The sequence below is a fragment of the Cupriavidus sp. H18C1 genome (genome assembly GCF_049311595.1).
GTDB classification, from domain to species: Bacteria; Pseudomonadota; Gammaproteobacteria; order Burkholderiales; family Burkholderiaceae; genus Cupriavidus; species Cupriavidus cauae.
Window position 1 is genome coordinate 2783227 of record NZ_CP186008.1, and the last position, 114883, is coordinate 2898109.

General features: G+C 68.9%; 83 protein-coding genes, 1 tRNA gene and 19 pseudogenes (1 of these 103 cut by a window edge). 44 read left to right on the plus strand and 59 right to left on the minus strand.

Going from position 1 to position 114883, the window contains the following annotated elements:
• Window positions 1-51: 51 nt before the first annotated feature.
• The 9 genes and pseudogenes from glyS to miaB form a co-directional block, all read right to left on the minus strand.
• Window positions 52-2175, minus strand: coding sequence for a glycine--tRNA ligase subunit beta (gene glyS / locus OJJOAM_RS12950; protein WP_422648175.1), 2124 nt, complete (start codon window positions 2173-2175; stop codon window positions 52-54).
• Window positions 2176-2239: 64 nt separating this feature from the next.
• A complete protein-coding gene (locus tag OJJOAM_RS12955) occupies window positions 2240-2833 on the minus strand; it encodes a hypothetical protein (RefSeq protein ID WP_422648176.1) in 594 nt (197 codons plus the stop codon).
• The gene (glyQ, locus tag OJJOAM_RS12960) at window positions 2830-3825 is read right to left on the minus strand and encodes a glycine--tRNA ligase subunit alpha (RefSeq protein WP_422648177.1); all 996 of its coding nucleotides are present in this window, start codon (window positions 3823-3825) and stop codon (window positions 2830-2832) included. Before glyQ ends, OJJOAM_RS12955 begins: the two co-directional genes overlap by 4 nt.
• A 450-nt stretch (window positions 3826-4275) precedes the next feature.
• On the minus strand, window positions 4276-5268 hold the full coding sequence (lnt, locus tag OJJOAM_RS12965) for an apolipoprotein N-acyltransferase (protein ID WP_422649586.1): 993 nt from the start codon (window positions 5266-5268) through the stop codon (window positions 4276-4278).
• Between the two features lie 167 nt (window positions 5269-5435).
• Window positions 5436-6008, minus strand: a pseudogene (locus tag OJJOAM_RS12970) (apolipoprotein N-acyltransferase); the annotation flags it as partial.
• Window positions 6005-6877, minus strand: a complete 873-nt coding sequence (locus OJJOAM_RS12975; RefSeq protein ID WP_422648178.1) for an HlyC/CorC family transporter — start codon at window positions 6875-6877, stop codon at window positions 6005-6007. The gene OJJOAM_RS12975 and the pseudogene OJJOAM_RS12970, both read right to left, overlap by 4 nt.
• A gap of 353 nt (window positions 6878-7230) precedes the next feature.
• Complete coding sequence (gene ybeY, locus OJJOAM_RS12980; protein ID WP_150083312.1) at window positions 7231-7980, minus strand: rRNA maturation RNase YbeY; 750 nt, start codon at window positions 7978-7980, stop codon at window positions 7231-7233.
• A 1-nt stretch (window position 7981) separates the two neighbouring features.
• Entirely contained in the window at window positions 7982-8977 is a 996-nt protein-coding gene (locus tag OJJOAM_RS12985; RefSeq protein WP_422648179.1) for a PhoH family protein, read from the minus strand.
• 151 nt (window positions 8978-9128) lie between these two features.
• Window positions 9129-10446: pseudogene (gene miaB, locus OJJOAM_RS12990) on the minus strand (tRNA (N6-isopentenyl adenosine(37)-C2)-methylthiotransferase MiaB).
• Between the two features lie 471 nt (window positions 10447-10917).
• Here miaB and OJJOAM_RS12995 point away from each other — a divergent pair.
• Together OJJOAM_RS12995 and OJJOAM_RS13000 are read left to right on the plus strand one after the other, a co-directional pair.
• Window positions 10918-12529, plus strand: a pseudogene (locus OJJOAM_RS12995) (DEAD/DEAH box helicase).
• Window positions 12530-12560: 31 nt separating this feature from the next.
• A pseudogene (locus tag OJJOAM_RS13000) lies at window positions 12561-13593 on the plus strand (serine/threonine protein kinase).
• A gap of 88 nt (window positions 13594-13681) precedes the next feature.
• Here OJJOAM_RS13000 and OJJOAM_RS13005 read toward each other — a convergent pair.
• Together OJJOAM_RS13005 and OJJOAM_RS13010 are read right to left on the minus strand one after the other, a co-directional pair.
• Window positions 13682-14119, minus strand: a complete 438-nt coding sequence (locus tag OJJOAM_RS13005; RefSeq protein ID WP_422648180.1) for a universal stress protein — start codon at window positions 14117-14119, stop codon at window positions 13682-13684.
• A gap of 326 nt (window positions 14120-14445) precedes the next feature.
• Window positions 14446-14703 carry a hypothetical protein gene (locus OJJOAM_RS13010; protein ID WP_422648181.1) on the minus strand — a complete coding sequence of 86 codons (258 nt, stop codon included), beginning with the start codon at window positions 14701-14703 and terminating at the stop codon, window positions 14446-14448.
• 416 nt (window positions 14704-15119) lie between these two features.
• On the opposite strand from OJJOAM_RS13010, the gene OJJOAM_RS13015 reads away from it, so the two are divergent.
• Window positions 15120-16076 carry a helix-turn-helix transcriptional regulator gene (locus tag OJJOAM_RS13015; protein ID WP_422648182.1) on the plus strand — a complete coding sequence of 319 codons (957 nt, stop codon included), beginning with the start codon at window positions 15120-15122 and terminating at the stop codon, window positions 16074-16076.
• A 210-nt stretch (window positions 16077-16286) separates the two neighbouring features.
• Here OJJOAM_RS13015 and OJJOAM_RS13020 read toward each other — a convergent pair.
• From OJJOAM_RS13020 to OJJOAM_RS13040, 5 genes and pseudogenes are all read right to left on the minus strand, one after another.
• Window positions 16287-16363: transfer RNA gene (locus OJJOAM_RS13020), tRNA-Met, on the minus strand.
• Window positions 16364-16551: 188 nt separating this feature from the next.
• Complete coding sequence (locus OJJOAM_RS13025) at window positions 16552-18252, minus strand: MFS transporter (protein WP_422648183.1); 1701 nt, start codon at window positions 18250-18252, stop codon at window positions 16552-16554.
• Between the two features lie 374 nt (window positions 18253-18626).
• A complete protein-coding gene (locus tag OJJOAM_RS13030; protein ID WP_422648184.1) occupies window positions 18627-18983 on the minus strand; it encodes a DUF4212 domain-containing protein in 357 nt (118 codons plus the stop codon).
• Window positions 18980-20555, minus strand: a pseudogene (locus OJJOAM_RS13035) (sensor histidine kinase N-terminal domain-containing protein). The gene OJJOAM_RS13030 and the pseudogene OJJOAM_RS13035 overlap by 4 nt, the downstream one beginning before the upstream one ends.
• Before the next feature lie 81 nt (window positions 20556-20636).
• Window positions 20637-21327, minus strand: a pseudogene (locus OJJOAM_RS13040) (response regulator).
• A gap of 429 nt (window positions 21328-21756) precedes the next feature.
• Here OJJOAM_RS13040 and recA point away from each other — a divergent pair.
• The 9 genes and pseudogenes from recA (at window position 21757) to OJJOAM_RS13085 (ending at window position 31619) form a co-directional block, all read left to right on the plus strand.
• Window positions 21757-22809 carry a recombinase RecA gene (recA, locus tag OJJOAM_RS13045; protein ID WP_422648185.1) on the plus strand — a complete coding sequence of 351 codons (1053 nt, stop codon included), beginning with the start codon at window positions 21757-21759 and terminating at the stop codon, window positions 22807-22809.
• A 149-nt stretch (window positions 22810-22958) separates the two neighbouring features.
• Window positions 22959-23426, plus strand: a complete 468-nt coding sequence (recX, locus tag OJJOAM_RS13050; RefSeq protein WP_149316811.1) for a recombination regulator RecX — start codon at window positions 22959-22961, stop codon at window positions 23424-23426.
• A gap of 322 nt (window positions 23427-23748) precedes the next feature.
• Window positions 23749-24430: pseudogene (locus OJJOAM_RS13055) on the plus strand (DUF2889 domain-containing protein).
• A 102-nt stretch (window positions 24431-24532) separates the two neighbouring features.
• A pseudogene (gene sucC, locus OJJOAM_RS13060) lies at window positions 24533-25700 on the plus strand (ADP-forming succinate--CoA ligase subunit beta).
• Window positions 25701-25773: 73 nt separating this feature from the next.
• On the plus strand, window positions 25774-26655 hold the full coding sequence (gene sucD / locus OJJOAM_RS13065) for a succinate--CoA ligase subunit alpha (RefSeq protein WP_422648186.1): 882 nt from the start codon (window positions 25774-25776) through the stop codon (window positions 26653-26655).
• Between the two features lie 309 nt (window positions 26656-26964).
• Window positions 26965-27660, plus strand: coding sequence for a TerC family protein (locus OJJOAM_RS13070; RefSeq protein ID WP_150083306.1), 696 nt, complete (start codon window positions 26965-26967; stop codon window positions 27658-27660).
• A 318-nt stretch (window positions 27661-27978) separates the two neighbouring features.
• The gene (locus tag OJJOAM_RS13075) at window positions 27979-28509 is read left to right on the plus strand and encodes a pilin (protein WP_422648187.1); all 531 of its coding nucleotides are present in this window, start codon (window positions 27979-27981) and stop codon (window positions 28507-28509) included.
• 199 nt (window positions 28510-28708) lie between these two features.
• On the plus strand, window positions 28709-30508 hold the full coding sequence (locus OJJOAM_RS13080; RefSeq protein WP_422648188.1) for a Wzy polymerase domain-containing protein: 1800 nt from the start codon (window positions 28709-28711) through the stop codon (window positions 30506-30508).
• 181 nt (window positions 30509-30689) lie between these two features.
• Window positions 30690-31619, plus strand: coding sequence for a hypothetical protein (locus OJJOAM_RS13085; RefSeq protein WP_422648189.1), 930 nt, complete (start codon window positions 30690-30692; stop codon window positions 31617-31619).
• 154 nt (window positions 31620-31773) lie between these two features.
• Here the strand turns inward: OJJOAM_RS13085 and moaC are convergent, their stop codons facing one another.
• Window positions 31774-32250 carry a cyclic pyranopterin monophosphate synthase MoaC gene (gene moaC, locus OJJOAM_RS13090; protein WP_422648190.1) on the minus strand — a complete coding sequence of 159 codons (477 nt, stop codon included), beginning with the start codon at window positions 32248-32250 and terminating at the stop codon, window positions 31774-31776.
• Between the two features lie 161 nt (window positions 32251-32411).
• Here moaC and OJJOAM_RS13095 point away from each other — a divergent pair, with 161 nt between their 5' ends.
• A complete protein-coding gene (locus tag OJJOAM_RS13095) occupies window positions 32412-34337 on the plus strand; it encodes a M48 family metalloprotease (RefSeq protein WP_422648191.1) in 1926 nt (641 codons plus the stop codon).
• 193 nt (window positions 34338-34530) lie between these two features.
• On the opposite strand, the gene OJJOAM_RS13100 is transcribed toward OJJOAM_RS13095, so the two are convergent.
• From OJJOAM_RS13100 to OJJOAM_RS13125, 6 genes are all read right to left on the minus strand, one after another.
• Complete coding sequence (locus OJJOAM_RS13100; RefSeq protein ID WP_422648192.1) at window positions 34531-35208, minus strand: DUF2946 family protein; 678 nt, start codon at window positions 35206-35208, stop codon at window positions 34531-34533.
• Between the two features lie 192 nt (window positions 35209-35400).
• Window positions 35401-36393 carry a YheT family hydrolase gene (locus OJJOAM_RS13105; RefSeq protein WP_422649587.1) on the minus strand — a complete coding sequence of 331 codons (993 nt, stop codon included), beginning with the start codon at window positions 36391-36393 and terminating at the stop codon, window positions 35401-35403.
• Between the two features lie 118 nt (window positions 36394-36511).
• Window positions 36512-36952 (minus strand): YybH family protein, encoded by a 441-nt coding sequence (locus tag OJJOAM_RS13110; RefSeq protein ID WP_422648193.1) that lies wholly within the window; start codon window positions 36950-36952, stop codon window positions 36512-36514.
• Between the two features lie 181 nt (window positions 36953-37133).
• Window positions 37134-38156 (minus strand): lipopolysaccharide heptosyltransferase II, encoded by a 1023-nt coding sequence (waaF, locus tag OJJOAM_RS13115; RefSeq protein WP_149316822.1) that lies wholly within the window; start codon window positions 38154-38156, stop codon window positions 37134-37136.
• Between the two features lie 184 nt (window positions 38157-38340).
• The gene (locus OJJOAM_RS13120) at window positions 38341-38535 is read right to left on the minus strand and encodes a zinc-finger domain-containing protein (protein ID WP_006575845.1); all 195 of its coding nucleotides are present in this window, start codon (window positions 38533-38535) and stop codon (window positions 38341-38343) included.
• A 90-nt stretch (window positions 38536-38625) separates the two neighbouring features.
• Entirely contained in the window at window positions 38626-39546 is a 921-nt protein-coding gene (locus tag OJJOAM_RS13125; RefSeq protein WP_149316823.1) for a branched-chain amino acid transaminase, read from the minus strand.
• Window positions 39547-39901: 355 nt separating this feature from the next.
• Between OJJOAM_RS13125 and OJJOAM_RS13130 the strand changes: the two genes are divergently transcribed.
• Window positions 39902-41044: a Bug family tripartite tricarboxylate transporter substrate binding protein gene (locus OJJOAM_RS13130; RefSeq protein WP_422648194.1), complete on the plus strand. Its 1143-nt coding sequence runs from the start codon at window positions 39902-39904 to the stop codon at window positions 41042-41044.
• Here the strand turns inward: OJJOAM_RS13130 and OJJOAM_RS13135 are convergent.
• Entirely contained in the window at window positions 41041-41796 is a 756-nt protein-coding gene (locus OJJOAM_RS13135; protein ID WP_422648195.1) for an SDR family NAD(P)-dependent oxidoreductase, read from the minus strand. The genes OJJOAM_RS13130 and OJJOAM_RS13135 overlap by 4 nt on opposite strands.
• A gap of 142 nt (window positions 41797-41938) precedes the next feature.
• On the opposite strand from OJJOAM_RS13135, the gene OJJOAM_RS13140 reads away from it, so the two are divergent.
• From OJJOAM_RS13140 to OJJOAM_RS13160, 5 genes and pseudogenes are all read left to right on the plus strand, one after another.
• Window positions 41939-42853, plus strand: a complete 915-nt coding sequence (locus OJJOAM_RS13140; RefSeq protein ID WP_422648196.1) for an AraC family transcriptional regulator — start codon at window positions 41939-41941, stop codon at window positions 42851-42853.
• 126 nt (window positions 42854-42979) lie between these two features.
• Window positions 42980-43235: pseudogene (locus tag OJJOAM_RS13145) on the plus strand (AbrB/MazE/SpoVT family DNA-binding domain-containing protein).
• Entirely contained in the window at window positions 43222-43641 is a 420-nt protein-coding gene (locus OJJOAM_RS13150; protein ID WP_422648197.1) for a PIN domain-containing protein, read from the plus strand. The pseudogene OJJOAM_RS13145 and the gene OJJOAM_RS13150 overlap by 14 nt, the downstream one beginning before the upstream one ends.
• A 163-nt stretch (window positions 43642-43804) precedes the next feature.
• Window positions 43805-44704, plus strand: coding sequence for an AzlC family ABC transporter permease (locus tag OJJOAM_RS13155; protein WP_422648198.1), 900 nt, complete (start codon window positions 43805-43807; stop codon window positions 44702-44704).
• Window positions 44701-45024, plus strand: coding sequence for an AzlD domain-containing protein (locus tag OJJOAM_RS13160; RefSeq protein ID WP_149316825.1), 324 nt, complete (start codon window positions 44701-44703; stop codon window positions 45022-45024). The genes OJJOAM_RS13155 and OJJOAM_RS13160 overlap by 4 nt, the downstream gene beginning before the upstream one ends.
• A gap of 130 nt (window positions 45025-45154) precedes the next feature.
• On the opposite strand, the gene OJJOAM_RS13165 is transcribed toward OJJOAM_RS13160, so the two are convergent.
• Window positions 45155-45826 carry a helix-turn-helix transcriptional regulator gene (locus OJJOAM_RS13165; protein ID WP_422648199.1) on the minus strand — a complete coding sequence of 224 codons (672 nt, stop codon included), beginning with the start codon at window positions 45824-45826 and terminating at the stop codon, window positions 45155-45157.
• On the opposite strand from OJJOAM_RS13165, the gene OJJOAM_RS13170 reads away from it, so the two are divergent.
• From OJJOAM_RS13170 to OJJOAM_RS13205, 8 genes are all read left to right on the plus strand, one after another.
• The gene (locus tag OJJOAM_RS13170; protein ID WP_422648200.1) at window positions 45780-46580 is read left to right on the plus strand and encodes a hypothetical protein; all 801 of its coding nucleotides are present in this window, start codon (window positions 45780-45782) and stop codon (window positions 46578-46580) included. The genes OJJOAM_RS13165 and OJJOAM_RS13170 overlap by 47 nt on opposite strands.
• A 137-nt stretch (window positions 46581-46717) precedes the next feature.
• Window positions 46718-47914 carry a phosphoglycerate kinase gene (locus OJJOAM_RS13175; RefSeq protein ID WP_422648201.1) on the plus strand — a complete coding sequence of 399 codons (1197 nt, stop codon included), beginning with the start codon at window positions 46718-46720 and terminating at the stop codon, window positions 47912-47914.
• Between the two features lie 133 nt (window positions 47915-48047).
• Complete coding sequence (gene pyk, locus OJJOAM_RS13180; RefSeq protein WP_149316828.1) at window positions 48048-49484, plus strand: pyruvate kinase; 1437 nt, start codon at window positions 48048-48050, stop codon at window positions 49482-49484.
• 225 nt (window positions 49485-49709) lie between these two features.
• Window positions 49710-50774 carry a class II fructose-bisphosphate aldolase gene (gene fba, locus OJJOAM_RS13185; RefSeq protein ID WP_422648202.1) on the plus strand — a complete coding sequence of 355 codons (1065 nt, stop codon included), beginning with the start codon at window positions 49710-49712 and terminating at the stop codon, window positions 50772-50774.
• Between the two features lie 191 nt (window positions 50775-50965).
• Window positions 50966-51874 (plus strand): phosphoribosylaminoimidazolesuccinocarboxamide synthase, encoded by a 909-nt coding sequence (locus tag OJJOAM_RS13190; RefSeq protein WP_422648203.1) that lies wholly within the window; start codon window positions 50966-50968, stop codon window positions 51872-51874.
• Between the two features lie 39 nt (window positions 51875-51913).
• On the plus strand, window positions 51914-52411 hold the full coding sequence (gene purE, locus OJJOAM_RS13195; protein ID WP_422648204.1) for a 5-(carboxyamino)imidazole ribonucleotide mutase: 498 nt from the start codon (window positions 51914-51916) through the stop codon (window positions 52409-52411).
• Between the two features lie 126 nt (window positions 52412-52537).
• Entirely contained in the window at window positions 52538-53782 is a 1245-nt protein-coding gene (locus tag OJJOAM_RS13200; RefSeq protein WP_422648205.1) for a 5-(carboxyamino)imidazole ribonucleotide synthase, read from the plus strand.
• 49 nt (window positions 53783-53831) lie between these two features.
• Window positions 53832-54824: an L-threonylcarbamoyladenylate synthase gene (locus tag OJJOAM_RS13205; RefSeq protein WP_422649588.1), complete on the plus strand. Its 993-nt coding sequence runs from the start codon at window positions 53832-53834 to the stop codon at window positions 54822-54824.
• 130 nt (window positions 54825-54954) lie between these two features.
• Here the strand turns inward: OJJOAM_RS13205 and dacB are convergent, their stop codons facing one another.
• The 8 genes from dacB to OJJOAM_RS13245 form a co-directional block, all read right to left on the minus strand.
• Window positions 54955-56490: a D-alanyl-D-alanine carboxypeptidase/D-alanyl-D-alanine endopeptidase gene (gene dacB, locus OJJOAM_RS13210; RefSeq protein ID WP_422648206.1), complete on the minus strand. Its 1536-nt coding sequence runs from the start codon at window positions 56488-56490 to the stop codon at window positions 54955-54957.
• A 157-nt stretch (window positions 56491-56647) separates the two neighbouring features.
• On the minus strand, window positions 56648-57637 hold the full coding sequence (locus OJJOAM_RS13215; RefSeq protein WP_422648207.1) for a hypothetical protein: 990 nt from the start codon (window positions 57635-57637) through the stop codon (window positions 56648-56650).
• A gap of 90 nt (window positions 57638-57727) precedes the next feature.
• Window positions 57728-59404 carry a hypothetical protein gene (locus OJJOAM_RS13220; RefSeq protein ID WP_422648208.1) on the minus strand — a complete coding sequence of 559 codons (1677 nt, stop codon included), beginning with the start codon at window positions 59402-59404 and terminating at the stop codon, window positions 57728-57730.
• A 150-nt stretch (window positions 59405-59554) separates the two neighbouring features.
• Window positions 59555-60103, minus strand: coding sequence for a MarR family winged helix-turn-helix transcriptional regulator (locus tag OJJOAM_RS13225; protein ID WP_422649589.1), 549 nt, complete (start codon window positions 60101-60103; stop codon window positions 59555-59557).
• 20 nt (window positions 60104-60123) lie between these two features.
• Window positions 60124-60624: a DUF3237 domain-containing protein gene (locus OJJOAM_RS13230; protein ID WP_422648209.1), complete on the minus strand. Its 501-nt coding sequence runs from the start codon at window positions 60622-60624 to the stop codon at window positions 60124-60126.
• On the minus strand, window positions 60621-61772 hold the full coding sequence (locus OJJOAM_RS13235; protein ID WP_422648210.1) for an ABC transporter substrate-binding protein: 1152 nt from the start codon (window positions 61770-61772) through the stop codon (window positions 60621-60623). Before OJJOAM_RS13235 ends, OJJOAM_RS13230 begins: the two co-directional genes overlap by 4 nt.
• A 34-nt stretch (window positions 61773-61806) precedes the next feature.
• Window positions 61807-63069, minus strand: coding sequence for a flavin-dependent oxidoreductase (locus OJJOAM_RS13240; RefSeq protein ID WP_422648211.1), 1263 nt, complete (start codon window positions 63067-63069; stop codon window positions 61807-61809).
• Between the two features lie 67 nt (window positions 63070-63136).
• The gene (locus OJJOAM_RS13245) at window positions 63137-63976 is read right to left on the minus strand and encodes a hypothetical protein (RefSeq protein WP_422648212.1); all 840 of its coding nucleotides are present in this window, start codon (window positions 63974-63976) and stop codon (window positions 63137-63139) included.
• A gap of 193 nt (window positions 63977-64169) precedes the next feature.
• Here OJJOAM_RS13245 and OJJOAM_RS13250 point away from each other — a divergent pair, with 193 nt between their 5' ends.
• On the plus strand, window positions 64170-64382 hold the full coding sequence (locus tag OJJOAM_RS13250) for a glycine zipper 2TM domain-containing protein (RefSeq protein ID WP_006579879.1): 213 nt from the start codon (window positions 64170-64172) through the stop codon (window positions 64380-64382).
• Between the two features lie 205 nt (window positions 64383-64587).
• On the opposite strand, the gene OJJOAM_RS13255 is transcribed toward OJJOAM_RS13250, so the two are convergent.
• Window positions 64588-65040, minus strand: coding sequence for a PACE efflux transporter (locus tag OJJOAM_RS13255; RefSeq protein WP_422648213.1), 453 nt, complete (start codon window positions 65038-65040; stop codon window positions 64588-64590).
• Window positions 65041-65189: 149 nt separating this feature from the next.
• On the opposite strand from OJJOAM_RS13255, the pseudogene OJJOAM_RS13260 reads away from it, so the two are divergent.
• Window positions 65190-66089 (plus strand): annotated as a pseudogene (locus OJJOAM_RS13260) (LysR family transcriptional regulator); the annotation flags it as partial.
• A 252-nt stretch (window positions 66090-66341) separates the two neighbouring features.
• On the opposite strand, the pseudogene OJJOAM_RS13265 reads toward OJJOAM_RS13260, so the two are convergent.
• The 4 genes and pseudogenes from OJJOAM_RS13265 to OJJOAM_RS13280 all read right to left on the minus strand — a co-directional run.
• A pseudogene (locus tag OJJOAM_RS13265) lies at window positions 66342-67754 on the minus strand (efflux transporter outer membrane subunit); the annotation flags it as partial.
• Window positions 67755-67756: 2 nt separating this feature from the next.
• A complete protein-coding gene (locus tag OJJOAM_RS13270) occupies window positions 67757-71077 on the minus strand; it encodes an efflux RND transporter permease subunit (RefSeq protein WP_422648214.1) in 3321 nt (1106 codons plus the stop codon).
• On the minus strand, window positions 71074-74268 hold the full coding sequence (locus OJJOAM_RS13275; RefSeq protein ID WP_422648215.1) for an MdtB/MuxB family multidrug efflux RND transporter permease subunit: 3195 nt from the start codon (window positions 74266-74268) through the stop codon (window positions 71074-71076). The genes OJJOAM_RS13270 and OJJOAM_RS13275 overlap by 4 nt, the downstream gene beginning before the upstream one ends.
• Window positions 74269-74293: 25 nt before the next feature.
• A pseudogene (locus tag OJJOAM_RS13280) lies at window positions 74294-75824 on the minus strand (MdtA/MuxA family multidrug efflux RND transporter periplasmic adaptor subunit).
• Window positions 75825-76255: 431 nt separating this feature from the next.
• Between OJJOAM_RS13280 and OJJOAM_RS13285 the strand changes: the two are divergent.
• Together OJJOAM_RS13285 and OJJOAM_RS13290 are read left to right on the plus strand one after the other, a co-directional pair.
• Window positions 76256-76996 (plus strand): response regulator, encoded by a 741-nt coding sequence (locus OJJOAM_RS13285; protein ID WP_422648216.1) that lies wholly within the window; start codon window positions 76256-76258, stop codon window positions 76994-76996.
• Window positions 76993-78270 (plus strand): ATP-binding protein, encoded by a 1278-nt coding sequence (locus tag OJJOAM_RS13290; RefSeq protein WP_265632738.1) that lies wholly within the window; start codon window positions 76993-76995, stop codon window positions 78268-78270. Before OJJOAM_RS13285 ends, OJJOAM_RS13290 begins: the two co-directional genes overlap by 4 nt.
• Window positions 78271-78384: 114 nt before the next feature.
• On the opposite strand, the gene plsY is transcribed toward OJJOAM_RS13290, so the two are convergent.
• From plsY to OJJOAM_RS13320, 6 genes and pseudogenes are all read right to left on the minus strand, one after another.
• Window positions 78385-79008, minus strand: a complete 624-nt coding sequence (gene plsY, locus OJJOAM_RS13295) for a glycerol-3-phosphate 1-O-acyltransferase PlsY (RefSeq protein ID WP_422648217.1) — start codon at window positions 79006-79008, stop codon at window positions 78385-78387.
• A gap of 153 nt (window positions 79009-79161) precedes the next feature.
• Window positions 79162-79656 carry a Cys-tRNA(Pro) deacylase gene (ybaK, locus tag OJJOAM_RS13300; protein ID WP_422648218.1) on the minus strand — a complete coding sequence of 165 codons (495 nt, stop codon included), beginning with the start codon at window positions 79654-79656 and terminating at the stop codon, window positions 79162-79164.
• Window positions 79657-79748: 92 nt separating this feature from the next.
• The gene (gene xerD / locus OJJOAM_RS13305; protein ID WP_149317100.1) at window positions 79749-80645 is read right to left on the minus strand and encodes a site-specific tyrosine recombinase XerD; all 897 of its coding nucleotides are present in this window, start codon (window positions 80643-80645) and stop codon (window positions 79749-79751) included.
• Window positions 80646-80785: 140 nt separating this feature from the next.
• Window positions 80786-81214, minus strand: coding sequence for a methylated-DNA--[protein]-cysteine S-methyltransferase (locus OJJOAM_RS13310; protein WP_422648219.1), 429 nt, complete (start codon window positions 81212-81214; stop codon window positions 80786-80788).
• A 339-nt stretch (window positions 81215-81553) separates the two neighbouring features.
• Window positions 81554-82526 (minus strand): annotated as a pseudogene (locus OJJOAM_RS13315) (tripartite tricarboxylate transporter substrate binding protein BugE).
• 112 nt (window positions 82527-82638) lie between these two features.
• Window positions 82639-83148, minus strand: coding sequence for a chalcone isomerase family protein (locus tag OJJOAM_RS13320; RefSeq protein ID WP_422649590.1), 510 nt, complete (start codon window positions 83146-83148; stop codon window positions 82639-82641).
• Window positions 83149-83514: 366 nt separating this feature from the next.
• On the opposite strand from OJJOAM_RS13320, the gene OJJOAM_RS13325 reads away from it, so the two are divergent.
• On the plus strand, window positions 83515-84408 hold the full coding sequence (locus tag OJJOAM_RS13325; RefSeq protein ID WP_422648220.1) for an AEC family transporter: 894 nt from the start codon (window positions 83515-83517) through the stop codon (window positions 84406-84408).
• Here the strand turns inward: OJJOAM_RS13325 and OJJOAM_RS13330 are convergent.
• A complete protein-coding gene (locus OJJOAM_RS13330; RefSeq protein WP_422648221.1) occupies window positions 84401-84532 on the minus strand; it encodes a hypothetical protein in 132 nt (43 codons plus the stop codon). The genes OJJOAM_RS13325 and OJJOAM_RS13330 overlap by 8 nt on opposite strands.
• Window positions 84533-84544: 12 nt before the next feature.
• Window positions 84545-85777, minus strand: a complete 1233-nt coding sequence (gene queG, locus OJJOAM_RS13335) for a tRNA epoxyqueuosine(34) reductase QueG (protein WP_422648222.1) — start codon at window positions 85775-85777, stop codon at window positions 84545-84547.
• A 16-nt stretch (window positions 85778-85793) separates the two neighbouring features.
• Here queG and tsaE point away from each other — a divergent pair, with 16 nt between their 5' ends.
• Both tsaE and OJJOAM_RS13345 read left to right on the plus strand, forming a co-directional pair.
• Window positions 85794-86306 carry a tRNA (adenosine(37)-N6)-threonylcarbamoyltransferase complex ATPase subunit type 1 TsaE gene (gene tsaE / locus OJJOAM_RS13340; protein ID WP_422648223.1) on the plus strand — a complete coding sequence of 171 codons (513 nt, stop codon included), beginning with the start codon at window positions 85794-85796 and terminating at the stop codon, window positions 86304-86306.
• Window positions 86300-87831 (plus strand): annotated as a pseudogene (locus OJJOAM_RS13345) (N-acetylmuramoyl-L-alanine amidase). Before tsaE ends, OJJOAM_RS13345 begins: the two are co-directional and overlap by 7 nt.
• A gap of 170 nt (window positions 87832-88001) precedes the next feature.
• On the opposite strand, the gene OJJOAM_RS13350 reads toward OJJOAM_RS13345, so the two are convergent.
• Complete coding sequence (locus OJJOAM_RS13350; protein ID WP_422648224.1) at window positions 88002-89021, minus strand: bile acid:sodium symporter family protein; 1020 nt, start codon at window positions 89019-89021, stop codon at window positions 88002-88004.
• 163 nt (window positions 89022-89184) lie between these two features.
• Between OJJOAM_RS13350 and OJJOAM_RS13355 the strand changes: the two genes are divergently transcribed.
• A complete protein-coding gene (locus tag OJJOAM_RS13355; protein ID WP_149316856.1) occupies window positions 89185-90078 on the plus strand; it encodes a LysR family transcriptional regulator in 894 nt (297 codons plus the stop codon).
• A 195-nt stretch (window positions 90079-90273) separates the two neighbouring features.
• Here the strand turns inward: OJJOAM_RS13355 and ggt are convergent.
• Both ggt and OJJOAM_RS13365 read right to left on the minus strand, forming a co-directional pair.
• Window positions 90274-92176, minus strand: a pseudogene (ggt, locus tag OJJOAM_RS13360) (gamma-glutamyltransferase); the annotation flags it as partial.
• 352 nt (window positions 92177-92528) lie between these two features.
• Window positions 92529-93287: a 3-hydroxyacyl-CoA dehydrogenase gene (locus OJJOAM_RS13365; RefSeq protein WP_422648225.1), complete on the minus strand. Its 759-nt coding sequence runs from the start codon at window positions 93285-93287 to the stop codon at window positions 92529-92531.
• 64 nt (window positions 93288-93351) lie between these two features.
• Between OJJOAM_RS13365 and OJJOAM_RS13370 the strand changes: the two genes are divergently transcribed.
• Window positions 93352-93534 carry a hypothetical protein gene (locus OJJOAM_RS13370; RefSeq protein WP_422648226.1) on the plus strand — a complete coding sequence of 61 codons (183 nt, stop codon included), beginning with the start codon at window positions 93352-93354 and terminating at the stop codon, window positions 93532-93534.
• Between the two features lie 124 nt (window positions 93535-93658).
• Here OJJOAM_RS13370 and OJJOAM_RS13375 read toward each other — a convergent pair whose 3' ends face one another.
• A complete protein-coding gene (locus OJJOAM_RS13375) occupies window positions 93659-94735 on the minus strand; it encodes a hypothetical protein (RefSeq protein ID WP_422648227.1) in 1077 nt (358 codons plus the stop codon).
• Between the two features lie 154 nt (window positions 94736-94889).
• On the opposite strand from OJJOAM_RS13375, the gene OJJOAM_RS13380 reads away from it, so the two are divergent.
• Window positions 94890-95489, plus strand: a complete 600-nt coding sequence (locus OJJOAM_RS13380) for a hypothetical protein (RefSeq protein ID WP_422648228.1) — start codon at window positions 94890-94892, stop codon at window positions 95487-95489.
• 170 nt (window positions 95490-95659) lie between these two features.
• On the opposite strand, the gene adk is transcribed toward OJJOAM_RS13380, so the two are convergent.
• The 6 genes and pseudogenes from adk to OJJOAM_RS13410 form a co-directional block, all read right to left on the minus strand.
• On the minus strand, window positions 95660-96325 hold the full coding sequence (gene adk, locus OJJOAM_RS13385; RefSeq protein ID WP_149316859.1) for an adenylate kinase: 666 nt from the start codon (window positions 96323-96325) through the stop codon (window positions 95660-95662).
• Between the two features lie 345 nt (window positions 96326-96670).
• Window positions 96671-97493: pseudogene (gene kdsB, locus OJJOAM_RS13390) on the minus strand (3-deoxy-manno-octulosonate cytidylyltransferase).
• Between the two features lie 12 nt (window positions 97494-97505).
• Window positions 97506-97694, minus strand: coding sequence for a Trm112 family protein (locus OJJOAM_RS13395; RefSeq protein WP_006579104.1), 189 nt, complete (start codon window positions 97692-97694; stop codon window positions 97506-97508).
• Window positions 97675-98787 (minus strand): tetraacyldisaccharide 4'-kinase, encoded by a 1113-nt coding sequence (gene lpxK, locus OJJOAM_RS13400; protein WP_422648229.1) that lies wholly within the window; start codon window positions 98785-98787, stop codon window positions 97675-97677. The genes OJJOAM_RS13395 and lpxK overlap by 20 nt, the downstream gene beginning before the upstream one ends.
• Before the next feature lie 87 nt (window positions 98788-98874).
• A complete protein-coding gene (locus OJJOAM_RS13405; RefSeq protein WP_422648230.1) occupies window positions 98875-99303 on the minus strand; it encodes an ExbD/TolR family protein in 429 nt (142 codons plus the stop codon).
• 14 nt (window positions 99304-99317) lie between these two features.
• Entirely contained in the window at window positions 99318-99938 is a 621-nt protein-coding gene (locus OJJOAM_RS13410) for a MotA/TolQ/ExbB proton channel family protein (RefSeq protein WP_232205789.1), read from the minus strand.
• A gap of 965 nt (window positions 99939-100903) precedes the next feature.
• Between OJJOAM_RS13410 and xseA the strand changes: the two genes are divergently transcribed.
• Together xseA and OJJOAM_RS13420 are read left to right on the plus strand one after the other, a co-directional pair.
• On the plus strand, window positions 100904-102289 hold the full coding sequence (gene xseA / locus OJJOAM_RS13415; protein WP_422648231.1) for an exodeoxyribonuclease VII large subunit: 1386 nt from the start codon (window positions 100904-100906) through the stop codon (window positions 102287-102289).
• Window positions 102290-102472: 183 nt separating this feature from the next.
• Complete coding sequence (locus OJJOAM_RS13420) at window positions 102473-103054, plus strand: superoxide dismutase (RefSeq protein ID WP_053822315.1); 582 nt, start codon at window positions 102473-102475, stop codon at window positions 103052-103054.
• Between the two features lie 133 nt (window positions 103055-103187).
• On the opposite strand, the gene OJJOAM_RS13425 is transcribed toward OJJOAM_RS13420, so the two are convergent.
• Window positions 103188-103718 (minus strand): tripartite tricarboxylate transporter substrate-binding protein, encoded by a 531-nt coding sequence (locus OJJOAM_RS13425; protein ID WP_422648232.1) that lies wholly within the window; start codon window positions 103716-103718, stop codon window positions 103188-103190.
• Window positions 103719-103819: 101 nt separating this feature from the next.
• Window positions 103820-107456, minus strand: a pseudogene (locus OJJOAM_RS13430) (indolepyruvate ferredoxin oxidoreductase family protein).
• A 348-nt stretch (window positions 107457-107804) separates the two neighbouring features.
• Between OJJOAM_RS13430 and OJJOAM_RS13435 the strand changes: the two are divergent.
• A pseudogene (locus OJJOAM_RS13435) lies at window positions 107805-108714 on the plus strand (LysR substrate-binding domain-containing protein).
• 204 nt (window positions 108715-108918) lie between these two features.
• The gene (gene ppk2 / locus OJJOAM_RS13440) at window positions 108919-109836 is read left to right on the plus strand and encodes a polyphosphate kinase 2 (RefSeq protein WP_149316868.1); all 918 of its coding nucleotides are present in this window, start codon (window positions 108919-108921) and stop codon (window positions 109834-109836) included.
• Window positions 109837-109927: 91 nt separating this feature from the next.
• Here ppk2 and OJJOAM_RS13445 read toward each other — a convergent pair.
• Window positions 109928-110998 (minus strand): annotated as a pseudogene (locus OJJOAM_RS13445) (substrate-binding domain-containing protein); the annotation flags it as partial.
• A gap of 159 nt (window positions 110999-111157) precedes the next feature.
• On the opposite strand from OJJOAM_RS13445, the gene OJJOAM_RS13450 reads away from it, so the two are divergent.
• The 3 genes from OJJOAM_RS13450 to fdhF form a co-directional block, all read left to right on the plus strand.
• The gene (locus OJJOAM_RS13450) at window positions 111158-111706 is read left to right on the plus strand and encodes a formate dehydrogenase subunit gamma (protein WP_422648233.1); all 549 of its coding nucleotides are present in this window, start codon (window positions 111158-111160) and stop codon (window positions 111704-111706) included.
• A 47-nt stretch (window positions 111707-111753) separates the two neighbouring features.
• Window positions 111754-113346, plus strand: a complete 1593-nt coding sequence (locus tag OJJOAM_RS13455) for a formate dehydrogenase beta subunit (RefSeq protein ID WP_422648234.1) — start codon at window positions 111754-111756, stop codon at window positions 113344-113346.
• Window positions 113347-113481: 135 nt separating this feature from the next.
• Window positions 113482-114883: the beginning of a formate dehydrogenase subunit alpha gene (gene fdhF, locus OJJOAM_RS13460; RefSeq protein WP_422648235.1), read on the plus strand. 1478 nt of this gene lie beyond the right edge of the window; 1402 of the gene's 2880 nt are visible here — the first part of the coding sequence; its start codon is at window positions 113482-113484; the stop codon falls past the right edge of the window.

Here is a 114883-nt window from a genome sequence, read left to right on the forward strand (position 1 = left end):
AACGGGTACGGTCGATGCTGCTGGTTCTGCTTGTCGTGCTCCGGGCGCGGGTCAAGCGGCCAGCTTCGAGATGTCGGCGACGCGGTTGGCCAGCGCATGCAGCGAGGCCAGCAGCGCCAGGCGGTTGGCGCGAAGCCCTGCATCCTCGGCCATCACCATCACGCCGTCGAAGAAGCGGTCCACCGCCTCGCGCAGCCGGGCCAGGTCGCGCAGCGCCGCGGTGAAGTCGCCGCGCGCGAACGCCGCCTCGACCCCGGGCCGCACGCTGTCGATGGCGGCATGCAGCGCGCCTTCGGCATCCTCCTGGAACAGCGCGGGGGCGACCTCGCCCACGGCCTCGGTATTCTTGCGCAGGATATTGGTGATGCGCTTGTTGGCGGCCGCCAGCGCCGCCGCCTCGGGCAGCGCGGCGAAGGTGCGCACCGCCTCCATGCGCCCGAGGATGTCGTCGAGCCGCTGCGGGCGCAGGCTGACCACCGCCTCGACCTCGTTGGTGGTGTAGCCCTTGTCCTTCAGGTAGCCTCGCAGGCGGTCGTACAGGAAGTCGGTGATGTCCTCGCGCGCGGGCTTGACCGCCGGCACGCCGGCGAAGGCCTGCTCGGTCAGCGCCAGCAGCGCGTCGATGCCCAGAGGCAGCGGCGTCTCGACCAGCATGCGCAGGATGCCCAGCGCATGGCGGCGCAGCGCGAACGGGTCCTTCTCGCCGGTCGGCTGCAGGCCGATGCCCCAGATGCCGACCAGGGTCTCGAGCTTGTCGGCCAGCGCCACCGCGATGCTGACGGCGTTCGACGGCAGCGCATCCCCGGCAAAGCGCGGACGGTAGTGTTCGGAGCAGGCCAGCGCGACTTCCTCGGCCTCGTCGTCGTGGCGGGCGTAGTAGGTCCCCATCGTGCCCTGCAGTTCGGGGAATTCGCCCACCATATCGGTCAGCAGGTCGGCCTTGGCCAGTTCCGCGCCGCGCATCGCGGCCGCCTTGTCGACCGGCACGCCGGCCCTCGCCAGCGCATCGGCGATATGGCCGGCGATCTGCTGCAGCCGCTGCACGCGGTCCAGCTGCGTGCCGATCTTGTTGTGATAGACCACGTTGGCCAGCTGCGGCACGCGCGAGGCCAGCGTCTTCTTGCGGTCCTGGTCGAAGAAGAACTTGGCGTCGGCCAGGCGCGGGCGCACCACGCGCTCGTTGCCGCCGATGATCGACTGCGGCGTGTCGGTGGCGAGGTTCGACACGATCAGGAAGCGGTTGCGCAGCTGGCCGTTGGCGTCGGTCAGCGCGAAGTACTTCTGGTTGGTCTGCATCGTCAGGATCAGGCATTCCTGCGGCACGGCGAGGAAGGCCTCCTCGAAATGGCAGGCGTAGACCACCGGCCATTCGACCAGCGCGTTGACCTCGTCGAGCAGCGCGTCCGGCATGATCACGCGGTCCGCGCCGGCGGCGGCCAGCAGCTCTTCGCGGATGCGCTCGCGCCGCTGCGCGTAGCTGGCCAGCACCTTGCCCTGTTCCTCGAGCAGGGCGGCGTAGCGCTCGGCGTGCGCGATCTCGATCTCGCCCTCGGACAGGAAGCGGTGGCCCAGCGTGCGGTTGCCCGCGGCCAGCCCGAGCACCGAGACGGGCACGACCTTGTCGCCATGCAGCGCGATCAGCCGGTGGGCCGGGCGCACGAAGTTGACCGTGCTGCCGTCCGGGCGCTGGTAGCTCATTACCTTCGGAATCGGCAGCTTGCCGATGGTGTCGTCCAGCGCGGCCTGCAGGCCGTCGGCCAGCACCGCGCCGCGCGCGGTGTAGCGGTAGAACAGCGCCTCGGCCTTGCCGTCGGAGGTACGCTCCAGGGTCTGCCAGTCGATCGCCTCGACGCCGACCGACTTCGCCAGCGCGGCCAGCTTCTTGGCCAGCGGCGCGGTCGGCTCGCCGGCGGCGTCCAGCGCCACCGACACCGGCAGCACCTTTTCGCGCTGCTCGCGGTCCGCCGCGCTGGCGCGCACGCCGCTGATCAGTGCGGCCAGGCGGCGCGGCGTGGCGTACGGCGTTACCGTGCTGCCGTCATCGAGCAGGCCGCGTTCGGCGAGGCCGGCGAACAGGCCCTGGGCAAAGGCCTCGCCCAGGCGCGCCAGCGCCTTCGGCGGCAGCTCTTCGGTGAACAGTTCGATCAGCAGCGAATCGGTCAGGGGTTGCGACATGAATCGGTTCCAACGGTTTGTGGCGCACGCCGGCATCGGCGGCGCCGGAAGGGTTCAGCGGCGCTCAACAGCGCGGTTCGACGCCGGACAGCAGCCATAGCCCGTGCTGCTGGCGAAACTGCAGCGTGGTCGAGCGGCACGCGGACTGCGCATTGCCGGCCAGCTTCTCGCTGTTGGCGGAGAAGCGCGCGTACAGGCGGTGATGGCGGCGATCGTAGCGGATCTCGTCGATGCGGCCGCCGATCCAGAAATCGATCCGCGGCGGCAGTTGCGAGGCCGAATGATAGGTCCGCACCAGGCGCCGTTGCCGGCCGTTGCGGTGCACTGTCTCGACCCAGGTCAGCGGATAGCGGATCGCGCTCTCGTAGGCGCGCAGCGGCACGCGCCGCCAGCCCAGGTCCCTGGACCCGGACAGGTCGCACGACATCGAGCGCACCAGCTGCGTCCACTGGTCGATCGCATTGGCGGACGGCTGCAGATGCTTGTTGATGGCCTGCTGCAGCGCCTGCGAATCGCCTTCGCAGACATTGGCCTGCTCGGCCGAGGGGTAGAGCACCTGCGAGGCCTGGGCGTAGGCCGACGGCACGATGGCGTGCGCGCCGCCCGCGGCGGCCACCGCCAGCGCGCAGCACAGCGCACGGCGTGCCATCGAGTTCATGCGGCGGCCTCGACGGAGGGCTTGGCGGCGGTCTTGGCGTCGCTCGCGGCGTCCGCGCCGGCCGCACCGCACATCGGGAAGCCCAGCGCCTCGCGCGATTCGTAGTAGGCCTGCGCGACCAGCCGCGACAGATTGCGGATGCGGCCGATATAGGCGGCGCGCTCGGTCACCGAGATCGCGCCGCGCGCGTCCAGCAGGTTGAAGGTGTGGGCGGCCTTGAGCACCTGTTCGTAGGCCGGCAGCGCCAGCTTGGCACCCGCGGCCTCGGCCGCGTCGCCTTCCGCGCCGACGCCCATCAGCCGCTTGGCCTCGCCCTCGTGTTCGGCGAAATGGCGGAACAGGATTTCGGTATTGCTCTGTTCGAAGTTGTAGGTCGACTGCTCGACCTCGTTCTGGTGATAGACGTCGCCGTAGGTCAGGCGGCGCGTCTTGCCGTTCTCCTCCCACTCGGTCCAGACCAGGTCGTAGACGTTCTCGACGCCCTGCAGATACATCGCCAGGCGTTCGATGCCGTAGGTGATCTCGCCTGTGATCGGCTTGCAGTCGATGCCGCCGACCTGCTGGAAGTAGGTGAACTGGGTCACCTCCATGCCGTTGAGCCAGACCTCCCAGCCCAGGCCCCAGGCGCCGAGCGTCGGGTTTTCCCAGTCGTCCTCGACGAAGCGGATGTCGTTCTGCTTCAGGTCCAGGCCCAGCGCCTCGAGCGAGCCCAGGTACAGCTCGAGGATGTTCTCCGGCGCGGGCTTGAGCACGACCTGGTACTGGTAGTAGTGCTGCAGCCGGTTCGGGTTCTCGCCGTAGCGGCCGTCCTTGGGGCGGCGCGACGGTTGCACATAGGCGGCGCGCCACGGCTCGGGGCCGATCGCGCGCAGGAAGGTATGCACGTGCGAGGTACCGGCGCCAACCTCCAGATCGATGGGTTGCAACAGCGCGCATCCTTGCCGGTCCCAGTAGGACTGCAAGGTCAGGATCATTTGTTGGAAGGTCAGCATAACGAAGACGACGGATCGCGGAGAGTTGGCCCGGCGGCGGGCCACCGAAGCGGAAGCGGGCAGGGGACGGCGGCCGGGCCGGCCGGTCCCGCCGTTGCCAAACCCAGAATTCTAGCGGGTTTTTGCCCGGCAGCCGCCGAAGGGAAGGGGGGAGGCAGGTGGGCGAGGACCTCGGGTAAATCCCGAGGGCGCTCAAGTTCCGGAAGGGCCTGCCGTTATCGATTTTTGTATACATTATTGAAAAGCTGTTCGACAGAGGCAGCGGACGGCGCCCCGCGGTGATCCTCGGCGCCAACAACGGGGACAAACATCATGTCGTTTCTCTCGCGCAAGCCCTATCGGGTCGCCCTGGCAGTGATGGCGGCCGCCGCCGCGGTATCGATCGTGGCGGGCGTGATCCACTGAGGTTCGACCGCCAGGGCCGAGCACCGGCTCGGCCTGGGCACAGGCTCAGGCGCCGCCGCTCCGGCCACGGCCCCGGCCCGACGGCGCGCGCCAGGCCACCGCCAGCAGCACCAGCAGGCAGCCGAGCACCGCCGGTACATTGCCGACCCGCACATAGGGCGTCAGTCCCCGCGTGCCCTGCACCTGCGCGCTCAGCGTGCCGGTGGTGAAGGTCGCCAGCCGCGCCGGCACGCTGCCGTCCGGGGCCACCACCGCCGTCATGCCGGTATTGGTCGAGCGCAGCATCGGCCGGCGCGTTTCCAGCGCGCGCATGCGCGAGATCTGCAGATGCTGGTCCAGCGCGATGGTGTCGCCGAACCAGGCCAGGTTGGTGACGTTGACCAGCACATTGGCCGGCTCCCGCTGGCCGCGCAGCGTGCGCGCGATTTCCTCGCCGAACAGATCCTCGTAGCAGATATTGGGCGCCACCATGACGCCGCGCACCGGCAGCGGCGCCTGCGCCAGGCCGCCGCGGCGGAAGTCGCCCAGCGGCATCTTCATCATGTCGACGAACCAGCGGAAGCCCCAGGGGATGAACTCGCCGAAGGGCACCAGGTGGTGCTTGTCGTAGCGGTACAGGCCCTGCATCTCGGGGCCGATGCCGAACACGCTGTTGGTGAAGTCGATCGGCGAGTCGGCGCCCGCCGCGCCGAACAGCAGCGCGGTGCCGGTGCCGGTGCTGAACTGCCGCAGCGCGAGCGCGATCTCCGGCGGCATGTCCTGCAGGATCAGCGGAAACGCGGTCTCGGGCGTGACCACCAGATCGGCCGGCGCGGCGGTGATCATGTCGCGGTACAGCGCGTTCGAGCGCGCGATGCCGGCCGCTTCGAACTTGATGTCCTGCGGCACGTTGCCCTGCAGCAGCCGCACCGACAGCGGCGCGCCGACCGGCTCGGTCCAGGCGCGGCCGGCCAGCAGCCAGCCGGCGCCGAGCAGGACCGCCAGCCCGAGCGGGACCGCAAGCCTTGCCCACGGCGTCGCCGGCAGGGTCGCCGACAGCGCGCCGGCACGCTCGCCCTGCGGCGATCCGGGCGATTCCGCCGCTCCCGCCGCTCCCGCCGACCCCCCGATCCCGGGCGGGCGACGCGCGCCAGCGCCGCCAGCCAGGCCGCGCAGAGGGCGGCCAGCGCGCCGATGCCGTAGACGCCCAGCAGCGGCGCATAGCCGGCCAGCGGGCCGTCGGTATGCGCATAGCCGCTGCCCAGCCACGGAAAACCGGTGAAGATCACGCCGCGCAGCCATTCGGCGAGGCCCCAGGCCGCGCCGAACGCCAGCGGCGCGGCCAGCAGGCCGAACCAGCCGGCGCGCCGGGCCGGATCGAAGCGCCGCGGCGCGGCGGCGCGATGCCAGGCGGCGGCGGCCAGCGCGGGGTAGAGCGCGAGATAGCCGGCGAACAGCAGCACCGCGAGCGCGGCCATCCAGGCCGGCATCTCGCCGTAGACGTGCATGCTGATATAGAGCCACCAGATGCCCGACAGGAACCAGCCCAGCCCGAAGGCGTAGCCCAGCGCGGCGGCATCGCGCGCGCGGCGGGTGTCGAACAGCAGCGCGGCCAGGCCCGCCAGCGCCAGCAGCTGCAGCCACCACCAGTCCCGCGGCGCGAAGGCCTGGGTATGGGCGACGCCGAGCACGCCGGCCAGCAATAGATGGCCCCAGCGCGCGCGGCGGCGGGTGTCGCTCAGCGGTGTTTCGAGTTCGGCAGCGGCGGCGCCGTTCCAGCCCTGCGCCAGCCGCTTCATGCGTTGGCCACGGCGTCGGTGAGCGCGGGCGCTTCGCGCCGTACCAGCAGCAGGTGCAGCTGGCGCGCATCGGCGCGCAGCACCTCGAACCGCAGCGGCGGCAGCGTGATGATCTCCCCGCGGTGCGGCACGTGGCCGACATGGTTGGTCAGCAGGCCGCCGACCGTATCGACGTCGTCGTCGGGGAACTGGGTGCCGAAGGCCTCGTTGAACTGCTCGATCTCGGTCAGCCCGTGCACGCGCCAGCTGCCGTCCGGCAGCGGCACGATATTGTCGTCATCCTCGTCGAGATCGAATTCGTCCTCGATGTCGCCGACGATCTGCTCCAGCACGTCCTCGATGGTGACCAGCCCGGCAACGCCGCCGTACTCGTCGACCACGATCGCGATGTGATTGCGGTTGTTGCGGAATTCGCGCAGCAGGATGTTCAGGCGCTTGGACTCGGGAATGAAGACCGCGGGCCGCAGCATCTCGCGCAGGTCGAAGTCGCTGTCGGTGTAGTAGCGCAGCAGGTCCTTGGCGAGCAGGATGCCGATGATGTTGTCGCGGCTGCCTTCGTAGACCGGAAAGCGCGAGTGCGCCGTCTCCTGCATGAAGGGGATGAAGGTTTCCGGCGCATCGGCGATATTGACCGCGTCCATCTGGGCGCGGGGCACCATGATGTCGCGCGCGGTCAATTCCGAGACCTGGAACACGCCTTCGATCATCGAGAGCGACTCGGCGTCGATCAGATTGCGGGCGTGGGCGTCCTGGAGGACTTCGAGCAATTCTGCCCGCGATTCGGGCTCGGGAGAAATCAGATCGCTCAGTCGTTCGAGCAGGGACCGGGGCCGGTCGACTGGTTTCGAACTAGGGTAAGGGTCGTTCATGGCGCAAGTTGCGCGTGGTGGATACCGGAGCAAGCATACACCAATTGTTTTTCGGTTCTGACCGGGGCGGCCCGGCGCGGGCGCCCCGGGCCGGGCCGATGCGGCGCCGGGGTCGCACGGGCGGCGCCGCGTCGGAGGGATCGCGCCGGCCGCGTGCGGGGCCCGGGCACGGTTTCAGTTGAGGGCCAATTCCGGGGCCGGTCCAGGTTTCCCGCCGGGTTTCGGTCCGGGTTTCGGTCCGGGTTTCGGTCCGGGTTTCGGTCCGGGTTTCGGGCCGGGCTTCGGGACGGGTTTCGGCCCGGGCTTCGGTTCGGGCTTCGGTTCGGGCTTCGGTCCGGGGCCCGGTCCGGGACTCAGTGCCCCAGGCGCGGGCCTCGGTCGTCGCGGTACGGGTCGGCAAAGCCGAGCGCCAGCAGCGTCTCGGTCTCGATGGCCTCCATCTCCTCGGCCTCGGCGTCGTCCTCGTGCTCGTAGCCCTGCGCGTGCAGCGCGCCGTGCACCAGCAGGTGCGCGTAGTGCGCCTCGAGCGGCTTGCCCTGTTCGCGCGCCTCGCGCTCGACCACCGGGCAGCACAGCACGATGTCCGCGCTGACCGGATCGTCGTCGTGCTCGGCATAGGCGAACGTCAGCACATTGGTCGCGTAGTCCTTGCCGCGGAAGCCCCGGTTCAGCGCCCGGCCCTCGTCCTCGTCGACGAAGCGCACGGTCAGCTGGGCATCGGCGAACAGCGCCGAGCGCAGCCAGGTCTGCACCCGCGCGCGCGGCGGCAGGCCGCGCCGGCCACGGATGCCGTCGCCGTACTGCACGTCCAGCGTCAGTTCGGGCGGCGTCGCCGGCGTGCCGGTGGTGGTCAGCTGCGGCGTGGCGGTGACCGCCACCGCCAGCGCGTCGTGGCTGTCGGGGCGCGCCAGCAGGCCCGCGCGCTGGCGCGGGTCGCTGTGCTCGGCCAGCAGCGACACCACGCCGTCGGCGGCTTGCGACAGGTCGACGGTCAGGCTGCGGCCGTCGGGCAGCTGCACGCGCAGCGCGTGCGCGGCGCTCTTGCGGGCCCGGCCTTCGCCGTCGAACAGGATCAGGCTGGGCGCTGGGTTCTTGCTGGTCAAGTCAGGTGTCCTTGTGCTGGGCGTGGTATTCGTCGTAGGCCTCGACGATGCGCGCCACCAGCGGATGGCGCACCACGTCGATGCTGGTAAAGCGCGTCGCGGCGACGCCGCGCACGTCGCGCAGCACGTGCTGCGCTTCGATCAGGCCGCTCTTCTGGCCGCGCGGCAGGTCGATCTGCGTGGTGTCGCCGGTGATCACCGCCTTGGAGCCGAAGCCGATCCGGGTCAGGAACATCTTCATCTGTTCCGGCGTGGTGTTCTGCGCCTCGTCCAGGATGATGAAGGCGTGGTTCAGGGTGCGGCCGCGCATATAGGCGAGCGGCGCGATCTCGATCATCTGGCGCTCGAACATCTTCTGCGTGCGGTCGAAGCCGAGCAGGTCGTACAGCGCGTCGTACAGCGGACGCAGGTACGGATCGACCTTCTGCGCCAGGTCGCCGGGCAGGAAGCCGAGCCGCTCGCCGGCCTCGACCGCGGGCCGGGTCAGCACGATGCGCTTGACCGCGTCGCGCTCGAGCGCATCGACCGCGCAGGCCACCGCCAGATAGGTCTTGCCGGTGCCGGCCGGGCCGATGCCCATGGTCAGGTCGTGCGAGACGATATTGCGCAGGTAGTCGCGCTGCGCGGCGGTGCGGCCGACCAGGCCGGTACGGCGGGTATGCAGCACCGGCGATTCGTCGTCGGCGTCGCCGCCGGCGTCGTTCTCCACCCCGGGCGGGCCCGCGACATGCGCGGCATACTGGCGCGTCTCGATCAGGCCCAGCTGAACGTCGTCGATCGACAGCGGGGTGCGGGCCTGGTTGTAGAAGCGCTCCAGCGCGGCGGCGGCCTCGCTGGCATTGGCGCCGCGCACCGTCATCTTGTGGCCGCGCCGCTGGATCGTGACGTCCAGCGCCTGTTCGACCTGGCGCAGGTTTTCGTCCAGCGGCCCGCACAGGTTCTGCAGGCGGGCGTTGTCGTCCTTGGGCGCCACGAATTCTGCGGAAGGAATTTTCATCGGGAGAGCGCTCCGTTCTTGTTCGTCGTTGGCCGGGCGATGGCCAGCTGCGGGCCGCGATCCTCGGCGGACTCGCGGCCCGGCGATCGTGCCTGCGATCGCCCCACTACCGGCACTCCTGGCACTACTGGCACTCCTGGCACTCCTGGCACTACTGGCGCACGACGATCTCGCCGCGCAGCGAATGCGGGAAGGCCTCGGTGATGGTCACCTCGACCATCTGGCCGATCAGCCGGTCGCGGCTGGCCTGCGGCACGCCGGGCAGCGCGAAGTTGACCACGCGGTTGTTCTCGGTGCGGCCGTGCAGCTCGTTCGGATCCTTGCGCGCCGGGCCCTCGACCAGGATCCGCTGCACCGTGCCGACCATGCCGCGGCTGATGCGCTGCACGTTCTCCTCGATGGTCGCCTGCAGCCGTTGCAGCCGGCGCAGCTTGACCTCGTGCGGCGTGTCGTCGTGCAGGTTGGCCGCGGGGGTGCCGGGCCGCGGGCTGAAGATGAACGAGAACGAGGTGTCGTAGCCGATCTCCTCGACCATCGCCATCAGCTTGTCGAAATCGGCATCGGTCTCGCCAGGAAAACCGACGATGAAGTCCGACGACATCGACATGGTCGGCCGGATCGCGCGCAGCTTGCGGATGATGCTCTTGTATTCGAGCACGCTGTAGCCGCGCTTCATCGCCATCAGGATGCGGTCCGAGGCGTGCTGCACCGGCAGGTGCAGGTGGTCGACCAGCTTGGGCACGCGCGCATAGGCGTCGATCAGGCGCGCGGTGAATTCCTTCGGATGGCTGGTGGTATAGCGGATCCGCTCGATGCCCGGAATCTCGGCCACATATTCGATCAGCAGCGCAAAGTCGGCGATCTCGCTGGTGTCGCCCATCCGGCCGCGGTACGCGTTGACGTTCTGCCCCAGCAGCGTGACCTCGCGCACGCCCTGGTCGGCCAGGCCCGCGATCTCGGCCAGCACGTCGTCGAACGGGCGCGAGACTTCCTCGCCGCGGGTATAGGGCACCACGCAGTAGCTGCAGTACTTCGAGCAGCCTTCCATGATCGACACGAAGGCGCTCGGGCCCTCGACGCGCGCGGGCGGCAGATGGTCGAACTTCTCGATCTCGGGGGAAGGAGATATCGACCTGCGAATGGCCGCTCTGGCGGCGGCGCGCGATCATCTCGGGCAGCCGGTGCAGCGTCTGCGGGCCGAACACCACGTCGACATACGGCGCGCGCGACACGATGGCCGCGCCTTCCTGGCTGGCCACGCAGCCGCCGACGCCGATCACCAGGTCGGGTTTGGCGGCCTTCAGCGCCTTCATCCGTCCCAGTTCGGAGAACACCTTTTCCTGCGCCTTCTCGCGTACCGAGCAGGTGTTGAACAGGATCACGTCGGCGTCTTCGGGGTTGTCGGTCTTCTCCAGGCCCTGGCTGGCGTGCAGTACGTCGACCATCTTGTCGGAGTCGTACTCGTTCATCTGGCAGCCGTAGGTCTTGACGAAGACCTTTTTCGTGGGCGCGGCAGGGGCGGCGGCGGGCTGGGCCGGGGCGGCCTGGGTGTCTTGGGGACGTGGATTCATGGTGCCGATCTCAGTGGTTGACCTGGGGGCATCGGATGCTTCAGGGGGGCGTTACATGGCCTGCCGCGCGGCCCGCCGCGGGGGCCGGCGCCAGGCGGGTGGACAGGCGGACAGGCAGGCGGGGGACAGGGCAGGCGGGACAGCCCGCTATTCTACCCGCTCGGCACATGGGGCGTCCGGTGCGAATGCGCCGGGGCTGATACACTACGGGCCTTCCGAACCTGGAAGCGGAGGCAGTCGTTCCGCTTCCCCGGCGCCCTTCGCCCCGCCCATGCAGGCGGTGACGGCGGCAGCCGGCCAGTCGCCACTATCCATGCCGGCCCCGACGATTGGCGCATCCGTGCGCAAGGGGCGGCCGAAACGAATTCCATGTCTTTTTCCGAACTAGGCTTGTCTGACAAGCTTGTACGCGCCGTGGCGGAGCAGGGCTATACCACGCCCACGCCGATCCAGGCGCAAGCCATTCCCGCGATCCTGAAGGGCGGCGACCTGCTCGCCGGCGCCCAGACCGGTACCGGCAAGACCGCCGGTTTCACGCTGCCGATGCTGCAGCTGCTGTCTCGGGCCGAGCCGCCGGCGCGCGGCGAACGGCCCCGCATCCGCGCGCTGGTGCTGACGCCGACGCGCGAACTGGCCGCGCAGGTCGAAGAGAGCGTGCGCAACTACGGCAAGTACCTGCGCCTGCGTTCGATGGTGATGTTCGGCGGCGTCGGCATCCATCCGCAGATCGACCAGCTCAAGCGCGGCGTCGATATCGTGGTGGCCACGCCCGGCCGTCTGCTGGACCACGTGGGCCAGCGCACCATCGATCTGTCGCATGTCGAGATGCTGGTGCTGGACGAGGCCGACCGCATGCTGGACATGGGCTTCATCCATGACATCCGCAAGATCCTGAACGTGCTGCCGCCGAAGCGGCAGAACCTGCTGTTCTCCGCGACGTTCTCCGACGAGATCCGCGCGCTGGCGGACCGCCTGCTCGACAATCCGGCCTCGATCGAGGGTCGCGCGCCGCAACACCACGGCCGAGACCGTGGCGCAGCGCGTCTACGCGGTCGATCGCGAGCGCAAGCGCGAACTGCTGGCGCATCTGGTGCGCGAGCACGACTGGCACCAGGTGCTGGTCTTCACCCGCACCAAGCACGGCGCCAACCGGCTCGCCGAGCAGCTGAGCAAGGAAGGCCTGTCGGCGCTGGCGATCCACGGCAACAAGAGCCAGTCGGCGCGCACGCGCGCGCTGTCCGAGTTCAAGGCCGGCACGCTGCGGCTGCTGGTGGCGACCGACATCGCCGCGCGCGGCATCGATATCGACCAGCTGCCCCATGTGGTCAACTTCGATCTGCCCAACGTCCCCGAAGACTATGTGCACCGGATCGGCCGTACCGGCCGCGCCGGCGCCGAGGGCGAGGCGGTGTCCCTTGTCTGCGTCGACGAGCACGGCCTGCTGCGCGACATCGAACGCCTGATCAAGCGCCAGCTCGAGCAGATCGTGCTGCCGGGCTTCGAACCGGATCCGACCATCGCCCCCGAGCCGATCCAGAAGGGCCGCCAGGCGCGCGGCCAGAATGGCGGCGGCGGACGGGGACGTCCGCAGGGGAATGGCGCGGGCAATGGTGGCGGCAATGGTGGTGGCAATGGCGGCGCCCGGCCCGCCGCCGGCGCGCCTTCGGGCGAACGTCGCGCGGACGCCCGGCCGCCGCGCCAGCCGCGTCCCGCCCGTCAGCCGCAGGAGGCCGGCGGCGCGCCCCAACGCAATGGCAAGCCGAGCGGCCAGGCCGGCGGTCGGCCCAACGGCCAGCCCAACGGTCAGCCACATGGCCAACCGCATGGCCAGCCCAAGGGCGGTGCCCGCCCGGCCGGCAACGGCGAACGTTCGCAGTCGGCGCCGCGCACGGCTTCCGAGTCGAACGGCCCTTCGCGCAACCGCCGGCCCGGCCCGCAGGCCGCGCTGCTCGGCGGACAGCGCTCGCGGCAGGGGTCGTGACGCGCGCGGTGTCCTAAGCTAGCGCTTAGCCATGGTGACGTCGCCCGATCCCGCCGCCTCGCCGGACATTCCGTTCGCGGGGCTGACACCCGACCTGATCCTCGATGCGCTCGAGGCGGCCGGCTTCATGCCGGACGGCCGGCTGCTGGCGCTGAACAGCTACGAGAATCGGGTCTGGCAGGTGGGGGGTCGAGGACGGCGCGCCGATGGTGATGAAGTTCTACCGGCCGGGGCGCTGGAGCGATGCCGCCATCCTCGAGGAACATGCCTTCGTGCGGCAGCTTGCCGAGGCCGAGATCCCGGCCGTGCCGCCGCTCGCTTGCGGCGGCGGCACGCTGCTGTCGCACGGCGGCTTCCGCTTTGCCGTGTTCCCGCGCTGCGGCGGCCGCGAGCCCGAGCTCAACCGCGCCGATACGCTGACCTGGCTCGGCCGTTTCATCGGCCGCATCCACGCCGTCGGCGCGAGCCAGCCCTATGTGCACCGGCCCGCACTCGATGTCGAGACCTTCGGCGTGGCCGCGCGCGACTGGCTGCTGGCGCAGGACTGCATTCCGACGGATCTGCGGCCGGCCTGGCAGGCCGCCGCCGATCTCGCCATCGACGGCGTGCGGCACTGCTACGAACGCGCCGGCGACGTGGCGCTGCTGCGGCTGCATGGCGACTGCCATCGCGGCAATCTGCTGTGGATCGAAGCGGATCAGGCCCGCGGCGGCAACGCGGGCCCGCATTTCGTCGATTTCGACGACAGCCGGACCGGCCCGGCGGTACAGGATCTGTGGATGCTGCTGGAGGGCGATCGCGCCTCGATGCAGAGCCAGCTGGCCGATATCGTGGCCGGCTACGAGGACTTCGCCGAATTCTCGACACGCGAGCTGCATCTGGTCGAAGCCTTGCGCACGCTGCGTCTGCTGCACTACAGCGCCTGGCTGGCGAGCCGCTGGAACGATCCCGCCTTTCCGGCCGCGTTTCCGTGGTTCGGCACGGCGCGCTACTGGCAGGACCGCATCCTTGAATTGCGCGAGCAGATCGCGCTGATGGACGAGCCGCCGCTGTGGTCGAGCTGAACGGCTGACCGGGCGGCCGTCCCGGGCGCCGCGGCAGCGCCCGGTCTTACTGCCACTTCTACCAGTTGAATGGCCCCGCGTCGGGCTGTCAGGCCTTGTCCGGCGCCTTCACCAGGATCACCGGGCACGACGCGTGCGCCACCACGCGGCCCGCGACCGAGCCGAGCACCGCATCGAAGAACGAACCGCGGCCATGGGTGCCGATCACGATCGCATCGGCGTTCACCGATTTGGCCAGCGCCACGATCCGGTCCGGCGGAAAGCCGCTCAGCGCATGCTTTTCCACGCGCAACTGCGCGGCGCCCAGGATGTCGCACACCGAGCGCATCGCCTTGTCGCTCTCTTCACGATGCCAGTCGTCGATCGCGTCCTTGCTGACGAAGGCACGCACCTGTCCGGTGACCTCCGGGGCGACGTGCACCACGTGCACGGTCCGTTCGCCCTGCAGCAGCTTCCCTTCGGCGATAAAGCGGGCGGCGGCGTCGCTGAAGGCGGAGCCGTCAGTGGCGAGCACGATATGGGTCATGGCGAGGGTTCTCCTATCACGGGCCTTGCAGGCGTTGTCGACGGCCAGGCGGTTCGGCGGTGCCTTGCCTGGCTGAATTCATGATGGCAGCTAGGCGGCGATCTCGCCATGATTCCGGTCAAAAACTCGGCACTTGGTCCGCGGCCATGACTGCCTCGGCACTTATTGCGACAGCAGCAGCCCCGTAAAGGTGACCAGCCACCCACTGGCCAGGCAGGCGCCGATCCACGCGGCGACGATCAGCGCATTGTCTCGAAGGCTCATCGCTTGCTCCTTCTTTCCTTCCTTCTTCCTTCCTTCCTTCATTCCTTCCTTCATCCCGTCCTTCATTCGCCGATCGGCGCCGGATAGTCGGCACGGGTGCGTGCGCCCTCGCTGAAGACGTCGTGCGTGCGGGCGCCCTCCGTGTAGGCGTCGAAGGCGCGCGCGCCGTCGGCGAAGCGGTCCACCGCGCGGAACGTGTAGCCATAGTCGTCGCCCGCGTGCGACCCGCGCACCGGGGCGGCGAACACGCTGTTCAGCGACAGCAGCGCGGTACCGGCGATGGCAGCGCTAAGAACGAGGCGGGCGGTCGTGATCTTCATGATTTTCTCCAGTTGTTGAATTTTGAGAATCGTTTTGCTCGGGGATGTCGTCAGCCGATGGGAGAAGAATAGGCTCACATCCCGGAGGCCACGTGACGTTGCCTCGTATCAGTTATTCAAAGTTTTTAACAATGCGCATGCTTGTGCCGACCCCGCGGGGGGCGCTGCCCACTCCGCGTGCCGGCGCGCATCGCATAGGCTGTTGCTCGCACTTTCGATTCGGAGGGCCGAAGTGCGTGCCGGGAACCGTCGTTCCGTGTCCATTTCCTTCATTTCCGGACGCTCCGCTTGATAGGCTTCGCTCTCCCCACGCAAGACCAACCTTTCATTGCGCTTTATGGCCCACCAGTTCGATTCGCAACTCGACGTTTCCATTCTTTCCGTCCTGCTTGACGACGGCGGCCCCCCGGCGCTGGATGAGCACCCAGGACGTGGCACGCGGCCTGGCCGCCCTGGAGGTGGCCGAGCCGCCCGCCGAGGTGCTGCAACAGCGGCTGGTGCTGCTGGTCGCCGACGGCTCGGCCGAGTGCCGCGCGGAAGGGCGCGGCCTGATGTGGCGCCGCGCCGAATGTGCCGGCAAGGTGCTCGCCAACGCCGATACCTGGCTCAGCGACGAAGAGGCGCTGGCCCTGCAGGTGCTGAAGCGGTTCGCCGGCCGCCAGATCACTTCCGTGATGGCGACCCTGCTGCGGCCGTTGTTCGATGCCGCCGAGTCGCAACTGCGGCGGCGCGGCCGCGAAGGCTGCGCCGGCCGGATCGCCTGGCATCGCAAGCTGTCGGTGGTCGAGCGCAGTTCGCCGCTGGTGCCGCCGCGGCTGCGCGAGACAGTGCTGCTGCCGGTGCTGACCGCGGTATTCGAGGAGCGCAACCTGGAGGTCGTCTATCGGCCGCGCTTCGAGCCCGAGCGCAAGCGCGTGCTGATGCCGCTCGGCGTGGTCGAGAAGGCCGGCATGGTCTACCTGGTGGGGCTGGAAGACGAGGACCCGGCGCCCCAATGCCTGCGGCTGGACCGGGTCCATGCGGCGCACGCGCTGAAGGAGCGCTTCATCTACCCGGACCATTTCTCGCTGGCCGACTATGTGGAGGAGGCGGCCGAATTCGGGCTGCACGCGGACGGCAATATCAAGCTGGCGATCCGCTTCGCCAAGGGCTGCGGCGATATCGTGCGGGATGCGCCGATCTCGCCCGACCAGACCGAGGAGATCGGCCCGGACGGTTCGCTGGTGGTGCGCTGCACGGTGGAGTTGGCGGACTGGCTGGTGCGCTGGCTGCGCTCCTTCGGGCCCCAGGCCGAGGTGCTGGAGCCGGTCTCGCTGCGCCGCGCGCTGGCGCACGAGGTCAAGACGATGGCGCGGGCTTACTGCCGGAACTGAGGCAGGAACTGAGGCAGGAACTGAGGGGCGGCGCTGGGGGCGAGCGAGAGGCGGGCCTCGGGAGGGCGATGGATGGGGCGTCCGATCGGACCCCGGGGGGGGGGCAACGGCGCCGGCACGGCGGCAAGCCGCGGCGCCAACACCCCCGGCACCGATACCCGCGGCGCCAAAACAAAAAGGGGTCAGCTTGCGCTGACCCCTTCGAAATACTGGTGGCGAATCAGGGACTCGAACCCCGGACCTGCGGATTATGATTCCGTCGCTCTAACCGACTGAGCTAATTCGCCGACGAAGACCGCCATTATACGGGCCGTTGGTTCGCTGTCAACACTTTTGTGCGGGCCCTTGCATCCGGTTCCGCTCCCCGGCCCCAGCCGCAGGCGCAGCCGACAAAAAAGCCGGCGGCCCTCCCGGACCGCCGGCTTCGTTGCGGGTTTCGCCGCCGGCACGAGAGCCGGCGGGCGCGATGCACGGATCAGTCGTTCGCGTAGATATCCACGTCCTTGGTTTCGCGGATGAACAGCGAGCCGATCACCAGCGTGATGCCGGCGATCACGATCGGGTACCACAGGCCGTAGTAGATGTTGCCGTTCTGCGCGACCAGGGCGAACGAGATGGTGGGCAGCATGCCGCCGAACCAGCCGTTGCCGATGTGGTAGGGCAGGGACATCGAGGTGTAGCGGATACGGGTCGGGAACAGCTCGACCAGCATCGCGGCGATCGGACCGTAGACCATGGTCACGTAGATCACCAGGATCACCAGGATCACCAGCACCATCACCGTGTTCATCTCGGCGGGATCGGCCTTGGTCGGATAGCCGGCCGCGGACATCGCCCCGGCGACCTCCTTCTTGAAGGCGTCGATCTTCGCCTTGCTCTCCGGCTCGAAGCTATGGCCCTGCGGCACCAGCGCCGCGTTGAAGGACTGGATCTCGCGATCGCCGATCTTGACGGTCGCGGTGGTCCCGGCCGGTGCCTCGACGACTTCGTAGCTGGCCGACGACTGCGCCAGCGTGCGCTTGGCGATGTCGCAGGAGCTGCGGAAGTCGATCTCGCGGGCGATCGGGCTGCCCTGGAACGAGCACTGCTTCGGATCGGCGGTGACGACGATCTGGGCCGACTGCTGGGCGCGCTCCAGCGCCGGGTTGGCGTAGTGGGTCAGCGCCTTGAACAGCGGGAAGTAGGTCAGCATCGCCAGCGCGCAGCCGGCCATGATGATCCACTTGCGGCCGATCTTGTCCGACAGCGCGCCGAAGAACACGAAGAACGGCGTGCCGATCACCAGCGCGCCGGCGATCAGCAGGTTGGCGGTCTTGGCGTCGACCTTCAGCACCTGCGTCAGGAAGAACAGCGCGTAGAACTGGCCCGTGTACCAGACCACGGCCTGGCCGGCGGTCAGGCCCACCAGCGCCAGGATCACGATCTTCAGGTTGCGCCATTGCGCGAACGATTCGGTCAGCGGCGCCTTCGAGGTCTTGCCCTCGGACTTCATGCGCTGGAACGCCGGCGATTCGGCCATCGACAGCCGGATGTAGACCGAGACGCCGAGCAGCACGATCGACAGCAGGAACGGAATGCGCCAGCCCCAGACCTCGAAATCCGGGCCGGTCAGCTGGCGGCACACCAGGATCACGATCAGCGACATGAACAGGCCCATCGTCGCGGTGGTCTGGATCCACGAGGTGTAGGAACCGCGCTTGCCGTGCGGCGCGTGTTCGGCCACATAGGTGGCCGCGCCGCCGTACTCGCCGCCGAGCGCGAGGCCCTGCAGCATTCGCAACGCGATCAGGATGATCGGCGCGGCCCAGCCGATGGTGGCGTAGCTGGGCAGCAGGCCGACGATGAAGGTCGACACGCCCATGATCAGGATCGTCACGAGGAACGTGTATTTACGTCCGATCATGTCGCCGAGGCGGCCGAACACCAGCGCCCCGAACGGCCGCACGATGAAGCCGGCGGCAAAGGCGAGCAGCGCGAAGATGAAGGCCGAGGTCGGATCCAGGCCGGCGAAGAACTGCTTGGCGATGATGGCCGCCAGCGAACCGTACAGATAAAAGTCGTACCACTCGAATACCGTGCCGAGCGACGAGGCGATGATGACTTTCCTCTCCTCTGCCGTCATCGGGGTGTTCTGCGCGCTGCCTCCGGGCACCGCGACATTTGGGGCATTGGCCATTTTGTCTCCTCCTACTGTTCAGGGGTCCTTCGCACGGCCGCGCAAGGCAGGCGGCCACGCCGCGTTCCGGCGCGGGCCGTCGAATGTGTGTGGATTCTGGGAGGCGAAACTTACGGCGTTCTGACAGCAGAGGGTGCGCAGGGGCCGATATTGCTCGGGGGTATACGCTGGCGCCGCGCGGCGCTGGCGCCCGCCTTTCGTGGGGGAGAGGGGCGATGCTGCGATGCGGGATGCCACAGGTCCCGATCACGCGCCGAGCAGGGCTGCAGGCGGTGTTGCAGGCCGCGCTGCAGGCCGAGTTGCAGGCAATGCTGGGGGCGGTGCGCACGGCGCCGAAAAGGATGGTGAGCAGGTGCCCAGCGCGGCCGCGGCGTTCAGCGGTGCCGCGCGGCATCGCCGTCGTTGGCGTGTCCGCCATCGTCCCTCGGCGCGTCCCCCGTCTCGTCCCTTGCCTCGTCCGCCGGCTCGCCGATCTCGCGATCGGCCCGGTTCATGCGCCAGGCATAGGCCGCCGCCATCAGCACGTACAGGATCAGCAGCCCTTGCGCGCCGGCCCAGAACGAGAAGGGCCAGCCGAAGAAGTCGAAGCGCAGCTCGCGCGCGAACCAGCTGACGCCGAACGTGCCGGCAAACCACAGCGCGAGCAGCACCGCGGTCCAGCGCAGGTTGGTGCGCCAGGCGGCCGCGGCGCGCTGCTGGCGGGCAAGGCGTACCGGATCGGGCGCGTTCATGCCGCCTCCGCGGACGCCGGGCGGCGCAGCGTCACGCGCAGCCGCGCACCGGCCAGGCGCGGCTGCTGCTGGTAGACGTGGTCCTCGATGGCGACGTCGCCGCCGTGCTGCTGCACGATCTCGCGCACGATCGCCAAGCCCAGCCCGCTGCCCTCGGTGCTGGTGCCCAGCACGCGATAGAAGCGCTCCATCACGCGCGGTCGCTCGGCCGGCGGAATGCCCGGCCCGGTGTCCTCCACGTCCAGATAGGCGAACGGTTCGAACGGATCGGCGCTGACCCGCACGGTGGCGTGGCCCCCCGGGCGGCGTGTAGCGGATCGCGTTGTCGAGCAGGTTGTTCAGCATCTCGGTCAGCATCAGGCGGTTGCCCTGGACCATCACCGGATGGTCCGACGCATCGAGGCCCAGGTCGATGCGCTTGGCCCAGGCCTGCGGCAGCCAGTCCTTGACCACCTCGCGCGCCAGCGCGGCCAGGTCGAGCGGCGCCATGTTGCCGCTGCCGGCGAAGTTCTCCATGCGCGCCAGCGACAGCAGTTGCGTGACCAGATGCGCGGTGCGCTGCGAGCTGCCGGCGATCTGCGCCAGCGACTTGCGCAGTTCCTCCGGCGACTGCTCGCGCTGCGCCAGTTCGGCCTGCATGCGCAGCCCGGCCAGCGGCGTCTTCATCTGGTGCGCGGCATCGGCGATGAAGCGCTTCTGCGTCTGCACCGATTGGTCGAGCCGCTCGAGCAGTTCGTTGAACGAGGCGACCAGCGGCGTGATTTCCTGCGGCGCGGCCTGTTCGTCGATCGGACTGGTGTCGCCCGGATTGCGCGCGCGAATGCGCTGCTGGATCGCGGTCAGCGGCGCCAGCCCGCGCGACAGGCCGAACCACACCAGCAGCACCGCCAGCGGCAGGATCACGAACTGCGGCAGGATCACGCCCTTGATGATCTCGTTGGCCAGGCGCGCGCGCTTGTCGAGCGTCTCGGCCACCTGCACCAGCACCGGATGGCCGCCCGGCACGGCCGGCATCTCGACATAGGTGTACGCCACCCGCACGTCGTTGCCGGCCACCTGGTCGTCGCGCAGCGACACCAGCCCGGCGTGTCCGCGGTCCTCCTCGACCGGCAGCGGCAGGTCGCGATCGCCCGCCACCAGCTCGCCACGCGTGCCCACCACCTGGTAGTAGACCGCGTCGGTCTCGTCGGCGCGCAGGATCTCGCGCGCGGACAGCGGCAGCTGCAGCGTCACGCCGCCGTTGACCTCGCGCACCTGCTGCGACAGCACGATCGCGCTCGATTCGAGCGCGCGGTCGTAGGGGCCGTTGGCGATCGACTTGGCGACCAGGTAGGTCACCGCAATGCTCAGCGGCCACAGCAGCAGCAGCGGCGCCAGCATCCAGTCGAGGATCTCGCCGAACAGCGAGCGCGGCGATGCGTGCCCGGCGTCGTCCTCCAGATGGGGCAGGGCGTCGGCCAGCATCTCGTCGCTGACCTCGTCCTCGGCGGTGGCCGCCGCGGCGGCGCGGCGGCGGCGCGTGTCGCCGATCGCCGGCGACGGGCGTTTCCAGGGCAGGCGCAGCGGATACATGCGAAGGGCGTGGTGGACGAGAGCGGCCGGCGGCCGGGCAGGTTCGAAGGGAAAGCCGCGGCGTCGCTGCCGTCGGCCGAATCAGGAATGCGCCGCCGCCGGGGCCGGCTGGAATTTCTCCAGGCAATAGCCCAGGCCGCGCACGGTGGCGATGCGAATGCCGCCGACCTCGATCTTCTTGCGCAGCCGGTGCACGTAGACCTCGATCGCGTTGTTGCTGACTTCCTCGCCCCATTCGCACAGGTGGTCGACCAGCTGCTCCTTCGACACCAGCCGGCCGGAGCGCGTCAGCAGGATCTCGAGCAGGCCGACCTCGCGCGCGGACAGGTCCAGCATCTGGTCGTTCAGATAGGCGATGCGGCCGACCTGGTCGAACGCGAGCGGCCCGTGCCGCATCAGCGTGGCGCCGCCGCCGGTGCCGCGCCGCACCAGCGCGCGCACGCGGGCCTCCAGTTCCGACAGCGCGAAGGGCTTGGCCATATAGTCGTCGGCGCCCAGGTCCAGGCCCTTGACGCGCTCGTCGACGCTGTCGGCGGCGGTCAGGATCAGTACCGGCACCATCGCGCCGCGCGCGCAGCCGCTTCAGGACTTCGAGCCCCGGCATGCGGGGCAGCCCCAGATCGAGAATGACCAGGTCGTAGGCCTGCGTGGACAGCGCCGAATCGGCTTCCATGCCGTTGGCCACATGGTCGACCGCATAGCCGGAATGGCGCAGGGAACGGGTCAGGCCGTCGGCCAGCACGTCGTCGTCTTCGGCAATCAGAATGCGCATGGTGGTCTCCCCCTGGCTCGGCAGGCGGGCGCTGGCCCGCGCCGGTCCCCCGGTTCTCCCGACAGTCATGCGCACTATGGGATGAAATGGGGCTTGCCAAGCATACTGTTTTTTTATACAGTACCCGCTGATTCCAGGCGGGCGCATGGGGCTGGATCGCAACCGGGGCCACGCGTCAGAGAGGGCGTCGGTCAGCCGGGCGGTGCCGTGGTCCAACCCGGCCGCATTTTTGAGCCGATGCTGATTCACGGCTGCCATGCTCCGCCTCTAGAATGCGTTGCCGCAGCGCGCTCCGACGATGCAGACCGCCGGGGTGGCGCGGGTCGGGCGCGTGAGTCTGCGTAACGAGGTGCCGCACAATATCGGCACCGAATAGCAGGCGGCGCGCCGCATGCGGCCTATTTATACACCATTGACGGAAGGACGACCATGGATGACGGCAAGAAGGCAGCTGGCGTGAGCGCCGAGAAGCAGAAGGCGCTGGCCGCCGCGCTGGCCCAGATCGAGAAGCAGTTCGGCAAGGGCTCGATCATGCGGATGGGCGACGGCGAGGTCGAGCAGGACATCCAGGTGGTGTCGACCGGCTCGCTGGGCCTGGACATCGCGCTGGGCGTCGGCGGCCTGCCGCGCGGCCGGGTCGTCGAGATCTACGGCCCGGAATCGTCGGGCAAGACCACGCTGACGCTGCAGGTGGTCGCCGAGATGCAGAAGCTGGGCGGCACCTGCGCGTTCATCGACGCCGAGCACGCGCTGGACGTCAACTACGCCAGCAAGCTGGGCGTCAGCGTCAGCGATCTGCTGATCTCGCAGCCGGACACCGGCGAACAGGCGCTGGAAATCACCGACGCGCTGGTGCGCTCGGGCTCGGTCGACCTGATCGTGATCGACTCGGTGGCGGCACTGGTGCCCCGGGCCGAAATCGAAGGCGAGATGGGCGACGCGCTGCCGGGCCTGCAGGCCCGCCTGATGAGCCAGGCGCTGCGCAAGCTGACCGGCACCATCAAGCGCACCAACTGCCTGGTGATCTTCATCAACCAGATCCGCATGAAGATCGGCGTGATGTTCGGCTCCCCGGAAACCACGACCGGCGGCAATGCGCTGAAGTTCTACGCCTCCGTCCGCCTCGACATCCGCCGCATCGGCTCGATCAAGAAGGGCGACGACGTGATCGGCAACGAGACCAAGGTCAAAGTGGTCAAGAACAAGGTGTCGCCGCCGTTCCGCGAGGCCTTCTTCGACATCCTGTACGGCCAGGGCATCTCGCGCCAAGGCGAGATCATCGACCTCGGCGTGGACGCCAAGATCGTCGAGAAGTCGGGCGCCTGGTACAGCTACAACGGCGAGAAGATCGGCCAGGGCAAGGACAATGCGCGCGAATTCCTGCGCGAGAATCCGGATATCGCCGCCGAAATCGAGAACAAGGTCCGCGCCGCCCTCGGCGTGGTGCCGATGAACGGCACGCCGGCGCTGGCGGAAGAGTAAGCGGGGTGTGCGGCGCCGACGGGCTCGGCTTCGCCGGGCCTGCGAGCGCCGCGTTCCCTCTCGCTCCACCCTCTCCCGCGAGCGGGAGAGGGGAGTCCCGCCTCCGCTGTTCCCTGCCTCCCGCTCATCCGCCGTTCTCCCCCAACGTCATGCCCCGTCCTCCGCTGTCCCTGAAAGCGCGCGCGGTCGGCTATCTGTCGCGCCGCGAGCATAGCCGCGCGGAACTGGCCCGCAAGCTGGCGCCGCATGCCGAGTCGCCGGAGGAACTGGAGCGCCTGCTCGATACGCTGGAGCGCGAGAACTGGCTGTCGAACGCCCGCTTTGCCGAGAGCCTGGTGCACCGGCGCGCCAGCCGCTATGGCGCTTCGCGCGTCATGCAGGAAGCCCGGACCCACCAGCTCGACGGCGAGCAGCTGGCCGACCTGCAGCAGCAGCTGCGCGCCACCGAGCTCGAACGGGCGCGCGAGGTCTGGCGCAAGCGCTTTGGCGTGGCGCCGGCCACGCCGGAGGAGAAGGCCAAACAGCTGCGCTTCCTGACGGCGCGCGGCTTCTCCCAGGCGGCGATCAGCCGGGTGATCCGCGACGCCGAGCGGCCGCCGGACGAAGAGGGCGAGTGAAAGACCGATGGAACGGCGTGCCGGAGCGGCAGGCGTGCAGGATGTGATGCAGCCGCCGCGTTATTCCGGCGCGTCCGTCCGACGCGTCCGTCCGACGCGGTAGTGCGGCGCCGTAGTCCGCCGCCGTAGTCCGCCCGGTCAGTCCGATCATCCGCGCCGACAATCGGGCTCGACATTGCGCACATCCGGGTATTCCCGGCCAATGCGGTCCGGCATGTTAAACTCCACGAGTTTTCCGCAAGCGCGGCGCGAATTCGTGCGCCCGCAGCAAATCGTCTTCAGGCCGGTTCCGCCGCGCCTTCCCTTGTCACAGCCTGGTGCCATGCCGCTTTCCGCCCCCCGTCAATCGCGCCCTGCGTCATCGTCGCGCCATCACGGCCGAGGCGTATCTCCGCGAAGACGGCCTGTGGGACATCGAGGCCCGGCTCACCGACACCAAGCCCCGCGACATTCCGCTGGCAGGCGGCGGCGTGCGGCCGATCGGCCAGCCGCTGCACGACCTGTGGCTGCGCGTGACCATCGACCTGCGCATGAACGTGGTCGACGCCGAGGCCTGCTCCGACTGGGTTCCCTATCCCGGCCACTGCGACACCATCGGCCCGGCCTACCGCCAGTTGATCGGCCTGAACCTGATGAAGGGCTTCCGCAAGGCCGTGCGCGAGCGCCTGGGCGGGGTGGCCGGCTGCACCCATCTGACCGAACTGGCCGGGATCCTGCCGACCACGGCAATCCAGGCCTTTGCTGGCGACGTCTTCAAGATTCGCGACGGCGCCAGCGACGACAGCAATCCCGAACCGCCCTACCAGCTGCATGGCTGCCATGCGCTGCACTTCGAAGGCGAGGTGGTTCGCCAGTTTTATCCGCGCTGGTACGGACACCAGCCGAAACCGAGAGTCCGGGCCGATGCGCCGCCGGCCTCGCCACCGCAGTCACCGCAGGCCCCGCAGGCGATTGCCGACGACGACGGCGGCGCCTCGCACCGGTCCACCGGAACCTCCGGGTGAGGTTCCGGGATCCCCACCGAGATCTGGACCTCTCCCGCTTTATCACCACGCTTTACTACCCGGCTTTTCTACCCATTTACGCCTACCCGAAAGGAAACACGCATGAATATCCATGAGTACCAAGGCAAGGAAATCCTGCGCAAATACAATGTGCCGGTTCCCCGCGGTATCCCCGCATTCTCGGTCGAAGAAGCGCTGAAGGCGGCCGAACAGCTTGGCGGCCCGGTGTGGGTCGTCAAGGCGCAGATTCACGCCGGCGGCCGCGGCAAGGGTGGCGGCGTCAAGGTGGCCAAGAGCCTGGACGAGGTCAAGACCTACGCCAGCAACATCCTGGGCATGCAGCTGGTCACGCACCAGACCGGTCCGGAAGGCAAGAAGGTCAACCGCCTGCTGATCGAAGAAGGCGCTGACATCAAGAAGGAACTGTACGTCAGCCTGGTCGTGGACCGCGTGTCGCAGAAGGTCGCGCTGATGGCCTCGAGCGAAGGCGGCATGGACATCGAGGAAGTCGCCGCGCAGACCCCCGAGAAGATCCACACGCTGATCATCGAGCCGTCGATCGGCCTGACCGACAAGGACGCCGACGACATCGCCCGCAAGATCGGCGTGCCCGACGCCAGCCTGTCGCAAGCCCGCCAGGCGCTGCAGGGCCTGTACAAGGCGTTCTGGGACACCGACGCCTCGCTGGCCGAAATCAACCCGATGATCCTGACCGGCGACGGCAAGGTGATCGCGCTCGACGCCAAGTTCAACTTCGACTCGAACGCGCTGTTCCGCCACCCGGAAATCGTCGCCTACCGCGACCTGGACGAAGAAGATCCGGCTGAAATCGAAGCCTCGAAGTTCGACCTGGCCTACATCTCGCTCGACGGCAATATCGGCTGCCTGGTCAACGGCGCCGGCCTGGCGATGGCCACCATGGACACCATCAAGCTGTTCGGCGGCGAGCCGGCCAACTTCCTCGACGTGGGCGGCGGCGCCACCACGGAGAAGGTGACCGAGGCCTTCAAGCTGATGCTCAAGAACCCCAACGTGCAGGCCATCCTGGTCAACATCTTCGGCGGCATCATGCGCTGCGACGTGATCGCCGAAGCGCGTGATCTCGGCCTCGAAGGCGGTGCAGCTCGGCGTGCCGCTGGTCGTCCGCATGAAGGGCACCAACGAAGACCTCGGCAAGAAGATGCTGGCCGAGTCGGGCCTGCCGATCATCTCCGCCGACACCATGGAAGAAGCGGCCCAGAAGGTGGTGGCCGCGGCCGCAGGCAAGTAAGCCAGACGCGAAACCGAAAGCGAGCGGCGTGGCGCCGGGCGCCCGCCGCGACAGCCAAGCAAAGGATTACAGCATGTCGATTCTGATCAACAAAGACACCAAGGTCATCACCCAAGGTATTACCGGCAAGACCGGCCAGTTCCACACCCGTGGCTGCCGCGACTACGCCAACGGCAAGAACGCCTTCGTCGCCGGCGTGAACCCGAAGAAGGCCGGCGAGGACTTCGAGGGCATTCCCATCTACGCGAGCGTCAAGGACGCCAAGGCCCAGACCGGCGCCACCGTGTCGGTGATCTACGTCCCGCCCGCAGGCGCCGCCGCCGCGATCTGGGAAGCCGTGGACGCCGACCTGGACCTGGTGGTCTGCATCACCGAAGGCATTCCCGTGCGCGACATGATGGAAGTCAAGGACCGCATGCGCCGCGAAAACAAGAAGACGCTGCTGCTCGGACCGAACTGCCCGGGCCTGATCACGCCGGACGAAATCAAGATCGGCATCATGCCGGGCCACATCCACAAGAAGGGCCGCATCGGCGTGGTGTCGCGCTCGGGCACGCTGACCTATGAAGCCGTGGGCCAGCTGACGGCGCTGGGCCTGGGCCAGTCGTCGGCCGTCGGCATCGGTGGCGACCCGATCAACGGTCTGAAGCACATCGACGTGATGAAGATGTTCAACGACGATCCGGACACGGATGCGGTCGTGATGATCGGCGAGATCGGCGGTCCGGACGAGGCCAATGCCGCCCACTGGATCAAGGACAACATGAAGAAGCCGGTGGTCGGCTTCATCGCCGGCGTGACGGCGCCTCCGGGCAAGCGCATGGGCCACGCCGGCGCGCTGATCTCGGGCGGTGCCGACACGGCGCAGGCCAAGCTGGAGATCATGGAGTCCTGCGGTATCAAGGTCACCAAGAACCCGTCGGAAATGGGCCGCCTGCTGAAGTCGATCCTGTAATACAGGCCGGGACCGGCTTTGCCGGTCCCCTCCGCCGGCACCGTGGTCCGCTGCGGTGCCCCCTGCAATGCCCTCGCTCCCCCGCGAGGGCATTGTCGTTTTGACGCCACTACAGCGGCCAATAGATCATTCTCTGATGTATTTGCCGGTTTGTTGAAATCAAAACGAAAGGTTGCTGCGGTACATCTCAATGTCTTGGGCGTCAGACATCCGAAAGGCCGCAGTCGCGGACGGGCAAGCCCCGTTGCTGGCTGTCCCTGATACCCCGTCTTCATTCCAATTCCAATATCGACTTCGAGGAGCCACGCAGTGGAATTGCTGTCGTCCACCACGTTCTGGATCGCCCTGGGATCCATCATCCTGACCAATATCGTGCTGTCCGGCGACAACGCCGTCGTGATCGCGCTGGCCTCGCGCAACCTGCCGCCGGCGCAGCAGAAGCGCGCGATCTTCTGGGGCAGCGCCGCCGCGATCATCATGCGCGTGGTGCTGACCGTCGCCGCGGTCAAGCTGCTGAGCCTGCCGTACCTGAAGATCATCGGCGCGATCCTGCTGGTCTATATCGGCGTGCAGCTGCTGACCGGCGATGACGACGAGGAAGGCCACGACGCCAAGGACAATATCTGGGCCGCGATCCGCACCATCCTGATCGCCGACCTGGTGATGTCGCTCGACAACGTGGTGGCGGTGGCCGCGGCCGCGCAGAAGGGCCCGGAGGGCAGCCAGCTGCTGCTGCTGGTGATCGGCCTGGGCCTGTCGATTCCGCTGATCGTGTTCGGCAGCACGCTGCTGCTGAAGGTGATGGAACGCTTCCCCGTGATCATCGTGGCCGGCGCCGCGCTGCTCGGCTATCTGGCCGGCGAGATGCTGGTCAGCGATCCGGTCGACGCCGCCTGGTTTGAAGTGCACGTGCCCCATGCCCACCTGGTGTTCGGCGCCATCGGCGCGATCCTGGTGGTGGTGATCGGCAAGCTGATGCAGAAGCGAGGCGCGCAGACCGCCTGACGCCCCGCCCGGCGCGCTCGCCCGTCTTCGGGCGGGCGCGGCCATGCGAACCCAGCCCGGCACGCGCCAGCGTTGCCGGGCTTTTTCATGCGCGCGTTCCATGCCGGCGGTCGGGGCCAGCAGTCGAGGCGAACAGGCGCGGCGAGCAATCGGGGTGAGCAATCGGGGTGAGCAATCGGGGTGAGCAATCGGAGACAGCGATATCGGCACGAACGGTGCGGGCGGGCAACGCCTCGATGCCAAATTTTGTGAATGGACGACGAAGCGCGGTCCGCCCGCCCGATACTGTCGGCCTTCCAACCGTTCGGGAGTCGCTCCATGCCAGTCGCCGCACGCTTGCCGCGGGGCCGCCGCGTCCATCGTCTCCATCGCCTCCATCGCCTCCATCGCGCCTTCACGCTGATCGAGCTGATGGTGGTGGTCGCCATCATCGGCATCCTTGCCGCCATCGCGGTGCCGCAATATCGGGACGATACAATTCGGGCCAGGCTGTCGAGCGTGCTGACGGCGGCCGCGCCCCTGAAGATGGCGGTCAGCCTGTGCGCGCAGGAAGCGGGCGGTGTGCTCGACGATTGCAATGACGACAACGCGGCCGCCGCGATTCCGCCGTTCGCGCGGAACCGCGAGATCGCGCAGGCGACCGTCAGCGGTCCGGGCGTGATCACGCTGACGCTGGCCGCCGGCGGGCTCGGCGCCGGGGTCGACGGCAGGGACATCACGCTGCGGCCATCGGTCAACGCGACCTCGGTCAGCTGGGAGATCGGCACCACGATCGAGAACGCGGTCGCCAGGCAGTATGTCCTCAGGAACAGCCAGTCGCCCGCCGATACATCGCAGGCGAGGGCGTAGTCGGGCAGCGGCGCCGGTGTCATGACGGATGACGCCAGCCATGCCGGACCGCGCAAGGATCATCTCGGCCACGCGCCCATGGGCGCGTCGCCTTCGTTGGGAATCGAATGTGAATTTGCGCAGGAATGTTGCGCTGGAGTTGGCGTGCCCACTGTTGGCAATGGCCGTCGCGTTGCCGCCGCTCGTCTCCAAACACACCTTGCCGCTGGCCACCTTCTACGGCGAGTGGGCGTCGGCGCTGGCCTTCGTCGTGCTGGTGCTGTGGTCCACCGCGCTGCGCGCCGCCGGGGGTGCCGCCGCTGGTGCCGCCGGGGGGTGCCGCCGCTGGTGCCCGCCCTGGTGCCCCCCAATGCTTCCGCGGCCCCCCGGCGGCGTTCCCCTCGTGGCCGCGTTCTGCCTCTGGCTGATCGCGCTGGGCACGGGCGCCACGCTGGCGGGCCAGCCGGACGTGACCGGCAGCCGCAGCCTGACGCTGGCGGCCTTGCTGCTCGCCAGCGCGGCGATCTGGGCTGGCCATCGCTATCGCCGCGCGCTCGACGCTGACGCAGTGCTGACCGCGTTCGCGACGGCCTGGCTGGCGGCCGGGCTGTTCGGCACGCTGGCCCAATGGGTGCAATTGTTCCGGCTCGAGGGCGACAGCTTCGGGCTGGTGTCCGACTACTTCTACGACGCCAATCGCCGGCTGTGGGGCAATCTGAACCAGCCCAACCACCAGGCGACCGTGCATGGGCTGGCGCTGGCGGCGTCGGTGTGGCTCGCCTCGCGCGGCAAGCTGCGCGCGCTGCCGTGGCTCGTCGCGGTGGCGCTGATCGAGAGCGGCGTGGTGCTGTCCGGCTCGCGCACCGGCGTGCTGCACGTGGGCCTGGCCGCCTGCCATGCGCTGGTCGCGGCCTGGCTGGCGCGCTCCGCGCAGGACGCGGCGCCGGCGTCGGGGCGTTGGTCCTTGCGTGCGCCCGCCGGGCTCGTGGTTGCGGCCGCCGCGCTGGTGGCGATGCTGATGCTGCTGCAGCCGGCGATCAAGGCGGCGGGGCAGGCGTTCGGCTGGTCGCTGTTCGACACCATGGCGCAACTGCAGGCCGGCGACCAGATTTCCGCGCGCGGTGCGCTGTGGGGCCATGCGTGGGCGATGTTCGTCGCGCATCCCTGGTTCGGCGTCGGCTGGGGCGAATTCGGCTGGGCACAGTTCGAACAGCTGGCGCGGCTTGGCATCACCGTCGAGATGTCGCTGCACGCGCATAACGCCGTGCTGGACCTGCTGGCCAAGACCGGGATCGTCGGCACCGCTGGCGTCGCGCTGTTTCTGGCGGCCTGGCTATGGCGCGTGGTGCGCGCGCGGCTGTGGCGTGCCGATACGGCGGAACGCGCCCGCACCGCGGCGGCGCTGACGTGGCTGGCGATGCTGTGCGCGCACTCGATGCTCGAATACCCGCTGCACTACCTGTATTTCCTGCTTCCGTTCTGTTTCCTGCTGGGATGGCTCGAGCCCGCCGCGATCGCGGTCACCCGCTTGCCGCGCCCGCTGGCCGTGGCCGCGCCCGCGGTGGTCGGCGTGGCGGCGGTCCTGGTGCTGGCGACGATGTGGCAGGACTACCGCCGCGTCGAGGCGCGCGAGTACGCCAGCACGGCGCGGGTCGACGCCTTGCCGGCGCCGAAGCTCTGGTTCGGCCAGCACGCGGAGGCGCACCGGGCCGAGCTGGCGCCGCTGACCGCCGACGGGGCCGATGCGTGGCTGCCGCCGCATGTCGCCGCGATCCACCTGTTGCCGACCCCCCACGATGATCGCGCGCGGGGCCTGGCTGCTGGCGCTGAACGGCGAGCCGGAGCGGGGCCGGGAATGGCTCCAGCGGCTGCGCTACTACTATCGCGGCGACGAGGCCGCCCAGTTCGCCCGTGTGGCCGGCTATTGCGAGGGCGTGGACGTTGCCCGCCGGCCGCGCGAATTCTGCGAGTGGGTCCAGCGCCGCCGGGCCGCCACACCGATACCACGGTAGGGCGGTAGACCGAAGGAGGAGCGCCGCGCTGCGGCAAGCCACGGCGGCCCTCGTTTCCGGGGAAGCGCCGGCGGGCGGCATTTCATCCGTCGGCACGATTTGTCACGCCAGTTCCGGCCCATAGACTCGCCCGGTGCCTGTGTCACACGGGAGAGACGAATGCGGACTGGCAAGCGAAGGATCCTGACGATGGCTGTCCTGGGACTGGTGGCCGTCATCACCACCGAGGTGCTGGCGCGCGCCGGCCTCGGCCTGGGCGATCCGCCGCTCTATCAGACCGATCCGGAAATCGAGTACCTGCTCAAGCCCAACCAGCGCGTGAAGCGCTTCGGCCATCGCTATGTGGTCAACCGCTTCGGCATGCGGTCGGAAGATTTCGAGCCGAAGAAAGGCGCGGCCGGGGAGAGGCGCGTGCTGGTGTTCGGCGATTCGGTCGTCAACGGCGGCGCGCAGGTGGACCAGGGACGCCTCGCGACCGAGCAATTGCGGGTGCGGCTGGGCCAGACCGGCCAGGTGGCGACCGTGGGCAATGTGGCGGCATTCAGCTGGGGACCGGGCAACTGGCTCGCCTACGCGCGGCGCTTCGGCTTCCTCGACGCCGATACCGCGATCATCGTCGTCAACGGCGCCGACTATGGCGATGTGCCGACCTTTGCGCCGCTGCGGCCGGATACCCATCCCTCGCAACCGCCGCTGTCGGCCCTGCTTGAGGGCGCCACGCGCTATCTGCCTGCCTATCTCGGGATGGACCAATCGCCGGGACCGGTACGCGAATCGACCGATGCCGATCGCGCCGCCTCGCTGCGCGACCTGGCCGAACTGTTCGTGATGGCCAGGCGCGCCGGCGTGCAGGTCCGGCTGGTACAGCACTACGAGCGCGACGAACTGGACGGCGCCGGCCTGCCCGCCGGCCTGCAGGCCTTCTCCCGGCTGTGCGAGGAATACGAGGTGCCGGTCATCAGCATGCGCGAGGCCGAGCGGCGCGCACGCGATGTGGCCTATCTCGACGACATCCACCTGAGCCCGGAAGGACAGGACCTGCTCGCCGACGCGCTGCTCGCCGCGGCCAATCTGCCCGCCGGCGGCCGGCACGTCGCCGCGTTCGGCCTGCGCCACTAGCGGGGGGCGCGGGGGGAGCCGGGGGAGCCGGGAGCCGGGGAGCCGGGGAGCCGGGGAGCCGGGGGAGCCGGGGAGCGGGGGAGGCGGGGCCGCGCAGCGTGCTGGCCTGGCCCTGGCCGCATTACCCCTCTTACGGGGCGTTTCGGTGCCTGCCTTACTCCGCCACCCAATCCCCCGACTTGCCGCCATGCTTCTCCAGCAGGCGGATGCCGCCCATCACCATGCCGCGGTCGGCGGCCTTGCACATGTCGTAGATCGTCAGCAGCGCGACCTGCACGCCGGTCAGCGCTTCCATCTCGACGCCGGTCTGGCCGCGCGTCTCGGCGCGGACGGTGCAGTGCACGGAACTGGCCGCCTCGTCCAGCGCGAAGTCGAGCGCGACCTTGGTCAGCGCCAGCGGATGGCATAGCGGAATCAGGTCGGCGGTGCGCTTGGTGGCCATGATGCCGGCGATGCGCGCGATGCCGAGCACGTCGCCCTTCTTCGCGGTGCCGTCGCGCACCAGCGCGAAGGTTTGCGGCGCCATCGTGATGGTGCCGGTGGCGATCGCCACGCGGTGGGTGGCGTCCTTGCCGCCGACATCCACCATATGCGCCTGGCCGGCGGTATCGAAGTGAGTGAGCTTGCTCATGATTGGCGTCGCAGGGTTGGCGTCGAACGGTTGCCGTCGAAGGGTTGCCGTCGAAGCGGGAGGGGATCGAAGGAAATCGCAGGAAATCCGGAAAGGCAGGACGCAGGGCAGGCGCGGCCGCCTGGCGCGGAACGGTCGCGCCAGGCCGCTATCATAGCAACATGCTGATTTTCCGCCCCGTCGCCCGGCGCGCTCCGCTCGCCGATTTTTGCGCCGATCTTCGCACCGATTCCCGTGTCGATCCGGGTGCCGACCTCCGTGCCGATTCCGGTGCCGATCTCGACGCCGATCGCGGTGCTGATCCCCGTGCCGATCTTCGTGCGGAGCCCGGTGCCGAGCGCCGTGCCGCCAGGCGCTCGCGCTCGGCGCCCGCATCGCGCCATGGCGGACTCCATCTCGCCGCGCTGCGTCGCCCGCTGGCCGCGCTGCTGATGCTGGCGCTGGCCACGCCGGCCTGGCCGCAGGCCGCATCGGCGCCGGCGGACAAGGCGGTACCGACGATCGCGCCGCCGCTGCTGGGTCTGCCGGGTGACGCCAGCGATCAGGTCTACGACAACCTGAACCGCAGCGTGAAGGCCGGGCAGAAGTCCGACTTCGGCCTGCGCAGCGGCAACCCGGTGGTCGAGAGCAACGGCATCCAGCTGCCCGACATGGGCGACCCGTCGACCGCGGCGCTGTCGCCCGACATGGAGAAGCGGCTGGGCGACCGCATCATGCGCGACATCCGCCGCGATCCGCAGTACGTCACCGATGCGCTGCTCGCCGATTATCTGAACGCGCTCGGCTACAAGCTGATCCAGGCCGCGCGCCGCCAGAACCTCGCGGGCACCACCGGCGGCGGCACCTTCGCCACGGGCTTCGAGCTGTTCGCCGTGCGCGATCGGACCATCAACGCGTTTGCGCTGCCCGGCGGCTATATCGGTGTGCATACCGGCCTGCTGGTGCAGTCGGACACCGAGTCGGAACTGGCATCGGTGCTCGGCCACGAGATCGGCCACGTCACGCAGCGGCATATCGCGCGCGGCATCACCAGCCAGGATCAGTCGATGTGGATCGCGCTGGCGTCGATGGTGCTGGCCGGGCTGGCCGCGACCCGCAGCCCCGACGCCGCCGCCGCGCTGGCGATGGGCGGGCAGGGCGCGGCGCTGGCCAACCAGCTGTCGTTCTCGCGCGGCGCCGAGCGCGAGGCCGACCGCGTCGGCTTCCAGATCCTGTCGGCCGCCGGCTTCGATCCGCAGGGCATGCCGGATTTCTTCCGCCGGCTGCAGCGTGTCACCGGCATTTCGGAGAGCTCGGTGCCGTCCTATGTGCGCACCCACCCGCTGACTTCCGAGCGGATTGCCGACATGCAGGACCGCGCCAGCCATCTGCCGGCGCGCAAGGTCGGCAGCACGCCCGAGTACGAATTCGCGCGGGTGCGCGCGCGCATCCTGCAGGAAGCCAATCCCACCGATATCCAGAACGCGCGCGCCGCGCTGCAGGCCCAGTTGTCCAGCGCATCGCCGATGCGGCAGCCGGCGATCTACTACGGCATCGCCTTCGCCGAGCAACGGCTGGGCCGGCTGGTGCAGGCCGAGCAGGCGCTGGCCGAGGCGCGCCGGCTGTACGGCAATATCCCCGGCGCGTCATCGGGCAGCCCGATGCTCGACGTGATGGCGATCGAGCTGGCGCGCGCGCAGGGCCGCGTGCCCGACGCGGTCCGACAGGCGCTGGCCTCGATGAAGACCTTCCCGCTGTCGCACGCGGTCGCGCTGTCGTATGCGGAGACGCTGTTGGGCGCGGGCCGCGCCGAGGAACTGGTGACCTTCCTGCGTTCGCGCACCCGCGAGGAGAGCGCGCGCTCGGAATGGTGGGAGCTCCTGGCGCGCGCCTACGCGGCGCAGGGCAAGCGCGTGCAGCAACATCAGGCGCTGGCCGAGAAATACGCGCGCGACGGCGCCTATCAGGCCGCAATCGAACAGCTGCAGATCGCGCGCAAGGCCGGCGACGGCGACTTCTATACGCTGTCCGAGGTCGATGCCCGGCTGCACCAGCTCGAGCGGCAGTATCGGGAAGAACGGCAGGACAACAAGGGCATGCCGAACTGAGGCGCTGCGGCTGCAGCGGCCGCAGCCGCAGCCGCAGCTGTAGCCGAAGCCGAAGCCGCAGCTGTAGCCGAAGCCGGTGCCGGTGCCGGTGCCGGTGCCGGTGCCGGTGCCGCAGCCGCAGGCACAGCTATAGCCAAAGCCAAAGCCGAAGCGGAATCCGCAGCGGCCGCCGCCGCGCGCGCCATCCCGCGCTTCAGCGGGACGGCGGCGGTTCCTGGGCCTGCTGCTGCGGTGCCGGCCGCGGCTGCCGCACGAAGCCGAAGCGCCGCGGCACCTCGGCCTCGGCGATCGGCTCGATCGGCAGATCCTGGCCGCCGAAGTGGAAGACGCCAAGGTCCGTGCCGCATGCCTCGCCGTGCCAGTCGCAACTGCCGCTGAATGCATCGAGATCGTGGTCGTGCAGCAGCGCGACATGAAGCGCGTTCCTGCCCTCGTTCCTGCCCTCGTTCCTGCCCTCGTTCCTGCCCGCGTTCACGCCTTCGCTCCCGCCCTCATTCCAGCCCTCGATCTCGCCCACCAGCACCACGTTGCCGTGCTCGTCGGCATGGCAGGACCGCGGCGTGAAGGCCCGCTGCGAGGTGGTGTGGAATTGACCCTGATGCAGCCGCACTACCCAGGGCGCATAGGCGAGCTCGACGAACACGCGCTGCGGCCCGTTCTGGAAGAACCAGGCGCCATGCTCGTCGCACACGTAGTTGCGTTCGATAAAGGCCACCAGCGCGGGATGCCGCAGCGGATCGCCGGACAGGCCATGCTGCTGCGCGTACTCGTTGCGGATGCGCCATTGCCCGCGCCGGTCCAGCGCGAGCCAGCCATAGCAGTAGGGGACATTGGGCCAGCGGGCCATCGCCTGCTTGACGATATCGTCCATGCTCGTCTCCTGTTGAACTCCTTGCCTGCGCGGCTGGCGGGCTCGTTGCAATACACCCGCCCGTAGCGGGCCGACAGAAGGGCCGCACCAGGCCGGCCGCAGGCCCGCAGCAGGCCTGCACCAGGCCCCCCAATACGCCCGCAATACGCCCGCTATACGCCGCAATACACTACGTTCCCAGCGTAGACCCTGTCAGCCCAGGCTATCGAAGAATCGCAGCACGCGCGCCGGCAGCCAGTCGGTATGGCCGCCGCCCGGCAGCAGCGAGGACAGCGGCAGATGGCGCCGCCAGTCGCGCGGCGGCGCCAGAAATCCCACGTGTCCGCCATGCTCGGGCTGGTCCAGCAGCACCAGCCCGCTGACGTCGCGCGGGCCCGGCAGATAGCGCGCCGGCAGGAAGGGGTCGTTGCGCGCGTTCAGCACCAGCGTCGGTACCGCGATATGGCGCAGCACCGGCTTGCTGGCGGCGCGCGCCCAGTAGTCGTCGGTATCGCGAAAGCCGTGCAGCGGAGCCGTGACCACGTTGTCGAAGGCATAGAGGTCGCGGCTGGCCAGCAGCGCGGCGCGGTCGAACAAGCCCGGATACTGGGCCAGCTTGTCCAGCGACTTGCGCTTGAGCGTCTGCAGGAACATCTGCGTATAGACGCGGTTGAAGCCGCGCGACAGCGCCGCGCCGCCGCCCGCGAGATCGAGCGGCGCGGACACCGAGGCGGCCCCGGCCAGGAAGCCGGCGCTCGACTGCGCCTCGCCCAGGTAGCGCAGCAGCGCATTGCCCCCCAGCGAGATGCCCAGCGCGTACAGCCGCCGGCCATCGGCCGCATGCCGCTCGCGCAGCCGCCGCAGCACCCAGTCGATCTCGACGTAGTCGCCGGAATGGTAGAAGCGCGGCGCCAGGTTCAGCTCGCCCGAGCAGCCGCGGAAATGCGGGATCACGCCCTGCCAGCCGCGCTCGCGCAGCGCCGCCATCATCGACTGCGCGTAGTGGCTGGTCGAGTTGCCCTCCAGGCCGTGGAACAGCACCAGCAGCGGGGTGCCGGGCGCGATCGGGTGCGTGGTCCAGTCCAGGTCGATGAAGTCGCCGTCGGGGGTGTCCCAGCGTTCGCGGCGAAAGCTCACGCGCGGCCGGCGCGTGAGCCGGGCCGGGATGATGGTCTGGCTATGGCCGTCGCGCAGCCACCATGGCATGCGCGCGTGGGCGTCGAAACCGTGCGGGTCGGCCAGGGGCGAGGGCGGATGCCGGAGCAGGTCGGCGGGGCGGGACATGACGGCGGGTGGTCCGATGCCGGGCGCTTCCCCGGTCGGTTCAGTGCAGGGCCTGCTTGGCCGTCGCCGTCGAGATCGCGACCTGCGCGGCGTTGGCCGGGCTGCAATGGATATGCGCCAGGCGCCAGCCCTCGTGGTTCTGCAGCAGCACGTAGGTGGTGTGCACGTACAGGTCGGCCTCGACGCGGTCGGTGGCGAAGCGCAGCGCCTCGGTGACGTCGAAGATCGAGACGCCGAGCGTCGAATGGCTGCTGCTCTCGAGCACGTCGATCAGCACCGGCTGGCGGTCCAGCAGCTGCAGGAAGGCCTGGCGCAGATGCTCGTGGCCGATCAGCCGCTGGCCGTCGGGCATCACGCAGGTGATCGAATCCTCGTCCAGCCACAGCTTCAGCGCGCCTTCGGCATCGCGCAGCTTCAATGCCTCGCGAAAGGCTTCCAGGATGTCTTCGGCGGAATCGAACAGGCGGGCGAAGCGAGGCATGGCGGGATCGGTCGGTGGGCCCCGCCGGCAGGCCGGGCCATGAATCGAAGCCGTCCCGGTCGCCGGTGTCTGGCGGTGTGGGCCGGGACGGCCATCGCGGGTCAATCAACGGCGCGCCGGACGCGCCTGGCGGCGCCGGGTCGGCGCGCGCGGTTCAGCTGTTCAGTCAGCGGTAATTCCATCAGGGCCGGTGCAGCAGCTTGCGCAGCTCCACGAAGACCATTTCCGGCTCGATCTCCCGCAAGCAGCGCAGATGGCCGAGCGGGCATTCGCGCTGGAAACAGGGGCTGCACTCGAGCTGGAGCCACATGATACTCGCTGCCTGTGACAGCGGGGGCGTATGGCGCGGATCGCTGGAACCGAATACCGCGACCTGCGGCCGGTTCAGCGCGGCGGTCACGTGCATCAGGCCGGAGTCGTTGCAGACCGCCGCCTCGGACAGTGCCAGCAGGTCGACCGCGTCGTCCAGCGAGGTCTGGCCGCACAGGTTGCGCACGAAGGGCGCGCCGGCGCAGATCTCGGCGGCGATCTCGCCGTCCTTGGCCGAACCGAGCGTCACGATCTGCGCGTACGGGTACGAGCGGCGCAGCATCTGCGCCAGCTCGGCGAAATGCGCGGCGGGCCAGCGCTTGGCCGGACCGTATTCGGCGCCCGGGCAGAAGGCGATCAGCCGGGTCTGCGGCGCGATGTCGAAGCGCTCGGCGGTCTTGACCACGCGCGCCGGATCGACGCGCAGCCGCGGCTCGGGCAGGCCCTCGGGCAGCCGCGCGCCGGGTTTGAGCGCCAGCCGCGCATAGTGCTCGACCATCGGCGGACGCTTGTCCTTCGGCGGATTGGCGTGGCGGATGTTGAGCAGGCCGAAGCGCGCCTCGCCGCGATAGCCGACCCGCAGCGGAATGCCGGCCAGCCACGGGATCAGCGCGGACTTCAGCGAGTTGGGCAGCACGTAGGCGACGTCGTAGCCTTCGTTCTTCAGCTGCTGGGCGAACATCAGCCGCGCCGACAGCTGCAGCTTGCCGTGCGCCAGGTCGCTGGGAAACACGCGCCCGATCTCGGGCATGCGCGCGAGGACGGGCGCGACCCATTTCGGCGCGAGCGCATCGATGGCCAGACGCGGATGGCGTTGCTTGAGCAGCGCGAACAGCGGCTGCGCCATCAGGGCGTCGCCGATCCAGTTGGGCGCGATGACGAGGGCTTTGTTCATAAGCAAGGCGCCGCCGTGCCGCCCGGGAGGTGACCGGGGCGGCAGAGCGGCGAGAGCGAAACGGGGCGTTCGGCGCCGGCGGGCGAAGCGGCCCCTGCCGGTAAGGCGGTCGGGGCCGGCACCGCTTGCGGCGCGGGCGCGGACACGCCAGCGTGGCCGCGCGCGGGAACGGACGAGCGGGCGATCAGTGGTGGCCCTTGAGCACGGTGCCCGGCTTGAGCTGGTAGACGGTGCCGCAGTACGGGCACTTGGCCTGGCCGGTGTCCGCCACATCGAGGAACACGCGCGGATGGTAGTTCCAGGTCGGCGTATTGGGCGTGGGGCAGTGCAGCGGAAGGTCTTCGGCGCCGATTTCGACGACGTTTGCGGTTTGCGTCATGGTGTTGCGGGGTCAGTCTTGTCAGGGGGAGGGTTCTGGCTCGTGCTGCGAAGGCAGGCCCGGCGCCTGGGGCGGCCGGGCCCGCCGGCATCAGACCAGGGTCAGCCAGTGCTGGTATTTCTCGTTGGTGCCGCCGACGGCGGCGAAGAACGCGTCCTGGATCTGCTTGGTGATCGGGCCGCGGCGGCCTTCGCCGATGACGCGGTCATCGAGCTCGCGGATCGGCGTGACTTCGGCCGCGGTGCCGGTGAAGAAGGCCTCGTCGCTGCAATAGACCTCGTCGCGGGTGATGCGCTTCTCGCGGACTTCGATGCCCAGGTCGCGCGCGATCGTCAGCGTCGCGTCGCGGGTGATGCCGTCCAGGCAGGAGGCCAGGTCCGGGGTGTAGATCACGCCGTTGCGCACGATGAACACGTTCTCGCCGGAGCCTTCGCTGACATAGCCGTCGGTGTCGAGCAGCAGCGCCTCGTCGTAGCCGAGGCTGGTCGCCTCCTGGTTGGCCAGGATCGAGTTGATGTAGTAGCCGCTGGCCTTGGCGCGCACCAGCGACACGTTGACGTGATGGCGGGTGAACGAGGACGTCTTGACGCGGATGCCGCGCTCCATGCCTTCCTCGCCCAGATAGGCGCCCCAGGGCCAGGCGGCGATCGCCACGTGGATGGTGTTGCCGCGCGCGGAGACGCCGAGCTTTTCCGAGCCGATCCAGACCAGCGGGCGGATGTAGCAGGACTCGAGCTGGTTGGCCTTGACCACCTCGCGCTGCGCCGCCTCCAGGGTCGCCTGGTCGAACGGGATCTCCATCTGGAAGATCTTGGCGGAGTTGAACAGCCGGCGGGTGTGCTCCTTGAGCCGGAAGATCGCGGTGCCGGCCGGCGTCTTGTAGGCGCGCACGCCCTCGAATACGCCCATGCCGTAGTGCAGGGTATGGGTCAGCACGTGGATCTTGGCGTCGCGCCAATCGATCAACTTGCCATCCATCCAGATCTTTCCGTCACGATCGGCCATCGACATGCTCGTCTCCCGCAAAAACGTCAAAAAAGGTGCAAAGGCGACATTGTAAGCCCCGGCACACCCCGTGCCAACGCGGGGAGGTGGCGGTAAAGCGCCGCCAGGGCGGGGATCGGCGGAGATCCGGCCGATGTCGCGCCGGGCTTATATCGGCACGGCATACGCTCAAGCGAACTCAATCGTTTGGAAAGTGGCGATTCATTGGTATCGTACTTGCTTTGGAATCCGGCCCCCGCAGCGCATGCCAGGCAGCGGGCCCGCCGGCCAAGCCGTTTCTCGGTCTGTATTCGACCTGTATTCGGCCTGTATTCGGCCTGTCTTTCTGCCTTTCGATCCCTGGTATTTCGATTCCGCCGCCATGACCCGCACCTCGACCCGCCGCCTCGTGACCCGTCTTGCCGCCACCCTGGCCAGCCTGGGCAGCCTCGCCTGCCTGTCGTTGGCTCCGTCCGCGCACGCCCAGGGCCCGGCCAACTGGCCCGACAACAAGCCGATCACGATCCTGATGGGCTTTACCGCCGGCTCAGGCGTCGACATGGTCGGCCGCACGCTGCAGGACTCGCTGCAGAAGTCGCTCAAGACCACGATCCTGTACGACTACCGGCCGGGCGCCGGCGGCAACGTGGCTTCCGAAGTGGTCGCCCACGCCAGGCCGGACGGCTATACGCTGCTGCTGGGCACCGCCGCGACCCATGGCATCAACCCGGCGCTGTACAAGAACCTGCCGTTCGATGCCGAGGCGGACTTCACGCCGATCGCCCCGCTGGTCGAGGTCTCGAACGTGCTGACGGTCAATCCGGCGGTGATCGACGTCAAGTCGGTCAAGGAATTCATCGAGAAGGTCAAGGCCAACCCCGGCAAGTACAACTACGCGTCCACCGGCAACGGCACCGGCACGCATCTGGCCTTCGCCGAGTTCAACGCGCGCGCCGGCCTCGACATGGTCCACGTGCCGTACAAGGGCGGCCCGGACGCGCTGCAGGCGGTGCTCAAGGGCGAGGTCTGCTGCATCTTCAACCAGGTGCAGAGCGTGCTGCCGCAATACCGCGCCGGCAAGGTGCGCCTGCTCGGCGTGACCACCGCCAAGCGCGTGCCGGTGATCCCCGATGTGCCGACCATCGCCGAGAGCGGCGTGCCGAACTACAACAGCACGATCTGGTTCGGCTTCTTCGGTCCCAAGGGGCTGGACCCGCAGATCGCCCGCAAGGTCAACGAGGCCGTGCGCGTCGCGCTGGAAAATCCGGCGGTGCGCCAGAAGCTGGTCGAGGCCGGCAACACGCCGCGCGTCGAGACCGTCGACCAGTTCCGCGCCACGGTGAAGGCCGACCGCCAGAAGTGGGCGAACGTCGTCAAGACGGTGGGGGGCGTCGATCGACTGAGATCGATTGGGATCAGCCTGGCGGCATTCCCGCCAGGCGGCCCCGGTCAGGGTCCGGGGCGCCGGCATGTTCGCGGCATATCGTCGGCATGTTTCCGTCATGTTCGAAGCGTGCCGCCCTAGATTCCCTGTCCTCCCGACACCTCGATCCGCTGGGCGTTGACCCAGCGATGGCCCTCCGACAGCAGGCCGGCAATCATCGGCCCGATATCGTCGGGCACGCCGGCGCGGCCCAGCGCGGTCATCTCGGCGAACAGCTTGTTGATCTCCGGGTTGTCGCGCACGGCGCCGCCGCCAAAGTCGGTTTCGATCGCGCCCGGGGCCACGGTATTGACGGCGATGCCGCGCGCGCCGAGTTCCTTCGCCAGATACCGGGTCAGCACTTCCACCGCGCCCTTGACCGCGGCGTAGGCCGCGTAGCCGGGGAAGGACACCCGCGTCAGCCCGCTGGACAGGTTCACGATGCGCCCGCCGTCGGCGATCAGCGGCAGCAGCGTCTGCGTCAGGAAATACACGCCCTTGAAGTGCACGTTGACCAGCGCGTCGAACTGCGCTTCGGTGGTGTCGCCGATCAACGCATAGTCGCCGTGGCCGGCGTTGTTGACCAGATGATCGAAGGTGTCGCGCTGCCATGTCTGGCGCAGGGCGGCGCGCAGCGTTTGGGCGAAGGCGGCGAAGGTATCGATGTCGCCGGTGTCGAGCTGCAGCGCACAGGCCTTGCGGCCCAGTGCCTCGATCTCGGCGACGACGGCGTTCGCCTCGCCGGCCCGGCGCTGGTACGTCACGATGACATCCCCGCCGCTGCGGGCGATGCTCAGGGCGGTGGCTCGGCCCAGCCCGCGGCTGGCGCCCGTCACGAGGGTAACTCGGGTCATGGCGATCACTCCTTGGTTCGGTTGATGGTGTTACGAATTATTGGAGCCCGAGCGCCAATAGTCTTTGTCAATTCCTCCCGCTTTCTTGCCTGAATCTCCGAGCCGGCTCGCCGCCCTCCGAGGGCAGCGCTATGCTGCGTCCATGAACGCCGACCTGCTCGATGCCGTCCGCCGGTACACGGACGCCTACGCCGATCCCGAGGGCCTTGCCCAAACGCCCGTGCCGGGCCTGACCACGATCAAGGCCAGGTCGCCCAGCGGACTGCTCCATGCCATCGCGCGGCCGCTGGTCTGCCTGGTGCTTCAGGGCAGCAAGCAGGTCACCATGGGCACGCAGACCTTCACCTTCGAGGCGGGCGACTCGCTGCTGATCACCGCCGACGTGCCGACCGTCAGCCAGGTCACGCGGGCCAGCCCCGAAGCGCCCTACCTGTCGCTGGTGCTGGACCTCGAGCCGGCCGTGATCGCGGACCTCGCCGCCCAGATGCAGACCCTGCCGGCGGCCGAGGGCGTGGCGGTGCGGTACCAGCCGACCGATGCCGAGGTCGCCGACGCCGCGCTGCGGCTGATGCGCCTGTTCGAGCGGCCGGAGGCCGTGCCGGTGCTTCATGCCCAGCGCGTACGGGAGTTGCACTACTGGCTGCTGGCCGGCCGGCATGGCGCGGCCATCCGCGAACTGGGATGGCCGGAAGGCAATGCGCGGCGCGTGGCGCGCGCCGTGGCGGTGCTGCGCGAGGAGTTCACCAGGCCATTGCCGATGGAGCGGCTCGCCGGCGTCGCCGGCATGAGCCCATCGTCGTTCTACCAGCACTTCCGCGCCGTCACGTCGCTGTCGCCATTGCAATTCCAGAAGCAGCTGCGGCTGATCGAAGCGCGCCGCCTGATGCTGGCCGATGGCATGACCGCCAGCAGCGCCGCCTTTGCGGTGGGCTACGAAAGCGTGCCGCAGTTCACGCGCGAATACCGCCGCCTGTTCGGCACCCCGCCGGCGAAAGATGCGGAGGCCATGCGCAGCGCGGTGCCGATGGGCGGCGCCGATAGCCGTCCGAATTGCTGAGGAGCGCCGTTCTTTCTGGAAAGTCGGGGAGCCGGTTCCAAGTTCAAAATTGCCAGCTTGCTGCCCGCGGTCCACTGGCGTTCAATGCGAGTGTTCGGAACGGATCGAGAGGGGAGGTAAGCAAAGATGACATCGGTCACGATGACTTCGAGGGGGGCAAGTCACCCTTCCTGCGGAGGTTCGGGATAGGTTGGGCTTGTCGGCTGGCGATCGCGTGGAGTTTGTAATGAACGAAGCCACAGGCAACTACGAGGTAATTCCCGCCCATCAGTCGGTCAAGCGGCTGAAGGGCGTGGTGCCCAAACCGGACAAACCCGTTTCGGTCGACGACATGAACGCCGCAATCGCGGAACAGGGAGCGTCGGCCGGTGATCGGAATTGATACCAACGTCCTGGTCCGGTACTTCGCTCAGGACGATCCACTGCAGTCTCCCATCGCCAGCGCCTTGCTTGAGGGCTTGAGCCCCGAGCGGCGCGGGTACGTGCCGATGGTCGCCCTCGTCGAACTGGTGTGGGTGATGACCCGGCGCTTCGCGATCAAGCGAAGCGGGATCGTCGAGCTCGTCGAAGGCATACTGGACTCTCGCGAATTCGTGGTCGAGGCAGCCGAGACGGTCCGCAAGGCGCTCCATTCGTATGCGACGTCCGGCGCGGACTTCGCCGATTGCCTGATCGAACGAACGTGCCACGCGGCGGCGTGCGATTGGGTGGCGACCTTCGATGCCGCGGCGGCCCGTACCCCTGGCTTCCGCTTGCTGGGGCCGAATATGACCGACCAACCCGCGTGACTGCTCGCCGCGCGCATCATTTAAGCGCCCACTTACCCAATTCCCGTCAGGCCCTATAATGGCGCCTTACCCGCCGCGCTCGCGGCGGGGTGTCCGGCGATGCCGGCGCGGCGCGTTGGATCGCCGTCGCGCGATCGGCCGGAATCCTCACCGCGTCCGCTCCATGACTTCCCCTCGGCCCCCGGCCTGGCTGCGCCTTTGGCATCGTGCCACGCAAGGCGTCCTGCACCATTTCTGGACCCGCTTTCCGCCCGCCGAGCGCACCGGCTTCCTGGCCGGCGCACGACGTTTCGCGCCGTCGCTGCCGGCCACGTTCTCGTGGGGACTGGTGACGGGCGTCGCCATGAGCAAGTCGGTGATGACGGTGCCCGAGGCGATCGGCATGAGCCTGCTGGTCTATGCCGGCTCGGCCCAGCTGGCGGTGCTGCCGCTGTTCGCCGCCGGCATGCCGTTGTGGACGATCTGGCTGACCGCCGCCGTGGTCAATCTGCGTTTCGTGATCTTCAGCGCCGCGCTGCAGCCGCATTTCAGCTATCTGCCGCTGTGGCGGCGCACGCTGCTGGGGTCGTTCAACGGCGACCTGCATTTCGTCTTCTTCATGCAGCGCTTCCAGGCGCCCGGCTACGAGTCCGGCAAGGAAGGGTATTTCTGGGGCATGGCGCTGACCAACTTCGTGATGTGGCAGGTCTCGTCGATGGCGGGCATCCTGCTGGCGAGCCTGTTCCCCGACAGCTGGGGCCTGGCCCTGGCCGGCACGCTGGCGCTGATCCCGGTGATGGTGTCGACGATCAATTCCCGCTCGACGCTGATGGCGGTCGCGGTATCGGCGGTGCTGGCGCTGTTCTTCTTCGACCTGCCGTACCGGCTCGGCCTGGTGGTGGCGGTGGTAGGGGCGATCGCGGCCGGCATGGCGAGCGACCAGATGGCGGCCCGTGCCACGCTGCGCGGCATCGAAAACAAGCGGCGGCGCGACAAGGCAGCCGGCACGGCCAGCCGGAACGCCGGCAACGACGCCGGCACGCGGGCCGGCCACGCCGCGTCGTCGGCGGAGGACAAGGCATGAGCCATTGGCAGATCTGGATCGCGCTGATCGGCATGGCGGTGGTGACCATCGTCACGCGCGCCCTGTTCCTGATGGCGGGCGAGCACGTCAGCCTGCCCGACCGCCTGCAGCGGGCGCTGCGCTACGCGCCCGCCGCCGCGCTGGCGGCCATCATCCTGCCGGACCTGATGACCTGGCAGGGCCATTTCACCGTCGGCCTGGAAAACTACAAGCTGATCGCCGGCATCGCCGCGGCGCTGTTCTACCTCGCCACCCGCAAGATGCTCGGCATGATCGCGGTCGGCATGGCGGTCTATACGGCGCTGCGGTTGCTGGCCTAGCCGTCAGGCAGACGTCAGACAGACGTCGGGCAAGACGTCAGGAAAGACGTCAGGAAAGACGTCAGGAAAGACGTCAGGAAAGACGTCAGGCAGACGCCGGGCAAGACGTCAGGCCGCCGTCTGCCGGACGTCAGCCGCCGCCATCGGGCTGGGCCCGCGGCGCCTTCAGCGTGGCGCTCAGCTGGGTCAGCAGGTGCGACAGCTGCGCCTGGCTGTTGGTGCCGGTCTTGATGAACACCGACTTCAGCTGGGTGCGGCTGGTCTCGCGGCCGATCTGCAACTGCTCGCAGGCCTCGGGCAGCCCGATGCCGGTGGTCAGCAGCGTCGCCAGCCGCATCTCGGCCGGCGTCAGTCCATAGAGATCGCGCAGTACCTGGGGCAACAGCGGCGAGCTGCCGCGGGCGTCGTGGATCGCGACCAGCGCGGCCGGCTGCTGCCAGGCCTGGCCCATCGCATGCGACGGCGGCAGCGGCAGCACGATGACCTGCGCGCGGGCGCCCTGGCGCGATTGCGCCGTCGCCGCCTGGGCCGGCACCGGCGCGTTGGCATCGCAGGCCGCGCGGATCATCGCCGCGAACGGGCGCGACAGCTTCCATTCGTCGCCCGTGCCAGCGCCGGCACCCGTGCGCGGCGCGGCCGGATTCGGCACCAGCCGGCGCACCCAGGCCTCGCCCTCGCTGTTGTGCAGCAGCACCCGCGCGTCGGCCGTCAAGACGATCACGCCGAATGCCAGCTGGTCCAGCAGCTGCATCGACATGCGCTGCAACGCGGTCAGCGCGCTGGTGCGCTCGCGCAGCGCCATCGCCTGGCGGATGTGGGGGAATCGCCCAGTCGAGCGCCCGCGCGTCCTCGTGCGCGAACAGCGGCCCGTCGACCGGTCGCTGCAGCGAGAAATAGACCTCGTAGTAGGGCTGGCGATCGACCAGGCAGGCCATCACCGAGCCCATGCCGTAGCGGTGCAGGAAGTCGCCATAGAAAGGATGCCGCGCAATGGTGCCCGCACCCAGCTCGCGCGCATCGATGTACCAGCCGCCGACCGGCATCCGCGGCGCAAAGGACCGTCCCGGGTCCAGCGCCTCGAAGGTCTGCTGGTAGGCCTGGACCAGTCCCTCGACCGGATTGGCCAGCTCGGTCACCGACATGCGGTCGTTGCGCTTGTCGAGCACGACCATGCCCATCTGGGTGCTGCCGCTCGCGCGGCGCAGGTTCTGCAGGCTGCGCTGCCACGCCTGCGGATCCACGATGCCCTCGTAGAGTCCGCGGATGGTGTCGTGGATGTCGCTGTCGTTCATTGCCGCCTCCGCATCGACGCGATGGCGCGGCAGGCGGCGGGCGGCGCGTGCAATGGCTGGCGCCGCCCATGGTCTGCGCCATGGACTTCCCGTTGGTTCATCGACTACCCCTGGTTCCGACGACAAAGCAATGCGCCGCCAGGCTCTTGCGACGGCCCGGTCGGCTCCATCTTCTTCTTTCTTCTTGATTGGGATGCGACGGCTTCTCGAGGGCAGCGCCCCGGGGGCGGCTGCGGTGGCCGAAAAGCTATGGTACGGGTTTGAAGCGGGGTCGTCAGCAGGATGTGATGAGGGTTTCACCTGCCTTTGTGCGCTGGGCGGCGCAACCCCGTTGCAATTGCGCAAAAGGGGGTCCCCGTTCAGGTAAAATGCCGGTTTTTCCGATCTTTCCCGCAAGAGCCATGACCTCTGTCCTGCGTCTATCCGACCTGATTTCCCAAGGCAAACTGTCCGGCAAGCGTGTGTTCATCCGCGCCGACCTCAACGTGCCGCAGGACGACGCCGGCAATATCACCGAGGACACTCGCATCCGCGCCTCCGTGCCGGCCATCGAGGCGTGCCTCGCCGCCGGCGCCGCCGTGATGGTGACCTCCCACCTGGGCCGCCCGACCGAGGGCGAATTCAAGCCGGCCGATTCGCTGGCGCCGATCGGCAAGCGCCTGTCGGAACTGCTGGGCAAGGACGTCAAGCTGGTGCAGAACTGGGTCGACGGCGTCGAGGTCGCGCCCGGCCAGGTGGTGCTGCTCGAGAACTGCCGCGTCAACAAGGGCGAGAAGAAGAACAGCGACGAGCTGGCGCAGAAGATGGCCAGGCTCTGCGACATCTACGTCAACGACGCCTTCGGCACCGCGCACCGCGCCGAGGCGACCACCCACGGCATCGCCAAATACGCGCCGATCGCCTGTGCCGGCCCGCTGCTGGCCGCCGAGATCGACGCGCTGGGCAAGGCGCTGGGCCAGCCGGCCCGGCCGCTGGTGGCGATCGTCGCGGGCTCGAAGGTCTCGACCAAGCTGACCATCCTGAAGTCGCTGGCCGACAAGGTCGACAACCTGGTGGTCGGCGGCGGCATCGCCAACACCTTCATGCTGGCCGCCGGCCTGAAGATCGGCAAGTCGCTGGCCGAGCCGGACCTCGGCGCCGAAGCCAAGGCCATCATCGACATCATGGCCGCGCGCGGCGCCTCGGTGCCGATCCCGGTCGACGTGGTCTGCGCCAAGGAGTTCAGCGCCAACGCCGCAGCCACCGTCAAGGACGTCAAGGACGTGGCCGACGACGACATGATTCTCGACATCGGTCCGCGCACCGCGGCGATGCTGGCCGAGCAGCTGAAGGCGGCCGGCACCATCGTCTGGAACGGCCCGGTGGGCGTGTTCGAGTTCGACCAGTTCGGCAACGGCACCAAGGTGCTGGCCGAAGCGATCGCCGAATCGAAGGCCTTCTCGATCGCCGGCGGCGGCGACACGCTGGCCGCGATCGCCAAGTACGGCATCGCGGACCGGGTCGGCTATGTCTCGACCGGCGGCGGCGCCTTCCTCGAATTCCTCGAAGGCAAGACGCTGCCGGCCTTCGAAGTCCTGGAGCAGCGCGCCGCCGGCTGACCGCCGGACCCGGCCGCCGCCCGGCGTCCACCGGACGCGGGACGCGGCCGCAGCGCTTGCCGGCAACCTGCAGGCGACCCGCAGGCAACCCCGCCGGCAACCGGCCGCGACACGCCAAGGACAAGGAAACCAGATGACCCGTTCGACCAAGATCGTCGCCACCATCGGCCCCGCTTCCAGCACGCTCGAGATGCTGACCCGCATGATTGCGGCCGGGGTCGACGTGGTGCGGCTCAATTTCTCGCACGGCGTGGCCGAAGACCACCTCGAGCGCGCGCGCCTGGTGCGCGAGGCCGCCCAGGCCTGCGGCCGCGAGGTGGCGATCATGGCCGACCTGCAGGGGCCGAAGATCCGCGTCGGCAAGTTCGAGCACGGCAAGGTCACGCTGAAGGCGGGCGACCCGTTCGTGCTGGACGCCGGCTGCAAGCTCGGCAACCAGGAACGCGCCGGCCTCGATTACCAGGACCTGCCGCGCGATGTCGGCCCGGGCGACCTGCTGCTGCTCAACGACGGCTTGATCGTGCTGGGCGTCGACCGCGTGATCGGCAACGAGATCTTCACCACCGTCAAGGTCGGCGGCGACCTGTCCAACAACAAGGGCATCAACCGCCAGGGCGGTGGCCTGTCGGCGCCGGCGCTGACGGCCAAGGACATGGAAGACATCAAGACCGCGATGGCGCTGGGCGCCGACTATATCGCGGTCAGCTTCCCGAAGAACGCCACCGACATGGAGATGGCGCGCCAGCTCGCCGCGGTGGCGGGCCAGCAGTTCGGCCACAAGGCCCGGATGATCGCCAAGATCGAACGCGCCGAGGCGATCCGGCCGGGCGTGCTCGAGGAAATCCTCGCGGCCTCGGACGGCATCATGGTGGCGCGCGGCGACCTGGCCGTGGAAGTGGGCAACGCCGCGGTGCCGGCGCTGCAGAAACGGATGATCCGGCTCGCGCGCGAGGCCAACAAGCTGACCATCACCGCCACGCAGATGATGGAAAGCATGATCGTCAATCCGGTGCCGACCCGCGCCGAGGTGTCGGACGTCGCCAACGCCGTGCTCGACGGCACCGATGCCGTGATGCTGTCGGCCGAGACCGCCGCCGGCCGCTATCCGGTCGAAACCGTCGAGGCGATGGCCGCGGTCTGCGTCGAGGCCGAGAAGTCCGAGGTGGTCCAGCTCGACACCGACTTCCTGAACCAGACCTTTACCCGCATCGACCAGTCGATCGCGATGGGCGCGCTGTTCACCGCCTATCATCTGCAAGTGAAGGCCATTGCCGCGCTGACCGACTCGGGCGCGACCGCCTTGTGGATGAGCCGTCACCGCATCCATGTGCCGATCTACGCGATGACGCCGAACCTGGCCTCGCAGCGCAAGATGCAGCTGTACCGCAACGTGGTGCCGCTGCCGCTGGAATCGAGCACCGACCGCGATACCGCGCTGGAACAGGCCGAGGAGCTGCTGCTCGCCAAGGGCGTGGTGCAGCGCGGTGATTTCATCGTGCTGACGGTCGGCGAGCCGATGGGGCAGCCGGGCGGCACCAATACGCTGAAGATCGTCCGGGTCGGGCTGTGACGCAGATGCCGATGCCGACCCTGCGGCTGACCATCAAGCGGGAGGCGATGCCGATGACGCGAACCATGACGCGAACGATGACGGCGGGCACGGTGCGCTGGGGAACACAGCCCGGTGCCGCGCCCCACGGAAACTTGCCACGATAGCGGCGGACCGTGGCGACAGCCCGGCAGCCCGAAGAACATCCCAATACCGAGAACCCCATTCTTTTCTTAGGAGTCTGACATGCCACTCGTTTCGATGCGCCAGTTGCTCGACCACGCCGCCGAGAACGGCTACGGTCTGCCGGCATTCAACGTCAACAACCTGGAGCAGGTCCAGGCCATCATGCAGGCCGCCGACGAAGTGAATGCGCCGGTGATCATGCAGGCTTCCGCGGGCGCCCGCAAATATGCCGGCGAACACTTCCTGCGCCACCTGATCGAGGCGGCGGTCGAAGCCTATCCGCATATCCCGGTCGTGATGCACCAGGACCACGGCCAGTCGCCGGCGATCTGCCAGGGCGCGATCGACCTGGGCTTCTCGTCGGTGATGATGGACGGCTCGCTGCGCGAGGACGGCAAGACGCCGGCCGAGTACGAGTACAACGTCGAGGTGACCCGCAAGGTCGTCGAGATGGCCCACGCCGTGGGCGTGACCGTCGAGGGCGAACTGGGCTGCCTGGGCTCGCTGGAAACCGGTGAGGCCGGCGAGGAAGACGGCATCGGCGCCGAAGGCAAGCTCGATCACTCGATGCTGCTGACCGACCCCGAGCAGGCCGCCGACTTCGTCAAGGCGACCCAGCTGGACGCTCTGGCGATCGCCATCGGCACCTCGCACGGCGCGTACAAGTTCACCCGCAAGCCGACCGGCGACATCCTGGCGATCAGCCGCATCAAGGAAATCCACGCCCGCATCCCCAACACCCACCTGGTGATGCACGGCTCGTCGTCGGTCCCGCAGGAACTGCTGGAGGAAATCCGCAAGTTCGGCGGCGACATGAAGGAAACCTACGGCGTGCCGGTCGAGGAAATCCAGGAGGCGATCAAGTACGGCGTGCGCAAGATCAATATCGACACCGATATCCGTCTGGCCATGACCGGCGCGATCCGCCGCTTCTTCGTCGAGAATCCGAGCAAGTTCGACCCGCGCGAATACCTGAAGCCGGCCCGCGAGGCCGCCAAGCAGGTCTGCAAGGCCCGCTATGTCGCGTTCGGCTGCGAAGGCCAGGCCGGCAAGATCAAGCCGATCGCGCTGAAGGACATCGCCGAGCAGTACAAGTCGGGCAAGCTGTCGCAGGTGGTGCAGTAAGCGGTGCAGTAAGCCGTGCATCAAGCCATGCAGTCGGCGGCGCATTGAGCCGCCGCGGCCCGGCCTTCAGCGCATGAGGGCCGGGCCATGGCCGACGCCATGGCGTGGCCAGTGCATCGACCGATGGGGCTTCGCGACTGCACGAAGCCCCTCATTGTTTCTCCCTCTCTCCGGCTCGCCGACCTATTTCTATGTCTGACGCTCTCTATCAGTCCTCCATCCGCTCGCTGCCGCTGCTCGGCCATGGCAAGGTGCGCGACAACTATGCCGTCGGCGACGACAAGCTGCTGATCGTGACGACCGACCGCCTGTCGGCGTTCGACGTGATCCTCGGCGAGCCGATCCCGGGCAAGGGCCGCGTGCTGAACCAGATGGCCAACTTCTGGTTCCGGAAGCTGGCCCATATCGTGCCGAACCACGAGACCGGCATCGCCGCCGAGACCGTGGTGCAGCCGGACGAAGTCGCGCAGGTGCGCGGCCGCGCGGTGGTGGTCAAGCGTCTGAAGCCGATCCTGGTCGAGGCCGTGGTGCGCGGCTATCTGGCCGGTTCGGGCTGGAAGGATTACCAGGCGACCGGCCGGGTTTGCGGCATCGAGCTGCCGGCCGGCCTGCAGAACGCGCAGAAGCTGCCCGAGCCCATCTTCACGCCGGCGGCCAAGGCGGAGATGGGCGAGCACGACGAAAACATCAGCTTCGCCGAGGTCGAGGCGCGCATCGGCAAGGAGTTGGCCGCGCAGATGCGCGACATCTCGATCCGCCTGTACAAGGAAGCGGCCGACTACGCCGCCACGCGCGGCATCATCATCGCCGACACCAAGTTCGAGTTCGGCCTCGATGAGAACGGCACGCTGACGCTGATGGACGAGGTGCTGACCGCCGATTCGTCGCGCTTCTGGCCGGCCGATTCGTACCAGGTGGGCACCAACCCGCCGTCGTTCGACAAGCAGTTCGTGCGCGACTGGCTCGAGGCGGTGCGCATCGACGGCAAGCCGTGGCCCAAGACCGCACCGGCGCCGGCCCTGCCGGCCGACGTGATCGAGAAGACCGCGGCCAAGTACCGCGAGGCGCTGACCCGGCTGACCGGGCAGGAACTGCAATAACGGGCGGCCGCGGGCACGCCACGCAAGCGAGGATTGGAAGTGAGCCAGACAAACAAGCCGCTGGTCGGCGTCGTGATGGGCAGCAGTTCGGACTGGGACGTGATGCAGCACGCCGTGGCGATGCTGAAGGATTTCGGCGTCCCGTTCGAGGCCCAGGTGGTATCGGCGCACCGGATGGCAGACGAGATGTTCCGCTACGCCGAGACGGCGCGCGCGCGCGGACTGCGCGCGATCATCGCCGGCGCCGGCGGTGCCGCGCATCTGCCGGGCATGATCGCGGCCAAGACCATCGTGCCGGTGTTTGGCGTGCCGGTGCCGTCCAAGTACCTGCGCGGCGAGGATTCGCTGCTGTCGATCGTGCAGATGCCCAAGGGCGTGCCGGTCGCTACCTTCGCCATCGGCGAGGCCGGCGCGGTCAATGCCGCGCTGCACGCGATCGCCACGCTGGCAACCGTCGACGACGCGCTGGCCGCGGCGCTCGAAGCGTTCCGCACGCGCCAGACCGAAGCGGCGCGGGCGATGACCTTGCCGCTGTGACCGCCCGACGCCGATCCGCTTCACCGATTGACTGATTCACCGATTCACTGATTTGCTGACTCACTGAATCACGCCCCGCGGCCGTCGCCGGCGGCCGCGAACCGTTCCCCTGGAATCCGCACGAGCATGCCCACCGATATCCATCCCCATCTGATCGAAGCGCACACGCCGGAGTCGCGCGCCGAATTCGGCGTCGGCGGCCCGAACGCGCCGATCCTGCCCGGCGCCTGGCTCGGCATGCTCGGCGGCGGCCAGCTGGGCCGGATGTTCACGCATGCCGCCCAGGCGATGGGCTACAAGGTCTGCGTGCTCGACCCCGACCAGGACAGCCCGGCCGGCGCGGTCGCCGACAGGCATATCTGCGCGGCCTACACCGACGAGGCGGCGCTGACCGAGATGGCGAAGCTGTGTCAGGCGGTCTCGACCGAATTCGAGAACGTGCCGTCGATGTCGCTGGAGCGGCTCGAGCAGCTCGGCGCCTTCGTCGCGCCGCGCGGCCATTGCGTGTCGATCGCGCAGAACCGCATCGGCGAGAAGAAGTTCTTCGCCGCCTGCGCCGAGCGCACCGGCGTGCCGCCGGCCCCGCACTGGGTGATCCAGCACGATGCCGATATCGACCAGCTGCCCGAGCAGCTGCTGCCGGGCATCCTGAAGACCGCGCGCATGGGCTACGACGGCAAGGGCCAGGCCCGCGTCAAGACGCGCGAGGACGTGCGCGCCGCCTGGAACGCGATGCAGCATGTGCCGTGCGTGCTGGAGCAGATGCTGCCGCTGGCCTATGAGGTCTCTGTGCTGGCCGCGCGCGGCGCCGATGGCGCGACCGCGACCTGGCCGCTGGCCGAGAATGTCCATCGCGACGGCATTCTGTTCTCGACGGTGATGCCGTCGCGCCAGGTGTCGGCCGAGATTGCCGACCGTGCCCGTGCCGCCGCGGCCACCATCGCCGGCGAGATGGGCTATGTCGGCGTGCTGTGCATCGAGTTCTTCGTGCTCAAGGACGGCAGCCTGATCGCCAACGAGATGGCGCCGCGCCCGCACAACTCCGGCCATATCACGATGGACGCGTGCGAGACCAGCCAGTTCGAGCAGCAGGTGCGGGCGATGGCCCGGCTGCCGCTGGGCAGTACGCGCCAGCATTCGGCCGGCAAGATGCTGAACCTGCTGGGCGACGTCTGGTACGAATACGGGCTCGAGCGCGAGCCGGCGTGGGATGCGGTGGTCGGCCAGCCCGGCGCCAAGCTCCATCTGTACGGCAAGAGCGACGCGCGGCCCGGACGCAAGATGGGCCACGTCAACTGCATCGGCGAGCGTGCGGAAGACGCGCAGCGCGCCTTCGACGCGGCGCTGCAGATCCTGCATATCGCGCCCTGATTTCCTGCACAGGGTGATGACGATGGCCGCCGCTTCCCATCCTTCCCGGATGCCGACCGCCGCCGAGCTCGACGAGGCCGCGCGCCTGCTCGAGGCCGGGCAGCTGGTCGCGTTTCCGACCGAAACCGTCTATGGCCTCGGCGCCGATGCCGAGAACCCGGAGGCGGTGGCGCGCATCTTCGCGGCCAAGGGACGGCCGTCCAACCATCCGATCATCGTCCATGTGGTCGACGGCGCCGACATCGGCCATTGGACCGACGAGGTACCCGAGGCCGCGCAGCGCCTGATCGACGCCTTTTGGCCCGGGCCGCTGACGCTGATCCTGAAACGTGCCGCGCATATCCCCGCCGACGTCGCGGGCGGGCAGGACAGCATCGGCCTGCGCTGCCCCTCGCACCCGGTCGCGCAGGCGCTGCTGTCGCGTTTCAAGCGCGGCCGCGGCGGCATCGCGGCGCCGTCGGCCAACAAGTTCGGCCAGGTCAGCCCGACCACCGCGCAGCATGTGCGCGAGGAATTCGGCGACAGCATCTATGTGCTTGAGGGTGATGGCGTCGAGGTCGGCATCGAATCGACCATCGTCGACCTGTCGCGGCTGGACCAGGGCATCGGCCCGGTGCTGCTGCGCCCGGGCGCGATCACGCCGGCGATGATGGCCGATGTGCTCGGCGCCGCGCCGCTGCCGCCCGATGCGTCCGCGCCGCGGGCCTCGGGCACGCTGAAGGCCCACTACGCGCCGCGCACGCCGCTGTATCTGGCCGATACGCGTGCGCTCGCACGCGACCTCGCCACGCTGCCGGCCGATGCCCGCGTGGCCTGGGTCGCCGCCGCGCCGGCGGACGATCCGCGCTGCGTGTGGGTGCAGGCCCCGGCGGATGCCAGGGCCTATGCGCGGGAGCTGTACCGGCTGCTGCGCCGGCTCGACAAGGAAGGCTTCGCCCGGCTGTACGTCGAGCCCCTGCCCGAGGGGCACGAGTGGGCGGGCGTACGGGACCGCTTGCAGCGGGCCGCCGCGGCGTTCCAGGACCAGCGCCGGGGCGCCTGATGGCGGTGCGCTGGTGCGCCGGTGCGTGAATGCCTTATTGCGTCAATGCGTTAGTGCCGTGGTCCGTTGGTGCTCCAGACCGTTAGCGCTCCAGACCCTTAGTGCTCCAGACCGTTAGTGCTTTGGACCGTTAATGCGCCGCCGACGCCGGCGCGCCCCGATACACCCACTCCAGCAGCGCGTCATGCGCCTGCTGCGCCTGCGATGCATTCGGATGGTTGATCAGGCTGACGACGACATAGCGCCCGCCGTCGGCCGCATCCACATAGCCCGCGATGGCGCGCACATCCGCCAGCGTGCCGGTCTTCAGATAGCCGTGTCCGGCCGCGCTGCTGCGCGTCAACCGGTTGCGCAGCGTGCCGTCCACGCCCAGCACCGGCAGCGAGTTCACGAAGATCGGCGCCGCCTCGCTCGCCAGCGCCTGTTGCAGCAGGCGCGCCAGATCGTAGGCGCTGATGCGTTCCTGCCGCGACAGTCCCGAGCCGTTGTCCAACGTCAGCCCCGGCATGTCGAGGCCCTGGTGCGACAGCCAGCGGCGGATCACCGCCGCCGAGCGCGCGGTGCTGGCCGGGCCGCCGCGATCGATCTCCGCGCCGACGGTCAGGAACAGCTGGCGAGCCATCACGTTGTTGGAGTACTTGTTGATGTCCCGGACGATGTCGGCCAGCGGCATGCCGTAGTGGCGCGTCAGCCGGAACGCGGGCCGCGGCACGCGGCCGCTGCGGACCGCGGGCGGCCTGGCGAAGGTACCGCCGGCCGCGAGCCATTGCGCGATGAAGCCGCCGCCGATGAAGTCGTCATGACTGAGCGCGGCGAAGTTCAGCACCTGCTCGCCGCAATCCGCCGAGTAGCTTCCATCGAACGCGGCCACCACGGTGCCGTCCGCCTGCGGGGACAGCGTCGGCGTCGCGCCGGCGCGCCAGTCGCCGCAGCGGCCGTTGGTCAGCGCGAGCCGATTGTCCACGCGCAGCTGTGCCAGCGGCGGCATCACGGAGACGCCGACCGTTTGCGTGGCGGCATCCGGCGTCAGCGTGAAGGACAGGGTCTTGAACGAATACAGCAGCGCGTCCGGCGCCACGTTGTAGGCGCGATGGGTCTCGCCGTCGATGGTGCCGCCATTGTCGAGGCCATTCTGGAAGTAGCTGCGATCGAGCACCACGTCGCCCGCAATGGTGGTCACGCCCGCGCGCAGCGCCCCGGCGACCAGCTTGGCCATTTCCTCCGGCACCAGCTTCGGATCGCCCTGGCCGCGCAGGTAGACGTTGCCGACCACGCCGTCGGCGCCCGGCTCCCGGTCCGCATAGAGCGAGGTCTGCCAGCGGTAGCTCGGCCCCAGCAGTTGCAGGCCGGCGAACGTAGTGATCAGCTTCATCGTCGAAGCCGGGTTCATCGGGGTCTGCGCGTTCCAGCTGGCGGTGGCCGTCGGGGCGCCTTGCCGAACGATGTAGAAGCTGGTGGCAGAAAGCGGTACACCCGCCTGCCGCAACCCGAGCAGCACGGACGGTGGCAGGCCCGTTTGATCCTGTGCGAGCGACAGCAGTCGGGCATTGGATGCCGCTGTCCTCGTCGAAGACGACGGTCCCGATGCCTTCGTGGCGGAGGCCTTTGACTTGGACCGCTTGGTGGCGGCTTCGGAGTTGGCAGCGGGGGCCGATTGCCAAGGCAAACGCCAGGAATGGCACCATGCTGCGGGCGAGAAGGGGGCGAGCAGGCATGGGCAGCATGGTACCGTAGTCGTCTGCAACGATGGGACCCCGATGCCCGACTCACCTGCTCATGGTGGCGAGGAAGCGCTGCCAGATCCCGGCTTCCGTGCGTTGGCTTCAGAGTTGGCGGAACAGCTGAAACAGCCAGATTCGCTGGTCGTCCCGAGTGTGACGCCTGCCTGCCCCGGGAAGAATACGGACACGGGGCGATGACTGCGACGCTGTGGATTGACAGCCGGCGGACGAGCTTCCCGCGCTGCCGAAGGCGGTCCGGTAGAGGGCACCATCCCGCGCGCTTCGGTCGAAATTGATGACCCGAAGGTCCATCGCGCAATAGAACCGCTTCAACATTTGTGCAAGAGCCGCCGAGTCGATTCTTGAATACGTGTAGGCCTCCTCGCGATCAGCGAATCCGTTGGGGACCAGAAAGCGGCCGAAGCGGTCCCGATCGAACAACTGTTCAAAAGCAAGTCCGAGCAGGCCTCTTTCACCGAGCGCGGGTGCAATACGCAGCAGAACGATATCGAGTTCGGAAACATGATTGACCGCGTGCTCGTCGGCGTACGGCTGCAGCATGTTTTGATGCTCGGCAAACTCGCCTTCGCTGAGCAAGGGAAAGCGGCGCGAAAACGAGAACGTCAGCGTGTCCTTGTCGCACAGCAGATGCACGAATTCGGGACACATGGCGTTGTAGATTCGTGGAGTCAGCATTCCCAACTCCACCAGGTATCGCGCGGCATAACGAACGCACTCGGGCGGGGCGCTCGTCACCTCGTCGAATACCTTTGCCAGGCGCACGAATTGGTTGGCCGTCTTTCCCGAGCGGATACCTGCCTGCAAGAAGGACCGCAGGCGGCCGGGCGACCGTTCGAAGTACTGGAAAAGCGGGCGCAGTGGCCCGCCGCAAACCAGCATCTCGAATTCGTGCGTGGTATCCATCAAGGCAAGCGCGGCGTCCGGATCGGCATCGATGACCGCGAGCTTCAATTCCGTCGGCAGGGCGCCCAGATATCCGGGTCGATTGGAATGTGGCTGGTCGTGATGGTCCGTTCCGTAGAGATCGTGCGGCCTGGCCGTGTGCGTCGATGCTGTCGGTACCAATGGCATATGCAGTTCCCTCCCAGGTTTGAATCAAGGATTGCCCCGATATCGCCGTCGAGCCGATCCGGTCTGCCGATCGGGCCCGCTCGTCGCTGCTCAGCCGCCGCCAGCGGACAGATCGCCGGGTACCGGAACGTTGCTGCTGGACGGCTTCTCGTCAAACACAAAATGCCGCGGGTTGCCGGATTGCGCCAACCGGTCGATCTCATGCGCGAACATTTCGGCGCAGGCTGCAAGGATGGAAAGCGTCGCCTTGAACTTGAGCGACGTGATCTTGATGCTCCGGCCTTCCAACGCGAACGTCGCGACAGCACGAAGACCGGCATCTTCCGGGGCCGGCACGATGTCGCCGGCCGCCAGCGGCATGATATGCAACGCGGTGCCGATGTCGGGCGCCGGCTGGTATAGCTTGTAGGTGATCGTGCCGCCGATCGCCCTTCCGCTTTCATCGCACGCTATCTGCACGAGGTTGATCTTTTGCCCCGCGGCGGTCGTGATTGCCTCGGGAAGTCCAATGGCCCTGGCCAGCGCGATCGTCGCCGCGTTCTCCACCGCGCTGCGGGGCCGCTGCGTGATCAGATACAGCAGGGCATCGAACGTGTCATCGTTGCCCTCGGCGGCCGCGTGGATCTTCTCCATGGCGATATCCACAGCCCCCGGCAGACGCTTCTGGATCTCCTTCTGCTGCTGCTCCACCGGCAGCCCTGCAAGCCAGTCACGGAAGCCTGGCGGAATCAATCGCTCGTTGGCGATCTCGCACGGATATACCAGTTCCGACTGATCCCTTGGAATGTCGGCCTGCAACTGAGAAATCAGATCCCGCCGCCATTCCGCCCTTTGCTTCGTGACATCGCCATAACTGGCAAACCGATCCAGCGCCATCTGGCCGGCGAAGAACTCCTGCAGGTCCTGCGTGGATCGGAGCTCCGCGTTCCGCATCAACGCGGGCAGCAATTCGTCGTTGAACCGGGCTTCCAGCGCCCTGGCCTGTTCGAGCGATTGCCGGAGGGCGCCGGACACGTCGCTGTTCGCTCTTTCGAAGCCCTCGTGAGCGGACGCGGCCTGACATATCCTGTGAATGAGATAGCCGCCCCCCGCCGCGCCGCCAGCAACGAGCGCTCCGAGCAGCACGAGACCCAGAGGAGGGAAAGCGACCGTGACGACGAGCATCGCCAGTGCGCTGGCGATGCCGGCGATGCCCAGCAACAGGATGGCCTTGGCGCCGGGCGCCTCGTTGTCCGGATAATCGCGAAGATCGGTGGCCAGTTGATCCAGGTCGGCCAGCGCATCGCCGACCGACTTCGCGCACTGCTTGATATCGGCACGCAGCCGCAGCAGTTCCTGGCGCGTGATACGTACGTCGTTGCCTTGCTGCAGATCCCATGCTTCGATGCGGGCAGCGGCAGACTGGGCATCCGTGATCTTCTTGCCGCATCGTGCCGCGCTGCTCAGGATCTCGGCCTTGCGGCTCGTATCCGGCAACGAATGCACCGCGCTTGTGAGCTCCTGCCAGCCGGCATCGAGCAGGTCGATCACACGGGGCGCCCGCGGGTGCTCGACAGCGCCGGTGGGTTGCACGTGTTGCGCGCCATTGGCGGCCGCGGCATCGACGCGGGACGGCTCGATCTCGTGCGGCTGAGGATGGCCTTCGGAGCGGATTGAACTGGTGTCCGGGAGGGAGGCGGCGGAATTTTCGGTGGAGCGAAACTGGGCAAAGATACGGAGCATGTCGTCGCGGCGGTGGGGTGGAGAAACGCCAACGATGGACGGCAACGTTGGCTGGGGCTTCAGGACAGCGAAGCCTACCCACCGCACTGCGACGCCGCTGTTCTAATCGTGGCGGCCGCTAAAGAATTTGAACCGATGGTTTAGCGACCCCGGGCGGCGTCGCGATATCCGGCGGCTGTCCGGGAGCCAAGAGCCTCAGCCGAGTCGCGCCAGCAGCGCTCGGAGCGTCTGCTGTTCCTGTGTCGACAGCGCGCGCGCCATCTTCGCGTCATGGTCGCAGACGGCCTGGGTTGCCGCGTCCAGCGTTCGGCGCCCCGCCGCCGTCAACACCAGGCTGAACGCCCGCCGATCGTTGGCGGCCGGCCGTCGCGCCACCAGCTTCATTTCCTCGAGCGCATCGACCAGCAGCACGGCGCCCGAACGCGCAATGCCCATGATCCTGGCCAGGTCGGTCAACTTCAGGTCCGGATTGCGCGATATCAGCACCAGTGCCGAGAAGCGTGGCGGCGTGATGTTCCACGGCGCCAGCGAGCGCACGAAGTCCTCGTAGAGCCGGATCTGCGCCCGGCGGATCGCGTAGCCGATCAGGCCGTCCAGCACCCCATAGTCGACGTCCGGCAGATGCGGATCGAAGCCGCCGACTTCGGTGGCGGGGTCGGGCGCGAGCGTATCGCGGGTCTTGCGCGGGGGACGGGAAGCAGGGGGACGAGGGCGACGAAGCGGACATGGAGGCGGGGATGGCAGGCACGAAGCCCGTCATCCGTTCAGGCGACGCGGAAGTATCGCATCTGCACGCGGTCCGGGAAACGCGCGCCGGTGGCGACGAAGGTGTGTTGCATCAGCCAGCGATAGGCGGGCGCCTGCGTTTCGAAGCGCGGCGCCGTGCGGAAGTAGATCAGCGACGGATCGACCGTCTCGCCGGCGGACAGGCGCGCTAGCACGTCGGCGGGACCGCTGCGCAGGCCGGCGTTGACGATGTAGATCCGGGCGCCGTCATCGGTCTCCACGACATAGCGCGCTTCGATTTCGGCGACCGTGACGCCGTCGCCGAGGTCCGGCCGGACCAGCTGGAAGTCGGCGCCGCCGGGCAGCACACGGCCGCGCAGCAGCGGGCCATCGACGACCCCATCGAGAATCGGAATCACGCGCCGCTGCCCCACCGCGCTGGCGCCGACCTCGATCGCCGGATCGAGGCGAAAGCTGAAATCCGCGACATGTTCGAGCTTGGGCGTCGGCAAGGCCGGCAACGCCAATGCGGCCGTCACTTGAGCAGCTTCCAGTTGCCGTTGTCGATGGTCAGCATCACGCGGCCGCGCTGGTCGAAGCCGAAGTGGTCCTGGCTGGTGTAGTTCAGCACGCCGTGCGAGACCACGATCTCGCGCTCGCTTTCGAGCGCCGCCTTCAGTGCCGCGCGGAATTCCGGCGTGCCCGGCCTGGCCCGCTTCAGCGCGACCGGCACGATCCGTTGCAGCACCAGGCCGGCATCGTAGGGATGCGCGCCGAACTGGGTGCGGCTTTCCGCGCCGTACTGCTTTTCGTAGCGGCTCACGTAGTCCAGGCCCGGCTTCTTCGGCGCGCTGTCGGCGGCGAGCTGTTCGGGCACGATGACCGGGCCGGCCGGCAGGATCGCGCCGTCGACCGCCTTGCCGCCGATGCGGATCAGGTCCTTGGTGGCGGCGCCGTGCGTGTGGTAGATCGGTCCGCGATAGCCGCGCTCGCGCAGCGTGGTGTGGGGCAGGGCGGCGCCGGTGCCGGCGCCGGCGATCAGCATCGCGTCCGGGCGCGCCGAGATCAGCTTCAGCGTTTGCGCGGTGACCGCGGTATCCGAGCGCGCGTAGCGTTCGGTGGCGACGACGCGGATGCCGTTGGCCGCCGCCGCGGTGGTGAATTCCTTCAGCCAGGTCTCGCCATAGGCGTCGGCGAAGCCGATGAAGCCGATCGTCTTGACGCCCCTGGCCTTGGCGGTCGCCGCGACGGCATCGGCCATCAGCCGGATCGGCTGCGCCAGCCGGTAGGTCCATTCGCCGCGGCCGGGCTTCAGTTCGATCGGCGAGAACGCCAGCTGCACGGTCTTGCTCTCGTCGGCGACCTCGGCGATGGCAATCGATGGCGCCACCGCGGACGAGCCGAGGATGATGTCGACCTTGTCTTCGCTGACGAAGCGCCGCGCGACCTTGGTCGCCTGGGTGGGATCGGAGCCGTCGTCGAGCACCACATAGCGGATCGTCTCGCCGGCGATCTGCTGCGGCAGCAGGCCCAGCGACTGCTTCTGCGGAATGCCGAGCGAGGCCGAGGGGCCGGTCGACGAAATGCTGACGCCGACGGTGACGTCGGCCAGCGCGGGGCCGGCAAGCGCGCCGGTGGCGGCGAGCGTCAGAACGAGGCGCGCAAGCGTTGTGCGGCGAAGTGTCATCGAATGTCTCCCTTTTTTATGATGGTGCCGGCGGTCAGCGGGTGCCGCCCTGCACGGACTGCCGATCGAATCCCGCCAGCTGCTTGTAGCGCAATGCGATCGCCTCGAGCTCGGCGCGCGCAATGACTTGCTCGATATCGGTGAAGCCTTGCGGCGCGCGCTGCTCGGCCAGCTGCATGACCTGCTCGGGACCGTTGAGCCGGTTGCGCAGCACGATGCCCGCCGTGCGCGGCAGCCGCTCGGCCTCGTATTCGCGCAGCGCGTAGCCGGTATCGGGCGTGCCGAGCAGGCAATCGACCAGATGGCGCGCATCGACGATCGCCTGCGCGCTGCCGTTCGAGCCGATCGGGTACATCGGATGCGCGGCGTCGCCGAGCAGCGTGACGCGATCGAAGGTCCAGCGCGGCAGCGGGTCCTTGTCGACCATCGGGAATTCGTAGATCGCGGCGGCGCCATCGATCAGCGCCGGAATGTCGATCCAGTCCCAGCGCCAGCCGGCAAAGGCCTCGCAGAACACCGACTTGTCGACCTGCCGGTTCCAGTCGCTGCGCGGCGGCGTGTCCGACGCGTCGTCCGGCACGCGCAGCTCGGCGATCCAGTTGATCAGCGAGCGGCCCTGCCGGCGCAGCGGCTCCGAAATCGGATAGGCGACGAACTTCTGGTCCTGATGGCCGGCCATGAACATCGAGCGGCCATCGAGATAGGGAGGCGCCTCGGTGACCGCGCGCCACAGCATCCGCCGCGAGAAACGCGGGGCGTCGCCGCTCGGATAGAACTGCCGCCGCACCGCCGAATGGATGCCGTCGGCGCCGACCAGCACATCGGCGCTGGCCTGTACCTCGGCGCCGTCGGCACGCCGGCGCAACGTGAATTGCACCGGCGAGCCGGGCCGCACGCCGGTGTCGTGCACCGTCTCGAAGGCATGGCCGGTATGCACGCGATCGGCGCCCAGCCTTTCCACCGCGGTCCGATAGAGCAGCATCTGCAGCTCGCCGCGATGCACCGAGAACTGCGGATAGGGATAGCCGGCGGCGAGCCCGCGCGGCTCGTGCCAGATCCGTTGGCCGAACTTGTTGTAGTAGGACAGCGAGCTGGTCTCGATCGCGATCTGCGCGAGGGCCGGCTGCAGGCCGAGCTCGGCCAGTTCGCGGACGGCGTGAGGCAGCAGATTGATGCCGACGCCGAGCGGCTTCAGGGATTCGCTGGCTTCCCAGACTTCGGCGTCGATGCCGTGGCGATGGCAGAGCAGCGCGAGCGTCAGCCCGCCGATGCCGCCGCCTGCGATGGCGATGCGCATGGTGTCTCCTGTGGCGGACCTGCGCGCGACGGGCGGTCCGCTTTCGATCTTGATGGTCGACGAATTGTTATGGAGTATAACTAAATCGTCGACGTGCGCAAGCGCGAGCCGCTGCGCCGGCCGGGATCAGTTTCCCCCAGCTCGGCGACAGCAGGCGCAGGCCGACCGACACGAAGCGCGTCTCGCGCGGCTGGTTCACCTGGGTGCCCCAGGTCATGTCGACCTGGACGCGCTGCGGCACGATCCAGACCCGCATGCCAAGCTGGATCCACGGCCTGTCGCCGCTTTCGCCGAAGCTCTCCGCGATCAAGGCCAGGCGCTCGTTGACCGTCGCCTCGCTGGCCACGCCCCACGTCATGCGGGTCTGCCGTTCGGCGCGATCGTGGGTGGCGCCGACGTTCGCATGCAGCAGCAGGCGGTCGTCGCGCAACGACACCGTCAGCGGCAGATTCAGAAAGAGCCCGCCCGGCGTCCTGCGCCGCTCGGCCTTCGGGTATTCGGTCATGCCGACCGTCAGCGCGACGCCGTAGCCGTTGGTCTCGACCGGCTTGAGCACGGTCTTGCCCTGGAACTGCAGATCGGTGATGGCGTTGCCCGGTCCGTCGCCGTATCGCTGCACCGCGCCGCCGAACGTCCACTCGACGTTGCCGGTGAAATTGCAGCCCGGCAGCGCCCAGCGTTCGGTGCCGTCGCGATTGAAGCGCAGCCACGATTCGAGCTGGCACGATTGCGGATCGACGATGCGCGCGTCGTCGGTGACCAGCGGCCGCGCCGCCCATGCGAGCGGGCTCAGGCACAGCAGCAGCGTGGCCGCGACGGCGCGGTGCAAGGCGAAGGGGCGGCGCAAGGCGGAAGGGCGGCGCAAGGCGGAGAGGCGAAGAAGGATCGGCAGGCAAATCGGCAGCATGGTCGGGCTCGCAGTGGCGCGCCCGCAGTCTAACGCGCACCGATGACACGGTGTCGTGCAACGCCGGCGGGCACGGATGGTGCGGCGGCCCATGTGGGATTTATCCGACACCGGCATAGGTGACCGTCGCCTGCCGGTCCCGCGCGATCGCCGGCACAATCGGACTACCTCTCGCCCGTACAAGGAGCTCTCGATGCGTACCCTTACCCTGTCGTTCGCGCTGGCCACGCTGCTCGCCACCGCGGGCTGCGCCGACATGACCGCCAAGCAGCGCAACACCGCCATCGGTGCGGGCGTGGGCGGGGTCGCAGGCGCGACCTTGATCGGCGGACCGGGCGCCACGCTGGGCGGCGCCGCGCTGGGCGGCGTGGTCGGCAATGTGCTGACCGACGACAAGAAGAAGTAAGAAGCAGGGACAAGGAGCAGGGATCGCGCAAGGGCGCCGCAAGCCGAGCGACCGCAGCGCGCCATCACAGCGCGCTACCGCAGCCCGCGCGGGATTGCCCACGGATCGGCCGCGCATTCGCTCAGTTTGGCGGCACCAAAGCAGAACGCCCCGGCCGATGGCCGGGGCGTCGTCGTTGATGCCCTCTGTGTTGGCCTGGCGCCGGTCAGGCCGGCTCGCTGCCCGAGGCCTCGCCGGCGACCGCGCGGCCCGGCACCGGAAACACGATGTCGTAGGCCCAGTTGTAGACGAAGGCGTAGACCACGTAGAAGCCGGCCACTGCCAGATCCATCAGCAGCGCGTCGAGCAGGCTGATCTTCAGGTACCACGCCACCGACGGCAGGAACACGATCAGCAGGCCCAGTTCGAACAGCAGCGCATGGCCGACGCGCACCGCCGGCGACTTGCGCACCGAGCCGGTCAGCCGCACCATGGCCTTGTCGAACATCAGGTTGTAGACGTAGTTCCAGACCGCGGCGATCAGCGAGGCCACCGCGGCGATCACGCCCATCTGGTGCAGGGCGTAGCCGAACACCCAGCTGCCCAGCGGCGCGAAGATCAGCAGGCCGATCAGTTCGAAGCCGACCGTGTGACGGATTCTGTCGAGCGTACCGCGCATTGTGCTGCTCCATGAAAGACAATGGCGCCCAGTCTATCGGGTAGAGCAGCAGATACAAGTTGGGAAGTATCGCTTATCCAGATGGATCGGCGGAACTGTGGCACCATGAGGCCTTCCCCGCTTCGTCCGCCTCCAGCCGAGCCTCCGCCATGAGCCTGTCCCTCGAACAACTGCAAGCCTTCGTCGCCGCGGCCGAAACCGGCTCGTTTTCCGCGGCGGCGCGCCGCCTCGGCAAGGCCCAGTCGGTGGTCAGCACCGCCGTCTCCAATCTCGAAATCGATCTCGACAACGCGCTGTTCGACCGCAGCGGACGCTATCCCGCGCTGACGCCGGCGGGCGAGCGCCTGCTGGTCGAGGCTCGCGTGATCCTGGAGCGCTGCGAGCATTTCCGCGGCGTGGCCAAGAGCCTGGGCGAGGGCGTCGAAAGCCGGCTGGTGCTGGCGGTCGACGAGCTGTATCCCGAGGAGACGCTGGGCGTGCTGCTGGAGGAGTTCTCGCACCGGTTTCCCGCGGTCGAGTTGGAGCTGCTGTTCCCGGTGATGGAGGACGTCAGCCGGCTGGTGCTGGAGGGCGGCGCGGACCTGGGCCTGATGTGGCGGCAGGAGGTGCTGCCGCCCGCGCTGGCCTTTCGCGGGCTGGGCTGGGTGCCGATGCAGATCATCTGCGCGCCCGACCATCCGCTGGCGGCGCAGCAGCGGGTCGGCTGGGAAGAGCTCAAGCGCCATCGCCAGCTGATGGTGGCGGTGCGCAGCGACAGCGAGGAGAAGATGCGCCTGCGCGTGGCCGCCGAGGTCTGGTGGGTCGAGAGCCACTGGGTCATCGTCGAGCTGGTCAAGCGCGAACTGGGCTGGGCCTTCGTGCCGTGGCACGTCGCCGCCAATTCGCCGGCCGCCGCGCAACTCGTTTCGCCCGAACTGGACTTCGACGACCAGGACTGGCCGGTGGCGATGGAGCTGGTCTGGCACAAGCAGCGCCCGCTCGGCAAGGCGGGCGCCTGGCTGCAGGAGCGGGTCAGCCACCAGCCGCTGCCGCAGCCGGCGCCGCGGCGGCGTGGGGGGCGGGTGATATCGGGCCTTGTTGCGCCGCTGTCCCTCTCCCCCAACCCCCGCAAGCGGGAGAGGGGGAGCGCGATATCGCTTGAAGTCGCGATAGCGTGGGTGAATACGAAGGCTCTCGCCCCTCTCCCGCTTGCGGGAGAGGGGGCGGGGGAGAGGGCAAGGGCGCCGGCGTCCGGCCGGCACTCCGCTCAGCGCGACACCGCCGCGCCGTCTCCCGCCTCCTTCGCCACCGCCGTCCCTGCCCCCTTGCCAGCCGCCGCCGAGGGCCTTGATCAACACCACGCTCGCGCTCAGTTGCCGGCCCGCGATCGACAGCGCGGTGCGCTCGGCGGTATAGGCCGCGGTCTGCGCCGTCAGCACGTCGAGCAGGCCCGCGGTACCCGCGCGATAGCGGTTGTTGACCAGCGACAGCGCTTCGCGCGCGGAACGCAGCGCCTCGTTCTGTACCACCGCCTCCTGCTCGAGCAGGCGCGCGGCGGCGAGGTTGTCCTCGACCTCCTGGAACGCCGTCAGCACCGTCTGGCGGTAGTTGGCCACGGTCTGGTCGTAGACCGCGATGGCCTGTTCCTTGGCCGCGCCGCGCGCGCCGAAGTCGAGCAGCGTCATGGCCAGTTCGGGGCCGAACGACCAGATCCGGTTCGGCAGCGACAGCCAGCGCTCCAGCGAACTGGAGGTGAAGCCGCCCGCGGCCGACAGGCTCAGCGTCGGGTAATACGCGGCCTGCGCGACGCCGATCTGCGCATTGGCAGCGGCGACGCGGCGCTCGGCCGCGCTGATGTCCGGCCGGCGCTCGAGCAGCTGCGACGGCACCGCGACCGGCACGCGCGGCACCGTCTCGGTGAAGTCGATCGGCGCCAGCGAGAACGCGGCTGGCGGCTGCCCCGTCAGCACCGCGATCGCATGCTCGTACTGCGCGCGCTCGATCTGGATGTCGATCAGCTGCGCCTGCGCGCTCTTGAGCTGCGTTTCGGACTGCAGCACGTCGGAGCGTTGCGCGATGCCGGCCTGGTACTGGTTGCGCACCAGCTGCAGCGACTTCTCGTAATCGGCCACGGTCCGCTGCAGCAGCGCCTGCTGCGCATCGGCGACGCGCAGCAGGAAATAGGTCTGCGCCAGCGTGGCCTGTGTCGACAGCAGCGTCGAGGCCAGGTCGGCCTCGCTGGCCTGCGCGCTGGCCTCGCTGCTTTCGACCTGGCGCCGCACGCGGCCCCACAGGTCCACTTCCCAGCTGGCCGACAGCGTCGCCGTCTGCCCGCTGCTGATATTGCCGTTGCCGCTGCGCGAGCGGTCCACGCTGGCCTGTGCGCCGACCACCGGGAAGTAGCCCGCGCGCGCCGCGCGCAGGATCGCGGTGGCCTGCCGGTACTGCGCCTCGGCGGCGGCGATGGTCTGATTGGAGATCTTCACCCGCGCCATCAGCGCTTCGAGCTGCGGATCGCCGAATACGGTCCACCAGTCGCCGCGCTGGCTGGCGTCGCCCGGCTCGGCGGGCTTCCATTGGCCCCATTCGGCCGGCGCTTCCTTGAAGGTCGGCGTCACCGGCGCATCGGGCCGCTGGTAGTCAGGGCCCACCGCGCAGGCGCCGAGCAGCAGCGCGCAGGCCATCACGACGCAGCGGGGCAGGGAGGAGGGGCGGGTCATCGCTTTCTGGGTCATCGTCACGAATCGAATCCGGCAGGGGTGGGCGCGGACGGCGTGCCGCCACGGCGTGCCTGGCGGCGGTTGCGCCAGGCCTGCCACTTCAGGCGCCAGCGGTCCAGCGTCAGGTAGACCACCGGCGTGGTGTAGAGGGTCAGCAGCTGGCTGACCAGCAGGCCGCCGACGATGGAGATGCCGAGCGGCGCGCGCAGCTCGGCGCCGTCGCCGCGGCCGAGCGCCAGCGGCACCGCGCCGAGCAGCGCCGCCATCGTCGTCATCATGATCGGGCGGAAGCGCAGCAGGCAGGCGCGATAGATCGCCTCGCGCGGCGTCAGCCCCTCGCGCCGTTCGGCATCGATGGCGAAGTCGATCATCATGATCGCGTTCTTCTTGACGATGCCGATCAGCAGGATCACGCCGATCAGCGCGATCACGCTGAACTCGGTGCCCGAGGCCAGCAGCGCCAGCAGCGCGCCCACGCCCGCGGACGGCAGCGTCGACAGGATCGTCAGCGGATGCACGTAGCTTTCGTACAGCACGCCGAGCACGATATAGATCGTGATCAGCGCCGCCAGGATCAGCAGCGGCTGGCTGCGCAGCGACTCCTGGAAGGCGCTGGCGGTGCCGGCGAAATTGGCCTGCAGCGATTCGGGCGCGCCGATGCGGGCCATCTCGTGCTGGATGCGCTCGGTGGCCTGCGACAGCGACACGCCCTCGGCAAGATTGAACGAGATCGTCGACGCGGCGAACTGGCCCTGGTGGTTGACTCCCAGCGGCGTGCTGGTCGGCACCACGCGCGCGAACGCCGACAGCGGCACCCGATTGCCCGCGCCGGTCACCACATAGATGTCCTTCAGCGCGTTCGGCCCCTGCAGGTACTCCTGGCTGAGCTCCATCACCACGCGATACTGGTTCAGCGGATGGTAGATCGTCGACACCAGCCGCTGGCCGAACGCATCGTTCAGCAGCGAATCGACCTGCTGCATCGTGACGCCGAGCCGCGAGGCGGTATCGCGATCGACGATCACCGAGGTCTGCAGGCCCTTGTCGTTGGTGTCGGTGTCGATGTCCTCCAGCTCCTTCAGGTTCGACAGCGCGTTGCGGACCTTGGGCTCCCAGGCGCGCAGCACCTCGAGGTCGTCCGAGCGCAGCGTGAACTGGTACTGCGAACTGCTCTGCCGGCCGCCGATGCGGATGTCCTGCACCGGCACCAGGAACAGACTCGCGCCGGGCTCCCTGGCGAGCTTGCCGCGCAGCCGGGCGATCACCTCGTTGGCGGTCTCGGTCCGCTCCGACAGCGGCTTGAGCGTCACGAACATCTGCCCGGTATTGCGCTGCGAGCCGCCGGTGAAGCCGGTCACATTGACCACGGCGGGGTCGGACTGGACGATGCGGATGAAGCTGTCGAGCTTCTGGCGCATCGCCTGGAACGAGGTGGCCTGGTCCGCTCGGATGAAGCCGATCAGCCGGCCGGTGTCCTGCTGCGGGAAGAACCCCTTAGGCACGATCACATAGAGCCAGACGTTCAGGCCGATGGTGACCAGCAGGATCAGCCAGACCACGCGGCTGTGCCGCAGCGCCACCGACAGCGAGCGCGCATAGCGCTCGTTGATCCAGGCGAACACGCGCTCGCTGGCCCGGAACCAGCGGCCGGGCGGGCGCTGCCGCTGCGGCTCGCGCAGCAGCCGCGCGCACATCATCGGCGTGGTGGTCAGCGAGACCACCAGCGACACCAGGATCGCCACCGACAGCGTGATCGCGAACTCCTGGAACAGCCGCCCGATGATGCCGCCCATCAGCAGCAGCGGGATGAACACCGCGATCAGGGACAGGCTCATCGAGATCACGGTAAAGCCGACCTCCCTTGCGCCGCGCAGTGCCGCCTGCACCGGCCGCATGCCGGCCTCCAGATGGCGCGAGATGTTCTCCAGCACGACGATCGCATCGTCGACGACGAAGCCGGTGGCGATCGTCAGCGCCATCAGCGACAGGTTGTTCAGCGAGAAGCCGGCCAGGTACATCACGGTGAAGGTGCCGATCAGCGACACCGGCACCGCGACGCTGGGAATCAGCGTGGCGCGCACGTTGCGCAGGAACAGGAACACCACCATGATCACCAGCGCCACCGAGATGATCAGCGTGTGCTCGACCTCGCGCAGCGACGCGCGGATGGTCGGCGTGCGATCCATCATCACGTCCATCGAGATCGCGGCCGGGATCATCTGGCGCAGCGTCGGCAGCATCTCGTTGACGCGGTCCACCGTCTCGATGATGTTGGCGCCCGGCGAGCGGTTCAGCACCAGCAGCACGGACGGCTCGCCGTTGGCCGAGCCGGCGTTGCGCACGTCCTGCACCGAGTCGGTCACGGTGGCGACGTCGGACAGCCGCACCGGCACCGCGAAGGCATTCGGCCCGCTGGTGGCGCCATTGCTGCCGCTGGCATTGTTGACGGTGGTGGTGGTCGTGCCGCCGGCGGTCACCGTGGTGGTGGTCACGCCGTTGACGGTGGTGGTGCGCACCGTGCCGCCCGAGGTCGCGCTCGACGTGCTGGCGATCAGCGCGCCGGCGGTGGTGGTCGAATAGCTGCCCGGCGTCGCATAGCGGATGATCAGCGGCATGTAGTCCTCCGCCTTCATCGCCTGGTCGTTGGCGTAGATCTGCCATGCCTTGCTGTCGTTCTCGACCACGCCCAGCGGCCGGTTCGCATTGGTCGCGCTGATCGCGTTGCGCACGTCGGACAGCGCGATGCCATACTTGTTCAGCGCGGTGGGATTGAGCGAGACCCGCACCGCCGGCAGCGAGGCGCCGCCGATCGTCACCTGGCCGACGCCCTCGATCTGCGACAGCTTCTGCGCGAGGATGGTCGAGGCGGCGTCGTACAGCTGGCCGCGCGTCATCGTCGGCGAGGTCAGCGCGATGATCATGATCGGCGCGTCCGACGGATTGACCTTGCGGTAGGTCGGGTTGCCCGGCAGGCTGCTCGGCAGCGTCGCGCGCGAGGCATTGATCGCCGCCTGCACGTCGCGGGCGGCGCCGTCGATGTCGCGCGACAGGTCGAACTGCAGCACGATCCGCGTCGAACCGAGCGAGCTGCTCGACGTGATTTCGTTGACGCCGGCGATCGAGCCGAGCGCGCGCTCCAGCGGCGTCGCCACGGTGGCGGCCATCGTCTCGGGGCTCGCGCCGGGCAGCGAGGCCGACACCGAGATGGTCGGATAGTCGACCTGCGGCAGCGGCGACACCGGCAGCATCCGCAGCGCGGCCAGCCCCGCCAGCAGGATGCCCAGCGTCAGCAGCGCGGTCGCGACCGGCCGGTGGATGAAGATGGCCGACAGGTTCATGGCGCCCTCGGCGTGTCGATGGGCGGGGGAGCGCCCGGGGTGCCGCTCGGGGTACCCGCGGGAGTGCCGCCCGGGCCGAAGCCCGCATCGAGGTCCGCATCGGGATCGCCGAAGCGGCGGCGCCGCCAGCCCTTGAGCCGGCCGGCGACCCGGTCGAACGCCAGGTAGATCACCGGCGTGGTGAACAGCGTCAGCACCTGGCTGACCAGCAGGCCGCCCACCATCGTGATGCCCAGCGGCCGGCGCAGCTCGGAACCGATGCCGGTGCCCAGCATCATCGGCAACGCGGCCAGCAGCGCCGCCATCGTCGTCATCAGGATCGGGCGGAAGCGCAGCAGGCAGGCCTCGAAGATCGCGTCGCGCGGCGCCATGCCGCGCTCGCGCTCGGCCTCCAGCGCGAAGTCGATCATCATGATCGCGTTCTTCTTGACGATGCCGATCAGGAGGATGATGCCGATGATCGCGATGATGCCCAGGTCATGGCCGGCCAGCAGCAGCGCCAGCAGCGCGCCGACGCCGGCCGACGGCAGCGTCGACAGGATCGTCACCGGATGGATGGTGCTCTCGTACAGCACGCCGAGCACGATGTACATCGTGACCACGGCGGCCAGGATCAGCCACAGCGTATTCGACAGCGACGCGCTGAAGGCCAGCGCCGCGCCCTGGAAGGTGGTCTGCATCGAGATCGGCAGGCCGATCTCCTGCTCGACCTGCTTGATCTTGTCGACCGCGTGGCCCAGCGACGCGCCCGGCGCCAGGTTGAACGAGATCGTCGCGGCCGGGAACTGGCCCTGGTGGTTGATCACCAGCGGGCCGGTGCGCTCGCTGATGCGGGCGAACGCGCCCAGCGGCACCTGTCCGCCGGACGAGGAGGGCAGCCGCAGCTCGGCCACCGCCTGCGGGTTGTCGCGGAATTCGGGCATCGCCTCCAGCACCACGCGGTACTGGCTCGCCTGCGTGAAGATCGTCGACACCAGCCGCTGGCCGTAGGCGCTGTACAGCGCGCTGTCGATCACCGCGGTGGTGATGCCGAAGCGCGCGGCCGCGTCGCGGTCGATGTCGACATAGACGCGCAGGCCGTTGTTCTGCTGGTCGGTGGCGACGTCGCGGAATTCCGGCTCCTCCTTCAGCCGCTCGACGAGCTTGGGCACCCAGGTCGCCAGCGTCTGCGGATCGGGGTCTTCCACCGTGAACTGGTACTGCGTGCGCGAGACGCGGTCCTCGATGGTCAGGTCCTGCACCGGCTGCATGTACAGCGAAACGCCGCCCATTTCCTCGACCGCGGCCTGCAGCCGCTCGGTCACGGTCGCGATGTCGTCGCGCTCGCCCTTGGGCTTCAGGTTGATCAGCATGCGGCCCGCGTTCATCGTCGTGTTGGTGCCGTCGACGCCGATGAAGGCGGACACGCTCTGCACCGCCGGGTCCTTCAGCACCACCTCGGAGACCGCGCGCTGCTTCTGCGCCATCGCCTGGAACGAGATGCTCTGCGAGGCCTCGGTGACGCCCTGGATCACGCCGGTGTCCTGCACCGGGAAGAAGCCCTTCGGAATCGCCAGGTACAGCACCACCGTCAGCGCCAGCGTGCCGATCGCCACCAGCAGCGTCGCGCGCTGGCGCCCCAGCACCCAGTTCAGCGCGCGGCCGTAGCGCTCGATCACGCGATCGAAGAAGGCCCCGGTGGCGCGATGAAAGCGCGGCAGCTGGTCCTCGGGCACATGGCGCAGCATGCGCGCGCACATCATCGGCGTCAGGGTCAGCGACACCACCGCCGAGATCAGGATCGACACCGCCAGCGTCACCGCGAACTCGCGGAACAGCCGGCCGACCACGTCGCCCATGAACAGCAACGGGATCAGCACCGCCACCAGCGAGAAGGTCAGCGAGATGATGGTGAAGCCGATCTGCTTCGAGCCCTTGAGCGCGGCCGCCATCGGCGACTCGCCCTTCTCGATGTAGCGCATGATGTTTTCGATCATCACGATGGCGTCGTCGACGACGAAGCCGGTCGCGATGGTCAGCGCCATCAGCGTCAGGTTGTTGATCGAGAAGCCGGCCAGGTACATCACGCCGAAGGTACCGACCAGCGACAGCGGCACCGCCACGCCGGGGATCACGGTCGCCGGCACGTTGCGCAGGAACAGGAAGATCACCATCACCACCAGCGCGATCGCCAGCAGCAGCTCGATCTCGACGTCGTGCACCGAGGCGCGGATGGTGGTGGTGCGGTCGGTCAGCACCTCGGCCTTGACCGAGGCCGGCAGCGAGGCCTGCAGCTGCGGCAGCATGGTCTTGATGCGGTCGACCACGGCGATCACGTTGGCGCCGGGCTGGCGCTGGATGTTGACGACGATGGCCGGCTTGCCGTTGGCCCAGGCCGCCAGCCGCGAGTTTTCCGGGCCGTCGACGATGGTGGCCACGTCGGTGATGCGGATCGGCGCGCCGTTCTGGTAGCCGATGATGATCTGGCGGTATTCGTCGGCCGAACGCAGCTGGTCGTTGGCGTCGATGGTCGAGGCGCGCGCCGGGCCGTCGAAGCTGCCCTTGGCGCCGTTGACGTTGGCCGCGCCGATCGCGGTGCGCAGGTCGTCGATCGACATGCCGAGCGCGGCCAGCGCGGTCGGGTTGGCCTGGATGCGCACGGCCGGGCGCTGGCCGCCGCTGATGGTGACCAGGCCCACGCCCTGGATCTGGGAAATCTTCTGCGCCACGCGCGTATCGACCAGGTCCTGCAGCTTGGGCAGCGGCAGCGTGTCGGAGGTCATCGCCAGCGTCAGGATCGGCGCGTCGGCGGGGTTGACCTTGCTGTAGACGGGCGGCATCGGCAGATCGCCCGGCAGCAGATTGCTGCCGGCATTGATGGCCGCCTGCACCTCTTGCTCGGCGACGTCCAGCGGCAGCGTCAGGTCGAACTGCAGGGTGATCACCGACGCGCCGCCCGACGAGGACGACGACATCTGCTTCAGGCCCGGCATCTGGCCGAACTGGCGCTCCAGCGGCGCGGTCACCGCCGAGGTCATCACGTCGGGGCTCGCGCCCGGATACAGCGTGGTGACCTGGATGGTCGGGTAGTCGACCTCGGGCAGCGCCGACAGCGGCAGCATCCGGTAGGCGACCAGCCCGGACAGCAGGATCGCGAGCATCAGCAGCGCGGTGGCGACCGGCCGCTCGATGAATAGGCGTGACGGGTTCATGCAGCGTCCTCGTTACGGCGCGGGCTCATTGTCGTGGTGCCGGCGCGGCGGCGGAGGCCGCGCGGGAAGCCGTGCTCGCGGCCGCGTTCGGGGCTGCACCCGGGGCCGCGCTTGTGGCCGCGCTCGGGGCTGCGCTCGGCCCCGCGCTTGACGCCGCGCCTTGTGTCGACCCCGCGGCCGGCGCGCTCGCGCCGCCTTGCTCGCGCGGACCACGCGGACCGGCCGCCTCCGGACCCGAAGCGCCGCCGGCACGCCGGCGGCCACGCGCACGCGGCTCGCTGGCCGGCGCCACCGCCGCCGCGCGCGCCGCCGGATCGACGGTCTGCACCGTCATGCCTTCGCGCAGCCGGTCGGCGCCGTCGACCACGACGCGCTGGCCGGGCCGGACGCCGCGCAGCACCGCGGTCTGTTCGCCGTCGCTCGGTCCGAGCGCGACGGTCTGCACCTTGACCTTGTTCTCCTGGTCGACCACATAGACGAAGGTGCCCTGCTGGCCGCGCTGGATCGCCGCGACCGGCACCACGGTGGCGCCGGCCAGCGTATCGACGCGCATCCGCACATTGACGAACTGGTTCGGGAACAGCATGCCGTCGTCGTTGCGGAACACGGCCTTGAGCCGCACCGTGCCGGTGGTGGTGTCGATCTGGTTGTCGGTGGTCAGCAGCGTGCCGTCGGCCAGCTTGTTGCGCGCCTGGCGGTCCCAGGCCTGCACCGGCAGCGTCTGGCCGGCGTTCAGCTGCCTGAGCACGCTGGGCAGGTTGTCTTCCGGGATCGAGAACAGCACGGCGATCGGCTGGATCTGCGTGATCAGCGCGATGCCGTTGGCGTCGGAGGTGCTGACGATATTGCCCGGGTCGACCTGGCGCAGGCCGATGCGGCCCGAGGTCGGCGCCTTGATGCGGGTGTAGCTCAGCTGCAGGCGGGCGTTGTCGACGTTGGCCTGGTCGGTCTTGACCACGCCCTCGTACTGGCGCACCAGCGCGTCCTGCGTGTCGACCTGCTGCTTGGCGATCGAATCCTGCGCCAGCAGCGTGCGATAGCGCTGCTGGTCGATGCGTGCGTTCTGCAGCAGCGCCTGGTCGCGCGCCAGCTGCCCCAGCGCCTGGTCGAGCGCGGCCTGGAACGGGCGCGGGTCGATCTCGGCCAGCAGGTCGCCGGCCTTGACCATCTGGCCTTCCTTGAACAGCACGCGCAGCAGCGGCCCGGAGACCTGCGCGCGCACCGTGACGTTGGCGACCGGGGTCACGTTGCCCAGGCCGTTGAGCACCACGTCCATGTCGCGCTGCACGACCGGGCTGACCACCACCGGCGCGGCCGGGCCGCCCATGCCGCGGCCGGGGCCGCCGGGGCCGCCGGGGGATGCGGCCGCCGGGGCCGGGCTGGCCCGCCTGGCCGGCATCGGGCGCGCCGCGGTGGCTGTACCAGTACCAGCCGCCGCCGGCCAGCAGCAGCACCAGCAGGCCGGCGATCCAGATGCCGCGGCGGCGGCGCGGGTGGCCAGGCTCGGATGGCGGGACGGGGCCATTGCGGCGCTCCGGGCCGGCATCCGGGCGGATGGTGGGGCCATCAGCGGGGCGGTCAGCGCGCCCGTCAGCGGGCCGGCCGGCGGGCGCCTCGGTGGAGGCATCGATCGGATGATTCTCGCCGTGCGTCGTGGGTTTGGCGGGCTGGTTGGAATCGGAATTGGCCATTCACTGGGGTCCTGAAGCGGGTCCTGAAGCAGATCCGGATGCGGGGCCTGCGCACGCCGCGGTGCGGGCCCTGCCGATCGATGGAAAGACGCAGAAGTATGCCGCAACGGTCGGAGCCGGCTCCGGATGCGGAGCGGGGGCGACCTGCGGCGACGTGGCAAGGATACGGCGTGAGGCGGGGCAGACCTATGTCGGCGGGGAAGGGCTTTATTACAGATAATTACCAGCGCGCCCCGTGTAACTTGCCGAAACAACATTGCGGCGGGCCGGCCGGCGTGCCTGTTTATCATCCGGCTATGCGATCCAATCAGCCCACCCAGATCCTGGTCGTCGACGACGATCCCGACTTGCGCGACCTGCTGCGCGAGTACCTGACCCAGCAAGGCTTCGCCGTTTCGGTGCTGCACGACGGCGACGGCCTGCAGGCCCGCCTCGAACGCGAACGCCCGGCCCTGATCGTGCTCGACCTGATGATGCCCAAGGTCGACGGCCTGACCGCGCTGCGCAAGCTGCGCGCCCGCAACGACGATATCCCGGTGATCCTGCTGACCGCGCGCAGTGACGAGATCGACCGCATCGTCGGCCTCGAAATCGGCGCCGACGACTATCTGGGCAAGCCGTTCTCCCCGCGCGAGCTGCTGGCCCGCATCAATGCGGTGCTGCGCCGCAAGCTGGCGCGTCCGGCGGCGGCGCCCGAGGACCGCGACAGCGCGACCTTCGGCCCGTTCAAGGTCGACTTCCGCCAGCGCACGTTGGTGCGCTCCGGGCAGGCGCTGCCGATCAGCGACACCGAATTCGCGCTGCTGAAGCTGCTGCTGATGCATCCGCTCGAAGTGCTGTCGCGCGAGCGCATCGTCGAGCTGATGTACGGCGCGGCCAGCGGCGTCAGCGACCGCGGCATCGATGTGCAGATATGGCGCCTGCGCCGGCTGCTCGACGAGGACGCGCAGCGGCCGCGCTATATCCAGACCGTGCGCGGGCGCGGCTATACCTTCGTGCCCGACGAGGCAGAGCAGGCGGACCAGGCCGCGTCATGAAGCTGCGCATCGACACCCTGTTCGGCCGCATGGCGCTGCTGATCGCGGCGGTGCTGGTGATCAGCCATTTCTCGTGGCTGGCGATCCTGCGCATGGACCGCCGCGAGCAGCGCATGGAATATTCGGTCGAGCAGATGCTGTTCCAGCTCGACAGCATCCAGCGCGCACTCGACGCCAGGCCGCCGGCGAAGCTGCCAAGCCTGGTCGAGGTCGCCGGCGAGGCCAGCGCCGAGGAACATGCGCGCGCGCCGACCGACCGCTCGCGCCGGCTGGTCGAACGCTTCTCGGGCCGGTTGCCGCCGGGCACCCAGGTGCGCATCGAGGACGAGGACACGCCGCGCATCTGGATCAAGCTGCCCACGCGCCAGGACTGGATCGCGATGCCGATCCTGTGGGTCCACAACCCGCCGCTGGACAACCGGCTGATTCCCGGGGCGATGCTGGTGGTCAGCGTGGCGATCGTGTTCGCGCTGCTGATCGCGTGGCAGATCCAGCGGCCGGTGCGCGAAATGGCCAATGCCGCCGGGCAGCTGTCGCGCCAGCAGCCGGTGGCGCCGCTGCGCGAGCGCGGCCCGCTGGAGCTGCGCCAGCTGATCGAGCGCTTCAACAAGATGGTGGCCGACCTGGCGCGCATCGACCAGGAGCGCAACACGATGCTGGCCGGCATCGCGCACGACCTGAAGACACCGCTGGCGCGGCTTCGGCTGCGCGCCGAGATGCTGGCCGATCCGAAGGCGGCGGCAGGCGTCACGCGCGACGTCGACTCGATGTCGGCGATCGTCGAGCAGTTCCTGGCCTTCGCGCAGAGCGCCGAGCCGACCGCGCGGCCGGTGCCGGTCGATCGCCGCATGGCGGAGCTGGCGGCGTCGCTCGCCGAGCAGGAGCGTCCGGTGGACCTGTCGCTGGAGGCCGGCGAGGGCTTCCGGCTGATCGCCACGCAGCTCGATCGCATCATCGGCAACCTGGTCGACAACGCCTACCACTACGGCGCGCCGCCGGTCAGCATCCGCACCGCGCGCGTGGCGGACGGCTGGCAGCTGGTGGTCGAGGACGCGGGCGGCGGCATTCCGGAGGATGCCTTCGACAAGGTCACGCTGCCGTTCGTGCGGCTCGATCCGGCCCGCGGCGGCAATGCGCATTCGGGCCTGGGGCTGGCGATCGTCGACCGGCTGGTGCGCCAGTCAGGTGGCCGCCTGACGCTGGCCAACCGGCCCGAGGGGGGCCTGCGCGTCGAGATGGTGTTCCCGTTCGCGCAGCTGGCCAAGGCGGCCTGAGGCATGCCGTCGTCCCCGCGAAGGCGGGGACCCGGCGACTTGCGATGGATCGCGTGCGGTCGAAAGACCGGGGCCCCGCCTGCGCGGAGGCGACGAGCAACGTGCAGCCGCGGCTTACTGCTGCGGCTTTTTCTTTTCGCCGATGCGGCTTTCCTGGCCCGACAGCAGCTTGGCGATGTTCTGGCGGTGACGCAGGATCAGCAACGCGCTGATGGCGAGGATCGCCGCGGCGACCACGTTGGTGCCGAACATCAGCACGTAGAAGAACGGCGCGAACACGGCGGACACCAGCGCGGCCAGCGACGAGTAGCGGAAGAAGACCGCGATGATCAGCCAGGTCGCCAGCGTGCCCAGGCCCAGCCACGGATGGATCGCGAACAGGATGCCGGCCGCGGTCGCCACGCCCTTGCCGCCCGAGAAGCGATGGAACACCGGGAACAGATGCCCGAGGAACACCGCCACGGCGACCAGCGCGATGCCGGTCTGGTCGACGCCGTAGTCCGGCCCGAAGCGCTGCGCCAGCCAGACCGCCAGCCAGCCCTTGAGACCGTCGCCCAGCAGCGTCAGCAGCGCCGCCTTCTTGTTGCCGGTGCGCAGCACGTTGGTCGCGCCCGGATTGCCGGAGCCGTAGGAATGCGGATCGGGCAGGCCCATCGTCTTGCTGACCACGACAGCGAAGGAGATCGAGCCGATCAGATAGGCGAGCAGGGCGAACAGCGGATTGGCGAGATTGGCCATGGGCGGGGTCGGAGACGGGATCGAAAAAGCAGCGGAAAGGCGGGGAACCGAAACGGTCGCAAAAAACTGGCGCGATTGTAGCGCGCCGGCGTGGCGCTCACGAGCGTGATTACCCGGGCATCAAGGAGCGCACAGGCCCGGGCGCACGCGCGCTCAGCCCTCCGCCAGCCCGCATTGCACCGGCTTGGCGCCCAGCAGCGCGGTCAGCACGGCCGGCTCGATGCTGACCAGATAGCCGCGCCGGCCGCCGTTGATATAGATGCGTGCGAGCGCCAGCACGCCTTCCTCGACATAGACCGGCATCCGCTTGCGCGTGCCGAACGGCGAGGTGCCGCCGACCAGGTAGCCGCTGTGGCGCTGCGCGACCTCGGGCTTGCACGGCTGCACGCTCTTGCAGCCGATCTGCCGCGCGAGGTTCTTGGTCGAGACGGTGCGGTCGCCGTGCATCAGCACGATCAGCGGCTGCGCCTTGTCGTCTTCCATCACCAGCGTCTTGACCACGTGATGTTCGTCGACGCCGAGCTGTCGTGCCGATTCCTCGGTGCCGCCGTGCTCGACATAGTCGTAGGGATGCTCGCCGAACGCGATGCCGTGCTGGCGCAGCATCTGCGTGGCCGGTGTTTCGGAGATATGTCTGGACTTGGCCATGTGGTGCCCGTGTCTGCCTTGTCTTGCTTTGTCTTGCTCTGTCTTGCCGGGTTCGTCTTGTCGTCCCTGGGATGCGCCGCGCCTTGGCGTGACTATCCGCGCGGATGATGCTGCTGGTGCAGGACGCGCAGCCGCTCGCGCGCGACGTGCGTGTAGATCTGCGTGGTCGAGATGTCGGCATGCCCCAGCAGCAGTTGCACCACGCGCAGGTCGGCGCCGTGGTTCAGCAGGTGCGTGGCGAAGGCATGGCGCAGCGTGTGCGGCGACAGCGGGGCGTGGATCTCGGCCTGGCGCGCATAGCGCTTGATCAGGTACCAGAAGGCCTGGCGCGTCATCGCCTCGCCGCGCTGGGTCACGAACAGCGCGTCGCTGCCGCGCTGGCCGAGCAGCGCGGGACGCGCGCTGGCCAGATAGCGGCGCAGCCAGACGCCGGCCTCGGCGCCGAACGGCACCAGCCGCTCCTTGTTGCCCTTGCCGCTGACGACGCGCGCCACGCCCTCGTTCAGGCCGATTTCCACGGTCTTCATCTGCGTCAGCTCGGACACGCGCAGGCCGCTGGCGTACATCAGCTCCAGCATCGTGCGGTCGCGCAGGCCGAGCGGCGTGTCGATGTCCGGCGCCTGCAGCAGCGCCTCGACCTGGGCCTCGCTCAGCGTCTTCGGAAAGCGCGGCGGCTGCTTGGCGGCGCGCAGCAGCAGGCAGGGATCGGCCTGGACCAGATGCTCGCGCAGCGCCCAGCGGAAGAAGCGCCGGAATACCGCGAGCCGCCGGTTCGCCGACGAGGCACGCGTGTCGGGATGGCGCGCGGCGAAGTAGCCGGACAGCGCGCCGTCGTCGGCCGCCAGCAGCGCCACGCCGCGCTCGCCGCGCAGCCAGCGCGCCAGCAGCGCAAGATCGCGGCGGTAGGCATCGATGGTGTTGCGCGCGAGTCCGTCCTCGAGCCAGAGGGCGTCGCAGAAGCGGTCGACCAGCGTCAGGTCGGCGGCGATGTCGGCTTCGAGCTGGGCCTCCCGGTCGTCGTTCCGGGCGTTGTGCGGGTCGTCGTTCGGACCACCGTTCGGTCCATCGTTCGGGCCATTGTTCGGCACCGGCGGGTCCGCCAGCGCCGCCGTGCTGTGGTGCCGCGCGCTCACAGCAGCATCACCCGCTCGTGGCGCAGCAGCCAGCGTTTGACCTCGAGATGGAAGCCGTCCTCGCCGTGATGGGCGAAGCCGCCCAGGCCCTTGGCGCCCACCACGCGATGGCAGGGCACCACCAGCGGGAAGGGGTTGTCGCCGCAGGTCTGGCCCACCGCGCGCGCGGTGCCGCCGATATTGGCCGCCAGTTCGCCATAGGTCGCGGTGCGGCCGCAGCGCACGCTGCGGATCGCCTGCCAGACGCGGCGCTGGAAGTCGGTGCCGGTGCCGGCGAGCGGCACGTCGAGCGGCGCGTCGGGATCGGCGTAGTAGGCCTCGAGCTGCGCGGCCAGCTGCCGGATCGGCGGCAGGTCGGAATCGCGCGGCGCGAAACGCTCGGGCAGGAAGTGGATCGCGTGGACGCACTGCGCGTCCGCGCGCACGCCGATGCGGCCGAACGGCGCGGCAAGGATGGCATCGAAGCGGGCGGCGAGCCTGGTGTCGCGTAGCGCCGCACTGCTGTCGAGGTCGGGGCGCGGCGCGGGCGGGGGAATCCGTGGACGGATCCGAATGGGAATGCATGGCGTGACAACGGTCGATCCGGATACCGGATTCTAGTGCCTTGGCGCTCCCCGTGCTGATCGGGTGCACCTTCCCGCTGGCGGGAGAGGCGAGCCTGTTGCCTCGACCTCGCGGCTTGGCAAAGAAAAGAGGGCTCCGCGGAGCCCTCTTCGATCCTGCAGGCAGGCGCCGGCCGATGGACGGCGGCCTGCGTCAGGCCATCACTGCTCGAGCTTGATGTTCTGCACCTTGACCAGGTTGCGCATCTTGTCGAACTCCTTCTTGATCTCGGCGGCGTGCTGCGCCGGCGTGTTGCCCGACGGCTCGGCGCCGGCGGCGATCAGGCGTTCGCGGAAGCCCTTGTCCTGCAGCGCCTTGACGGCCGCGTCGTTGAGCTTCTTGATGATGTCGTCAGGCGTGCCGGCCGGCGCCACCAGGCCGTACCAGGCCGGGTCGTTCGGCTCCTTCAGGCCCATTTCGCCGAAGGTCGGCACGTTGGGCAGCGAGTCCAGGCGCTTCTCGGCGGCCACCACGATCGGGCGCAGCTTGCCGGCCTTGATGTGCGGCATCGACGAGGGCAGGTTGTCGACCATGATCGGCACCTGGCCGGCCAGCACGTCGTTCAGCGCCGGGCCCGCGCCGCGGTAGGGGGATATGGACCATGAAGGTCTTGGTCGAGACCTTGAACTGCTCGCCGAGCATGTGGCCGAAGCCGCAGGTGCCCGACGACGCGTACGAATACTTGCCCGGGTTGGCCTTCAGCGTGGCCAGGAATTCCTTGTAGTCCTTGGCCGGGAAGTTCGGGTTGACCGCGATCACGTTGGCGACGTTGGCCAGGTTCGTGATGGGCTTGAAGTCCTTGATCGGGTCGTACGACAGCTTCGGATTGCAGGCGGGGTTGACCGCCATCGTCGACACCGTCGAGATGCCGATCGTGTAGCCGTCCGGCGCCGCCTTGGCGATCGCGTCGGCGCCGATCGAGCCGCCGCCACCGGCGCGGTTCTCGACCACCACCGGCTGGCCCAGGATCTTGCTCATCTGATCGGCCGCGCCGCGGCCGACGATGTCCGTGGTGCCGCCCGGGGCAAACGGAATGATCAGCTTGATCGGCTTGGTCGGATAGTTGCTCTGTGCCTGTGCCAGCGAGGCGCAGGCGGCCAGACCCAGGGCCAGGGCAATGTGCTTGGTTTGCATGAGATCGTGTCTCCCGTCGTGAAGCCGGACGAAGAGTGTCCGTCCAGAACTGAAAATGCCGGCCAGGGACCCGGTAGGGCCCGCCACGCCGGCGCGATGCATCGGCGGCCCGTCAGCCGCCGAGCAGGCCGCGCTTCAGATCGCGATCGACCGGGCGTTCGCCCAGGAAGATGCGCAGCACGGCCTGGTAGAAATCCTCGCCGGGGATGGGCTTGCCGCGCGGCGTGCCATTGACGGCGATCACCGTGCCGCTGTCCGGCGTGTAGTCGAAGTCGATCACGTCGCCCTTGCGCGCCGTGCCGACCTGGTTCATCGCCTGCTCCAGCTGGTGCAGGCGGTCGGCGAACTTCTCCAGCTGCGCCTCGTTGTGGTTCTCGCGCATGCCCTCGTTCAGCGCCTTGACGAAGGTGCTCGATTCCACCTCGCGCAGCGGCCGGATCTGCAGCCGCTTCGGACCCTTGGCGCCCAGCACCACGGCGGCGTTGCGCACCTTCTCGGGCAGGTACAGCGCGGCGACATAGCCCTTGACGATGAACACCGAGCGCAGGCCCGCGCCGTTGAGCTGCAGTTCCTTGCCGCCGAGGCGGGCCGCCTCGTCCAGCCGCACGCCCTCGATCTCCATCGCCCCAGCGGCCGCCGGCAGCGCGCCCGCGACGGCCACGCAGCAGATCGCCAGCCACTGGCGCAGGCGGCGTGCGGTCCGTGCGGCCCGTACGGTCCGATCGAACGGAACGCGGGCGGAAGGGCGGCGGGGGGGCGGGCATGGCGGGGCGGTACATCGAGAACGGAATGGGAGGCGGAACGGGATCGACGGAAATCCGGAGCGTGCCATCTTCCGGGTTTTCTGAAACAATACCAATCCGTATCTGCCCTAGGGCGCACTCCGGGCCGCCTCGGCTCGCTGCCGGACCGCCGTCCATACGGGCTCCTGCCATCCTTCCTGACATCCTCCGACGCGCCCCCGCGTCCCGACAACAACAAGACGCCGATGTCGCCTGCCTTGCTGATGGTGCCGGATTTCAGCCTGATCCTGATCGGCTGGCTGCTGGTGCGCTATACCTCGTTCGACCGCGGTTTCTGGTCCGGCGTCGAGCGCCTGGTCTACTTCGTGCTGTTTCCCGCGCTGCTGCTGCAGGCGACCAACAGCGCGGCATTCGATTTCTCGACCACCTCGGCGATGCTTGGGCTGGCGGTGCTGACCACGGTGTTCGGCATGGCCGCCGGCTACGCGGTCAAATGGGTGCTGCGGCCCGATCCGATCGATTTCGCCTCCGGCCTGCAGACCGCGTTCCGCTTCAACTCGTATATCGCGCTGGCGCTGGCCTCGCGCCTGGGCGGCAGCGAAGGCCTGGCGATGATGGCGGTGATCGTCGGCTGCGTGGTGCCGATGTGCAATGTCGCCGCGGTGTGGGCGCTGGCCCGGCACGGCGAGGCGCGGCTGTGGCGCGAGCTGGCGCGCAATCCGCTGATCCTGGCCACGGCCGGCGGCCTGATCACCAATCTGCTCGGCCTGCATCCGCCCGAAGTCCTTGGCATGACGCTGGCCCGGCTGGGCTCGGCCTCGACGGCACTGGGCCTGATGACGGTCGGCGCCGGCCTGCAGATGCGCGGCGCGGTCGGCACGGTCGGGCCGGTGGCCTGGTGGACCGGGGTCAAGCTGCTGGCGATGCCGGCCTTCGCCTGGGCCGTCGGCCGCAATCTGCCGCTGTCGCCGCTCCAATTGCAGATCGCGGTGCTCTATGCCGCGATGCCGACCGCCTCGAGCGCGTACATCCTCGCGGTCCGCATGGGCGGCAACGGGCCGATGGTGGCCGCGGCGATCTCGGCGATGACGGTGTCGGCGATCTTCACCGCGCCGATGTGGCTGGCGCTGGTCAGCTAGGCGGCTGGGGCGGCTGGCGCGACAGCGACAGCGGCAGCAGCAATGGCGACAGCAGCAATGGCGACAGCAGCAATAGCGGCAGCGGCCCCACTGCAACCGGCATCGTGCCCGTGACGGTGGCCATGGTCGCGCGCTGCTACTGGGGCCGCTGTGCGAGCGCCCATGCCACGTGCTCGCGCACCAGCTCGGAGGGATGCTCGACGCGCGCGAGCAAGGCCGCGCGGATGCGCGCGGCCTGCGCCGGCTCGTCGGCCCCGCGCAGCGCATTGCCAAGACCCACCGCCAGATTGCGCAGCCAGCGCTCGTGGCCGATGCGCCGGATCGGGCTGCCTTCCAGCCGCCGATTGAATTCCTCCTCGCTCCAGCCGAACAGCTCCACCATGTCGGGCGCATCGAAGCCGTTGCGCACGGCGAAGTCGGGCAGCGTCGCGCGGTGCGCGAACTTGTTCCACGGGCAGGCCAGCTGGCAGTCGTCGCAACCGTAGACCCGATTGCCCATCGGCGCGCGCAGCGGCTCGGGAATCGCGCCCTTGTGCTCGATGGTGAGGTAGGAGATGCAGCGGCGCGCATCGAGCCGGTACGGGCCGACGATGGCCTGGGTCGGACAGATGTCGATGCAGCGGCGGCACTGGCCGCAATGCGCGGAGGCGGGCGGGTCGACGGGCAGCGGCAGATCGACCAGGATCTCGCCGAGGAAGAACATCGAGCCGCCGTCGCGATCGAGCAGCAGCGTGTGTTTGCCGCGCCAGCCGAGCCCCGCCTGGCCGGCCAGCGCGACCTCCATCACCGGGGCCGAGTCGGTGAAGACGCGATAGCCGAACGGGCCGATCGCGGCCTCGATGCGGCCGGCCAGCTGCTGCAGGCGCGTGCGCAGGACCTTGTGATAGTCGCGGCCGCGGGCGTACAGCGAGATCGTGGCGGCGGTGCCGCCGGACTCGATCTGCGCGAGCCGCGCGAACTCGCGCTCGCGCCAGTCGTCGCGATCGCCGTCGTTGCCGTCGTTGCCGTCGTTGCCGTCGTTGCCGTCGTTGCGATCGTCTTCGTCATGGGTGGAAGCCGGCAGATAGGGCATGCGCGCGACGATCGCGCGCACCGTGCCGGGCACCAATTCGGCCGGCCGCGCGCGCTTCAGACCATGGTTCGCCATATAATCCATGTCGCCATGGCAGCCCTGTGCCAGCCACGCGAGCAGACCCGCTTCGGCATGGCTCAGGTCCACGTCGGCGACGCGCACGTCGTCGAAACCGAGCGCCGCGCCCCAGGCGCGTATCTGCGCGACCAGCGCATGCGGATCCGCGCCGGTGGCGTGCTGCGCCGCTGGCGTCCCGCTGAGAACGGCGTCAGGCGCCTGTGCTGCTCGGTCGATCATCCGTCAATTGTACGCAATGCCCCTGCTCGAACAACGCACCGTGATCCTGCCCGACGAAGCGGCCACCGACCGCCTCGGCGCGGCGCTGGCCGGCGCCGTGCGCGCCTTGCCGCCGCAGACGGTGCACGTCCAGCTCTCGGGCGATCTGGGCGCGGGCAAGACCACGCTGTCGCGCGCGGTGCTGCGCGCCCTCGGCCATGCCGGCAAGGTCCGCAGCCCCACCTACACGCTGTGCGAGCCGTACCAGGTCGCACGCGCCGACGGGTCGCCGCTGACCGTCTATCACTTCGATCTCTACCGCTTCGCCGATCCCGAGGAATGGCTCGACGCGGGATTTCGCGACTGTTTTGCCGAGCCGGCCTGCAATCTGGTCGAGTGGCCGGAGAAGGCCGCGTCGCTGCTTGGGGAACCCGACCTGCACCTGTTGCTCCAATCGGACACCTCGCCCAGCGATGAGGCCGCCGATCGGCGAGTCGCGATCCTGCGGGCCTATACTCCAACCGGACTTCTCCTGCTGCACGCATGCTGATCAAGCGCCTCGCCACCGACCGTCCCGATGAACTGCTGCTCGCCCGCCGCAAATGGCTGGCGCAATGCCTGAAAGCCGGCGTCGGAACGGTCGTGCTGACGCTGGCGGGTCCGCAGATCGCGGCCGGCGCCGGCATCGTCGCGGTCCGTGTCTGGCCGGCCGAGGACTATACGCGCGTGACCATCGAATCGGACGAGCGCCTCGCCGCGGTCCACACGATGGTGCGCAATCCCGATCGGCTGGTGGTCGATATCGATGGCCTGGACCTGTCGCCGACGCTGCGCGAGCTGGTCGCCAAGATCACGCCCAATGATCCCTATATCCAGTCGGTGCGCGTCGGCCAGAACCGGCCGCGCGTGGTCCGGCTGGTGTTCGACCTGAAGGAAGACATCGCGCCGCAGGTCTTCACGCTGGGGCCGATCGGCCAGTACCGCAACCGGCTGGTGTTCGATCTCTACCCGGTCAATCCGCCCGATCCGCTGTGGAAGCTGGTGCGCGAGACCGAGGACAAGCAGCGCCGCTTCGCCTCGACGCCGGCGACCGAGGGCGCCGACAGCGTGGCCGGCGCGCCGTCGAGCAGCGAAGAGGATGCGATCGCGGCGCTGGTGCGCCAGTTCGAGGACCAGGCGAAGACCCCCGCCACGCCGCCGCTGCCGGCCAATCCGCCGGTCGCGGCCGCCAGGCCGAAGCCGCCCGCGGGCTCTGCGTCGACCCAGCCGACCCAGCCGACGCCGCCGCAGGCGCCGCTGGCACAAGACAGGCCCGGCAAGAGCGATCCGGCCGACGATCCCGCGCCGTCGCGCTTCAAGATGCGCCGGCTGCTGACGGTGGCGATCGATCCGGGCCACGGCGGCGAGGGACCCCGGCGCGATCGGCGCCGCCGGCTCGCGCGAGAAGGACGTGGTGCTGCAGATCGCCAAGCGCCTGCGCGCCAAGATCGACGCGCAGCCCAATATGCGGGCGATGATGACCCGCGACGCCGATTTCTTCGTGCCGCTGAACGTGCGCGTGCAGAAGGCGCGCCGGGTCAAGGCCGACCTGTTCGTGTCGATCCATGCCGATGCCTTCGTCAAGCCGGAGGCGCGCGGCGCCTCGGTGTTCGCGCTGTCCGAGCGCGGCGCCTCGAGCTCGGCCGCGCGCTGGCTGGCCAACAAGGGAGAACGCCGCCGACCTGATCGGCGGCGCCAACATGAACAACAAGGACGCGCAGGTCGCGCGCGTGCTGCTCGATCTGTCGACCACCGCGCAGATCAACGACAGCCTGCGGGTCGGCAAGGCGGTGCTGTCGGAGATCGGCGGCATGCACCAGCTGCACAAGGCGCATGTCGAGCAGGCCGGTTTTGCCGTGCTGAAGGCGCCCGACATCCCGTCGATCCTGATCGAGACCGCCTTCATCAGCAACCCGGACGAGGAGCGCAAGCTCAACGACGAGGCCCACCAGGAGCAGCTGGCCAACGCGATTCTGCGCGGCATCCGCGGCTACTTCGCGCGCAATCCGCCGCTCGCGCGTAGCCCGTCGGTGTGAGGGCGCCCAGCCATCGACGCAACGATCAAAAGAAAAGGCCGGCAAATCGCCGGCCTTTCCTTTGCTGACACGCTTGTCGTCCGCGCGAAGGCGGGGACCCGGTGGCTTGCCAAGACGCTGGGCTCTCGCTGTCGCGGGAGCGCCGGCACCGGACGGCGCCGACGTCCCGGTCAGGCCCGCGCGACCGCGCCTTCGATCTGCTCGCGGTTGGCATAGCGCGAGGCCATCACCGAGCAGACGATCAGCTGCAGCTGGTGATAGACCATCAGCGGCAGCACCAGCAGGCCCAGCGCCGGGTGGCCGGCGAACAGGATCTTGGCCATCGGGATGCCGTTGGCCAGGCTCTTCTTCGAGCCGCAGAACACCGCGGTGATCTCGTCCTCGACGGCGAAGCCGAGGCGGCGGGCGACGAAGGTGGTGGTGGCCAGGATCGCGAACAGCAGCACCGCGGCCAGCGCCATCACGGCGGCAATGGTCTGCCAGCTGTACTGGTGCCACAGGCCCTCGGCGGTGGCATCGCAGAACGACGAGTAGACGATCAGCACGATCACGCCGCGGTCGATCTTGCTGGTGATGGGCTTGTGCCGGCCCAGCCAGGCGCCGATCACCGGACGGGCCAGCTGGCCCAGCGCGAACGGCAGCAGCAGCTGCAGCGCCACGCCGGTCAGCGCCTTGCCCAGCGGCATCGAGGCGCCGCTGGCGCTGATCACCAGGCCCATCAGCAGCGGGGTCAGCGCCATGCCGATCAGACCGGAGATGGTCGCGTTGAAGATCGCGCCGGGCACGTTGCCGCGCGCCATCGAGGTCATCGCCACCGACGACGAGACCGTCGACGGCAGCGCGCACAGGAAGAACACGCCCAGCAGCAGGTCGGCCGGCAGCTGGTCGCGCAGCGCGAACATCAGCACCGCGCCGATCAGCGGGAACACCACGTAGGTGAAGGCCTGCACGAAGGTATGCAGGCGCCAGTGGCGGGCGCCGGCGACCAGCTTGTCGCGCGAAAGCGCGGCGCCGTGCAGGAAGAACACCAGCGCGACGCCGAGGCTGGTCACCAGCCCGAGGTGCAGCGGACCGTCGCCGGTGCCGACCTCGGGAGCGGCCAGCGCCAGCGCGATCGCGGCCAGCATGATCAGCACGAAGCCGTCGATCAGATCGTAGAGTTTCTTAAAGGGATTCAGCAGGAAGGACATGACTGCGTGGACTGAAGCGCACCGGAGCGGCGCGCCGGAACGAAGGGTTTAAAAGAAGAAGAAATAGCTAGAAAACGGTGGAATCAGGGTTAACGCTGGTATTGGACGATAGTCCTGTCTAGAATGCAAATTCATTTGTCGTATTCATTGATATGGTTGACGCATGAATTACACGTTGCGGCAGTTGCGGGTCTTCCTGGCGGTGGCGTCGCACGGCAGTTTCAGCCGCGCGGCCGACGCGGTGGGGCTGACGCAGCCGGCGGTGAGCCGGGGCGTGGCGGAGTTGGAGGAGGCGCTGGGGCTGCGCCTGCTGGACCGCACCACCCGTGAGGTGGTGCTGACCGATGCCGGCCAGGCGCTGGTGCCGGCGCTCGAGCGGCTGCTGGGCCAGCTCGACGACACGCTCGAGGAGACGCGCCAGCTCGGCGAGCGCTACCGCGGCCGGGTGGTGATCGCCAGCGCGCCGACCATCTCGGCGCGGCTGATGCCGCTGTATGTGGCCGCCTGCGCGCGGCAATATCCGGAGGTCCGGCTGTCGGTGCGGGACAACGTGCAGGCCGACGGGCTCGAGCAGATCCGCGCCGGCGCGGTCGATTTCGGTGTGCTGATCGACCCGCTGGCCAGCGAAGGGCTGGAGACGGTGCCGCTGGGCACCGATCCGTTCTGCTTCGTCTGCCGCGACGACGATCCGTTGGCAAGACGCGACACGGTGTCGTGGTCCGCGCTCGACGGCGTGCCGCTGGTGCTGCTGGATTTCGCCTCCGGCAGCCGCCCGCTGATCGACCGCGTGTTCGCGATGCACGGCGTGACGCCGCGCGTGGTGCAGGAGCTGGGCCACTCGGCCAGCGTGTTCGGCATGGTGCAGGCGGGCATCGGGGCGTCGGTGCTGCCGTCGTTCTCGCTGCCGCTGCCGGCCGCCTCCAATCTGGTGTGGCGCCCGCTGGTGCCGCAGGAGGAGCGGCGCATCGTGATGGTCCGCCGCGAGGACCGCTCGCTGTCGCCGGCCGCCGCGGCGGTGTGGGAGATGGTCAGGACGATGCCGATTCCGGCGGCGTGAGGTTTGGGAGAGAGCGGAGCTTGCCCGCTCCATGACCCTGTGCCCATGAGGGGCGAGGGACAGCAACGTTGCAGCGATGGCGGTGGCCGGCTCATGCCGACGGCGGCGCCGCTTTGCTGGCGTGTCCCGCGCGTGAAACGGGCGGGGACGGCAGCGGTGGTCGCCGTGCCGTTTCCCCCCATCGCCGCTCAATCCCCCCATCGCCACCCCTTCCCGCCGCGGGTCCGCGCCGCCGAACCACATCGGCTTGCCGTTGACGCGCACGCGCATGATGCCCTGCAGGCCCGAGGTCTGGTCCATCACACGCACGTCATGGCCGCGCGCCTTCAGGCCTTCCACCAGGGCGTCCGACACGCGCCCCTTCTCCAACTCGGTCGGGCCGTTGCGCGATCCCACATTCGGCAGCGAGATCGCCTGCTGCACGTTCAGGCCCCAGTCGAGCGTGCCGACCAGCGTCTTGGCCACGTAGTTGATGATGGCCGAGCCGCCGGGCGAGCCGGCCGTCATCACCAGCTCGCGGGTCTGGCGATCGAACACCAGCGTCGGCGCCATCGACGAGCGCGGGCGCTTGCCCGGCTGCACGCGGTTCGCCACCGGCTTGCCGTCCTCCTCCGCGACGAAGGAGAAGTCGGTCAGCTGGTTGTTCAGCAGGAAGCCGCGCACCATCTGGCGCGAGCCGAACTGGTCTTCGATCGTGGTGGTCATCGACAGCGCATTGCCGTAGCGGTCGACCACCGAGATATGCGAGGTCGACGGAAACTCCGGCGCGCGGTCGCGCCCCATCGCCACCGTCGCGCCGGCCGGCGTGCCCGCACCGGCCTTGCCCATGCTGCGTTCGCCGATCTGCGCGGCGCGGCTGGCCAGATAGCGCGGATCGACCAGGCTGCGCCAGTCGCCGCCGGGCAGCGGCACGAAGTCGGTATCGGCGACGTACTGGTTGCGATCGGCGTAGGCCAGCCGGCCCGCCTCCGCGAACAGGTGCGCGCCCTCGACCGAGGGCTCCAGCCCGACGGCGTTGCGCTGCGGCCTGGCCGCGCCGATCTGCCGCGCCGGCGGCAGCGCCTGCAGGATGCCCAGCATCTGCGCAACCGCGATGCCGCCCGACGACGGCGGCGGCATGCCGCAGACGGTCCATTGGCGATAGTCGGTGCAGATCGGCTGCCGCACCTTGGGCCGGTAGTCGGCGATGTCCTTTTCGGTCAGCACGCCGGGATTGGTCGGATGCGAACGGACCTTGGCGGCGATATCGCGGGCGACGTCGCCCCGGTAGAAGGCATCGGCGCCGCGCGCGGCGACGCTGCGCAGCACCGCGGCCAGCTCGGGATTGCGCAGCACGGTGCCAGCGGTCTTGGGCGTGCCGTCGGCGTTGTAGAAGTAGGCGCGCGCGGTCGGATCCTTCATCAGGTCCTGGTCCTGCGCGATGATCGTCGCCAGCCGCGGGCTGATCGCGAAGCCTTGCTCGGCCAGCCGGATCGCCGGCTCGAACAGTCGCCGCCAGGGCAGCTTGCCGTGCTGGCGATGCGCCAGCTCCAGCATGCGCAGCACGCCCGGCGCGCCGACCGAACGGCCGCCGACCAGGCCTTGGCGGAACGGCATCACCTTGCCGTCGGGGCCGTAGAACAGGCGGTCGGTGGCGGCGGCGGGCGCGGTCTCGCGGCCGTCGTAGGCCTGGACCTGCTTGCCGTTGAAGTGCATCAGGAAGGCGCCGCCGCCGATGCCGGAGGAATTCGGCTCGACCAGATTGAGCACCATCTGCGTGGCGATGGCCGCGTCGATGGCGGTGCCGCCGGCCTTGAGCATGTCGTAGCCGGCCTGGGTGGCGAGCGGATTGGCGGCGGCCACCATGAAGGAACTCGCAGTCCAGCCGGGTTTGTCGGTCCAGCCGGAGGCGCCTTCGGGGGGCCGGGGGGAGGGTGGTGGTGGCCGCGGCGCTGGCGCCCGGGGTGGCGCCCGGGGTGGCACCCGGGGTGGCGCTGGGGGTGGCACTGGGGCCGGCGCTGGCGGCGGGGATGGCCGCCGCCGCTGTGCCGGCCTCCTTGCCAGCCTGTGGGGCGGCGCAGCCGGCTAGCAGCAGCGCGGCCAGCGCGCCGGCCAGCATGGCCGTCGGCGCCAATCCCTTGACGGCGGCTGCGGTGGAAAGGAACGGCGGAACCGGCGAACGTGGCGGCATGCTGCACTCCTTTTGAGGCCTATGAGGTACAGCGATTGTAGTCACTGCCACCGGCCGCCGTGTCATTCAGAGCACAATCGGGTCGCGTTCGCTTCCCTCGCCGGCGGTGAAGGGCCTACGCTCCGCCGTGCCGCCGTGCCGCCGTGCCGCCGTGCCGCCGTGCCGCCGTGCCGCCGTGCCGCCGTGCCGCCCGTGCTGCCCGTGCCGACCGTGCCGACCGTGCCGACCGTGGCGCAGTGCCACCGCGCCGCTTCGCCGCCGTTCCGCGGAGAGTGCCGGCTTACTTCGGCTGCATCCGGATCGCGCCGTCCAGCCGGATCACCTCGCCGTTGAGCATCGTGTTGCCGATGATCGCCTGCACCAGCTGGGCGTATTCCGCCGGACGGCCCAGCCGCGGCGGGAACGGCACCATCTTGCCGAGCGCGTCCTGCACCTCCTGCGGCATGCCCAGCAGCATCGGCGTCTCGAAGATGCCCGGCGCGATCGTCATGCAGCGCACGCCGTCGCGCGACAGGTCGCGCGCCACTGCCAGCGTCATGCCCACCACGCCGCCCTTCGAGGCGGCATAGGCGGCCTGGCCGATCTGGCCGTCGAAGGCGGCCACCGAGGCGGTGTTGACGATGATGCCGCGTTCGCCGCCGTCGTCCGGCGTGTTCTGCACCATCGCCGCGGCGGCCAGCCGGATCATGTTGAAGGTGCCGATCAGGTTGATGCGGATCGTCTTCTCGAAGGCGTCCAGCGGATGCGGACCGTTCTTGCCGACGGTCTTGTTGGCGGTCGCGATGCCGGCGCAGTTGATCAGCCCGGCCAGCCGCCCCAGGCCCACCGCGGCGTCGACGACGGCCTGGCCATCGGTTTCCGAGGTCACGTCGCAGCGGACGAAGCGGCCGCCCAGCTCTTGCGCCAGCGCATTGCCGGCGCCCTCGTTCAGGTCGGCGATGACGACCTTGCCGCCCTGTTCGGCGAGCATGCGGGCCGTGCCCGCGCCCAGGCCGGAAGCGCCGCCGGTCACGATGAATACGTTGTCTCGGATCTGCATGAACTGTCTCCTCGGGGTTGGGGGGCACCGGCCGGTTCCGCGCCGGCGCCTGATGGTGAAGAACATGACGGCAAATATGACGCCGAACACGACGCCGAATACGACGCCGAATACGACGCCGAATACGACGCCGAATACGACGCTGAGCACGACGCTGAGCACGACGCTGAGCACGACGCTGAGCACGACGCTGAGCACGACGCTGAGCACGACGCTGAGCATGACGCTGAGCATGACGTTTACGTAAAACGTCAATTATCTTGCCGTATTGTAAAGGCCCGGCCCGCGCCCGGGTAGCGGTCACGAGAATCGTAAGCCCGCAACCGTTCGCACGAGAGGTCGCCGCCATATCTGGCTAGAGTGCGCCCACGTCACACCTCGGGAGTCTTGCCGTGAGCGAGTTCGATGCATCCTGGATCCGCAGCCGTCCATCGTCGCCAAGGTGGGATCGGGCGGAGGATTCCGTGGGCGGACAGTCCATATGGGCGCAGGCAACGCCGGGTGCCGCCGCAATCCAGCACGATCCGACCGAGCCGGCGGGAAAGTCCGGCTTCTTGCGGCAGTTCATGCGCGAGCTGCGTGCGGGGCGGCAGCCCTTGCGCCTGGACACCACGAGCGTCTCGCTGATGTCGTCGGCGGTGCAGGAGGTGGAGCCGCTGTTCGAGGCCTCGGACGCGATTTCCCCCGACCTGGTCCAGGCCAGCCAGGTGCTGCCAGCGGGCGATGCCGTGCTGGGCGTGGTCGACCTGGTCGGAACGGCGGCCGACAAGGTCAAGAGCTGGCGGCGCGTCTGCGCCTCCGAGCCGGGCTACCGGCGCGCGGTTGCGCTGCTGGCGCAGTCCCGGCTGCCCGCCGAGGCCGAGCGCCGCAAGGCCGCCCTGAAGGCGACGCGCCAATGGATCCGCGCCTGCCTGGCGGCCCCGCCTCGGCACGATGGCACACCGGCGCCGGCCCTCGCCGCGCATCGGCTGCGGCAGGACGGCGCGGCGCACCTGCCGGACACGTTTCGCCGGGCCCTGAGCGCCGGCAACCACGACGCGGCCGCGCTCGGCAAGGCCGCCATGAGCGTGATCGACCGCGAGCTCGCCGTCATCGACGGGGAACGCGACGCCATCCTGCGGCAACATGGCGCCGACCTTCTCGAGCACGACGCCGTCGCGCGCGCCGACCGTGGCGCGGCGCGGCGGCTGCGCGGCAGCGCCGTCGCCTGCGTCCGCGACAGCGGCCTGCAAGGACTTCGCGTCGGCTACGAAGCAAGTCCGCTGGCGGACAGCGCCTGGGACGCGCCGCTGGATATCGGCCTGATTCCCGGTGACGCGATGTCCTTCGGCCTCGGCGCGGCGATCGGTCTGGCCCATGTCGGTTGCGGCCTCGGCGAACTGGCGGAGGCCAGGCGGTGCAGCGGGGCGCTGCGCGAAGTCGGCCAGGCAGTCGACGACAATCTGCACCGCTTGTCGGCCGATCCGGCCCGGGGCAAACGGCTGCAGTCCTCCGGCTCGAGAGGCGCTGCGCTGGTTCGCCGATGGGCAGCGCCGCTGGCGCCAGCGTGCCGGCGAGCTGGCGCGCTGGGCCATCGGACGTATCGCTTATGGCGTCGGCACCGTGCTGTTGTCAGGCGCCGGCATGGCGATCGTGTCGATACTGGGCACGGCGGTGCTCGCGACCCCGGTCGGTGCTGCGCTGGTGGCGGTCGGCGGGGTGCTCGGCGGCGCCTGGTTCCTGTTCACGTTGCTCAGGATCGGCATGCGTCTGATGCGCGGCCGCGCCGATACGCGCGAGCGCGAACGGCTGGCGGACGCGGTGCGGCGCGGCGCGGCGCGCGGCCTGTGTGCGGACACGCTGTCGCAATGCAGCCTCGCGCAGCTGGAGTCCTTGCGGCGCAATTTTCCGGCGCTGTCCGGCAATCGCCATTGGCAGGCGGCGGTGCTGGCGCGGCGGCTGCTGATCGACGATGCGGCCGGCAAGACCGCCGGCAAGGCATCGCGGCTCGAAACCTCGGCGCTGCTGCAGGCGCTCGGCATGCCGAAGCTGTCCACCACGCTGCTCAAGCACGCCGGCTTCGAGCTGACCTATCGAACGATCTTCCTTTACCTGCACGGCGAAGGCGTGCAGGCGGCCTGGCGCGAGGGAACCTTCCATCGCGTGGAGGCGGCCGACGCGCCGCCGTCCCCGGCGCATGGGAGCCAGGCCCATGGGGGCTAGCCGCCCCAAGGGCGAAGAAACCAGGCGAAGAAGCCGGGGCAAAGAACCCGGGGCAAGGAAAGCGGGGGAAAGGAAGCCGGGGCAAAGAAACGGGGGCAAAGAAACGGGGGCAAAGAAAAGGCGGCCAGTGGCCGCCTTTTCTTCTTCCCAATCGCCCGAACTTCGGCGACTTACTTCAGCGCCTCGAACACCCGTGCGGTGATCTCGTCGACCGAACCGACGCCGCTGATCTTGCGATACTGCGGCGGCGCGACGCTCGCGCCCGGCGCGCCCTTGGCCGCCCAGTCCGAGTAGTAGTCGACCAGCGGACGGGTCTGCTGCGCGTAGACATCGAGACGCTTGCGCACGGTCTCTTCCTTGTCGTCGTCGCGCTGGATCAGCGGCTCGCCGGTCTCGTCGTCGACGCCGGCCGTCTTCGGCGGGTTGTACTTCAGATGATAGGTGCGGCCCGAGGCGGCATGCACGCGGCGGCCGCTCATGCGTTCGATGATGGCGTCGAACGGCACATCGATCTCCAGCACGTAGTCGATCGGCACGCCGGCTTCCTTCATTGCCTCGGCTTGCGGGATCGTGCGCGGAAAGCCGTCGAACAGATAGCCGTTGCGGCAATCGTCCTGCTTCAGGCGGTCCTTGACCAGGCCGATGATGATGTCGTCGGAAACCAGACCGCCCGCGTCCATCACCTTCTTGGCCTCGATGCCCAGCGGGGTGCCGGCCTTGACCGCGGCGCGCAGCATGTCGCCTGTGGAGATCTGCGGGATGCCGAACTTCTCGCAGATGAACTTGGCTTGCGTGCCTTTGCCGGCGCCGGGCGCGCCCAACAGGATCAAACGCATTTACGGGTCCTCAGAGTTTTGAATCCGGTATTGCGGGGGAATGGAAGGAGGGTAACGCCGAAACTTGACGTGTGGCTTACCGCGCGATGGTCAGGCACGCAGGCGCCGCCATGGCTGGTGACCGGCGCGGTCCGCATGCGGTTGGCATGGGCGCAAGCCGGACGGCTCATTCTTCATCTCCCCACCGAGCTTGCGTCGTCGCCCGTATTGACGGCGACAGCGGCTCTTTATTGGCGATCATTATGCCACGAGGGAGCCGGAATTCGGCCCGCCGCGGCGGTCAACGGTGTGTAAAACCGGAGCGGGCGAATGGCCCGCCCGGTGCGGGGTTGCGCCGGTTTGCGCTCAGCGGCCGGGCTGCGCCGCGGCCTCGGACCACAGCGCACGCACGCGTTCCAAATCGGCCGGGGGTATCCACGCCGGGCGCCGGCGCGGCCTCGGTGACCAGCACCGCGATGCGTTCGCCATGCCACATCGCGCGCAGCTGTTCGAGCGCTTCGGTCTGCTCCAGCGGCGCGGCGGCCAGCGTCGGGAAGCGGCGCAGGAAGCCGGCGCGATAGGCGTACAGGCCGATATGGCGCAGCACCGGCATGTCGGGCAGCGGCACCTGCGCGCTCGCGGCCGGGGCCGACGGCACGCCGGACCACGCGTCGCGCGCCCAGGGGATCGGCGCGCGCGAGAAGTACAGCGCGCGGCCGGCGCTGTCGCACACCACCTTGACCACGTTCGGATTGAAGACCTCGCCGATCTCGTGCAGCGGATGCGCGGCGGTGGCGATCGCGCATTCGGGATGCGCGGCCAGATGCCGGGCCACCGCGTCGATCAGCGCCGGCGCGATCAGCGGTTCGTCGCCCTGCACGTTGACCACGATCGCATCGTCGTCCAGCGACAGCAGGGTGGCCACCTCGGCCAGCCGGTCGGTGCCGGTGGCATGGTCGGCGCGCGTCATGACGGCTTCGATGCCGTGCTCGGCGCAGGCCGCGCGCACCGTGTCGGCGTCGGTCGCGACCACGGTGCGGCGGGCCGCCGAGGCGTGGGCGCGCTCGGCGACCCGCACGATCATCGGCTTGCCGCCGATGTCGGCCAGCGGCTTGTTCGGCAGGCGCGTCGACGCGAGCCGCGCGGGAATGACGACGGTGAAATCCACGGACAATTCGGCGAGCGACATCGAACCCAGGCCTCAGGTCGGATCGATGGCGCGGCCGGGCACCGATTGGCGGGCTTCGTCGGCCAGCATCACGGGAATGCCGTCGCGGATCGGATAGGCCAGCTTGTCGGCATGGCAGATCAGTTCCTGCGCCGCGCGGTCGTATTCGAGCTTGCCCTTGCACAGCGGGCAAACCAGGATTTCAAGCAGCCGGTTGTCCATCTTGGTGTTCCTTGGTGTGGCTGGCCGCGGCAGCGGCGCCGGTGGCCGCGGTCGGCGCTGCCTGGCAGCGCGCGATGACCGTGCGGCGAATTCGATCGATCAGACCCGGATCGATCACGGGCCTGGTGGGGACGACCCAGATACGCGGGTCGAGCGGCTCGCGAAGCCGGTCGCATTTTACGGCATCCTTCTCCGTGATCAGGATGGCCTCGGCGGCCTGCGCGGCCGGATGGTCGACGAACGGGTCCTCGGCGAAATCGTAGTGGTCCGGCAGCGGCAGCGTCTCCGGCTGCAGGCCCGCGCCGCGCAGGCTGGCGAAGAAGCGCTCGGGGTTGCCGATGCCGGCCGCGGCCAGCACGCGCCGTCCCGCGAAGGTCGACAGCGGACGCACCATGGTCGGATCGGCGAGCTGCCAGGCCTGCTCGAGCTCGAGGCGCATGCCGTAGACCTCGGGCCGGTCCGGCGTCGCGCGGAAATACGGATCGTTGATCAGCGTGGCATCGCGGCGGCGCGACAGCGGCTCGCGCAGCGGCCCCGCCGGCAGCAGCCAGCCATTGCCGCCCATGCGGCCGTCGAACATCACGATCTCGAAGTCGCGCTGCAGGCGATAGTGCTGCAGGCCGTCGTCGAGCAGCAGCACGTTGATGCCCGGATGCGAGACCAGCATCGCCTGCGCGCAGGCCACGCGATCGGGATAGACCCAGACCGGCACGTCGGTCGAGCGCGCGATCAGCAGCGGTTCGTCGCCGACGTCCTCCGCCTTCGAGGTCGCCTTGACGCGGCGGGGCCGTTCCAGCTTGACGCCATAGCCGCGCGAGACCACGCCGGGACGCAGCCCGGCCTCGCACAGCGCATCGGCCAGCGCGATCACCGCCGGCGTCTTGCCGGTGCCGCCGACCGTCACGTTGCCGACCACCACTACCGGCATCGGCAACCGCGTCGACTGGAACCAGCCGCGCCGGTACGCCAGCCGCCGCAAGGCGCTGATCGCGCCGAACAGGCCGGCGAACGGCAGCATCAGCCAGGCGAACCAGCCGCGGCGTTGCCACTGGCGGGTAACGAAGTCGGACAGGAGATGGCGGGCAGCGGGCATCGGGTACCAGGGAGAACGGTTTTCGCCAGAGTGTATCGGGTCGGGATGGTCGTGCTTCCCGCCGCGCTTCGTTGCAGGGCGAGACGCCTACCGCGTCCCGCCGCTCTGCGTCGCGAACGTCAGCCGCGACAGCCCGGCGACCCGCGCGGCTTCCATCACGTTGACCACCGACTGGTGGCTGGCCTGGGCGTCGGCGCTGACGATCAGCACCGGCGCCTGCGCCGCCGCCGAGCCGGCCAGCGCGCGCAGCCGCTCGGCGAGCCCGGCGACATCGCGCGCGCCGACGCGCTCCTTGTCGATCGCGTATTCGCCGCTGGCCGACACCGACACCACGATCTCGCGCGGGCGCTGCTGCGCGGTGTCGGCCTCGGCGGTCGGCAGCTGGATGCGCAGCTCGGTGTAGCGCGAATAGGTGGTCGTGATCATCAGGAAGATCAGGATCACCAGCAGCACGTCGATCAGCGGGATCAGGTTGATCTCGGGCTCGTCGCGCCTGGCACGGGTACGGAATCGCATGGCCGCTATCCGTCTCAGGCACGCCGCTGCGGCAGGATCGCGTCGAGGAAGGTGGCCGCGCGCGATTCCAGCTCGGCCACATAGTCGTCGACGCGCCGGCGGAAATAGCGCCAGAAGATCAGCGCCGGGATCGCGACCATCAGGCCGAAGGCGGTGTTGTACAGCGCCACCGAGATGCCGTGCGCCAGTTGTTCGGGATTGGCGCCGGTGCCGCCCTGGCTGCCGAAGATTTCGATCATGCCGATCACGGTGCCGAGCAGCCCCATCAGCGGGGCGACCGAGGCGATCGTGCCCAGCGCGTTCAGATAGCGCTCCAGTTCATGCGCCACCGCGCGGCCCGCTTCCTCGACGGCGTCCTTGGCCGCATCGCGCGAGGTGTCGGGCTGGGCGATCACGTGCCGCAGCCCGGCGGCCAGCACCCGGCCCAGCGGCGAATCGCGTTCGAGCGAGTCGACCACGTCCGGCGTCGCGCGCCGTTGCCGCGCCACCGTCAGCGCCTGGTCGTACAGCTTCGCCGGCAGCACCTTGCTGCGCTTCAGGCTCAACGAACGTTCGACGATCAAGGCCAGCGCGATGACCGAGGCGAGCAGCAACGGCCAGATCGGCCAACCGGCCGCTTCAATGATGGAAAACACAAGGACACCCCGAGTCGCCGGCGCGAAGGGAAGGACTGCGGCAGGCCGGCGTAAAAAAACAGGCGCCACTCTAACGCGCGGTCCCCCGCGGGGCAAGCCGCGAAGGCGGGCGCCGTCCACTTGCTCGACATGTCCACACCCGGCAGGGACAGTGCTGTGGATCGATTGTGGAAAGCGGGCGGACAGCCTTGCCAAGTCCTTGATTCCAAAGGACGAACGCGGATCTGCTTAAATGTTGAGCAGAAGCGGCGGCAGGCGCGGCATGGCTGTCCGAGGCCACGGGGCTCACCGATCCCCCCTGACGCCGCGCCCCGGCTTTCCACACGGCAGCGGGACAGGATTGTGGAACAAGTGTGGACAGGCGCCTGACAAGCGTGCCAAGTCCTTGATCCGTATGGTATTCCCGCGCCCTGCTTAAAAATTGTGCAGGGACACCGAAACGGCCCGCCGCGCCGGCGTTCGGCAACGGAAATTGGAAAGTCGACTTCTTTCCACATCCCAACGGGACAGCGTTGTGGAGCGCCTGTGGATAAGCCCGGGAGAAGCGAGACAAGGGCTTGATCCGTAACGGAATTCCCGGGGCTGCCTAAAAAAGCGGCAGCACGGCAAGCCGCGGGCGAGCCGGCTTCCCTGCACAGGGCGTTTGCGTTTCGGTGCGGGAGCGACGTTTCGGTCACGGCGCAGTGTATGCCGCCGTACGGTCGGTGTTACCGCTTTGTAGTTGTCCAGAGTTCCTGTGGATAACTTTGTGAACAAGCTGGTGTGGACAAATGGTAAGTGATTGACGCGTAAGAGAAATTCTTACATTGCTTAAAAAGTGATGTCCGGGAAAGTCATTAAGAATCAATGGCTTGTGTCAAGCCCCTCGATATACAGGCCGTTTCAGCCACCCTACAGCGATGGGCTTGACATAGCGGTTATGCTGTGGACATGTCCATCTGACGCCGCTTCGGCGGCGATTTGCCATGTCTGAACCATTCTCGTCTCCGCCTTCGCCAGTCTCCCGGACGGCACCCGGCGGGCGCGACGTGATCCCGGTCGGCGACTTGAACCATGCGATCGCATCGGTACTCGAACGCAACTTTCCGCTGGCCTGGGTGCGTGGAGAAATTTCCAACTTCACGCGCGCAGCGAGCGGGCACTGGTATTTCTCGCTGAAGGACGCCCGCGCGCAGATCCGCTGCGTGATGTTTCGCGGACGAAACCAGCATGTCGACTTTCCGGTGCGCGAAGGCGAGGCTGTCGAGGTGCGCGCGCTGGTATCGATGTACGAGGCGCGCGGCGAGGTGCAGCTCAGCGTCGAGGCGATGCGGCGCGCCGGCGTCGGCAATCTGTACGAGGCTTTCCTGCGCCTGAAGGACAAGCTCTCGCGCGACGGTCTGTTCGATCCCGCACGCAAGCGGCCGATTCCCTCGCATCCGCGCACGATCGGCGTGATCACGTCGCTGCAGGCCGCGGCGCTGCGCGATGTGCTGACGACCCTGCGCCGCCGCGCGCCGCATATCCAGGTGCTGGTCTATCCGGTGCCGGTGCAGGGCGCCAGTGCCGCCGACAAGATCGCGGCGATGCTCGACACCGTCAGCGCGCGCGCCGAGTGCGACGTGGTGATCCTGTGCCGCGGCGGCGGCAGCATCGAGGACCTGTGGTCGTTCAACGAGGAAGTGGTCGCGCATGCGGTGGCGCGTTGCACGCTGCCGGTGGTCTGCGGCGTCGGCCACGAGACCGACTTCACCATCGCCGACTTCGTCGCCGACGTGCGCGCGCCGACGCCAACGGGCGCCGCCGAACTGGTCAGCCCCGATCGCGCGCATCTGCTGGCGCAGGCGGCGCGGGCGCGCGACGCGCTTGGCCAATGCATGCGCCGCCAGCTGGAGCGGCGCGCCCAACATCTGGACTGGCTGGCGCGGCGCGTGCGCAGCCCGCAGGCGCAACTGCAGGAGCGGCGCGGACAGCTCGACAATCTCGCGCGACATTTGCGCGCGGCATGGCGCGACAACCTGGTGGCGCGGCGCCATCGACTGCAGCTGTGGTCGATGCGCTGGACCGCCCAGCGTCCCGATGCGGGCACGCGCCAGGCCGAACTGGCCCGGCTCGCCGCACGCATGCAGGCCGCCAGCGAACGCCAGCACGAACGTGCCGCGCAGCGCCTGCATCGCGCCGCCGGCGCGCTCGAACTGCTGGCGCCGCAACGCACGCTCGAGCGCGGCTATGCGGTGCTGCTGGACCCGCGCGGCAAGGCGCTGCGGGCGCCGTCGGAGCTGCGTGCCGGCAGCCGCGTCGAGGTCCATCTGGCCGAGGGCGTGGCCGATATCGGCATCGCCAGCGTGCAGGCCAAACTGCTCGATCTATAGGGCCGATCTACAGGCCGCGATGGCCGGCTGAGTTGCCCCGGAAGGTGCCCCACAGGCGCGGCGCGGCGGGGCGCGCAGCCGCATACTGCCGCGCCCTGAAGGGGTTTTGCCGCTAGTTTGCGCCACTATGGCAAGTCACCTACAATCGGTGTCTCCCGTCCCACAACCCACAGAGACAGAACAATGGAACATACTCTCCCCCCGCTGCCGTACCCCCATGATGCGCTGGCCCCGCATATGTCCAAGGAGACCTTGGAGTTCCATCACGACAAACATCATCAGACGTACGTCACCAATCTGAACAATCTGATCAAGGGCACGGAATTCGAGAACGCGACCCTCGAAGAGATCGTCAAGAAATCGTCCGGCGGCATCTTCAACAACGCCGCCCAGGTGTGGAACCACACCTTCTTCTGGAACTGCCTGAAGCCGCAAGGCGGCGGTCAGCCGACCGGCCCGCTGGCCGACGCGATCAACGCCAAGTGGGGCTCGTTCGACAAGTTCAAGGAAGAGTTCACCAAGACCGCGGTCGGTACCTTCGGTTCGGGCTGGGCCTGGCTGGTCAAGAAGGCCGACGGTTCGCTGGATCTGGTGTCGACCTCGAACGCCGCCACCCCGCTGACCACCGACGCCAAGCCGCTGCTGACCTGCGACGTGTGGGAACACGCCTACTACATCGACTACCGCAACGCCCGTCCGAAGTTCGTCGAGGCCTTCTGGAACGTCGTGAACTGGGACTTCGTCAGCAAGAACTTCGCTGGCTGATCATTCTCCAGCGCAAGCAGCAAAGCCCTCCATGCGAGGGCTTTGTTTTTTTGGGATTGCCGTCCGGCAGTCGCGGACGTCGCGCATCTGCCGAAGGCCTCGTCGCCGTTTGCGCGCTGACGCGCCGTACCGCTCAATTCAGCGTCGCCCCTGCCTGCTTGACGATGCGCGCGTGCTTCTCCAGTTCGCTGCCGAAGAACGGCGCGGCCTGGTCGGGCGTGCTGCCGATGATGACGATGCCCTGGGCGGCGAGGTTCTGCTGCACCAACTTTTCGTCGAGCGCGGCCTTGATCTTTGCCTGCAGGTCGGCCGCCTTGTCCTTCGCCAATCCGGCGGGGCCGACAATCGCGAGCCAGGCGTCGAAGCTGTAGCGTGGCAGGCCGGACTCGGCCAGCGACGGCACGTCTGGCAGCGTCGGGATGCGCTTCGGCGTGGACACCGCGATCGCCTTCAGCTTGCCGGCCTTCAGCTGCGGCAGGACTGCAGGCACCGTCAGGAAGCCCATCTGCACCTGACCGCTGAGGAGATCGGTGGTGTAGTTGCCCGCGCCCTTGTAGGGCACGTGGCGGACCTGGACCTTGGCCTCGCTGGCGAACAGTTCCGCGGCCAGATGCAGCACGGTGCCGTTGCCCGATGAGCCGTAGCCGACTCGCGCTCGCGGCATCAAGCCGCTGCGCGCGCCGGCTGCGCCGCCGCCGCGGTAACGCTGGCATCAAGCGGCGCCGCGCTCGGTCTTCGCGCCGTCGCCGCCGCGACAACGCAACCTCAAGCCGCGGCGCGCTCGCCGTCCGCGACCACGCCGCCCCGATAACGCGCCATCAGCTCGGCCCGGCGCTGGGCCGCCTTCCGCATGCTGGCCTCCTTCACCGGCCCGAAACCGCGGATATCGTCGGGCAGCGCAGCCAGTGCCAGCGCCGTGTCGATCCGCTGCGCATCGAGGCTGCGCGCGAACTCGTCGACCATCGCCAGGTACTCGTCCACCAGCCGCCGCTCCTCGCGGCGCTCGGCGGTGCGGCCGAAGGGATCGAGCGGCGTGCCGCGCAGCCCCTTGAACCTGGCCAGCAGCCGGAACAGCGTCATCGTGCGCGGGCCGAAGCGGCGCTTGACGGGGCGGCCGTTGCGCGTCTCGCCCGACAGCAGCGGCGGCGCCAGCCAGAAGTTCAGCTGATAGTCGCGGCCGGGCTCGCCGTCGAACTGGGCGCGCAGCTTGTCGAGGAAGGCCGGATCGGCGTACAGCCGCGCGACCTCGTACTCGTCCTTGTAGGCCATCAGCTTGGCCAAGTTGCGCGCGACCGCCTCGGTCAGCGGTAGCTTGCGGTCGGCGCCGAGCGCCAGCTCCGCCTGCCGTACCTTGTCGACCGCGGCCAGATAGCGCGCGGCATAGGCGTCGTTCTGGTAGGCGCGCAGCAGGGCGGCGCGGTCCTGGATCAGGCGGTCCAGCGTCTGCGGAAGCGGCAGCACCTGCGTCGGCACGGCACCAGCCTGGCGCGAAGCCTTGTCCGCGCCGTCGAGCGCCGCGCGTACCGCCGTCTCGCCGCGATGCGCCAGCGCGCGGCCCCAGGCGAAGGCCAGCAGGTTCTTCTGCACCGCGACGCCGTTGAGCGTGATCGCGCGCGTCAGGCTGGCCAGCGACAGCGGCACCCAGCCGCGCTGCCAGGCGAAGCCCAGCAGCAGCGGATTGGCGAAGATCGCATCGCCCAGCAGCCGGACCGCCCAAGCATTGGCGTCGAGGAAGGCGCAGGCCTCGCCGATGTTGTCGCGCAGGTCCTGCTCCGCGGACGCACCGGGGAAGCGCCATTTCGGATTGGCGATCAGGTCGGCGGTCGGCGTGCGCGCGCTGTTGATGGCCGCCGCGGTGATGTCGCGCCGAACCTTGGAGAGCACCTCGGCCGACGCCGACACGATCGCATCGCAGCCGATCACCAGCCGCGCCTCGCCGGTGGCGACGCGCGTGGCATGCAGCGCCTGCGGCGTGGCGGCGATCTGCACATGGCTGAGCACGGCGCCGCCCTTCTGCGCGAGTCCCGCCATGTCGAGCACCGTGACGCCCTTGCCTTCGAGATGCGCCGCCATGCCGAGGATGCCGCCGATCGTCACCACGCCGGTGCCGCCCACGCCGGTCACGACGATGCCGTAGGCGCGCTCCAGCGCGGGCAGCGTCGGCGAGGGCAGGGCGTCCAGATCGATTGCACCGGTCTTCGATCCGGTCTGCGTTCCCGTCTGCGTCCCCACCCCGGCCGGCTTGCGCACCTGCGCGCCCTCGGCCGTCACGAAGCTCGGGCAGAAGCCGTTCAGGCACGAGAAGTCCTTGTTGCACGACGACTGGTTGATCGCGCGCTTGGTGCCGAGCGGCGTCTCCAGCGGTTCGACCGACAGGCAGTTCGACTGCACCGAACAGTCGCCGCAGCCTTCGCAGACCGCGTCGTTGATGAAGGCGCGCCGCGCCGGATCCGGATAGTCGCCGCGCTTGCGCCGGCGGCGTTTCTCGGTCGCGCAGGTCTGGTCGTAGATCAGCACGGTGACGCCCGGCGTATCGCGCAGGCGCCGCTGCACGTCGTCGAGCCGGTCGCGGTGATGCACGGCGATGCCGGCGGGCAGCCCGCCGCCGCCGGCGTATTTGTCCGGTTCATCGGTCACCACGACGATCTCGCGCGCGCCTTCGGCCAGCACCTGATGCGCGATGCGCGGCACGGTCAGCACGCCGTCGACCGGCTGGCCGCCCGTCATCGCCACCGCGTCGTTGAACAGCACCTTGTAGGTGATATTGGCCTTCGCCGCGATCGCCGCGCGGATCGCCAGCAGGCCCGAATGGAAATAGGTGCCGTCGCCCAGATTGACGAACACGTGCTTCTCGTCGGTGAAATGCATCTGGCCGGTCCACGCGACGCACTTCACCGCCCATCTGGCTGAAGGTGTCGGTATTGCGGTCCATCCACATCGCCATGTAGTGGCAGCCGATGCCCGCCAGCGCCCGCGAGCCCTCGGGCACGCGGGTCGACGTATTGTGCGGGCAGCCCGAGCAGAACCAGGGCTTGCGTTCGACCGACAGCCGCGGACGCGACGCGTCGCGCTCCTTGGCCTCGATCAGCGCGACGCGCGCCGCGATGCGCGCGCGCACGTCGTCGGGCAGGTCGGCCTTGTCGAGCCGGCGCGCGATCGCCTTGGCGATGATCGCCGGCGACAGCTCGTAGTGCGCCGGCAGCAGCCAGCTGCCGCGCGGCACCGACCATTCGCCGCCCTCGTTGTCGCGCTCGTCGAACTTGCCGAACACGCGCGGGCGCACGTCGTCGCGCCAGTTGTACAGCTCTTCCTTCAGCGCGTATTCGAGGATCTGGCGCTTTTCCTCGACCACCAGGATCTCGTCGAGGCCGGTGGCAAATTCGCGCGCGTCCTGCGCGTCGAGCGGCCACACGCAGCCGACCTTCATCACGCGGATGCCGATGCGCGCGCAGGTGTCGTCGTCAAGGCCGAGGTCCGCCAGCGCCTGCCGCACGTCGAGATAGGCCTTGCCCGCGGTCATGATGCCGAAGTGGGCCCGCGGCGAATCGACCACCACGCGGTTCAGCTTGTTGGCGCGCACATAGGCCAGCGCGGCGTACCACTTGTGGTCGAGCAGCCGCGCTTCCTGCGCCAGCGGCGGATCGGGCCAGCGGATATTGAGGCCGCCTTCCGGCATCGCGAAGTCCTGCGGCAGCACCACCTGTACGCGGTCGGGATCGATCTCGATCGAGGCGCTCGACTCGACCACGTCGGTGACGCACTTCATCGCCACCCACAGGCCCGAATAGCGGCTCATCGCCCAGCCGTGCAGGCCATAGTCTAGGTATTCCTGCACGGTGGACGGGTAGAGCACGGGAATGCCGGCCGCGATCAGCACGTGCTCGGACTGGTGCGCGACCGACGACGACTTGGCGGCATGGTCGTCGCCGGCCAGCAGCAGCACGCCGCCATGGGGCGCGGAGCCGGCGGAGTTCGCGTGCTTGAGCACGTCGATCGAACGGTCGACGCCGGGCCCCTTGCCGTACCACATCGAGAACACGCCGTCGCGTTGGGCGCCGGGAAACAGGTTGACCTGCTGCGTGCCCCAGACGGCCGTGGCCGCCAGGTCCTCGTTCAGCCCGGGCTGGAACACCACGTCGCTGCCTGCCAGATGCGTCTTCGCCTGCCACAGCGCCTGGTCGAGCCCGCCGAGCGGCGAGCCGCGGTAGCCGGAGACATAGCCGGCGGTATTGAGCCCCGCCGCGCGGTCGCGCGCCTTCTGCAGCATCGGCAGGCGCACCAGCGCCTGGGTGCCGCTCAGATAGATGCGGCCCTTTTCCACGGTGTACTTGTCGTCGAGGCTGACGTTGGCCAGCGCGTCGGCGAGGGCCTGTTGCTGCGCGGGCGAGAGCGGACTGTTCATGGGGGGGGTGTCTCCGGCGGATGGCGATAGCTCGCCCGATATCTCGCCCGATATCTCGCACAAGGTCGGGCGGTATCGTTCGGTATGCGGTTTTTGTGCGCGCTCGGGATGCGGGTTCCGCGAGCGGGCGCCGTGTGCGCGTGGTCTTGCGCGGTGCGCGCATTCGATCCATGGATCTGCGCGTTCTGGTTTGCCGAACGAGTGTAGGAAAGCGCTTCGCTATCGTAAAATCACAAATTCAGAGCGCTGATATTTGGAAATCGCATGGCTGCCCGACCGCCTTCTCCCTCCCTTCCCACCGCCATGACCGGTGTGGCCTCGCGCGACGCCAAGACGCGTCCGGCGCCGCTGGCCCGCGACATCACGCTGCGGCAGCTGCGCTATTTCCAGGCCGCCGCCGAGACCGGCCAGTTCTCGATGGCGGCCACGCGCGAGCACGTGTCGCAGTCGGCCATCACCAATGCGGTGCTGGCGCTGGAGCAGCGCCTGGCCGTCCGCCTGTTCGACCGGCTGCCGCACGGCGTCGCGCTGACCGCCGAAGGGCACCGGCTGCTGCAGCGGGTCGCGGGCATCCTCGATTCGGTCGAAGACATGCTGCGCGAACCCTCGCTGCAGGGCCCCGGCCAGCAGGGCACGGTGTCGTTCGCCGCCTCGTACACGGTGCTGGGCTATCTGCTGCCGGCCTTGCTGGCGCGCTTTCGCTCGCACTATCCGGAGATCGTCTTCGACCTGCGCGACCTCGACCGCGTCGACATCGAGGAGGCCGTGCTGTCCGGCGAGATCGAGCTCGGCGTGGTGCTGCTGTCGAACGTCGCGCGCCCGCAGCGCTTCGAACACCGCACGCTGATCCGCTCGCGCCGCCAGCTGTGGGCACCGCCGGGCCATCCGCTGCTGCAGGGCGGCGCGCCGACGCTCAAGGAAGTGGCCGCCTACCCGTACATCCTGCTGACGGTCGACGAGGGCGAAACCTCGACGCTGCGCTACTGGAAGAGCAAGCGGCTGACGCCGGACATTGCGTTTCGCACCACCTCGATGGAGGCGCTGCGCGGGCTGGTCGCGCACGGCTTCGGCATCACGGTGCTGTCGGACATGGTGTTCCGGCCGTGGTCGCTGGAAGGCAAGGAGATCGAGGCGCGCCCGCTGGCGGACGCGGTGCCGGACATGGAGGTCGGGCTGATCTGGCGGCGCGACGAGCCGCTGAGCGAGCCCCGCGCAGCTGCTGCGGGATTTTCTGGTCTACGCTTGTGGAGCGCCGTGAGGCTGCCTGGACCGGCGCTTTCACGGCGCTGACATACCGGCTGGCTACGCTGGCGAGCCCGCGGGCTGCGGACGACCGGCCGGCTGGCGGTTTCCGGCTCTGGCGGCGGGCCTTCGGGGCCGGTGGCGGCATTGCCGGCGGTCGCCGAGGACGTGGCCGACGTGAGCGGCGTGATGGACCTGATGGACGTGAAGGAGCGCGACGATGACCCCGAGCGAAGAGGAACTGGTACGCCGCATTCACCGCGAGGTGGCGGACCACTACGATGAGGAATTCGAGCTCGCGCTCGAGGATGGCGACGCGCAGGCGCTGCTGAACTCCGAATCGCTGCCCGGCGGCGCGGCCGACCGGGAATCGCGCCGGCACTATTTCAGCGAGCTGTTCCGCCTGCAGGGCGAGCTGGTCAAGCTGCAGAGCTGGGTGGTCGCCACCGGCCAGAAGATCGTGATCGTCTTCGAAGGGCGCGATGCCGCGGGCAAGGGCGGTGTGATCAAGCGCATCACGCAGCGGCTCAATCCGCGCGTCTGCCGCGTCGCGGCACTGCCCGCGCCGAACGACCGCGAACGCACGCAGTGGTATTTCCAGCGCTACGTCTCGCATCTGCCGGCGGCCGGCGAGATCGTGCTGTTCGATCGCAGCTGGTACAACCGCGCCGGCGTCGAGCGCGTGATGGGCTTCTGCACCGACGACCAGTACGAGGAGTTCTTCCGCACGGTGCCCGAGTTCGAGAAGATGCTGGTGCGCTCCGGCATCCGGCTGATCAAGTACTGGTTCTCGATCTCGGACGAGGAGCAGGAACTGCGCTTCCTGTCGCGCATCCACGACCCGCTCAAGCAGTGGAAGCTCAGCCCGATGGACCTCGAATCGCGCCGCCGCTGGGAGGCCTATACCAAGGCCAAGGAAATCATGCTGGCGCGCACGCATATCCCCGAGGCGCGCTGGTGGGTGGTGCATGCCGACGACAAGAAGGTCGCGCGGCTCAACTGCATCCACCATCTGCTGACGCTGATTCCCTATCGCGAGATCGAGCAGCCCAACATCGTGCTGCCCGAGCGCCAGCGCAGCAACGACTACGCGCGCCAGCCGGTGCCCGACGAGATGTGGGTGCCGCAGGTTTATTGAGGCGATCGACGCGGGCGTCTATGAGCACTGGCCCGCCGCCGTGAGCCAGTGCTTGAGCGTTACCCTGGGCACTATCGCTGGCGCTGCAGCTCGGGAAGGCCTGCGGCAGCGTCAGCACGGTGCCGGTCAGCGTCGCATCGTAGCCGGGCAGCGCATCGACCCGTTCGCGAAAGCCGCCGCTGGTCAGCGCCGCCACCGCATCGGCCAGCATCGGGCTCTGCAGCCGTTCGCGTTCGATCGCGAAGAAATAGCGTTCGTTGAGCACCGGCACGAAGTCGAGCCCGAAGCGCCGCGCCGCGGTCTCGACGCCGAAGCCGACATCGGCCATGCCGCTGCCGATATACGCGGCCACCGCGGCATGGGTGAATTCGCCGTTGCTGTAGCCGTCGATGCGCTCCGGATCGATGCCGCGCGCCCGCAGGATCAGGTCGAGCAGCAGGCGCGTACCCGAACCGACCTGGCGGTTGACGAAGCGCACGTCCGGCCGCAGCAGGTCGTCCAGCGCCGTGATGCCCTTCGGATTGCCACGCGCGACGAACAGCCCCTGTGTGCGCACCGCCAAATGAATCAGGCAATGGCGCTCGGGATGCAGCCAGCCGGCAAAGCGCGCGAACGTCTCCGCCTCGAACTCACCGATCGGCACATGGAAGCCCGCGATATCGCAATCGCCGGCCGCCAGCGCGGCCACCGCCTCCAGGCTGCCGCAGTACTTCAGGTCATGGCGGACCTTGTGCTCGTCGAGAAAGTCGCGCAGCGCGGCCACCGCGAAGCCGTGGCTGGCATGCAGCCGCAGCGCGCTGACCGAGGCGTCGAGCACCTTCTTCAGTTCGATCTCCAGCTCCGACGCCAGGCTCTCCAGCGTCGGCGACAGCCGCGCGGCGATGCGCTTGCTGGCCCACACCAGTTGCTGCGACAGCGGCGTCAGCACGCTGCCGCGGCCGCGGCGCTTGTCGATCAGCGGGCCGCCGAACAGCGACTGCGCATCTTCGAGCAGGCCCCAGGCATAGCGGTACGACAGCCCGATCGCCTCGCACGATTGACGGATGCTGCCGGTGCGTTCGATATGGGCGAGCAGGGTGACCAGCCGCGACACATCGAGCGGATCGGCGCCGTTGCTGTCGTCGCGCACCTGCAGGTGCGGATGGATGGCGATTCTCAACATAGGCGAAAAATAGCATATTGCCGCTCCCGCGCGGGCTGCCTATAGTCCCGGCATAGCGAAAAACTCCGGGAATTGTGCGTTGGTTGGCGCGCGAGGCGGCCGGAATGGAATCCCGATAATATGCAAAAAATAGCCTATTTGGATGACGCGGCGGCGACCGTGGCCACGAAGTCGCCGGCGGCCACGGCCACGGCGCCGGATGCGGCGAAGCGCATCGCGGCCATCCTGCGCGCGCGCCGGCACCAGCCCGGCGCCTTGTTGCCGATCCTGCACGACATCCAGGACGCGCTCGGCTTCGTCCCCCCCGATGCGGTGCCCGCCATTGCCCGCGCGCTGAACCTGTCGCGCGCCGAGGTCCACGGCGTGATCAGCTTCTACCACCATTTCCGCGACCGGCCCGCCGGGCGGCACGTATTGCAGTTGTGCCGCGCCGAGGCCTGCCAGGCGGTCGGCGCCGATGCGCTGGCCGACCATGCGCAGCGCGAACTGGGCTGCGGCTGGCACCAGACCACCGCGGACGGTGCGATCACGCTGGAGCCGGTCTACTGCCTCGGCCAGTGCGCCGTGGGGCCGGCGCTGATGGCAGGCACCGAGCTGCATGGCGGCGTGACACCGGCACGGCTCGACGCCTTGCTGACCGCGCTGCGGCAGGACGATGCACGGCAGAAGCCGGGCGCTGCCATGTCCGACGAGGAGGTGAGCCGATGAGCGCGACACCCAAGTCGACACCGAAGCCGACATCGAAGCCGACATCGATGCCGACATCGATGGCGATGGCCTCCGCGCCCGTGACGGTGTTTGTCCCGCGCGATTCCACCGCGCTCGCCATGGGCGCCGAAGCGGTGGCGCGCGCGATCGCCGCCGAAGCGGCGGCACGCGGCGAGGCCGTGCGCATCGTCCGCAACGGCTCGCGCGGGATGTTCTGGCTCGAGCCGCTGGTCGAGGTGCAGACGCAGGCCGGGCGCGTGGCCTACGGGCCGGTCCGCACTGAAGACGTGCCCGCGCTGTTCGATGCCGGCTTCCTGCGCGGCGGCAACCATCCGTTGTGTCACGGCATGACCGAATCGATACCCTTCCTGCGCGAGCAGGAGCGGCTGACCTTCGCCCGCATGGGCATTACCGATCCGCTGTCGCTCGACGACTATCTCGCGCATGGCGGCTATCGCGGCCTGTCGCGCGCGCTGGCGATGGGCGGCGCCGACATCGTGCGCGAGGTCACCGAGTCGGGCCTGCGCGGCCGCGGCGGTGCGGCCTTTCCGACGGGCATCAAGTGGAATACGGTGCTGCAGGCCGACAGCCCCGTCAAATACGTCGTCTGCAATGCCGACGAGGGAGACTCGGGCACCTTCTCCGACCGCATGGTGATGGAAGGCGACCCGTTCATGCTGATCGAGGGCATGACGATTGCCGGACTGGCGGTCGGGGCCGAACAGGGCTACGTCTACGTGCGCTCGGAATACCCGCATGCGATCGCGGTGCTGGAGCGCGCGATCGCCATCGCCATGTTGGCCGGCTGGCTCGGCGACGATATCCGCGGCAGCGGACGGCGCTTCGCGCTGGAGGTGCGCAAGGGCGCGGGCGCCTATGTCTGTGGCGAGGAAACCGCGCTGCTCGAAAGCCTCGAAGGGCGCCGCGGCATGGTGCGCGCCAAGCCGCCGCTGCCCGCGATCCAGGGCCTGTTCGGCCGGCCCACGATCATCAACAACGTGATCTCGCTGGCCACCATGCCGGTGATCCTGGCCGAGGGCGCGCAGCACTATCGCGATTTCGGCATGGGCCGCTCGCGCGGCACCCTGCCGTTCCAGCTGGCCGGCAATATCGCGCGCGGCGGCCTGGTCGAAAAGGCGTTCGGCGTCACGCTGCGCGAGCTGCTGTACGACTACGGCGGCGGCGCGCGCAGCGGCCGGCCGTTGCGCGCGGTGCAGGTCGGCGGTCCGCTCGGTGCGTATCTCAATGCGTCGCGCTGGGACGTGCCGCTCGACTACGAGGCCTACGCCGCGTTCGGCGGCGTGGTCGGCCACGGCGGCATCGTCGCCTTCGACGACACCGTCGACATGGCCCGGCAGGCGCGCTACGCAATGGCGTTCTGCGCGGTCGAGTCCTGCGGCAAATGCACGCCCTGCCGGATCGGCTCGACCCGCGGCGTCGAGGTCATCGACAAGCTGATGGCCCAGCCCGACCCCGCGCAGCGCACCGGGCAAGTGCGGCTGGTGCGCGATCTGTGCGACACCATGCTGCACGGCTCGCTTTGCGCGATGGGCGGCATGACGCCGTATCCGGTGCTGTCGGCGCTCGACGGCTTTCCCGAGGATTTTGGCCTGCCGCCGCTGCCGGCGCGGGCCGCGTGAAGGCGCGCCGAGACGCACTGAGACGCACTGAGGTGCACTGAGGCGCACTGAGACGCACTGAGACGCACTGTCGTCCCCGCGCAGGCGGGGCGCCGATAACCACCTCGCTCGATCAACGACCCCGCGGAGTCCACCTTGCATCCCCACCACGATATCGATTACGGCACGCCGCGGCGCGAGGCCGAGCAAGCCGTCACGCTGGAGATCGACGGCGTCGCCGTCACCGTGCCCGCCGGCACCTCGGTAATGCGCGCCGCGGTCGAGGCCGGCGTCCACGTGCCGAAGCTGTGCGCCACCGACAGCCTCGAACCGTTCGGCTCGTGCCGGCTGTGCCTCGTCGAGATCGAAGGGCGGCGCGGCTATCCCGCGTCGTGCACGACGCCGGCCGAGCCCGGCATGAAGGTGCGCACGCAGACCGGCAAGCTCGCCGAGATCCGCCGCGGCGTGATGGAACTCTATATCTCGGACCATCCGCTCGATTGCCTGACCTGTCCGACCAACGGCAACTGCGAGCTGCAAGACATGGCCGGCGCGGTGGGCCTGCGCGAGGTGCGCTACGACGACGGCGCCAGCCACCTCGATGCGGTCAAGGACCAGTCCAACCCGTACTTCGAGTACGACCCGTCCAAGTGCATCGTCTGCAACCGCTGCGTGCGCGCCTGCGAGGAGACGCAGGGCACCTTCGCGCTGACGATCAGCGGCCGCGGCTTCGATTCGCGCGTGACCGCCGGGCAGGGCGAGTCCTTCATGGAATCGGACTGCGTGTCGTGCGGCGCCTGCGTGCAGGCCTGCCCGACCGCGACGCTGACCGAGACCTCGCTGATCCGCATGGGCCAGCCCGAGCACAGCGTGGTGACCACCTGCGCCTACTGCGGCGTCGGCTGCGCCTTCAAGGCCGAGATGAAGGGCAACGAGGTGGTGCGCATGGTGCCGTACAAGGACGGCCAGGCGAACGAGGGCCATGCCTGTGTCAAGGGCCGCTTCGCGTGGGGCTATGCCACGCACCAGGACCGCATCCTCAAGCCGATGATCCGCGCCAGCATCCAGGACCCGTGGCGCGAGGTGTCGTGGGAAGAGGCGATCGACCATGCCGCCACGCAGTTCCGCCGCATCCAGGCCCGGCACGGGCGCGACGCGGTCGGCGGCATCGTGTCGTCGCGCTGTACCAACGAGGAAGGCTATCTGGTGCAGAAGCTGGTGCGCGCCGCCTTCGGCAACAACAACGTCGACACCTGCGCGCGCGTCTGCCACTCGCCGACCGGCTACGGCCTGAAGCAGACGCTGGGCGAGTCGGCCGGCACGCAGACCTTCCGCTCGGTGGAGCGCTCGGACGTGATCCTGGTGATCGGCGCCAACCCGACCGACGGCCATCCGGTGTTCGGCTCGCGGCTGAAGAAGCGGCTGCGCGCCGGCGCGCGGCTGATCGTGATCGATCCGCGCCGCATCGATCTCGTGCAGTCGCCGCACGTGCGGGCCGACTACCATCTGCAACTGCGACCCGGCAGCAATGTCGCGGTGCTGACGGCGATGGCCCATG

Excerpts from the sequence above, each read along its gene's own strand:
- glyS (WP_422648175.1), bottom strand. The coding sequence starts at position 2,175 with ATGTCGCAACCCCTGACCGATTCGCTGCTGATCGAACTGTTCACCGAA.
- OJJOAM_RS12955 (WP_422648176.1), bottom strand. The coding sequence starts at position 2,833 with ATGAACTCGATGGCACGCCGTGCGCTGTGCTGCGCGCTGGCGGTGGCC.
- glyQ (WP_422648177.1), bottom strand. The coding sequence starts at position 3,825 with ATGCTGACCTTCCAACAAATGATCCTGACCTTGCAGTCCTACTGGGAC.
- OJJOAM_RS12975 (WP_422648178.1), bottom strand. The coding sequence starts at position 6,877 with ATGAACGACCCTTACCCTAGTTCGAAACCAGTCGACCGGCCCCGGTCC.
- OJJOAM_RS12985 (WP_422648179.1), bottom strand. The coding sequence starts at position 8,977 with ATGAAAATTCCTTCCGCAGAATTCGTGGCGCCCAAGGACGACAACGCC.
- OJJOAM_RS13005 (WP_422648180.1), bottom strand. The coding sequence starts at position 14,119 with ATGACCCATATCGTGCTCGCCACTGACGGCTCCGCCTTCAGCGACGCC.
- OJJOAM_RS13010 (WP_422648181.1), bottom strand. The coding sequence starts at position 14,703 with ATGAAGATCACGACCGCCCGCCTCGTTCTTAGCGCTGCCATCGCCGGT.
- OJJOAM_RS13015 (WP_422648182.1), top strand. The coding sequence starts at position 15,120 with ATGAGCACCCAGGACGTGGCACGCGGCCTGGCCGCCCTGGAGGTGGCC.
- OJJOAM_RS13025 (WP_422648183.1), bottom strand. The coding sequence starts at position 18,252 with ATGGCCAATGCCCCAAATGTCGCGGTGCCCGGAGGCAGCGCGCAGAAC.
- OJJOAM_RS13030 (WP_422648184.1), bottom strand. The coding sequence starts at position 18,983 with ATGAACGCGCCCGATCCGGTACGCCTTGCCCGCCAGCAGCGCGCCGCG.
- recA (WP_422648185.1), top strand. The coding sequence starts at position 21,757 with ATGGATGACGGCAAGAAGGCAGCTGGCGTGAGCGCCGAGAAGCAGAAG.
- recX (WP_149316811.1), top strand. The coding sequence starts at position 22,959 with ATGCCCCGTCCTCCGCTGTCCCTGAAAGCGCGCGCGGTCGGCTATCTG.
- sucD (WP_422648186.1), top strand. The coding sequence starts at position 25,774 with ATGTCGATTCTGATCAACAAAGACACCAAGGTCATCACCCAAGGTATT.
- OJJOAM_RS13075 (WP_422648187.1), top strand. The coding sequence starts at position 27,979 with ATGCCAGTCGCCGCACGCTTGCCGCGGGGCCGCCGCGTCCATCGTCTC.
- OJJOAM_RS13085 (WP_422648189.1), top strand. The coding sequence starts at position 30,690 with ATGGCTGTCCTGGGACTGGTGGCCGTCATCACCACCGAGGTGCTGGCG.
- moaC (WP_422648190.1), bottom strand. The coding sequence starts at position 32,250 with ATGAGCAAGCTCACTCACTTCGATACCGCCGGCCAGGCGCATATGGTG.
- OJJOAM_RS13095 (WP_422648191.1), top strand. The coding sequence starts at position 32,412 with ATGCTGATTTTCCGCCCCGTCGCCCGGCGCGCTCCGCTCGCCGATTTT.
- OJJOAM_RS13100 (WP_422648192.1), bottom strand. The coding sequence starts at position 35,208 with ATGGACGATATCGTCAAGCAGGCGATGGCCCGCTGGCCCAATGTCCCC.
- OJJOAM_RS13105 (WP_422649587.1), bottom strand. The coding sequence starts at position 36,393 with ATGCCATGGTGGCTGCGCGACGGCCATAGCCAGACCATCATCCCGGCC.
- OJJOAM_RS13110 (WP_422648193.1), bottom strand. The coding sequence starts at position 36,952 with ATGCCTCGCTTCGCCCGCCTGTTCGATTCCGCCGAAGACATCCTGGAA.
- waaF (WP_149316822.1), bottom strand. The coding sequence starts at position 38,156 with ATGAACAAAGCCCTCGTCATCGCGCCCAACTGGATCGGCGACGCCCTG.
- OJJOAM_RS13120 (WP_006575845.1), bottom strand. The coding sequence starts at position 38,535 with ATGACGCAAACCGCAAACGTCGTCGAAATCGGCGCCGAAGACCTTCCG.
- OJJOAM_RS13125 (WP_149316823.1), bottom strand. The coding sequence starts at position 39,546 with ATGTCGATGGCCGATCGTGACGGAAAGATCTGGATGGATGGCAAGTTG.
- OJJOAM_RS13130 (WP_422648194.1), top strand. The coding sequence starts at position 39,902 with ATGACCCGCACCTCGACCCGCCGCCTCGTGACCCGTCTTGCCGCCACC.
- OJJOAM_RS13135 (WP_422648195.1), bottom strand. The coding sequence starts at position 41,796 with ATGACCCGAGTTACCCTCGTGACGGGCGCCAGCCGCGGGCTGGGCCGA.
- OJJOAM_RS13140 (WP_422648196.1), top strand. The coding sequence starts at position 41,939 with ATGAACGCCGACCTGCTCGATGCCGTCCGCCGGTACACGGACGCCTAC.
- OJJOAM_RS13155 (WP_422648198.1), top strand. The coding sequence starts at position 43,805 with ATGACTTCCCCTCGGCCCCCGGCCTGGCTGCGCCTTTGGCATCGTGCC.
- OJJOAM_RS13160 (WP_149316825.1), top strand. The coding sequence starts at position 44,701 with ATGAGCCATTGGCAGATCTGGATCGCGCTGATCGGCATGGCGGTGGTG.
- OJJOAM_RS13170 (WP_422648200.1), top strand. The coding sequence starts at position 45,780 with ATGCGCTGCAACGCGGTCAGCGCGCTGGTGCGCTCGCGCAGCGCCATC.
- OJJOAM_RS13165 (WP_422648199.1), bottom strand. The coding sequence starts at position 45,826 with ATGGCGCTGCGCGAGCGCACCAGCGCGCTGACCGCGTTGCAGCGCATG.
- OJJOAM_RS13175 (WP_422648201.1), top strand. The coding sequence starts at position 46,718 with ATGACCTCTGTCCTGCGTCTATCCGACCTGATTTCCCAAGGCAAACTG.
- pyk (WP_149316828.1), top strand. The coding sequence starts at position 48,048 with ATGACCCGTTCGACCAAGATCGTCGCCACCATCGGCCCCGCTTCCAGC.
- fba (WP_422648202.1), top strand. The coding sequence starts at position 49,710 with ATGCCACTCGTTTCGATGCGCCAGTTGCTCGACCACGCCGCCGAGAAC.
- OJJOAM_RS13190 (WP_422648203.1), top strand. The coding sequence starts at position 50,966 with ATGTCTGACGCTCTCTATCAGTCCTCCATCCGCTCGCTGCCGCTGCTC.
- OJJOAM_RS13200 (WP_422648205.1), top strand. The coding sequence starts at position 52,538 with ATGCCCACCGATATCCATCCCCATCTGATCGAAGCGCACACGCCGGAG.
- OJJOAM_RS13205 (WP_422649588.1), top strand. The coding sequence starts at position 53,832 with ATGCCGACCGCCGCCGAGCTCGACGAGGCCGCGCGCCTGCTCGAGGCC.
- OJJOAM_RS13215 (WP_422648207.1), bottom strand. The coding sequence starts at position 57,637 with ATGCCATTGGTACCGACAGCATCGACGCACACGGCCAGGCCGCACGAT.
- OJJOAM_RS13235 (WP_422648210.1), bottom strand. The coding sequence starts at position 61,772 with ATGACACTTCGCCGCACAACGCTTGCGCGCCTCGTTCTGACGCTCGCC.
- OJJOAM_RS13240 (WP_422648211.1), bottom strand. The coding sequence starts at position 63,069 with ATGCGCATCGCCATCGCAGGCGGCGGCATCGGCGGGCTGACGCTCGCG.
- OJJOAM_RS13245 (WP_422648212.1), bottom strand. The coding sequence starts at position 63,976 with ATGCTGCCGATTTGCCTGCCGATCCTTCTTCGCCTCTCCGCCTTGCGC.
- OJJOAM_RS13250 (WP_006579879.1), top strand. The coding sequence starts at position 64,170 with ATGCGTACCCTTACCCTGTCGTTCGCGCTGGCCACGCTGCTCGCCACC.
- OJJOAM_RS13255 (WP_422648213.1), bottom strand. The coding sequence starts at position 65,040 with ATGCGCGGTACGCTCGACAGAATCCGTCACACGGTCGGCTTCGAACTG.
- OJJOAM_RS13270 (WP_422648214.1), bottom strand. The coding sequence starts at position 71,077 with ATGAACCTGTCGGCCATCTTCATCCACCGGCCGGTCGCGACCGCGCTG.
- OJJOAM_RS13275 (WP_422648215.1), bottom strand. The coding sequence starts at position 74,268 with ATGAACCCGTCACGCCTATTCATCGAGCGGCCGGTCGCCACCGCGCTG.
- OJJOAM_RS13285 (WP_422648216.1), top strand. The coding sequence starts at position 76,256 with ATGCGATCCAATCAGCCCACCCAGATCCTGGTCGTCGACGACGATCCC.
- OJJOAM_RS13290 (WP_265632738.1), top strand. The coding sequence starts at position 76,993 with ATGAAGCTGCGCATCGACACCCTGTTCGGCCGCATGGCGCTGCTGATC.
- plsY (WP_422648217.1), bottom strand. The coding sequence starts at position 79,008 with ATGGCCAATCTCGCCAATCCGCTGTTCGCCCTGCTCGCCTATCTGATC.
- ybaK (WP_422648218.1), bottom strand. The coding sequence starts at position 79,656 with ATGGCCAAGTCCAGACATATCTCCGAAACACCGGCCACGCAGATGCTG.
- OJJOAM_RS13320 (WP_422649590.1), bottom strand. The coding sequence starts at position 83,148 with ATGGAGATCGAGGGCGTGCGGCTGGACGAGGCGGCCCGCCTCGGCGGC.
- OJJOAM_RS13325 (WP_422648220.1), top strand. The coding sequence starts at position 83,515 with ATGTCGCCTGCCTTGCTGATGGTGCCGGATTTCAGCCTGATCCTGATC.
- OJJOAM_RS13330 (WP_422648221.1), bottom strand. The coding sequence starts at position 84,532 with ATGGCCACCGTCACGGGCACGATGCCGGTTGCAGTGGGGCCGCTGCCG.
- queG (WP_422648222.1), bottom strand. The coding sequence starts at position 85,777 with ATGATCGACCGAGCAGCACAGGCGCCTGACGCCGTTCTCAGCGGGACG.
- tsaE (WP_422648223.1), top strand. The coding sequence starts at position 85,794 with ATGCCCCTGCTCGAACAACGCACCGTGATCCTGCCCGACGAAGCGGCC.
- OJJOAM_RS13350 (WP_422648224.1), bottom strand. The coding sequence starts at position 89,021 with ATGTCCTTCCTGCTGAATCCCTTTAAGAAACTCTACGATCTGATCGAC.
- OJJOAM_RS13355 (WP_149316856.1), top strand. The coding sequence starts at position 89,185 with ATGAATTACACGTTGCGGCAGTTGCGGGTCTTCCTGGCGGTGGCGTCG.
- OJJOAM_RS13365 (WP_422648225.1), bottom strand. The coding sequence starts at position 93,287 with ATGCAGATCCGAGACAACGTATTCATCGTGACCGGCGGCGCTTCCGGC.
- OJJOAM_RS13370 (WP_422648226.1), top strand. The coding sequence starts at position 93,352 with ATGACGGCAAATATGACGCCGAACACGACGCCGAATACGACGCCGAAT.
- adk (WP_149316859.1), bottom strand. The coding sequence starts at position 96,325 with ATGCGTTTGATCCTGTTGGGCGCGCCCGGCGCCGGCAAAGGCACGCAA.
- OJJOAM_RS13395 (WP_006579104.1), bottom strand. The coding sequence starts at position 97,694 with ATGGACAACCGGCTGCTTGAAATCCTGGTTTGCCCGCTGTGCAAGGGC.
- lpxK (WP_422648229.1), bottom strand. The coding sequence starts at position 98,787 with ATGCCCGCTGCCCGCCATCTCCTGTCCGACTTCGTTACCCGCCAGTGG.
- OJJOAM_RS13405 (WP_422648230.1), bottom strand. The coding sequence starts at position 99,303 with ATGCGATTCCGTACCCGTGCCAGGCGCGACGAGCCCGAGATCAACCTG.
- xseA (WP_422648231.1), top strand. The coding sequence starts at position 100,904 with ATGTCTGAACCATTCTCGTCTCCGCCTTCGCCAGTCTCCCGGACGGCA.
- OJJOAM_RS13420 (WP_053822315.1), top strand. The coding sequence starts at position 102,473 with ATGGAACATACTCTCCCCCCGCTGCCGTACCCCCATGATGCGCTGGCC.
- OJJOAM_RS13425 (WP_422648232.1), bottom strand. The coding sequence starts at position 103,718 with ATGCCGCGAGCGCGAGTCGGCTACGGCTCATCGGGCAACGGCACCGTG.
- ppk2 (WP_149316868.1), top strand. The coding sequence starts at position 108,919 with ATGACCCCGAGCGAAGAGGAACTGGTACGCCGCATTCACCGCGAGGTG.
- OJJOAM_RS13455 (WP_422648234.1), top strand. The coding sequence starts at position 111,754 with ATGCCGACATCGATGGCGATGGCCTCCGCGCCCGTGACGGTGTTTGTC.